The organism is Streptomyces dioscori (assembly GCF_003024195.1).
Classification (GTDB): Bacteria; Actinomycetota; Actinomycetes; order Streptomycetales; family Streptomycetaceae; genus Streptomyces; species Streptomyces dioscori.
In genome coordinates this window covers 687,240-786,441 of record NZ_KZ679039.1, presented here as the reverse complement: position 1 = coordinate 786,441, position 99,202 = coordinate 687,240, and the positions used below count along the sequence as shown (strand labels likewise).

At 71.7% G+C, this 99,202-nt stretch carries 87 protein-coding genes, 1 pseudogene and 1 riboswitch (1 of these 89 running past the window's edge); of the genes and pseudogenes, 33 read left to right on the top strand and 55 right to left on the bottom strand.

Features of this window, described 5'->3' with window-relative positions; translation table 11 throughout:
* Nucleotides 1–455 precede the first annotated feature (455 nt).
* The 6 genes from C6Y14_RS08080 to C6Y14_RS08055 all read right to left on the bottom strand — a co-directional run bounded on the left by C6Y14_RS08080 (nt 456) and on the right by C6Y14_RS08055 (nt 8,399).
* Nucleotides 456–1,535 carry a BMP family lipoprotein gene (locus C6Y14_RS08080; RefSeq protein ID WP_107015793.1) on the bottom strand — a complete coding sequence of 360 codons (1,080 nt, stop codon included), beginning with the start codon at nt 1,533–1,535 and terminating at the stop codon, nt 456–458.
* 234 nt (nt 1,536–1,769) lie between these two features.
* Nucleotides 1,770–3,020, bottom strand: a complete 1,251-nt coding sequence (locus C6Y14_RS08075; protein ID WP_107015792.1) for an amidohydrolase — start codon at nt 3,018–3,020, stop codon at nt 1,770–1,772.
* A gap of 346 nt (nt 3,021–3,366) precedes the next feature.
* Entirely contained in the window at nt 3,367–4,608 is a 1,242-nt protein-coding gene (locus C6Y14_RS08070; RefSeq protein WP_107015791.1) for a hypothetical protein, read from the bottom strand.
* Between the two features lie 86 nt (nt 4,609–4,694).
* Nucleotides 4,695–5,633 carry an N-acetylneuraminate synthase family protein gene (locus C6Y14_RS08065; RefSeq protein WP_107015790.1) on the bottom strand — a complete coding sequence of 313 codons (939 nt, stop codon included), beginning with the start codon at nt 5,631–5,633 and terminating at the stop codon, nt 4,695–4,697.
* 14 nt (nt 5,634–5,647) lie between these two features.
* On the bottom strand, nt 5,648–6,946 hold the full coding sequence (locus C6Y14_RS08060) for an N-acylneuraminate cytidylyltransferase (RefSeq protein ID WP_107015789.1): 1,299 nt from the start codon (nt 6,944–6,946) through the stop codon (nt 5,648–5,650).
* 118 nt (nt 6,947–7,064) lie between these two features.
* The gene (locus C6Y14_RS08055; protein WP_107015788.1) at nt 7,065–8,399 is read right to left on the bottom strand and encodes a DUF6716 putative glycosyltransferase; all 1,335 of its coding nucleotides are present in this window, start codon (nt 8,397–8,399) and stop codon (nt 7,065–7,067) included.
* 198 nt (nt 8,400–8,597) lie between these two features.
* Between C6Y14_RS08055 and C6Y14_RS08050 the strand changes: the two genes are divergently transcribed.
* The 3 genes from C6Y14_RS08050 to C6Y14_RS08040 are packed head-to-tail and all read left to right on the top strand — an operon-like array spanning nt 8,598 to nt 12,093.
* Entirely contained in the window at nt 8,598–9,575 is a 978-nt protein-coding gene (locus tag C6Y14_RS08050; RefSeq protein ID WP_107015787.1) for a glycosyltransferase family 2 protein, read from the top strand.
* Nucleotides 9,572–10,906 (top strand): alpha-2,8-polysialyltransferase family protein, encoded by a 1,335-nt coding sequence (locus tag C6Y14_RS08045; RefSeq protein ID WP_107015786.1) that lies wholly within the window; start codon nt 9,572–9,574, stop codon nt 10,904–10,906. Before C6Y14_RS08050 ends, C6Y14_RS08045 begins: the two co-directional genes overlap by 4 nt.
* Nucleotides 10,903–12,093, top strand: coding sequence for an acyltransferase family protein (locus C6Y14_RS08040; RefSeq protein WP_107015785.1), 1,191 nt, complete (start codon nt 10,903–10,905; stop codon nt 12,091–12,093). Before C6Y14_RS08045 ends, C6Y14_RS08040 begins: the two co-directional genes overlap by 4 nt.
* A gap of 56 nt (nt 12,094–12,149) precedes the next feature.
* On the opposite strand, the gene C6Y14_RS08035 is transcribed toward C6Y14_RS08040, so the two are convergent.
* Nucleotides 12,150–12,791: a TetR/AcrR family transcriptional regulator gene (locus C6Y14_RS08035; RefSeq protein ID WP_107015784.1), complete on the bottom strand. Its 642-nt coding sequence runs from the start codon at nt 12,789–12,791 to the stop codon at nt 12,150–12,152.
* 93 nt (nt 12,792–12,884) lie between these two features.
* Here C6Y14_RS08035 and C6Y14_RS08030 point away from each other — a divergent pair, with 93 nt between their 5' ends.
* Nucleotides 12,885–14,360, top strand: a complete 1,476-nt coding sequence (locus tag C6Y14_RS08030; RefSeq protein WP_107015783.1) for an FAD-dependent oxidoreductase — start codon at nt 12,885–12,887, stop codon at nt 14,358–14,360.
* 48 nt (nt 14,361–14,408) lie between these two features.
* Here C6Y14_RS08030 and leuE read toward each other — a convergent pair whose 3' ends face one another.
* Nucleotides 14,409–15,062, bottom strand: coding sequence for a leucine efflux protein LeuE (leuE, locus tag C6Y14_RS08025; RefSeq protein WP_107015782.1), 654 nt, complete (start codon nt 15,060–15,062; stop codon nt 14,409–14,411).
* A 119-nt stretch (nt 15,063–15,181) separates the two neighbouring features.
* Between leuE and C6Y14_RS08020 the strand changes: the two genes are divergently transcribed.
* Nucleotides 15,182–16,030: a L,D-transpeptidase family protein gene (locus tag C6Y14_RS08020; RefSeq protein ID WP_107015781.1), complete on the top strand. Its 849-nt coding sequence runs from the start codon at nt 15,182–15,184 to the stop codon at nt 16,028–16,030.
* Nucleotides 16,031–16,165: 135 nt separating this feature from the next.
* Here the strand turns inward: C6Y14_RS08020 and C6Y14_RS43985 are convergent, their stop codons facing one another.
* The 5 genes from C6Y14_RS43985 to C6Y14_RS07990 form a co-directional block, all read right to left on the bottom strand.
* Entirely contained in the window at nt 16,166–17,491 is a 1,326-nt protein-coding gene (locus tag C6Y14_RS43985) for a hypothetical protein (RefSeq protein ID WP_159074191.1), read from the bottom strand.
* A complete protein-coding gene (locus C6Y14_RS08005) occupies nt 17,491–18,180 on the bottom strand; it encodes an RNA polymerase sigma factor (protein WP_107015780.1) in 690 nt (229 codons plus the stop codon). The genes C6Y14_RS43985 and C6Y14_RS08005 overlap by 1 nt, the downstream gene beginning before the upstream one ends.
* Before the next feature lie 314 nt (nt 18,181–18,494).
* A complete protein-coding gene (locus tag C6Y14_RS08000) occupies nt 18,495–19,229 on the bottom strand; it encodes a hypothetical protein (protein WP_107015779.1) in 735 nt (244 codons plus the stop codon).
* A 39-nt stretch (nt 19,230–19,268) separates the two neighbouring features.
* A complete protein-coding gene (locus C6Y14_RS07995; RefSeq protein ID WP_404828728.1) occupies nt 19,269–19,859 on the bottom strand; it encodes an RNA polymerase sigma factor in 591 nt (196 codons plus the stop codon).
* Nucleotides 19,860–20,027: 168 nt separating this feature from the next.
* Nucleotides 20,028–20,480 carry a hypothetical protein gene (locus C6Y14_RS07990; RefSeq protein WP_107015863.1) on the bottom strand — a complete coding sequence of 151 codons (453 nt, stop codon included), beginning with the start codon at nt 20,478–20,480 and terminating at the stop codon, nt 20,028–20,030.
* 349 nt (nt 20,481–20,829) lie between these two features.
* On the opposite strand from C6Y14_RS07990, the gene C6Y14_RS07985 reads away from it, so the two are divergent.
* Entirely contained in the window at nt 20,830–23,610 is a 2,781-nt protein-coding gene (locus C6Y14_RS07985) for an FG-GAP-like repeat-containing protein (protein ID WP_199854663.1), read from the top strand.
* Nucleotides 23,611–23,720: 110 nt separating this feature from the next.
* Here the strand turns inward: C6Y14_RS07985 and C6Y14_RS07980 are convergent, their stop codons facing one another.
* The 4 genes from C6Y14_RS07980 to C6Y14_RS07965 all read right to left on the bottom strand — a co-directional run bounded on the left by C6Y14_RS07980 (nt 23,721) and on the right by C6Y14_RS07965 (nt 27,686).
* Nucleotides 23,721–24,311: a hypothetical protein gene (locus tag C6Y14_RS07980; protein WP_107015776.1), complete on the bottom strand. Its 591-nt coding sequence runs from the start codon at nt 24,309–24,311 to the stop codon at nt 23,721–23,723.
* Nucleotides 24,312–24,409: 98 nt separating this feature from the next.
* Nucleotides 24,410–24,925, bottom strand: coding sequence for a hypothetical protein (locus C6Y14_RS07975; RefSeq protein ID WP_107015775.1), 516 nt, complete (start codon nt 24,923–24,925; stop codon nt 24,410–24,412).
* An 89-nt stretch (nt 24,926–25,014) separates the two neighbouring features.
* Complete coding sequence (locus C6Y14_RS07970) at nt 25,015–25,854, bottom strand: DUF4328 domain-containing protein (RefSeq protein ID WP_107015774.1); 840 nt, start codon at nt 25,852–25,854, stop codon at nt 25,015–25,017.
* Nucleotides 25,855–26,054: 200 nt separating this feature from the next.
* Complete coding sequence (locus C6Y14_RS07965; RefSeq protein ID WP_225890954.1) at nt 26,055–27,686, bottom strand: beta-N-acetylhexosaminidase; 1,632 nt, start codon at nt 27,684–27,686, stop codon at nt 26,055–26,057.
* 253 nt (nt 27,687–27,939) lie between these two features.
* Here C6Y14_RS07965 and C6Y14_RS07960 point away from each other — a divergent pair, with 253 nt between their 5' ends.
* From C6Y14_RS07960 to C6Y14_RS07940, 5 genes are all read left to right on the top strand, one after another.
* The gene (locus tag C6Y14_RS07960; protein WP_107015862.1) at nt 27,940–28,512 is read left to right on the top strand and encodes a 2-oxo-4-hydroxy-4-carboxy-5-ureidoimidazoline decarboxylase; all 573 of its coding nucleotides are present in this window, start codon (nt 27,940–27,942) and stop codon (nt 28,510–28,512) included.
* 341 nt (nt 28,513–28,853) lie between these two features.
* Nucleotides 28,854–29,234, top strand: a complete 381-nt coding sequence (gene sdhC / locus C6Y14_RS07955) for a succinate dehydrogenase, cytochrome b556 subunit (RefSeq protein ID WP_107015772.1) — start codon at nt 28,854–28,856, stop codon at nt 29,232–29,234.
* A gap of 8 nt (nt 29,235–29,242) precedes the next feature.
* A complete protein-coding gene (locus C6Y14_RS07950) occupies nt 29,243–29,737 on the top strand; it encodes a succinate dehydrogenase hydrophobic membrane anchor subunit (protein WP_107015771.1) in 495 nt (164 codons plus the stop codon).
* Between the two features lie 19 nt (nt 29,738–29,756).
* The gene (gene sdhA, locus C6Y14_RS07945; RefSeq protein ID WP_107015770.1) at nt 29,757–31,511 is read left to right on the top strand and encodes a succinate dehydrogenase flavoprotein subunit; all 1,755 of its coding nucleotides are present in this window, start codon (nt 29,757–29,759) and stop codon (nt 31,509–31,511) included.
* Nucleotides 31,511–32,290, top strand: coding sequence for a succinate dehydrogenase iron-sulfur subunit (locus C6Y14_RS07940; protein ID WP_107015769.1), 780 nt, complete (start codon nt 31,511–31,513; stop codon nt 32,288–32,290). The genes sdhA and C6Y14_RS07940 overlap by 1 nt, the downstream gene beginning before the upstream one ends.
* Before the next feature lie 81 nt (nt 32,291–32,371).
* On the opposite strand, the gene C6Y14_RS07935 is transcribed toward C6Y14_RS07940, so the two are convergent.
* The 4 genes from C6Y14_RS07935 to C6Y14_RS07920 form a co-directional block, all read right to left on the bottom strand.
* Nucleotides 32,372–32,635 carry a TM2 domain-containing protein gene (locus C6Y14_RS07935; RefSeq protein WP_107015768.1) on the bottom strand — a complete coding sequence of 88 codons (264 nt, stop codon included), beginning with the start codon at nt 32,633–32,635 and terminating at the stop codon, nt 32,372–32,374.
* Between the two features lie 227 nt (nt 32,636–32,862).
* Complete coding sequence (locus C6Y14_RS07930) at nt 32,863–33,273, bottom strand: DUF2752 domain-containing protein (protein ID WP_225890953.1); 411 nt, start codon at nt 33,271–33,273, stop codon at nt 32,863–32,865.
* Nucleotides 33,266–33,820 carry a TM2 domain-containing protein gene (locus C6Y14_RS07925; protein WP_107015767.1) on the bottom strand — a complete coding sequence of 185 codons (555 nt, stop codon included), beginning with the start codon at nt 33,818–33,820 and terminating at the stop codon, nt 33,266–33,268. Before C6Y14_RS07925 ends, C6Y14_RS07930 begins: the two co-directional genes overlap by 8 nt.
* Before the next feature lie 146 nt (nt 33,821–33,966).
* Complete coding sequence (locus tag C6Y14_RS07920; protein WP_107015766.1) at nt 33,967–34,422, bottom strand: ATP-binding protein; 456 nt, start codon at nt 34,420–34,422, stop codon at nt 33,967–33,969.
* Nucleotides 34,423–34,612: 190 nt separating this feature from the next.
* Here C6Y14_RS07920 and C6Y14_RS07915 point away from each other — a divergent pair, with 190 nt between their 5' ends.
* From C6Y14_RS07915 to C6Y14_RS07880, 8 genes are all read left to right on the top strand, one after another.
* The gene (locus C6Y14_RS07915; RefSeq protein WP_107015765.1) at nt 34,613–35,479 is read left to right on the top strand and encodes a helix-turn-helix domain-containing protein; all 867 of its coding nucleotides are present in this window, start codon (nt 34,613–34,615) and stop codon (nt 35,477–35,479) included.
* The gene (locus C6Y14_RS07910) at nt 35,476–35,667 is read left to right on the top strand and encodes a DUF397 domain-containing protein (RefSeq protein WP_107015764.1); all 192 of its coding nucleotides are present in this window, start codon (nt 35,476–35,478) and stop codon (nt 35,665–35,667) included. The genes C6Y14_RS07915 and C6Y14_RS07910 overlap by 4 nt, the downstream gene beginning before the upstream one ends.
* A 101-nt stretch (nt 35,668–35,768) precedes the next feature.
* Complete coding sequence (locus C6Y14_RS07905) at nt 35,769–35,966, top strand: DUF397 domain-containing protein (RefSeq protein ID WP_107015763.1); 198 nt, start codon at nt 35,769–35,771, stop codon at nt 35,964–35,966.
* A 136-nt stretch (nt 35,967–36,102) separates the two neighbouring features.
* The gene (locus C6Y14_RS07900; protein ID WP_225890952.1) at nt 36,103–37,401 is read left to right on the top strand and encodes a M48 family metallopeptidase; all 1,299 of its coding nucleotides are present in this window, start codon (nt 36,103–36,105) and stop codon (nt 37,399–37,401) included.
* Nucleotides 37,402–37,502: 101 nt separating this feature from the next.
* Entirely contained in the window at nt 37,503–37,913 is a 411-nt protein-coding gene (locus C6Y14_RS07895) for a VOC family protein (RefSeq protein ID WP_107015762.1), read from the top strand.
* A gap of 144 nt (nt 37,914–38,057) precedes the next feature.
* Entirely contained in the window at nt 38,058–38,465 is a 408-nt protein-coding gene (locus C6Y14_RS07890; RefSeq protein WP_107015761.1) for a hypothetical protein, read from the top strand.
* Nucleotides 38,462–38,983 (top strand): thiol-disulfide oxidoreductase DCC family protein, encoded by a 522-nt coding sequence (locus C6Y14_RS07885; RefSeq protein WP_107015760.1) that lies wholly within the window; start codon nt 38,462–38,464, stop codon nt 38,981–38,983. Before C6Y14_RS07890 ends, C6Y14_RS07885 begins: the two co-directional genes overlap by 4 nt.
* Before the next feature lie 91 nt (nt 38,984–39,074).
* Nucleotides 39,075–39,848: a TetR/AcrR family transcriptional regulator gene (locus C6Y14_RS07880; protein WP_225890966.1), complete on the top strand. Its 774-nt coding sequence runs from the start codon at nt 39,075–39,077 to the stop codon at nt 39,846–39,848.
* Nucleotides 39,849–39,870: 22 nt separating this feature from the next.
* Here C6Y14_RS07880 and C6Y14_RS07875 read toward each other — a convergent pair whose 3' ends face one another.
* The gene (locus C6Y14_RS07875; protein WP_107015759.1) at nt 39,871–42,363 is read right to left on the bottom strand and encodes an MMPL family transporter; all 2,493 of its coding nucleotides are present in this window, start codon (nt 42,361–42,363) and stop codon (nt 39,871–39,873) included.
* A 175-nt stretch (nt 42,364–42,538) separates the two neighbouring features.
* Between C6Y14_RS07875 and C6Y14_RS07870 the strand changes: the two genes are divergently transcribed.
* Nucleotides 42,539–43,228, top strand: coding sequence for a response regulator transcription factor (locus C6Y14_RS07870; RefSeq protein ID WP_107015758.1), 690 nt, complete (start codon nt 42,539–42,541; stop codon nt 43,226–43,228).
* On the top strand, nt 43,228–44,670 hold the full coding sequence (locus C6Y14_RS07865; protein WP_225890965.1) for a sensor histidine kinase: 1,443 nt from the start codon (nt 43,228–43,230) through the stop codon (nt 44,668–44,670). The genes C6Y14_RS07870 and C6Y14_RS07865 overlap by 1 nt, the downstream gene beginning before the upstream one ends.
* A 374-nt stretch (nt 44,671–45,044) precedes the next feature.
* Here the strand turns inward: C6Y14_RS07865 and C6Y14_RS07860 are convergent, their stop codons facing one another.
* The 3 genes from C6Y14_RS07860 to C6Y14_RS44870 all read right to left on the bottom strand — a co-directional run bounded on the left by C6Y14_RS07860 (nt 45,045) and on the right by C6Y14_RS44870 (nt 47,528).
* A complete protein-coding gene (locus C6Y14_RS07860) occupies nt 45,045–45,485 on the bottom strand; it encodes an ATP-binding protein (RefSeq protein ID WP_107015757.1) in 441 nt (146 codons plus the stop codon).
* A gap of 374 nt (nt 45,486–45,859) precedes the next feature.
* On the bottom strand, nt 45,860–47,185 hold the full coding sequence (locus C6Y14_RS07855; RefSeq protein WP_107015756.1) for a metallophosphoesterase: 1,326 nt from the start codon (nt 47,183–47,185) through the stop codon (nt 45,860–45,862).
* 94 nt (nt 47,186–47,279) lie between these two features.
* The gene (locus tag C6Y14_RS44870) at nt 47,280–47,528 is read right to left on the bottom strand and encodes an SCO4848 family membrane protein (protein WP_225890951.1); all 249 of its coding nucleotides are present in this window, start codon (nt 47,526–47,528) and stop codon (nt 47,280–47,282) included.
* Between the two features lie 151 nt (nt 47,529–47,679).
* On the opposite strand from C6Y14_RS44870, the gene C6Y14_RS07850 reads away from it, so the two are divergent.
* Nucleotides 47,680–49,005 (top strand): D-alanyl-D-alanine carboxypeptidase family protein, encoded by a 1,326-nt coding sequence (locus C6Y14_RS07850; RefSeq protein WP_404828727.1) that lies wholly within the window; start codon nt 47,680–47,682, stop codon nt 49,003–49,005.
* Here the strand turns inward: C6Y14_RS07850 and C6Y14_RS07845 are convergent.
* The 4 genes from C6Y14_RS07845 to C6Y14_RS07830 are packed head-to-tail and all read right to left on the bottom strand — an operon-like array spanning nt 48,959 to nt 51,846.
* Nucleotides 48,959–49,891, bottom strand: a complete 933-nt coding sequence (locus C6Y14_RS07845) for a YihY/virulence factor BrkB family protein (protein WP_107015755.1) — start codon at nt 49,889–49,891, stop codon at nt 48,959–48,961. The two genes, C6Y14_RS07850 and C6Y14_RS07845, sit on opposite strands and share 47 nt — an antisense overlap.
* Complete coding sequence (locus tag C6Y14_RS07840; protein WP_107015754.1) at nt 49,879–50,328, bottom strand: GtrA family protein; 450 nt, start codon at nt 50,326–50,328, stop codon at nt 49,879–49,881. The genes C6Y14_RS07845 and C6Y14_RS07840 overlap by 13 nt, the downstream gene beginning before the upstream one ends.
* Nucleotides 50,329–50,357: 29 nt before the next feature.
* Complete coding sequence (locus C6Y14_RS07835; RefSeq protein ID WP_107015753.1) at nt 50,358–51,332, bottom strand: decaprenyl-phosphate phosphoribosyltransferase; 975 nt, start codon at nt 51,330–51,332, stop codon at nt 50,358–50,360.
* Nucleotides 51,325–51,846 carry a phosphatase PAP2 family protein gene (locus C6Y14_RS07830; protein WP_107015752.1) on the bottom strand — a complete coding sequence of 174 codons (522 nt, stop codon included), beginning with the start codon at nt 51,844–51,846 and terminating at the stop codon, nt 51,325–51,327. Before C6Y14_RS07830 ends, C6Y14_RS07835 begins: the two co-directional genes overlap by 8 nt.
* A 142-nt stretch (nt 51,847–51,988) precedes the next feature.
* On the opposite strand from C6Y14_RS07830, the gene C6Y14_RS07825 reads away from it, so the two are divergent.
* Both C6Y14_RS07825 and C6Y14_RS07820 read left to right on the top strand, forming a co-directional pair.
* On the top strand, nt 51,989–53,344 hold the full coding sequence (locus tag C6Y14_RS07825; RefSeq protein ID WP_107015751.1) for an FAD-binding oxidoreductase: 1,356 nt from the start codon (nt 51,989–51,991) through the stop codon (nt 53,342–53,344).
* Nucleotides 53,345–53,401: 57 nt separating this feature from the next.
* Nucleotides 53,402–54,157: a decaprenylphospho-beta-D-erythro-pentofuranosid-2-ulose 2-reductase gene (locus tag C6Y14_RS07820; protein WP_107015750.1), complete on the top strand. Its 756-nt coding sequence runs from the start codon at nt 53,402–53,404 to the stop codon at nt 54,155–54,157.
* A 186-nt stretch (nt 54,158–54,343) separates the two neighbouring features.
* Here the strand turns inward: C6Y14_RS07820 and C6Y14_RS07815 are convergent, their stop codons facing one another.
* The 5 genes from C6Y14_RS07815 to C6Y14_RS07795 form a co-directional block, all read right to left on the bottom strand.
* Nucleotides 54,344–54,922 carry a 2'-5' RNA ligase family protein gene (locus C6Y14_RS07815; RefSeq protein ID WP_107015749.1) on the bottom strand — a complete coding sequence of 193 codons (579 nt, stop codon included), beginning with the start codon at nt 54,920–54,922 and terminating at the stop codon, nt 54,344–54,346.
* 149 nt (nt 54,923–55,071) lie between these two features.
* Nucleotides 55,072–56,085 carry a tryptophan--tRNA ligase gene (gene trpS, locus C6Y14_RS07810; protein ID WP_107015856.1) on the bottom strand — a complete coding sequence of 338 codons (1,014 nt, stop codon included), beginning with the start codon at nt 56,083–56,085 and terminating at the stop codon, nt 55,072–55,074.
* 257 nt (nt 56,086–56,342) lie between these two features.
* A complete protein-coding gene (locus tag C6Y14_RS07805) occupies nt 56,343–57,800 on the bottom strand; it encodes a glycine hydroxymethyltransferase (RefSeq protein WP_107015748.1) in 1,458 nt (485 codons plus the stop codon).
* Nucleotides 57,801–57,831: 31 nt separating this feature from the next.
* Nucleotides 57,832–57,918, bottom strand: a riboswitch (ZMP/ZTP riboswitch).
* A gap of 90 nt (nt 57,919–58,008) precedes the next feature.
* Entirely contained in the window at nt 58,009–59,196 is a 1,188-nt protein-coding gene (locus tag C6Y14_RS07800; RefSeq protein ID WP_107015747.1) for a glutathionylspermidine synthase family protein, read from the bottom strand.
* Between the two features lie 64 nt (nt 59,197–59,260).
* Nucleotides 59,261–59,596 carry a hypothetical protein gene (locus tag C6Y14_RS07795; RefSeq protein ID WP_107015746.1) on the bottom strand — a complete coding sequence of 112 codons (336 nt, stop codon included), beginning with the start codon at nt 59,594–59,596 and terminating at the stop codon, nt 59,261–59,263.
* Nucleotides 59,597–59,720: 124 nt separating this feature from the next.
* Here C6Y14_RS07795 and C6Y14_RS07790 point away from each other — a divergent pair, with 124 nt between their 5' ends.
* Nucleotides 59,721–60,632 (top strand): DMT family protein, encoded by a 912-nt coding sequence (locus C6Y14_RS07790; RefSeq protein WP_107015745.1) that lies wholly within the window; start codon nt 59,721–59,723, stop codon nt 60,630–60,632.
* Nucleotides 60,633–60,775: 143 nt separating this feature from the next.
* Here C6Y14_RS07790 and pdxR read toward each other — a convergent pair whose 3' ends face one another.
* Complete coding sequence (gene pdxR / locus C6Y14_RS07785) at nt 60,776–62,185, bottom strand: MocR-like pyridoxine biosynthesis transcription factor PdxR (RefSeq protein WP_107015744.1); 1,410 nt, start codon at nt 62,183–62,185, stop codon at nt 60,776–60,778.
* 47 nt (nt 62,186–62,232) lie between these two features.
* Between pdxR and C6Y14_RS07780 the strand changes: the two genes are divergently transcribed.
* A complete protein-coding gene (locus C6Y14_RS07780) occupies nt 62,233–62,754 on the top strand; it encodes a carboxymuconolactone decarboxylase family protein (protein ID WP_107015743.1) in 522 nt (173 codons plus the stop codon).
* Nucleotides 62,755–63,033: 279 nt separating this feature from the next.
* Here the strand turns inward: C6Y14_RS07780 and C6Y14_RS07775 are convergent, their stop codons facing one another.
* The 5 genes from C6Y14_RS07775 to C6Y14_RS07755 all read right to left on the bottom strand — a co-directional run bounded on the left by C6Y14_RS07775 (nt 63,034) and on the right by C6Y14_RS07755 (nt 70,359).
* The gene (locus C6Y14_RS07775) at nt 63,034–64,008 is read right to left on the bottom strand and encodes an ABC transporter substrate-binding protein (protein WP_107015742.1); all 975 of its coding nucleotides are present in this window, start codon (nt 64,006–64,008) and stop codon (nt 63,034–63,036) included.
* A 1-nt stretch (nt 64,009) separates the two neighbouring features.
* Nucleotides 64,010–66,052: an ABC transporter permease gene (locus C6Y14_RS07770; protein WP_107015741.1), complete on the bottom strand. Its 2,043-nt coding sequence runs from the start codon at nt 66,050–66,052 to the stop codon at nt 64,010–64,012.
* Nucleotides 66,052–67,239, bottom strand: a complete 1,188-nt coding sequence (locus C6Y14_RS07765) for a quaternary amine ABC transporter ATP-binding protein (RefSeq protein ID WP_107015740.1) — start codon at nt 67,237–67,239, stop codon at nt 66,052–66,054. The genes C6Y14_RS07770 and C6Y14_RS07765 overlap by 1 nt, the downstream gene beginning before the upstream one ends.
* Complete coding sequence (locus C6Y14_RS07760) at nt 67,239–68,786, bottom strand: GMC family oxidoreductase (RefSeq protein WP_107015739.1); 1,548 nt, start codon at nt 68,784–68,786, stop codon at nt 67,239–67,241. The genes C6Y14_RS07765 and C6Y14_RS07760 overlap by 1 nt, the downstream gene beginning before the upstream one ends.
* A 61-nt stretch (nt 68,787–68,847) precedes the next feature.
* Nucleotides 68,848–70,359: an aldehyde dehydrogenase family protein gene (locus tag C6Y14_RS07755; RefSeq protein WP_107015738.1), complete on the bottom strand. Its 1,512-nt coding sequence runs from the start codon at nt 70,357–70,359 to the stop codon at nt 68,848–68,850.
* Between the two features lie 248 nt (nt 70,360–70,607).
* On the opposite strand from C6Y14_RS07755, the gene C6Y14_RS07750 reads away from it, so the two are divergent.
* Entirely contained in the window at nt 70,608–71,486 is an 879-nt protein-coding gene (locus C6Y14_RS07750; protein ID WP_225890949.1) for a GNAT family N-acetyltransferase, read from the top strand.
* Nucleotides 71,487–71,546: 60 nt separating this feature from the next.
* On the opposite strand, the gene C6Y14_RS07745 is transcribed toward C6Y14_RS07750, so the two are convergent.
* From C6Y14_RS07745 to C6Y14_RS07725, 4 genes are all read right to left on the bottom strand, one after another.
* Nucleotides 71,547–72,536 carry a malate dehydrogenase gene (locus C6Y14_RS07745; protein ID WP_107015736.1) on the bottom strand — a complete coding sequence of 330 codons (990 nt, stop codon included), beginning with the start codon at nt 72,534–72,536 and terminating at the stop codon, nt 71,547–71,549.
* 626 nt (nt 72,537–73,162) lie between these two features.
* Nucleotides 73,163–74,446, bottom strand: a complete 1,284-nt coding sequence (locus tag C6Y14_RS07740; RefSeq protein ID WP_107015735.1) for a helix-turn-helix domain-containing protein — start codon at nt 74,444–74,446, stop codon at nt 73,163–73,165.
* Between the two features lie 710 nt (nt 74,447–75,156).
* Nucleotides 75,157–75,648 carry a DUF3017 domain-containing protein gene (locus C6Y14_RS07735; protein WP_199854662.1) on the bottom strand — a complete coding sequence of 164 codons (492 nt, stop codon included), beginning with the start codon at nt 75,646–75,648 and terminating at the stop codon, nt 75,157–75,159.
* A 442-nt stretch (nt 75,649–76,090) separates the two neighbouring features.
* Complete coding sequence (locus C6Y14_RS07725; protein WP_107015734.1) at nt 76,091–76,945, bottom strand: bifunctional methylenetetrahydrofolate dehydrogenase/methenyltetrahydrofolate cyclohydrolase; 855 nt, start codon at nt 76,943–76,945, stop codon at nt 76,091–76,093.
* Nucleotides 76,946–77,242: 297 nt separating this feature from the next.
* Here C6Y14_RS07725 and C6Y14_RS07720 point away from each other — a divergent pair, with 297 nt between their 5' ends.
* Nucleotides 77,243–77,899 carry a hypothetical protein gene (locus C6Y14_RS07720; RefSeq protein ID WP_107015733.1) on the top strand — a complete coding sequence of 219 codons (657 nt, stop codon included), beginning with the start codon at nt 77,243–77,245 and terminating at the stop codon, nt 77,897–77,899.
* A gap of 156 nt (nt 77,900–78,055) precedes the next feature.
* On the opposite strand, the gene purH is transcribed toward C6Y14_RS07720, so the two are convergent.
* Nucleotides 78,056–79,663 carry a bifunctional phosphoribosylaminoimidazolecarboxamide formyltransferase/IMP cyclohydrolase gene (gene purH, locus C6Y14_RS07715; protein WP_107015732.1) on the bottom strand — a complete coding sequence of 536 codons (1,608 nt, stop codon included), beginning with the start codon at nt 79,661–79,663 and terminating at the stop codon, nt 78,056–78,058.
* Entirely contained in the window at nt 79,660–80,289 is a 630-nt protein-coding gene (purN, locus tag C6Y14_RS07710) for a phosphoribosylglycinamide formyltransferase (RefSeq protein WP_107015731.1), read from the bottom strand. Before purN ends, purH begins: the two co-directional genes overlap by 4 nt.
* Nucleotides 80,290–80,642: 353 nt before the next feature.
* On the opposite strand from purN, the gene C6Y14_RS07705 reads away from it, so the two are divergent.
* The gene (locus tag C6Y14_RS07705; RefSeq protein WP_107015730.1) at nt 80,643–81,437 is read left to right on the top strand and encodes a hypothetical protein; all 795 of its coding nucleotides are present in this window, start codon (nt 80,643–80,645) and stop codon (nt 81,435–81,437) included.
* 985 nt (nt 81,438–82,422) lie between these two features.
* Here C6Y14_RS07705 and C6Y14_RS46015 read toward each other — a convergent pair.
* Nucleotides 82,423–83,907 (bottom strand): annotated as a pseudogene (locus C6Y14_RS46015) (cell division protein PerM); the annotation flags it as partial.
* A gap of 97 nt (nt 83,908–84,004) precedes the next feature.
* On the opposite strand from C6Y14_RS46015, the gene C6Y14_RS07695 reads away from it, so the two are divergent.
* Entirely contained in the window at nt 84,005–84,889 is an 885-nt protein-coding gene (locus C6Y14_RS07695) for a SigE family RNA polymerase sigma factor (RefSeq protein WP_225890948.1), read from the top strand.
* 88 nt (nt 84,890–84,977) lie between these two features.
* Here the strand turns inward: C6Y14_RS07695 and sucD are convergent, their stop codons facing one another.
* The 7 genes from sucD to C6Y14_RS07655 form a co-directional block, all read right to left on the bottom strand.
* On the bottom strand, nt 84,978–85,862 hold the full coding sequence (gene sucD, locus C6Y14_RS07690; protein WP_107015729.1) for a succinate--CoA ligase subunit alpha: 885 nt from the start codon (nt 85,860–85,862) through the stop codon (nt 84,978–84,980).
* A 21-nt stretch (nt 85,863–85,883) separates the two neighbouring features.
* Nucleotides 85,884–87,062, bottom strand: a complete 1,179-nt coding sequence (gene sucC / locus C6Y14_RS07685) for an ADP-forming succinate--CoA ligase subunit beta (protein ID WP_107015728.1) — start codon at nt 87,060–87,062, stop codon at nt 85,884–85,886.
* Between the two features lie 291 nt (nt 87,063–87,353).
* A complete protein-coding gene (locus tag C6Y14_RS07680) occupies nt 87,354–87,884 on the bottom strand; it encodes a hypothetical protein (protein ID WP_107015727.1) in 531 nt (176 codons plus the stop codon).
* Between the two features lie 359 nt (nt 87,885–88,243).
* The gene (locus C6Y14_RS43980) at nt 88,244–89,161 is read right to left on the bottom strand and encodes a hypothetical protein (RefSeq protein WP_159074190.1); all 918 of its coding nucleotides are present in this window, start codon (nt 89,159–89,161) and stop codon (nt 88,244–88,246) included.
* Nucleotides 89,162–89,523: 362 nt separating this feature from the next.
* Nucleotides 89,524–90,837, bottom strand: coding sequence for a VWA domain-containing protein (locus tag C6Y14_RS07665; protein WP_225890947.1), 1,314 nt, complete (start codon nt 90,835–90,837; stop codon nt 89,524–89,526).
* A gap of 32 nt (nt 90,838–90,869) precedes the next feature.
* The gene (locus C6Y14_RS07660; protein ID WP_107015724.1) at nt 90,870–93,365 is read right to left on the bottom strand and encodes a DUF5682 family protein; all 2,496 of its coding nucleotides are present in this window, start codon (nt 93,363–93,365) and stop codon (nt 90,870–90,872) included.
* Complete coding sequence (locus tag C6Y14_RS07655) at nt 93,362–94,534, bottom strand: ATP-binding protein (protein ID WP_107015723.1); 1,173 nt, start codon at nt 94,532–94,534, stop codon at nt 93,362–93,364. The genes C6Y14_RS07660 and C6Y14_RS07655 overlap by 4 nt, the downstream gene beginning before the upstream one ends.
* 134 nt (nt 94,535–94,668) lie before the next feature.
* Between C6Y14_RS07655 and C6Y14_RS07650 the strand changes: the two genes are divergently transcribed.
* The gene (locus tag C6Y14_RS07650; RefSeq protein ID WP_107015722.1) at nt 94,669–96,021 is read left to right on the top strand and encodes an SWIM zinc finger family protein; all 1,353 of its coding nucleotides are present in this window, start codon (nt 94,669–94,671) and stop codon (nt 96,019–96,021) included.
* Nucleotides 96,022–96,149: 128 nt separating this feature from the next.
* Nucleotides 96,150–97,817, top strand: a complete 1,668-nt coding sequence (locus C6Y14_RS07645) for a DUF5691 domain-containing protein (RefSeq protein ID WP_199854660.1) — start codon at nt 96,150–96,152, stop codon at nt 97,815–97,817.
* A 260-nt stretch (nt 97,818–98,077) separates the two neighbouring features.
* Here C6Y14_RS07645 and C6Y14_RS07640 read toward each other — a convergent pair whose 3' ends face one another.
* Entirely contained in the window at nt 98,078–98,488 is a 411-nt protein-coding gene (locus C6Y14_RS07640; protein ID WP_107015720.1) for a cobalamin B12-binding domain-containing protein, read from the bottom strand.
* A 471-nt stretch (nt 98,489–98,959) separates the two neighbouring features.
* Between C6Y14_RS07640 and C6Y14_RS07635 the strand changes: the two genes are divergently transcribed.
* Nucleotides 98,960–99,202: the beginning of a lipase family alpha/beta hydrolase gene (locus C6Y14_RS07635; protein ID WP_107015719.1), read on the top strand. The gene runs 663 nt beyond the window's last position; only the first 243 of its 906 coding nucleotides appear in the window; its start codon is at nt 98,960–98,962; its stop codon lies off the right edge, out of view.

Below are 99,202 nucleotides of genomic sequence, written 5' to 3'. Positions count from 1 at the left end.
AGGACGACCGTTGACCGGCAGCAACGGCTCGATCCTCCGCCACTGCGCATCACTCAGTTCATGCCGCCGCACCATGCTCCGCACCTGCCCGGTCAGAAGCTTGGTCCACCCCACCCAACAAGAGCCATCAGAAACGACCTAGAGGTGGCGGGGTGGCTCGGGGACGTCGTTTTCCGCGCCTCCGCGCCCCGACGCCCCTGAAGGGGCACCGTGGCCAGGGCACGGGCAGGGGCGCAGCCCCGCCCCTCAGGGGCGCGGGGAACGGCGCGGGTCACCCCCACCGGCCGTCGGCCGACAGCACCACCGTCACCACACCAGGGGCGCGGGGAACGGCGCGGCCCGCCCCCACCGGCCGTCAGCCGACAGCACCACCGTCACCACACCAGGGGCGCGGGGAACTGCGCCGGTCACCCCCACCGGCCCGCAGCCGAGACCGCGCCCGCAAGCGAGCGCGGTCAGTCGGTCTTGACCGTCACCGTGCCGCTGACGATGTCCTCCTTCGCCTTGTTCACCGCCTCCACGACGTCCGTCATCTCCTTGTACTTCGGGTTGGAGTCGGCGAAGCCCACCCCGCCCGACTTCAGGTCACCCCGGTGCTCACCGGACAGCGGCTTGCCGTCCACGACGGACTTGGTGACCTCGTACACCGCGCCGCCCACATCCTTGAGCGCGGAGCCGAGGATCCAGTCCTTGGACGCGGCGAGCGCCTTCTGCTTGTACTGGTCCGAGTCCACCCCGATCGCCCAGACCTTCTGCGCGGCGGCTTCCTGGATGACGCCCTGGCCGGACAGTCCGGCCGCGTGGTAGATCACGTCGGCGCCGGCCTCGACCTGCCCGCTGGCGGCCTCCTTGCCCATGCTCGGGTTGGAGAACCCGCCGTCCTCGGGCTTCTCGGTGAGGTACCGGCTCTCGATCTCGATCTTCGGGTCGACCGACTTGACCCCCTGGACGAAGCCGTCCTCAAACTTGTGGATGAGCGGGATGTCCACCCCGCCGATGAAGCCCACGTGGTCCTTCTTCGTGGCCTTGGCGGCGGCGACACCGGCGAGGTAGGAGGCCTGCTCCTCGGCGAACACCATGTCGGCGACGTTCTTCGCCTGCACCTGGGCGTCGTCGATGACGGCGAAGGTGATCTTCGGGTACTTGGCGGCGACCTCCTTGACGGCCGGGGCGTAGATGTAGCCGACGCCGACGATGGGGTTGTAGCCGGCCTTGGCCATCTGGGTCAGCCGCTGCACCTTGTCGGCGTCGGACTCGCCGTCGCTCGGCTCGATGTCGTTGCCGCCGATCTTGAATTCCTTGCGGGCCTTCTCGAACCCGCTGTAGGCGGCGTCGTTGAAGGACTGGTCTCCGCGTCCGCCGATGTCGTAGGCGAGTCCGATGCCCTTGCCCTTGTAGCCGGAGCCTGAGCCGGACTCGGTGTCGCCGCCCGACGACTCGTTGCTGGTCTCGCCGCAGCCGGCGGCCGCGACGACGACGACCGCGACGGCGACAGCGGCTTGAGAAAGCCTGGTTCTCCGAGAAATCCGACGCATGAGAGAGCACCCCTTACATTCCCCAACGGCGCCGTTGCCGACGCTGACTGCGGCGCACAGTAACGCGCGTAGAAGGGGAGGGGAACGGGGTTCATCACTGCCGTTATCGATTCGTGCCGACGGCCGGTTACGAACGCCCGCCGCCGGTTACGTACGAGTGACACAAGGGGACGAAGGGGTGCCGAACGGGGCACCCCTTCGTCCGTGGATCACCGGCTGTTCGGCGCCGTCCCCTCAGCCGCGCGCCTGCAGCAGGGCGGCGGCGGTGAACAGTTCGACGCCCACCGTGATGGCCGACTCGTCGGCGTCGAAGTCCCCCTGGTGCAGGTCCCGTACGGTGCGCTCGCCCGGCGTACGCACCCCGAGCCGGGCCATGGCGCCGGGCACGTGCTCCAGGTACCAGGAGAAGTCCTCCCCGCCGAGGCTCTGTTCGGTGTCCTCCACGGCGTTCGCCCCGAGCCGGGCGGTCATCGCCGCGCGCAGCAGATCGGTGGCGCCCGGCTCGTTGACGACCGGCGGCACCCCGCGTACGTAACTGATCTCGGACTTGGCCCGGTGGAGCGTGGCGACCTCGTCGATCGCGGCGTGCACCAGATCGGGGGCGGCGTGCCAGGCGGCGAGGTCCAGGCACCGTACGGTCCCGGAGAGTTCGGCGTGCTGCGGGATGACGTTGCAGGCGTGCCCCGACTCGATGCGTCCCCAGGTCAGGGAGAGTCCGGAGCGGGCGTCGACCCGCCGGGCGACGACGGCCGGCACGTCGACGGCGACCCGGGCGGCGGCGGTGACGAGGTCGGTGGTGAGGTGCGGCCGGGCGGTGTGGCCGCCGGGTCCGTCCAGGGCGACCTCGACCCGGTCGCAGGCGGAGGTGATGGGCCCGTACCGCAGGCCGATGCGTCCGGCGTCGACGCGCGGGTCGCAGTGGACGGCGACGATGCGGCCGACGCCGTCGAGGCCGCCGTTCTTGATGACGTCGGGGGCGCCGCCGGGCAGGACTTCCTCGGCGGGCTGGAAGATCAGGCGTACGGCCCGGTCGAGCAGGCCCCGGTCGTGCAGGTCGGCGAGGACGAGCGCGGCGCCGAGTACGACGGTCGTGTGCACGTCGTGTCCGCAGGCGTGGGCGCGGTCGGGCACGGTCGAGCGGTAGGCGCAGCCGCTCTTCATGTCCGGGATGGGCAGGCCGTCGATGTCGGCGCGCAGGGCGAGCATCGGCAGCGCGGGATCCGGTACGCCGATGTCACAGATGAGCCCGGTTCCGGTGTTGAGCACGCGGGGCCGCAGACCGGCCCGTTCCAGCCGTTCCTTGATCGCGGCGGTGGTGCGGAACTCCTGGTTGCCCAGCTCGGGGTGCATGTGCAAGTCGCGTCGGAACGCGACGAGTTCGGCGCGCAGCGCCTGTGACAGCACGCCGGGAAGCGCTGCCCCTTCGGACAGCTCTTCCCCGATCGAAGCTTCCCCGGACGAATCGGCCTCGGACTCTTGCGACATCAGTTGGTTCACCCTCTGAAGGGTAGGGCGACGCGACGACCGACTGCCCTGCGATCAACAAAACTTCAACGCGTTCGGGACAGGAAATCTAGCCGCGCGGCGCATACAGATGGACCGGCTTGGGTACACTCGCCCGGCTTTTCGGACCAGCGGCTCCCACGCCTGCCCAGGCGGATACCGGATCCGGCCTTCCTTGTGGGAAAACCTCCGAGCGGCGACGCCCATTCCCGGGTCCCCGGAAACAGGCTCTCTACGCATACCACGCATACGGGCGCGTGATCGGTTCCGTTCAACTGCCGGACACCCCGCCGGACAGCGCCACGGCAGGGCCCGGCCGACCCTGCCCTCAGGTGGCCGTGATCGTCGACAGGCGGTGGGCGTCGCGGGCCGTGTCCGTGACGCCCGAGAGGAAGCCCTGGGCCCGGGGGGAGGCGTTCTCCGTGAGCCAGGCCGGGTCGATGTCGAAGACGGCGACCTTGACGTCCGTGCCTGCCAGCGCGAGCGGCAGGGTGTGGACCACGGTGGAGGGGAAGCTGAGGATCATGCGGCCGATGGGGCCCCGGCGGGCGATCAGTTCCAGCGGAAGGTCCGGGCGGACGATCTCCAGGCCCGTCTCGACGGCGAGGCGGTGAAGTTTCTCGGGGCTCTCCCTGCGGTGGGCGAAGTAGCGGGTGGCCCCGTAGGTGCCGGCCAGCCCCTTCACCGCTTCGACGTAGCGGTCGGGGTCGACGACCCCGGTCTCCACGAGGGACGTGCCGACCAGGTCGGCGCCCTTGGTGATGCGGGGCGGGCCGAAGCGGGCCCGGGTCCACGCGAAGTCGTTGGCCGAGACGTCGACGCCCTCGGGCGTCTCGTCGATCGGCATGGAGGAGAAGATCTCCACCCGGCGTCCGGCGCCGGGGGTGAGCCGGCGGCGGGCCCGGGCCGAGACCGGTGCGAAGACCAGGTCCCGGGCCCCGGGGCGCCCGCCGCGCCGGTGCCAGCGCACCAGCCGTTCACCGCGCGCCAGCTGGGAGACGAACTCCATGGTCGCGGTCCCGTCGTCCACGACGACGAGGTCGCGGGCACGGGTGATGGTCAGCAGCAGCTGCACGTACCGCGAGAAGGGGTCGCCCATCACGATGCGCCGTGCGCGCCGCAGCAGCGGCGCGAGTCCGCCGACCGTGTGGAAGGGCGCGGTCGTGCCGCCCCGCGCCTCCTCCCAGCGCACGTCGTACCCCTCGTCCCTGGCCAGCTCCGCCATCCGCCTGAGCTGCCCGCGGGTCATCGGGTCGGTGGGTGACAGGACGACGAGCGTGAGGCCGGTACCGGCCTCTCCCGGCCTGGCGTCCTCAGTCCTGCCGGGCCCGCCGGGCCTGCCCGAACCGCCGGGCCTGCCGGAGCGGCCGAACCTGCCGGTTCCGCCGGGCCGGCCGGCTCCCAGTTCCGGACCCGGGGGTCCGGAGGTCTCGCCGGTGCTCCTGAGGGCAGCCGCCTTCAGCGCGTGCGCGTGCGCCCACTCCAGGACGTTCAGGAGCTGCACCGGGCTTTCCACGAAAGCCAGCGTGGCGGGTGACTGGGGGCCGGTGGACCCGGCGCGGGGACTCATCGACGTACGACCGTCGCTTCCCTGGAATCGGAAGGGGTGGGAGTGACGAAGGGGCAGGGGTGGTGCCGGGGTGCGGGGTCGGTGGCTCAGACCGCGACCGGCTCGCCCGCCGCCGCGGCGATCTCCGCCTCGGCGACGACGCCCGAGACGCGGCGCAGCTTCTTCATCGGGCCCAGCTCGGACTCGTAGACCTTCTTGACGCCGTCACCGAGGGAGGCCTCGATGGTGCGGATGTCGCGCACCAGGCGGGTCAGGCCCTGCGGCTCGACGGAGGCGGCCTGGTCGGAGCCCCACATCGCGCGGTCGAGGGTGATGTGGCGCTCGACGAAGGTGGCGCCGAGGGCGACCGCGGCGAGGGTGGTCTGCAGGCCCGTCTCGTGACCGGAGTAGCCGATCGGGACGTTCGGGTACTCGGCCTGGAGGGTGTTGATGACGCGGAGGTTGAGCTCCTCGGCCTGCGCCGGGTAGGTCGACGTGGCGTGGCACATCAGGATGTTGTCGCTGCCGAGGACCTCGACCGCGTGGCGGATCTGCTTCGGCGTCGACATGCCGGTGGAGAGGATGACCGTGCGGCCGGTGGCGCGCAGCGAGCGCAGCAGCTCGTCGTCGGTCAGGGAGGCGGAGGCGACCTTGTGGGCCGGGACGTCGAACTTCTCCAGGAAGGCGACGGCCTCGGTGTCCCACGGGGAGGCGAACCAGGCGATGTTCTTCGACTTGGAGTACTCGTCGATCTGGCGGTACTCGTCCTCGCCGAACTCCACGCGGTGGCGGTAGTCGATGTAGGTCATCCGGCCCCAGGGGGTGTCGCGCTCGATGTCCCACTGGTCGCGCGGGGTGCAGATCTCCGGGGTGCGCTTCTGGAACTTCACGGCGTCGCAGCCGGCTTCGGCGGCGGCGTCGATCAGCTTGAACGCGTTCTCCAGGTCGCCGTTGTGGTTGATGCCGATCTCGCCGACGACGTAGACGGGGTGGCCGGGGCCCGCGGTCTTGGAACCGAAGGTGCGCAGACGGGAGTTGGAGCTCATGGTGGAGACGTTCCTTACTTGTCGAGGGAGTCGAGAGAGGGGCCGAGGATCCAGCTGGCGATCTCTCGGATCGCGCCGTCGCCACCGGGGACGGTGGTGACCGCGCGTGCGGCGCCGCGTACGACGTCGTGGGCGCTCGCGACCGCCACGGGCCAGCCGACGAGGGCGAAGCACGGGAGGTCGTTGACGTCGTTGCCGACGTAGAGCACGCGCTCGGGCGCGATGCCCTGTTCCTCGCACCACTGCTTCAGTGCGAGGTCTTTCCGGTCGATGCCGTGCAGCACGGGGATCTTGAGCTTCCGTGCGCGGGCGGCGACGACCGGGTTCTGTTCCGTGGAAAGGATCAGCATCGACAGGCCGCTCCTGCGGAGGGCCGCGATACCGAGTCCGTCGCCGCGGTGCACGGAGACGAACTCCTTTCCGTCGGAGTCGATCAGCACCCTGTCGTCGGTCTGGGTGCCGTCGAAGTCGAGGACGACCGCGTCGATGTCGGCGGCGGTCGGGAGCGTGCCGGGGCGGTTCGCGTCGAAGAGCGGCGCGAGGGCGCGGGCACGGGCGAGGTCGTGCGGGTCGTCGATCTCCAGGACCCGCGCGGGGTCGGTGCGCACGAGTTCGGTCCGCCCGAAGAAGCGGTGCTTGTGCTCGCGCAGACCGGCCGCGTTCATGCAGTACGCGGCGCCGGTCTCCAGGAGGTCCTGGGGCCGGTCCTGGCGGCGCGGCCGGAACGACTTGTCGTGGTTGACGCCGTAACCGCCGTCCGTGGCGGTGGTGTTGGCGACCGTGGTGCCGCCGCCGACGGACCGGGTCAGCTCGGTGTCGACCGCGGCCGGGTCGTCGTCGGCGTCCCGCCAGATGAACCCGTGGAAGGGCGCCACGGTCAGCGCGGTGTCCGCGCCGTTCTCCACGACCGCGCCGGCCACTCCGTCGATGTCCTCGCGGATGATGAAGGGGCTGGTGCACTGCACGAGGAGTACGGCGTCCACGGCGGAGCCGTGCAGGGCCTCGTGGGCGTCCATGGCGTGCAGGACGGCCGCCTCGGAGGTCGCGGTGTCACCGGCGATGGCGGCGGGACGCAGCACGACCTCGGCGCCCGCCTCACGGGCGGCGGAGGCGATCGCCTGGTCGTCGGTGGAGACGACGACGTCCGTCACCAGCCGGGCCGCACGGCACTCGCGCACCGCGCGGGCGACCAGCGGCACACCGCCGACGGGCAGCAGGTTCTTGGCGGGAACCCCCTTGGACCCGCCCCGGGCGGGAATCACCGCGAGCACACGGGGCACTGCCTTCAGCTGTCCCGCTTCCGACTTGGTCATGGGCTGTACTCCTTGTAGAGGGGCTGCCGTAGGGCGCCCCGAAAGGGGCGCGGGGAACTGCGCGACCAGCCACGACGAACCCGCAGGTTCAAAGCAGCCCCCGCCGCGGAGCGGACTGTCACAGCTCCCCCATCCGCCGGATGACGGGCGCAACCCGCTGCACCCCGTGCCGATACGCGCCGCGCGCCGCGCGCCGCACGATCTGCCGCACGGCCCCCGGCTCCCGCTCGGCGTCGGGCGCCCCGGGCAGCGGGCTGCCGTCCGGCGCGAGGTGGTGGCGGGCGAGGATGCCGGGCAGGTAGCCGGGCGCGGTGACGGGCGTGTAGTAGGGGGCGAGGTCGGGCAGCGTGCCCCCGGCGAGCAGCGCGGCGATCCGCTCGCGGGCCGCGTCGAAGGCCGTCTCGTACGAGCCGTCGGCGCCCACGCCCTGCCGGGCGACCCACCGTTCGTCGGGTGACGGGATGTGCCCGTCGTCCAGCTGGTCCCAGGAGGCGAGGCAGCCGGAGCCCACGAAGTGGTGGTTGCCGAGCGACTCGCGCACCCCGAGGTCGGTGAGGACCACGGTGGGGATCCGCCGGTGCAGCGATTCGAGGGCCGCCGTGGAACTGACGGTGACCAGCAGGTCCGTACGGTCGAGGACCTCGCCCATGTGCCCGTACACGAGGCGGAGGTTGGCGGGCGGGCCGCCGGGGATCCGCTCCGCGAGGCGCTGGTAGGGCTGCTCCTCGATGTGTGTGGTGTGCTCGCCCGGCTTGGAGCGCAGCTTCAGCAGGACCTCGCGGTCCGGGTGCAGCCTGGCGTGCTGGACGAGCCGGTTCAGCAGGTACGTACGGTCCTTGCGGCTCTCCGGGACGGAGGGCTGCGCGGCGAAGACGACCGTGTACGGGTCGTGCTTCTCGTACGGGTCGCCGCCGAGGAAGGGCAGGGCGACCTCGGTCACCGAGGAGGCGTCGGCGCCCACTCCCTCGTACACGGCGGTGAAACGGTCCGCGTCCTGGCGGGAGTTGGCGAGGACGAGGTCCGCGCCGTGCCGCAGGAGCAGTCCGTCGGCGAGCTTCTCGTAGACGACGCCGACATAGCCGGTGACGACCACGGGCCGCTTCGTACTGCCCGTCGCCGCGCGCTCCCGCCACTGGTGGGAGAGCCCGTGCAGCATCGCCTGGACGCCGCCCCCGACGAGGGACAGCACGAGGACGTCGTACGCGGCCTCCTCGCGGGCCATTTCCCGCAGGAACTCGACAGCGGTGACCTCCCGCAGGGAGTCGGCGCGCACGCCGACCTCTTCGAGTTGGCGGGCGGTGGGGGTGGCACGGCCCCTCAGGAGGTAGCCGTCGAGCCTGATGTCCGAATCGGCCGGTGCGATACGGTTCGCGGTGAGCGCGCCCCATTTCCACCGGGTGTCGGAATCGGCGAGGACGGCCACTCGCAGGGACTTCGTGGTACTTGCTGGCACACCGAAGACGCTAGGAAGCGATTCCGATCACCGGCCCAACCGGAATACAACAAAGGGTTAACAGCACACCGCCGAATGGCGACGCGGGCCCGGATCGGCACGTAATAAGTCCTGGTTCACCATTCCGCCACGTGTCGTTCACCTGACATCTCACCGGCGGTCAAGACGAATGCCGGGCCGCCGCCTAACGTCACGTGGGTGGTCAAGCTCTCCGTCATCGTGCCGTTCTACAACGTGCAGCAATATGCGCCCGACACCCTGAAGAGTCTGCGTGCGAACGCACGCGACGACTTCGAGTTCATTCTCGTCGACGACTGCTCCCGCGACGAGACGCCGGACATCCTCGCGCGCGCGGAGCGCGAGCTCCCGGGCGCGGTGCATGTCAGACACGAGCAGAACGGAGGACTGGCCACCGCGCGCAACACCGGCATCGACGCGGCGAGCGGCGAGTACCTCACGTTCCTCGACGGGGACGACTGGCTCGCCCCCGGCTATTACGAGCAACTGCTCGCCTCCATCGAGGGGTTGGGCTGCGACTTCGTGCGCACGGACCATGTCCAGTGCACCGCGCGGGCCCGCACCATCCACCGCGTGCCGTACGGCAGGCGCGGTGTCGTCCTCGATCCGCGCGAGGCGATCCTGCCCGCCGACCGCTCCACCTCCGTCGACTACGCGTACGCGTGGGCCGGCATCTACCACCGCAGACTGGCCGACCGGGGCCTGCTGCACTTCACTGACGGGCTGCGCACGGCCGAGGACCGGCCGTGGATCTGGAAGCTGCACCGGGAGGCGGAATCGTTCGCCACGGTGGGTCTGCTCGGGGTGTTCTACCGGCGCGGTGTCGCTTCCTCACTGACGCAGATCGGTGACGTACGGCAGCTGGATTTCATTCGCGCGTTCGACCAGGTGGTAAGCGAAACGGCACAGGACCGGGACGCGGATAAACTCCTGCCGAAGGCCGTGCGGACCTACTGTGCGATTATTTCCCATCACCTGGGATCCATCGAAAGGTTCGAGCCGCCCGTGGCACGAAAACTGAAGTCGATGAGTGCCGTCGCATTGCGGCGAATGCCGCAGGACGTCCTCGATGACGCCCTCGACTCCATGGACATACAGCGCGCGACGCGACTGCGTCGGCTGCGCCGGCGGCCGGCCGCCGCGGGGGTGTCCGCGTGAGGACCCAGATCTTCATGGCGTCGACGCTGTACGGCACGGCGACACTCGCCGCCGCCGTGGACGCCGGCTGCTTCCGCCCCGCGGACCGGCGTGTCCTGCTGGTCTCCAACAACGCGGCGACCCCCGAGACGACACCCGGCGTCGACGAGATGCCCGGCTTCACGCAGTTGCGCGGCCGGTTCGACGACGTGATCTCGTGGAACGAGACCATCTCCCCGTTCCACCCGGGCGGCTGGGCCCCGCGGCTCGACGACGTACCGCTGTGGGAGCGGCATCTGCGGCTCGCCTGGGGGCTCGGCGACGACGACGTCGAGCTGGTCGTCGAATCGATCCAGGTGAACCCGGCGCTCGGCCTCACCCAGATCTTCACGGGCGCCCCCGTCACCGTCTACGCCGACGGCCTGATGAGTTACGGCCCGACCCGCAACAAGATCGACCCGCTGGTCGGCACCCGGATCGACCGGCTCCTCCACCTCGACCTGGTGCCGGGCCTCACTCCGCTGCTGCTCACGGAGTTCGGTGTCGGACCGGAGATCGTGCCGACCGCGGTCTTCACCGACGTCCTGACCGAACTCGTCAAGACGGGCGACGAGTTGCCCGCCATCGACGAACCGGCCCTGCTGCTCGGCCAGTACCTCTCCGCGCTCGGCATCCTCACCGCCGAGGAGGAGGAGGACCTGCACGTACGCATGCTCAAGGGCGCCGTCGCACTCGGGCACGAGCGGATCGTGTTCAAGCCGCACCCCAGCGCGCCGGCCCGCTGGTCGCGCGCCCTGGAGAAGGAGGCGACGCGGATCGGCGCCGACCTCACCGTGCTCGACACCCCGGTCCTCGCCGAGGTGCTCTACCAGCGGATGCGCCCCGCGCTGGTCGTGGGCTGCTTCTCCACCGCACTGCTCACGGCCTCCGCGCTGTACGGCCTCCCGGTCGCCCGCATCGGCACCGAACCCCTCCTCGAACGCCTCACCCCGTACGAGAACAGCAACCGCGTCCCCGTCACGATCGTGGACGCCCTGCTCCCGGAACTGACGGACCGCACGGCGGTGACCGAACAGCGCCAGGGCATGACCGCCGCCGAACTGTCCGAGCTGGTACGGGCCGTGGGCTTCGCCATGCAGCCCAAGATCTACCCGGACACCCGGCCGGGCGCCGAGCAGTACCTGACCCGGCGTCTGAACGACCACACCTGGCGTTACTTCAAGCGGCGGCGCCTCACCTCGCTGGGCCTGCCCGGCGCGGTACCGGCGCAGCTCGCCTTCATCCCGCGCAACGCGACGGTCCGTCGTGTGGCCAAGCGCGCCCGATCCCTGAAGAGGGCCACTCTCGGATGAGCACCGTGGATTCGTCGCCCGCCCCGACGTCCTCTCCGGGGGCGGACTCCTCTCCCGGGACGGGTCCCACCACCGAGGCGGGTGACAGCGCTCCCGTCCCACCCCGGATAGTTCCCAGGAAGCACGTCCCGCGGCTGCGCGCGCTGGACGGGCTTCGGCTGATCGCCGCCCTGATGGTCGCCGCGTACCACTACGGCGGCCGGGACGGCGAGGTGAGCGGGGCCTGGGGGACCTCTCCGCAGCTCCAGTTCCCCACCCTGCACACCTGGTTCGCGTACGGCTGTCTCGGCGTGCAGATCTTCTTCGTGATCAGCGGCTTCGTGATCTGCATGAGCGGCTGGGGACGGAGCCTGCGCTCGTTCTTCGCCTCGCGGGTCTCCCGGCTGATGCCGGCGTACTGGGCGGCGATCGTCCTCGTCACGGCCGTCTTCGCGCTGCCGGTGGTCGCGTACCACGCCGTCTCGCCCAGTGACGCGCTGCTGAACCTGACGCTCATGCAGCAACCCCTGGGCGCCGACCGGGTGCTCGGCGTCTGCTGGACGCTCTGGGCCGAGGTCCGTTTCTACGCCCTGTTCGCGCTCTGCGTGGTCCTGCCCGGGGCGACCCGGCAGCGCGTGATCCTCTTCTGCGCGAGCTGGACCCTGGCCGCGGCGATCGCCCAGGCGGCGCACGAGCCGCTGCTCGACCTGATCCTGATGCCCGAGTACGCGCCGTTCTTCATCGGCGGCATCGGCCTCTACCTCGTGCACCGCGACCGGCGCGACGCGTACGCCTGGGGCATCGTGCTCGTCAGCTGGCTGATCGGCCAGCACTACGCGGTGGCGCGGCTGTGGCACGCGCCCGACCCGCGGTTCTTCTCCGACCGCAGCTCGACCGGGATCATCCTCGTCGTCACCCTGGGCTTCGTGGCGGTCGCCGCGGTCGCGCTGGGCTGGCTGAACCGGGCGAACTGGCCGTGGCTGACGGTGGCCGGGGCGCTGACGTACCCCTTCTACCTGGTCCACGAGCACCTGGGCTGGGTCGCCATCAAGGCCTACCACCAGAACCTGGGCCTTCCGTCGTACGCGACGGCACTGCTGACGGTCGCGACGATGCTGACCCTGGCCTGGCTGCTGAACCGGCTCGTCGAGGACCGGCTGACCCCGCGGCTGCGCTCGGCCCTGTCGAAGCCGCGCCGAACGGGCTGAACACGCTCAACGCGCCGCACGCGCCGTACGCTTCGGAGCCGGTCGAGCCAGGCGGTTCAGCCGGCTCCGAAGTGTGTCTCGATCCCGGCCAGCAGCAGCATGAGACCTTCCTCGAACCCCTCGTCGTACCCCTCGAAGATCACCGAGCCCGCTGCCGCCGTCAGGGGATGGTCGGCGAGCATCTCGGCGCGCGCGTCCACGTCGTAGCCCTCGCGGCGCTCCCCCGGCAGGGGATACACGCCCTGCTCCTCGGTGACGAAGCCCAGCGTGTAGAGATACGCGGTGGTGAAGGCGCGTACCCCCTGGTGGAGGGTGAACCCGGCGTCCACGAAGGCGCGCAGGTTCTCCTCCATCTGCGCGGCGTGCTCGGTGCCGGTGAAGCGTGAGCCGCTGAAGACCTTGGCCCCGTCGCGGTAGCTGAGCAGCGCGGTACGCAGACCGCGGTTGGCCACGAGAAGCCGCTCGCGCCAGTCCGTGCCCGGCGGGATCGAGGTACTGGCGATCATCCGCCGGTACATCTCCGTCGCCATCTCGTCCAGCAGGGCCTGCTTGTCCTTGAAGTGCCAGTAGAGGGCGGGCGCCTTGACGTCCAGCTCCTTGGCGATGACGCGGAGGCTGAGGCCGTTGAGGCCGACCTCGTTCAGCAGACGCAGGGCCGTGTCGGCCACCAGCGCTCGGTCGATCTTCCCTACAGCCACGCTCGCACCCTATCCGGAGGTCTCTCCTTGACAGCTTAACGTCGTTAAGTGCATCCTCGACGCAAGCAACTTAACGACGTTAAGGAGATCGCCGTGGATTCCGTCACGCAGGCCGCCGTGGACACCCCCGCCGTACCGGCCGAGACCGACGTCCTGATCGTGGGCGCCGGACCCACCGGACTCGCCCTCGCGCTCGACCTCGCCCGGCACGGCGTACGCGCCCTCGTCGTGGAGCGGTCCGCCGGCCTCTTCCCCGGCTCGCGGGGCAAGGGGATCCAGCCGCGCACCCAGGAGGTCTTCGACGACCTCGGCGTGCTGGACGCGCTCCGGGCGGGCGGCGGCACGTACCCCGTCGGGATGATCTGGAAGGACGGGCAGCGGCAGGGCGAGCACCGGATGTTCGACGAGGTGGAGGCGACGGAGGCCGACCCGTACGCGGGCTTCGCGCTGATGGTGCCGCAGTGGAGGACGCAGGAGATCCTGTACGCGCGCCTGACGGAACTGGGCGGCGGCGTCACCTTCGGCCGGGAGCTGGTGGGCCTCGACCAGGACGCCGACGGGGTGACGGCGAGCTTCGCCTCCGGAACCCCGGTGCGCGCCCGTTACGCCGTCGCCGCGGACGGCGGCCGGTCGGCCGTGCGGCGCGCGCTGGGCATCGGGATGACCGGCGAGACCGTGGACCCGGCTCCGGCGCTGGTCGCGGACATCCGCGTCACCGGGCTCGACCGCGACAACTGGCACTTCTTCCCGCCCACCGACGCCGGCCCCGGCCTCCAGGGCGGCTTCCTGGGGATCTGCCCCCTGCCCCACACCGAGGACTTCCAGCTGGCGGCCGGTTTCGCCGATCCGTCCGCCGAGCCCGACCTGTCCCTCGACGGCATCCGCAAGCTGGTCGCCACGCGCACGCATCTGTCCGCGGACGACGTGACCGAGGTCCGCTGGGCCTCCGAGTTCCGGCCGCGTGCCGCGATGGCGGACCGGTTCCGGGACCGGCGGGTCTTCCTGGCGGGCGACGCGGCCCACGTCCACTCGCCCGCGGGCGGCCAGGGCCTCAACACCAGCGTCCAGGACGCCTACAACCTGGCCTGGAAGCTCGCGGCCGTACTGCGGGGGTCCGCCCCGGCCGCCCTCCTCGACTCGTACGAGGAGGAGCGGATGCCCGTCGCCGCGCAGATGCTGGGCCTGTCCACGGGCGTCCACCGCGGCGAGGTCCGGCGCGGCGCGGCCACCCAGCAGCTCGGCCTCGGCTACCGCGGCTCGGCGCTGGCGGTGGAGACGCGTACGGACCTGCCCGAGGAGGCCCTGCGCGCGGGTGACCGCGCACCGGACGGCACCCGCGCCGGGATCCGCCTCTTCGACGCCTTCCGGGGCCCGCACTGGACACTGCTCACGGTCGGCAGCACGGACCCCGGGATGCCGGACCTCCCGGGCATCCCGACGGTCCGCTTCCCCGCGTACGAGGCGTACGGAACCGGGGTGTTCCTGGTCCGCCCCGACGGTTACGTGGGCTGGGCGGGCGGGTCGACGGGGAACTTGAAGGAGTACGCGGCGCGGGTCGGCGCCCTCTAGGACCGCTCAGGACCGCTTAGGGCTGCTCAGGACTGCTTCCCGGGACCCTCAGACGGAGCTGGCGAGCGACAGCTTCACGGCGAAGCCCAGGAAGAGGGCACCGGCGGCGGAGGTGGCCCCCGCGGAGAGCCGCCTGCGCCGCTTGAAGGCCGCCGCCAGCTTCGTCCCGCCGAATATCAGGGCGCTGAGGTAGAGGAAACTCGCGACCTGGGCGAAGACACCGAGCACGACGAAGGAGAGGGCGGGATACGCGTAGCCCGGATCCACGAACTGAACGAAGAACGCGACGAAGAACAAAATCGCCTTGGGGTTGAACAGGCTGATGACGAGCGCCCGCCGGAAGGGGCGCTCCTCGACGGCCGGCGGGGCGGTCTCCTCGGCCTCGCCCCGCTCCCGCCGGGTCCGCCACATCTGCCACGCGGCCCGCAGCATCCCGAACGCCAGCCAGGTGAGATACCCGGCGCCCGCGTACTTCACGATCCCGAACAGCAGGGTGTTGGCCTGCAGCAGGGACGCGACACCGGCCGCGGACAGCGTCATCAGCACGGCGTCACCGCACCAGACACCGGCGGAGGCCTGATAGCCGGTCCTGACACCCCGCCGCGCGGCGACGGACAGCACATAGAGCGAGTTCGGCCCCGGCAGCAGAACAATCAGCACGAGGCCCACGAGGTAGGTGGGGAGATCGGTTACGCCAAGCATGAGAGGCAGTGTCGCATCCGGGTATGACAGCGCAGGATGGAGTTCTGCGGGACGAGACGGCCGCTCGGATGTCACCACGGCACATCGATGACCGGATCGATGAGCGGCGGGGGGTTCAAATGCGTACAACAGGTGTGTGGAGATCAGGTGTGGCGGCGACGGCGCTGGCGGCGCTCACCGTGGTGAGCGGGTGCACGATCCAGCCGGCGGGCCCGCCGGGCACGTCACCGGACGGTTCGCCGTCCGTCGGAGGGTCGTCGTCCGCAGCCGCCCCGTCACCGGCCCGCCGCTCCCCCGGTGACGCCAAGCCGCCGAGTTCCGCCGGGCAGCCCGCGCCCAAGGTCCTGTGGTCACCGGGCGACCGGGGCATGGACGTACGGGAGTTGCAGGCCCGGCTGCGCCAGGTGCTGTGGCTCTACGAGGGGCCCACGGGCACGTACGACGCCTCGACGGTCTACGCGGTCAAGGGTTTCCAGGGCAAGCGCGGCCTGCCGAAGACCGGCACCACGGACTCGGCGACCTGGCAGCGGCTGCTGGGGATGACCCGCGAGCCGGGCAAGTGGGACCTGTACGCGTCGGGCGGCCAGCCGGCCGCGCAACCGGATCCGCGCTGTCTGACGGGCCGGGTGCTGTGCATCAGCAAGACCAGCCGCACCCTGCGCTGGATGATCGACGGCCGGACGGTCTCGACGATGGCGGTGCGCTTCGGCACGGAGTACACGCCCACCCGCGAAGGTGTCTTCGACGTCTACTTCAAGTCGCGCCACCATGTGTCGACGATCTACGACTCACCCATGCCGTACGCGATGTTCTTCAGCGGCGGCCAGGCGGTCCACTACTCCGCGGACTTCGCGGGGACGGGTTACTACGGCGGCTCGCACGGCTGCGTGAACGTACGGGACGAAGGAAAGATCGCCGCGCTGTTCGCGCAGGTGAGGGACGGCGACAAGGTCGTCGTCTACTGGTGAGCGCCGGGCGGCGGAGAAGGTGTGCGGGCGCGGGCGGGACCGGGGGAACGTGTCCCGCCCGCGCCTTGTGTGCACTGAGCCGTGAGTACGGGGGGAACCCCGGCTCGTGCGCCAGCCGATGACCAGTCGGCTCGCTTAGTACTGCGTCGGGGCGGCTGAAAACGTCACACCAGGACGCCACACGCGCGCGGACCGGGCCGGGGACGCCTTGCCCTCGTCACTGCGGAACGTGCTCGTGTTCGTGTTCGTGTTCGTGCTCGTGCTCGTGTTCATGTGGCCGCGGTCGTCACCGTCAGGGCCACCGCCGTCGCCCTTGCCGTCACCGTGGCCGCCGCCGAAGCCGTTGTCGTCGCCGCCGCGGTCGTCACCCTTGCCGCCGCCGAAGCCGTTGTCACCCTTGCCGTCGTCACCCTTGTCCGGATCGGAGTACCCGGAACCGGGGTCGTTCCAGTCGTCGTCGGAGTCGCGGTGGTTCCAGGTCCTCAGGACGCCCCTGCAGTACTTCTGCACCTGCTCGGCGCCCCGGGCCGCGTCCTCCAGGGTGCGTCTGCGCCCGGCGTCGAGGTCCTTGCCGTCGCGGATGTCACGGCAGGCCGAGGCGATCCTGGCCCACCGCTGACCCTGCCGGCTCTCGCGCCCGGTGTCGTCGGAGTCGGGCCGCGCGCCCGTACCCGTACCCCCGGGTGCCTCGCCGCTCGGGGCGGAGTCCCCGCCGGTCGGTGCGCCGGCGCTGCCCTCGGGCCGCGGGTCGTCGCCGCGCCGGGTCGCCTCGGGGGACGGTGTGCGCAGCGGGCGGTCCTGCGTGACGTCGGCCGTCGCGGAGGCGCCCGGTTCCGGTCCGCCCCCGCCGAAGGCCAGGACACCGGCGGTGGCGGCCACGGCGACCCCGCCGATCATCCCGGCGGCCAGCGCGGCGGCGAGGCCGTAGCGCACCGGGCGGCTCCACGGGGAGCGGGCGCGGTCGTCCGGGGTGAAACGGCCCAGCCGGACGAGGCCGGCGTCCAGGGAGGCCCCCAGGGACGAGGAAGGCGAGAAGGGTGAGGAGGAGGTGGCGGAGGTGGCGGAGGTGGCGGATGGCGTCGACGGGAAGGACGCCGGGGAACGCCTACGGGAGGGTCCGGCGAGGGCCGTCTCCGCGCTCCGGCCGGAGCGCGCCGAGCGGAAGGCGGCCAACGCGGCTTCCTCACCCGGGAGTTCGGCGCCACGTTCACCGGCGGCACCGGCGGCACTTGCAGCTCCGGCGGCTCCAGCAACTCCGGTGGCACCGGTCGGTGCGAACCCGGCGGCGGACGTGCGCAGTTCGTCGAGTGCCTCGGCGAGACGGTCGGCCTGGGCGCGGATGTCGGCGTCGACGGCTTCGAGCGGTTCTCCGCGCAGCAGCCGTTCCGCCGCGTCGCGGTCCAGCCACCGGCCGGGGGGCGTGGGATCGTCCCCCGGGAAGACAGAGCGCTCGTCGGCCATCACATGTCCTTCTGCGTACGCGAAGGCGTATGCGTCACACCGGCCGACGTGACCGCACGGGTACGCGGCTCCGTGTGCGGGGGTCTCTGCTGGGGTACCGAGGCCAGGGAGCCCACGGATTCCGGAGCAGCCGCCTCCGGGTCCGTGCCGAGCAGTTCCGCGAGGCGTTTGAGTCCGCGGTGCGCCGCCGTGCGGACGGCGCCGGGCCGTTTGCCCAGGGTGTCCGCGGCGGTCTTGGCGTCGAGGCCGACGACGACACGCAGTACGACGGCCTCCGCCTGGTCCTGCGGGAGCTGGGCGATGAGGGAGAGGGTGCGGCCCGTGGCGAGCGCTTCGATGGCCTCACCCGCGGTGTCGGACTCGGCCGCCCTGCCGGTCAGTTCGCTCTCGTCGCCGCCTATCGCGGGGCGCCGCCCGCGCATGCGTATGTGGTCGAGTGCGCGGTTGCGGGCTATCCGGGCGGCCCAGCCGCGGAACCGGTCGGCGTCGCCGCTGAACCGTTCGAGGTCGCGGGCGATCTGGAGCCAGGCCTCGGACGTCACGTCCTCGGCGTCCGGGTCGCCGACCAGCGTGCGCACGTACCCCAGGAGCCGTGGATGCACGGCTCGGTACACAGTACGGAACGCGGTCTCGTCCCCGTACTGTGCGGCAAGCACCGCGGCGGTCAGCTCCGCGTCGTCCCCCAGCACCGCGCCCCTTATTGCGCCCAGCCGACGCCGCTCCCGCGGGCCGGGTCATCTCCGTCGTGGTCTCTCGGTCGATGGTTGCGGTCCTGCCCCGCATCCGGCGCGAAATGCACGTTACGGCTTGAAACCGGGGCGCGTCCATGTCCGTACAACATGCAACCAACTCGTTGCGGCGTGGGGTGTGACACAAAACGCACCGGCGGCGCTGAGGAGAGTACGGGCCGCCGCGCGGCCCGTGCCGCGCGACGGCCGGGGCCTCTCCTGTGGGGGGTGGCGGCCCCGGCCGTTGCCATCGGCGGAGCCGGCGTCCCTCCCCGTCAACCGCTCCCGCCCTTCTTGTTCTTCTCACTCTTCGTGCTTTTCGCGCTCTTTGCGGCCTTCGGGCTTTTCGTGACACCGCTGCCCGACGCCTTCGACGATTTGGCTGATTCCTTCGCCTCGGCCTTCTCGGCCTTCTCTGTCGCCTTGGCGCTCTTGGCGTTCTTCTTTTTCTTCGCTTCGGCCGACCGCGCCGCGCAGTACGCGTCCACCTCGTCCTCGCCGCCCGCGGCCCGGACCAGCAGTTGCCAGGCGGTCGGGTCGAGGCCCTTGCCCCGCTTCTTGCCGGAGTCGTACGCGCGGCAGTGGGACTCGGTGTCCTGGGCGGTGGAAAGCCGGTCGAGCCCGGACGCGCCGGGCGTGCCGACACCGGCAGGGCCGCCGGGGTCGGCCGGTGAACTGCTCGACGGCCGCCGGGGCCTGTCCCGCTCGCCCCCGTCGTCCCGTCCGACCGCGCCCGAGCCGATGGCCGCGACGGCCACCCCGCCGAGCGTCACGCTCGCCGCCAGCGCGACCAGCGTCGCCCGCAGCGACCAGGCCCGCCGCTCGCCCGCGGGCCGCCAGTCGTCCCGCCGCCGGGTACGGGCCGCCGTGTGCGCCCCCTCGTCCCGGGCGTCCCGGAACGCGGCGAGGGCCCGCTTCCGCGCATCGGGGTCCGTTTCCCCGCCCCTTACGGCGGCGGCGAGCAGGGCACCGAGGTCCGGGCGGGTGCTGTCGCCCTCTCGTTCACCCATGTCCGCATCCACTTCCGCCGCCGGAGGGCTGTCTGCCGTTCATCCCGACTCCCCCAGCGTCCGGGGCCCGTCTTCCGTCACACCCTCGGCGTCGAGGCGGCGGGCCAGCCGCTTCAGACCCCGGTGCGCGGCGGTGCGTACCGCGCCGGGGCGTTTGCCGAGTACCCGCCCGGCCGCCGGACCGTCGAGCCCGACGACGACCCGCAGCAGCACGGCCTCGGCCTGGTCGCGCGGCAGGGTGGCGAGGAGTTCCAGGGCGTACTGCGTGCCGAGGGACTCCAGTGCCTGGTCGTCCGTGCTCCGGGCGGCGGGCAGGTCGAGCACGTCCTGTTCGAGTGCGGACGCCCGCGGCCGTACCTTCTGCCGGCGCAGGTGATCGAGCGCCCGGTGCCTCGCGATGGTCGCGGTCCAGCCGCGGAACCCCGCCCCGTCCCCGCGGAACCGCCCCAGATCACGGGCGATCTCCAGCCACGCGTCCGAGGCCACGTCCTCCGCCTCCGCGCCGACCAGGCCCCGCAGATACCCGAGCAGTCCGGGCTGCACGATCCGGTACGCGACCGCGAAGGCGTCCTCGTCCCCCTGCTGTGCCCGCGCGACGGCCAGGCCCAGCTCCCCGTCGGACGACCGCACGCGGCGGGACCCCCCTCCCTGGACCAACACTGCCTCGTTCACACCGGGTTCGGACCACCGTGACGGACCACCGTGACGGAGATCCGTGACGCGTCTCCGTGACGGACCACCGTGGCCGTATGCGGTCACACACCCTCAAGGTCATCTGCGTCTGGCGGCGCGGAAACGTCACAGCTCGTCGGTCGCGCCGCCCGCCTCCGCACACCCGGACCGCCGCGGCAGCCCCGGCGACCCGGGCGGCCCGGCCCGCTCCCGCCCGTGCAACTGCAGATAGAACGTGCGCAGGGACTCCCGTTCCCCCGCCTCGAACCGCTTCACGACCTTGCCCAGCGGATTCCACACGCGCCCGTCCGGCATCCGTACGCCCACCGGCTGGCCGAACAACTCCCGCTGCCCCTGGTCGAACTCGACCCACGCGGCACCGGCCCGCCGCACCAGCACCTCTCCCGCGTACACCCCGAGCCCGAACAGCACCCGGCCCACGGCCGCGTGGTCCCGGCCGCTCCTGCGCAGCCCGTCGACGATGAAGTCGACGACGCGCAGGCTCGCGACGGAGTAGTCCAGCGGCAGTCGGTTGCGGGCCGTGACGTCCCGTACGAACCGTGCCGCGTGCTGCCGCATCCGCAGGTCGGCCGAGAGCCTGCGGGTCACTCGCGAGGGCTCTCCCGACTCCGCGCTCGTCCCCATCACGCCTGCGCCCCCTCAGTCGGTCACGTCCGGGCCGCGCGAGCCACGGCCGGTCCGCACCATCAAGCGAGCCGGGCGCCCCGAACATCACACATCCCCATGGTGACAAAGGTCACGCGGCAATTCACCGGAATCGGCACAACCATCCACTCTCCCCAAGCGTCGAACCCGCTCCGGAGTGACGTACCGCACAGGCTTGTTGGGTGATGTTTGGTCCGAAGTTGGCGCTGAATTAAGGAGCCACCCTTGTGACGGGTGGGTTTTTTGTGCTGCTTTTCTAGGGGTGGGGTATTTGAGTCGCCGGACGACCCATGCGTACAAACCGCTGAGTCTGAAGCGGAGAGCGTGGCTGACGACGGGGGCCGTCGTACTGGCCGGGGCGGGCGCCGTGACGTACGCGGTCGCGAACCCGGGTGACGACCCGTCGGCCGACGCCGCGCGCAGCAAGCGGCCCGTGAAGGTCCACGAGCTCGCGATGAGCAGTGACGGCACGGACCGCCGCGAGGTGGAGCGGACGGGCACCGCCCAGTTCTCGCTGCTCGGCATCTCCTGGGCCGGCGCGAAGGCCGAACTCGACGGCACCGCCCAGGTACGGACGCGCGCGCTCGGCTCGGGCGAGTGGACCGGCTGGCAGAACCTGGACCTGGAATTCCACCCCGTCGACAAGGCGGAACCGGGCGCCAAGGAGGCGCGCGGCGCGTCCGATCCGCTGTGGGTCGGCCCGAGCGACGGCGTCGAGGCGCGGGTGGTCGCGGCTGGGGGGTCGGCGAGTTCCGGGCTGCCCAAGGGACTTGAGCTGAGTCTCGTGGACCCTGGGGTGACCTCGGCCGAGGCGAAGAACGAGGCTCTGAGCACAGCCACCGGTCTCTCGTTGGACAGCGCCGCCTTCGTCGCCGAGGATCCGACCGGCTCCCCGTCCGACGCCGCCTCGGCGTCCGTGTCCCCGGCGGATTCGGCGGGCGCGGAGCCCACGGGTGCGGCCGACACGGCCGGCGCTCCCGCGTCACCTGCCGAAAGCACGTCCGAAAGCGCCTCCGGGAGTGCGTCGGAGAGCGCGTCGGCCTCCCCGACGCCCGACCCGGTCCCGTCCCCGCCGCCGTCCACCGTGACGCAGCCGCCGATCGTCTCCCGCGCCCAGTGGGGTGCCGCCGAGTCGACGGTCAAGGACCCGCCGGAGTACATCGACAAGGTCAGCGCGGTCTTCGTCCACCACACGGTCGGTACGAACGACTACAGCTGCGCCGAGTCCCCCGCGCTGGTGCGCGGCATCATGGCGTACCACGTGCAGACCGAGCTGTGGAACGACATCGGCTACAACTTCCTGGTCGACAAGTGCGGCCGGATCTTCGAGGGCCGCGCGGGCGGCGTCGACCTGCCGGTGCGCGGCGCGCACACCTACGGCTTCAACGGCGACTCGGCGGGCATCGCGGTCCTCGGTGACTTCGAGGGTGCCGCGGCCACCTCCACCACCGCGGCGAAGGCCGCGGGCAAGCCGACGCGGGCCGCCCTGGAGTCCGTGGCGCGCGTCGCCGCGTGGAAGCTCGGCCAGTACGACGGCAACCCGAGCGGCCAGGTCACCCTGACCGCCGCCGACGACACGGGTGTGTGGAAGGCGGGCCAGCAGGCCACGCTGAACACGATCTCCGGTCACCGCGACGGCTTCGCCACCGAGTGCCCCGGCAAAAACCTTTACTCGAAGCTGAGCGAGATCCGCCGGTACGCATCGAGCCCCGGTAGGAACTCCGCGGTCCCGACCGCCGACTTCAACGGTGACGGCATCAGCGACCTCGTCGCCGCCACGCCCAAGCAGGGCAGCGGCTGGCTCACCCTGGTGCCCGGCGGTCTGAACGGCCCCGTCTCCGCCTCGAAGGTGAAGCTCAACCAGGGCACCGCCAACGTGCCGGGCGCCGCCGAGTCGGGCGACCAGTGGGGCGCGGCCACGGCCCTCGGCGACATCAACGGCGACGGGTACGCGGACATCGCGATCGGCGCCCCCGGCGAGGACGACACGACCGGCCACGCGGACCGCGGCGCGGTGACGATCCTGTACGGCCCGAAGTTCGACCTCGGCGCGGACACCATGGCGCTGGGCGACGACTACGAGCCGGCCGGGGCGCGGTTCGGCGCGACGGTCGCGGTCGGCGACTTCAACGCCGACGGCCGGGCCGACGTCTTCACGGCGGCCACCGGCACGGGCGGCAACTGGGCGGCCCGCTTCGACGACGGCCACGAGGTCGCCGGCGATCTCACCACCGCCTCCGGCGCCCTCGCGTACGCGGACGCCACGACCGGTGACTTCAACCGGGACGGCTACGCGGACGTGGCGCTCAACTACCGCGACGCGTCCGGCGCCGGCAAGGTCACCTGGTTCAAGGGGTCCAAGTCGCTGGGCCTGTCGAAGGTGTCCACGCTCTCCGTCAAGGGCGGCCGCTCGATCGCCGCGGGCGACGTGAACGGCAACGGCTACGACGACATCGTCATCGGCCAGCCGTACGCCTCCGAGTCCGGCGCGATCTCCGGCGGCCAGGTCACGATGGTCCCGGGCACGACGACCGGTTTCACCACCACCGGGCTGACGAAGATCACGCAGAGCACGGCGGGCGTCGAGGGCGCCAACGAGTCCGGTGACGCGATGGGCACCTCGGTCTCCGTGGGCGACTTCAACGCCGACGGTTTCGCGGACGTCCTGACCGGCGCCCCGAACGAGGACATCACCCGCAGCGGAGCCAACAAGGCGAACGCGGGCGCGGTCTGGCTCTTCAAGGGCGCCTCGGCCGGCCTCACCGGCACCGGGTCGCTCTCCTTCTCGCAGGACACCACGGGTGTCCCCGGGTCCACGGAGAAGGACGACAAGCTGGGTTCGGCCGTCTCGCTGACGGACTTCTCCGGCCACGGCCGCGCGCACCTGCTGATCGGCGCGGAGGGCGAGGACGCGTACAACGGCACGCTGTTGTACCTCCCGAGCACGGCGTCGGGCGTCTCCGTCGCCAAGTCGGCGTACTACGGCGTCACCCAGCTGGGCACGGCGACGGCCACGCGACTGGGCCAGGTCCTGACCCCGTAGACAGCACGCGGTATGCGCACGAGGCCGGGACCCTGTACGGAACAGGGTCCCGGCCTCATGTGTACGGGGGCGTGTACGGGGGGCGTGTGCGGGTTCGGGCCCGCGGGTGCTCAGGCGCGTCCGCGGGCCCGTCGGGAGACCACCGCGCGCAGGACGCGGCGGCCCTCGGTGGTGAGTTCGCGCGCCTGCCGCAGACCCCCTGGGCCGTGCGCCGACACCAGTTCCAGCACGCTGATCTGGCGGCGCAGTTCGGCGGCGACGAGCGGCGACATGTCCTGCGTACGGCCCTCGCGGCGGTCGCGCGCCGAGGCCGCGCCGTCGGACTCGGCACGGGCCGTGGCGTCGAGGAGGCCGTGGATCCGGAGCGCGGCGACCGAGCAGGCGTCGGCCCACTCCCGCAGGTTCGCGGCGGTCCGCTCCGCCGGGGCCTCACCGAGCATGCGGTGCGCCAGCGCGACGGCCTCGCCCTCGGCCGACGCGGGGCTCTCCGGGCCGTCCGCCACATAGAGCTTGGCGCGCACCTGCTCGACGCACTCGCCCCAGTCCCGGAACCCCTCCTCGGACTCCGCGAGACTCGCCCACAGGGGGCGCAGGATCTCGTCGTCGCCGCCCAACAGGGGCACGCACCTGTCCAGGCACGCCAGACCGCCGGCCGCGAGACCCAGCTCGTCGGCCCGAGCGGTCAGTTCCACCAGGCTCATCACGCCTCCCTCGGTGGGCCGCCGCTGGTCGCGGAGCCCGCACTTCCCCTTACTGCGTGCACGGTGGCCGGAACGTCACAGTGCGAAGTGGCCGAAATCTACATGGGGATGACGCCCAGTCGGTCCAGTAACCGGAAGAACAGCATCTCGGCCGAGGGGTTCGCGTCGGAACTGAGCACGTCGAGGAGTCGGTCCTCCGACGCGTCGCGGCCCGATTCGGCGGCCCAGGCGAGGGCCCGCACGACGGCGTCGCGCGGTTCCAGGAAGAAGTCGTCGACGGCCAGTCCGTCCTCGTTGCCGCCCAGATAGCCGGCCATCGCGTCCCTGGCCAGACAGGTCGTCCAGGCCCCGCTGTCGGGCGCGGCCGCCTCGACGACCACGCAGTCGCTGTCCATGACGTATCCGAAGAGCGCGGGCGCGCCCGTCTCCTGGGCGAGGTCGTTCATGTTCCCCACGTCCGAGGCGCCCCCGTCGGGAGCGTTCGGGTACTCCCAGACCTGCCAGCCGCCGTCCGCCGTCTCGTGCAGCGTCATGCCCGCCGCGCCGGACAACGCGCGTAGCTCGGCGAGCGGCTGCTCGCTTCTGCCCACGACGAAATACCCCCAGTAGCCCATGCCGCTCCCCCCGGTGTGTCGGTCGGCCAGCGCCGAATACACCACACGGGCACAGTAGTTCGCCACCGGAACACGCAAGCCGCCAGAAACTACACAGCCACGGCCAGGGCGCCGCCACGGGCCTTCTCGTCCTGCATCCGCGTGAGGCGCAGGATCACGAGGACGGCGAGGACACCGGCGCCCAGATGGGCCGCGTCCGCGAACATCGCCTGCCCGACGGCGTCCCGGATCTCCTCGGGTGTCTCGGCCCTGCGGTACGTGGTGGACCCGACCCGGTCGGCGATCAACGCGAGGATCCAGCAGGTCCACCAGCCGTTGACCAGAGCGTGGGACGCCCGTCCCACAGGGGCGCTCGCTTCCCAGACGTCCGCCATGATCCGGCGCGGGAACCACAGGTTGACGACGGGCACGAACCAGCTCCAGCAGGTCCAGGCACGCTTCATCCGGTGCCCGAACGGGTCGAACACCTCGGCGTTGACGCGCGCCCGCTGGAACCAGGCCAGGAACAAGGCGATGGCCACGACGAACGCGGCCGTCTGCACGACCCCGGCGACGGTCAGGATCATGTCCGCACGGTCGATCTCCGTCATGGGAACCGCGCCGATCCCGTCACCCGCCAGCCGGTCCGCGATGTCGTACGTCAGCCAAGCGGACCAGATCCCGAGGAGGTCCGTGGCCGAGGCCACCGCGACCGCCACGGCGGCGGCCTTCCCGAGCCCGACGGGCGAACGCAGCCAGGCGGGGCCGTGCGGCGCGTCCAGGGGCGTTCCGCCGTACGCACCCGGCTGAACGAACTGGACGGGCTGAACGGGCTGAACGGGCTGAACGGGCTGAGAGGACTGAACGGGCTGGGCCCGGGCGCCGGCGCAGTTCTGGCAGAGGGTGCCGCCCGGTGTCACGGCGGACTGACGGCATTGGGCACAGAGCATGGGTGAGCGGTCCCCCGAGGATGCGTGAACAGGGCGCGCCGAACAGCGCGCGAAGAGGCCGGGCGCGCCCTCTCCCCAGAGGCCTCGCGCGGCCTGGGGAACATACGTTTCGCGCGCCCCGCCCGTCCACTCGGATTCGCCGGGGACATGCCCCCGACCGGCTGGGGCACGAACCGGCCGGGGCATGGCACACGCGGCCCTCAGTCCAGCTTCCCCGCCAGCGCCTTGAAGTCGGCCCACGACGACTCGGGCCTGCGTGGATCCCACAGCTTCTGCGTCAGCGCCCGCAGCGGCATCCGGATCCCCGCCGCCACCTGGGCCTGGGTCTGGGAGCCGGAGAGGTCGCACCAGACGGCGAAGGACGCGCCGAGGATCTGGTCGTCGTACTCCTTGGGCACCGGGGTCGTGCCGCGCACCACGAGGGGCGTCCACTGCTCGTAGATGCGCTGCCCGGTCGGGTAGACGAAGGTGTTGGGCTGCCCGAGGACGTAGTACAGGTACTCGTCGTTGTAGTTGAGCAGCTCGCGTCCGGACCGCAGGTACTCCGTCGGCTGCCGCGCGCCGATCTCCTTGCCGGTCCAGTACGCGACCTTCAGGTCCTTGTCGGCCTGGACGGTGCCCCCGGCGAAGATCCCGTCGTTCCAGGCGCGCATCGTCCGGTCGTGGCCGCGCATGGTGTCGGCCCGGTCGTTGAGCCACCCGGTCGCCAGGTCGGCGATCCCGGCGCCGGATCCGTACGCCTTCGTCGCGGCGGTGGCCAGCTGCGGGTACGAGGCCGCCGGGTTCGCCACCGTCAGCGCCTGGTACTCGTCGGCGCCGAGGTGCCAGTACGGCCCGGGGAACAGGTCGGCGTACTCGTTCAGCAGCTCGTCGACGATCTTCGCGGCGGCGGGCTTCGAGATGTCGAGCGCGCCCTTGGAGGCGACCCCCGCGGTGTTGCGGAGCTGGAGGTCCGGATGGGCGGCGATCACCGCGCCGAGGTGTCCGGGCGAATCGATCTCGGGCACGACGGCTATGTGCCGGCTCTTCGCGAGGGCGAGGATCCGCCGCACCTCGGCCTTGGTCAGATGTTCCTTCGAGACGACCTCGGGATGCGAGTCGGAGGCTATCCGGAAGCCCTGGTCGTCGGAGAAGTGCAGTCCGAGCTGGTTGTACTTCAGATCGCCCAGCTCACGGATCCTGTCCTCGATCCAGGCGGCGGTGAAATGCTTGCGCGCGATGTCCAGCATGAACCCGCGCTGCGGCTTGGCCGGCGAGTCGCGTACGACCCCCTCGGGCGCCGTGGCGTTCCCGTGGACCTCCTGCTTGAGCGTGCGGGTGCCGTAGAAGACGCCCGCCTCCTCCGTACCGCTGATCCGCACCCGCCCGTCGGCCACCCGCAGCGTGTACGACTCGGCGTTCGCGTCCTCGTCCGTGAGGTTCAGCCCGACGTCCCCGGCGCGCGCCTCGCCCTGCCCCGCGTACGTCAGCCCCAGCTCCTTGGCGAGCAGCCGTCCCTCGTCGGCGAGCGCGTCGGCGCCCACGACCACCCGGCCGCCCTTCGCGGGCCGCCAGCCGGGCCCGCGGGCGGCGGTGTGCTCGCGGACGGCCGGAATCGTCCGGGGTGCCCGTGACATCGGATACGTCCGATCGGGTGACGGGGTCGGGGAGGCCGCCGGTGCCTGGGCGCTCCTCTCGCCGGAGGGCCGCCCGGTCGAGGGCGCGCCCGAGTCGCCGCTCGGCCAGAGCCCCACGGTCAGCGCCGCGCCCGCCACGACCGCCACGACGCCCGCGCCGACCAGCAGGGGCTTCCTGTGGACCGATGCCGACTCCTTGCGCCTACGCCCGTTCACCACAGCCCGCTCACTCTCCCGATCCCTGGCCCGATCACCCGCCCGGACCCGTCCCCGTACGCTGTACCTCCGCTGTGAACCTAAGCCCCGTCTCCCGGTGCCGCTGTCCACCATCTGTCCTGAAACTCTCCCTTACGGGTGAAGTCCGGGCATCTCTCGGACAGCTACCGCCAAGCCTCGATAGCGTGAGAGCACACCTCTCACTTCATCCCCTTGCCCCTCTTGCTCCTCCTGATGACCCGAGGAACCCACGCTGCCCGCGCACCGTCCTTCCCGTCTCCCCGGCCAGGCCGTCGCCACACCGGAGCCGCCCGGGCACCGCCCCACCGGCCTGGCCCGTTTCAACGCCCTGCCCGCGGACGAGGCCGAGCGCACGCTCCTGGCCTGCTGCGGCAGCTCCCACTGGGCCCGCCGGGTCGCCGCGCACCGCCCCTATCCCGACCTGGACGCCCTGCTGGCCGCGTCCGACGAGGCGGCGTACGACCTGACGCCGGCCGACGTCACCGAGGCCCTGGCCTGCGAATCACTCACGCTCCTGCCGGACGGCGCGTACTCCGCCGCGCACACGGCCCTGAGCGCCGCCCACGCCGCGTACGAGAGCCGTTTCGGCCATGTCTTCGTCATCTGCCTGGACGACACGCCCCCGGAGGAGTCCCCCGACCTGGTCCTGACCGAAATCAGCTCCCGCCTCACCAACGACCCGGACAAGGAACTCACGCTCACAGCAGAAGAACTACGCCGCCTGACCAGGGGCCGCCTGACGAGATCCGTCGGGGACACGGACATCTTCAGGGGCGCGGGGAACGGCGCAATCTTTCGTCCCTGAGGCGCACGGGCAACGGCGCGGTCCTCCGACCTCCAGGGGCGCGGGGAACGGCGCAGTCTTTTGGCTTTTCAGGGGCGCGGGGAACGGCGCAATCGTTTGCCTTCAGGGGCGCGGGGAACTGCGCAATCCCTGAGGCGGGCCACGACACACCCGCACCCACCCCCACCCGCAATAGCCCATACGTACCCCTTTGCCTGCCAGTTCGATCACATCGGTAGGCCCGCCGTAAACGTTCCGACAACACGTCGCTACGATGGCCAGGGCCGGTGGACCGTACCCGGCCGGGCCAGGTCGACATCGAAGCCGGCAGGCCCCAATCCCCGCTCCCGGAGGGTTCTTCCGTGCCGGCTGGAACGCTGTACCGCGGCCGGGAAGGAATGTGGTCCTGGGTGGCTCATCGAGTCACCGGCGTCCTCATCTTCTTCTTCCTGTTCGTACACGTGCTGGACACCGCTCTTGTCCGTGTCTCTCCCCAGGACTACGACAAGGTCGTAGCCACCTACAAGACGCCGGTCGTCGCGCTGCTGGAGTACGGCCTCGTCGCCGCCATCCTCTTCCACGCGCTCAACGGCCTGCGGGTGATCGCCGTCGACTTCTGGTCGAAGGGCCCGCGCTACCAGAAGCAGATGCTCTGGACCGTTGTCGGCATCTGGGTCGTGCTGATGATCGGGGCCCTGTACCCCGTCCTCGGCCACGCCGCTCGTGAAGTCTTCGGGAGCTGACGCGCAAGATGTCGAACAACACAGGCACCACCGAGAAGACCGCGCCCGGTATCGGCCCCGTCGAGGGCGCGTCCCTCTACGACGTCGACAACCCGGCGCCCCTCATCGAAGCCCCGCGCAAGCGGACCCGTAAGACCCCGAAGTCCACCCGCGGCAACTTCGAGATGTACGGCTGGCTGTTCATGCGGCTGTCCGGCGTCGTCCTGGTCGTCCTGGTCCTGGGTCACCTGCTCATCCAGCTGGTCCTCGACGGCGGCGTCTCCAAGATCGGTTTCGCCTTCGTGGCGGGCCGCTGGGCCTCCCCGTTCTGGCAGGTCTGGGATCTGTTGATGCTGTGGCTGGCGATGCTGCACGGCGCCAACGGCCTGCGTACGGTCATCAACGACTACGCGGAGCGCGCGGACACCCGGCTGTGGCTCAAGGGCCTGCTCTACACCGCCACGGTGTTCACCATCCTGCTGGGCACGCTGGTGATCTTCACCTTCGACCCGAACATCCGCTAGGCACGGGGCTGCGAGAATCATGAAGATCCACAAGTACGACACCGTCATCGTCGGCGCCGGCGGCGCCGGAATGCGCGCGGCCATCGAGTCGACGAAGCGCAGCCGGACCGCCGTGCTGACGAAGCTCTACCCCACCCGCTCCCACACGGGCGCCGCGCAGGGCGGTATGGCCGCCGCGCTGGCGAACGTGGAGGAGGACAACTGGGAGTGGCACACCTTCGACACGATCAAGGGCGGCGACTACCTGGTCGACCAGGACGCCGCCGAGATCCTCGCGAAGGAGGCCATCGACGCGGTCCTCGACCTGGAGAAGATGGGCCTGCCGTTCAACCGGACCCCGGACGGCACCATCGACCAGCGCCGCTTCGGCGGGCACTCCCGCAACCACGGCGAGGCCCCGGTCCGCCGGTCCTGCTACGCGGCGGACCGCACCGGCCACATGATCCTCCAGACGCTCTACCAGAACTGCGTCAAGGAGGGTGTGGAGTTCTTCAACGAGTTCTACGTCCTCGACCAGCTGCTCGTGGAGGTCGACGGCGTCAAGAAGTCGGCCGGCGTCGTCGCCTACGAACTGGCGACCGGTGAGATCCACGTCTTCCAGGCGAAGGCCGTGATCTACGCGTCCGGCGGCACCGGCAAGTTCTTCAAGGTGACGTCGAACGCGCACACGCTGACCGGTGACGGCCAGGCCGCGGTCTACCGGCGCGGGCTGCCGCTGGAGGACATGGAGTTCTTCCAGTTCCACCCGACCGGCATCTGGCGCATGGGCATCCTGCTGACGGAGGGCGCCCGCGGTGAGGGCGGCATCCTCCGCAACAAGGACGGCGAGCGCTTCATGGAGAAGTACGCGCCGGTCATGAAGGACCTCGCGTCCCGTGACGTCGTGTCCCGCTCCATCTACACGGAGATCCGTGAGGGCCGCGGCTGCGGTCCCGAGGGCGACCACGTCTACCTCGACCTCACGCACCTCCCGCCGGAGCAGCTGGACGCCAAGCTCCCGGACATCACGGAGTTCGCCCGTACGTACCTCGGCATCGAGCCGTACACGGACCCGATCCCGATCCAGCCCACCGCGCACTACGCCATGGGCGGCATCCCGACCAACGTCGAGGGTGAGGTCCTGGCGGACAACACCACCGTCGTCCCGGGCCTGTACGCGGCCGGTGAGGTCGCGTGCGTCTCCGTGCACGGCGCCAACCGCCTCGGCACGAACTCGCTGCTCGACATCAACGTGTTCGGCAAGCGCGCGGGCATCGCGGCGGCGGAGTACTCGGCCACGGTCGGGCACGTCGAGCTGCCCGAGGACCCGGCCTCGCTGGTCGTCGGCCAGATCGAGCGGCTGCGGGCGGCCACGGGCAACGAGCGCGTGGCGGACATCCGCCGCGAGCTGCAGGAGTGCATGGACGCCAACGTCATGGTGTTCCGCACCGAGCAGACGATCAAGACGGCCGTCGAGAAGATCGCCGAGCTGCGCGAGCGCTACCTGAACGTGTCCGTCCAGGACAAGGGCAAGCGGTTCAACACCGACCTCCTCGAAGCCGTCGAGCTGGGCAACCTGCTCGACCTCGCCGAGGTCATGGCCGTGTCCGCGCTCGCCCGCAAGGAGTCCCGCGGCGGTCACTACCGCGAGGACTACCCCAACCGCGACGACGTCAACTTCATGCGCCACACCATGGCGTACCGCGAGGTCGGCGACGACGGCACCGAGTCGATCCGTCTCGACTACAAGCCGGTCGTGCAGACCCGCTACCAGCCGATGGAGCGTAAGTACTGATGGCAACCCCTACCTTGGACAAGGCCGACGCGGCCGGCACGGCCGAGCCCGGCTTCGCCGACTCCCCGTACATCACGGCCACGTTCCGCATCCGCCGCTTCAACCCCGAGAACTCGGCGGAAGCGGTCTGGGAAGACTTCCAGCTGGAGATCGACCCCAAGGAGCGTGTCCTCGACGCGCTGCACAAGATCAAGTGGGATCTGGACGGCACCCTGACGTTCCGCCGGTCCTGCGCGCACGGCATCTGCGGCTCGGACGCCATGCGGATCAACGGCAAGAACCGTCTCGCCTGCAAGACCCTGATCAAGGACATCAACCCGGCCAAGCCCATCACGGTCGAGCCCATCAAGGGCCTCACCGTGCTGAAGGACCTGGTCGTGGACATGGAGCCCTTCTTCCAGGCGTACCGCGACGTGATGCCGTTCCTGGTCACGAAGGAGACGAACGAGCCGACGCGCGAGCGTCTGCAGTCGGCCGAGGACCGGGAGCGCTTCGACGACACGACGAAGTGCATCCTCTGCGCCGCGTGCACGTCCTCGTGCCCGGTGTTCTGGAACGACGGCCAGTACTTCGGCCCGGCCGCCATCGTGAACGCCCACCGCTTCATCTTCGACTCGCGTGACGACGCCGGAGAGCAGCGCCTGGAGATCCTCAACGACAAGGACGGCGTGTGGCGTTGCCGCACGACGTTCAACTGCACGGACGCCTGCCCGCGCGGTATCGAGGTCACGAAGGCGATCCAGGAAGTGAAGCGGGCACTGATCACACGCCGCTTCTGATCTTGTTGTACCTCGGTACGTATGCAAGAGGGGCCCCACTCCCGCCGGAGTGGGGCCCCTCTTGCACTGCTCTCACCGATGTCAGCCGCGCAGGACGCGACCCTGCTTGTCGGTGCGGTCGTTGCTGGTGAGGAACAGGATGCCGTCGATCAGCGCCCAGAAGCCCAGGCCACCGCAGGTGAGGAGCTGGGCGACACCCACGCCGACGGAGCCGACGTAGAAGCGGCCGATGCCGAGCGTGCCCAGGAAGATCTGCAGGATGCCCGCGACGATCTTCGACTTGTCCGAGTAGGGACGGCCCTGCGGGTCGACGCCGTACGGGGTGGCGGGGGTGGGGACGGTCATGAGACGTGCTCCTGGATGACTGAATGAAACCGGAGCAGGCCCGCCCCGGGGAACTCCAGGAGGGACCCGTGGCAGATACCTGCCAAAGGTCGCATCAGCGTCACCGCGCCCACGTGACCGTGCGCACGTCGTCCCCCCTGTGACGTGTGAGCGTACGGAGGGCCATGGGGCCAGCGGGAGAGCGAACGGCCTATTGTTCCCATCCCGTGATCAAGTCATGCCAAAATTTAGCCACGAATATTGCGGACAACGGTCCAGGTGACTGCTATAGCGAGCACCAACACCTGTACGCGCGGGCTGAGTTCGGGCCGCCAGCGCCGCCCGCGCAGCCCTTCCACGATCCAGCGCGCCAACAACGCGAGGGCGAACGGCGAGGCGAGCAGCAGCGCCCTGTTGTCGAGCCAGGCCGCGCCGAACTGACCGTGCATCAGGTCGTACGTCATCCGCGTGCCGCCGCAGGCCGGGCAGAGCAGCCCGGTGACGAACCGGAACGGGCAGGCGGGCAGGGCGTGGCCGGCCTCGTGCGGATCGGTGCCGTACAGATAGCCGGCGCCGAGGACCCCGGCGACGAGCACCGCGAGGGGTGCGGTCGCCGGGCGCCGCAGCAGTTCCGCGCGCACGGAGCCGGTCTCAGCCACGCAGGGGGCGGCCCTGCGCGTCCGTGGCGTTGTGCCCGGTCAGCAGCATGATCCCGTCGATGAGGGCCCAGATCCCGAGCCCGCCACAGGTGAAGAGCTGAGCGAGCCCGATGCCGACGCTGCCGATGTAGAACCGCCCGACACCGAGGCTCCCCAGGCAGAGCTGCAGAACACCCGCAATGATCTTCGACTTGTCGGAGTACGGGCGCCCGTAGGGGTCGTAGCCGTACGGGGCGTTGGGGTCACCGGTGAACGTACCGGGAGGGTAGGCGCCGGCCGGGGCGTAGCCGCCGGGGGGCGGGTATCCGGGCCCCTGCTGGTACCCGGACTGCGGAGGCCCGTACGGCTGCCCGGGCTGACCGGGCTGCCCCGGCTGCTGATACTGCCCGGAACCCGGCTGCCCGGCCGCGTACGGGTTGGCGTCGCTCGGCGGGACGGCACCCGGGTTCGGATAGCCGTAACCGGGAGGCGTCTCCCCGGAGTTCGGATAGCCGTAGCCGGGCGGCTGGTTCGGTGGCTGCTGCGGCTGAGACGGCTGCTCGCTCACGGTGACTGCTCCTGGGGACGGTGACGACGTATGAAAAGAATCAGGTCAGGACATCTTGCCGGAGAGGACGGCGGATAGAGAAGCCGGTTCGGCCGTGGTGTTGTGCACGGATGCGGCAAGTGTCACGAAGCGGGCCCCGGCCGAGCCTACGCACCGGGGGCGCGCCACTCGGCCCAGACCTCCTTGCCGCCGCCGTTGCGCCGCCCGTTGATCACGAGGTAGTGGCCCCAGTCGTCGGCGCACGCCCGGGTGAGCCAGAGCCCGCGCCCGCTCTCGTCCTCGGGCCCCGCGACGGCCCCCGGCGGTCGCGGTGGAGGATACGGGCTGCTGTCCCACACGCTGAGCCGCAACCGGCCGTCGGTGCGCATGAGCCGCACGGCGACGGAGTCCCGCGTACAGGACAGGGAGTTGGTGACCAGCTCCGACGCGACGAGTTGGGCGTTGTCGAGGACGCCGGACTCCACCTGGTAGCGGGTGAGCACGGCCCGCACGTGGGCGCGGACGATGCCCGGCCCCAGGGGCGAGTGGGGGATGCGGAGCGCGTACTCCCAGTCGCCGTCGAGCGGCGAGTGGGCAGGGTGGTGCAGGGCGAGTTCGGTCATGGCCGTAACTCCTCTGTGCGATTCAGGGGTTGATGGATGCAGTCAGATGACGCGGGCGGTGGCTCTGTCGCTGTCGCGGTGCGCTTCCGATACTCCTGCGCCACTTTGAGTGACTGACCGCACACTGAAAGTAGAGCACTCGACTGCAATACTGCTACCGAACACGGCAACTTATTGGAGTGAATCCGCAATGCCACCAAGGCCTACGGCCACCGCCAGGCAACAGCGCCTAGGCGCTGAACTGCGCAAACTCCGTGAGCGCGCGGGCCTCAACTCCCGCGAGGCGGGGCAGAAACTGGGTATCGATCCGGCTCGAATCAGCAACATCGAGTCCGGACGGTTCGGCGTCAGCGCGGATCGCGTTCGAGCATTCGCCCACGGGTACGAATGCTGCGATGAGCCCTACATCGACGCGCTCGCGGCCATGACGGCTGGACGCTCCCGCAACTGGTGGGACGACTACCGGGATCTCCTCCCGCCGGTCCTGCTGGACCTGTCGGAAATGGAGGAGCACGCGAAGGCGCTGCGTACGGTTCAGTTCACGCATCTGCCCGGGCTTCTCCAGACCGCGGACTACGCCCGCCTGGTCTTCCAGCAGAATGTGCCCAGCCTGCCGCCCCCGAAGATCGAGCACCGTCTGTCCCACCGCATCAAGCGCCAGGGAATTCTCTACAGCGACACCCCGACGCAGTACGCCGGGATCATCCACGAGGCGGCTCTGCGGATGCAGTTCGGGGGCCCCGGCATCATGCGCGACCAGTTGGCGCACATTGCGCAGATGAGCGAACGCGAGAACGTGACAGTCCTCGTGCTCCCTTTCTCGGCCGGCATCTTCCCCGGCGCAGGCCAGACCGTGGTCATCGCCGACGGTCCGCACCCACAACTGGACACCGTGCAGTTGGACACGGAACACGGCTCCGAATTCCTGCACGCAGAAGCCCAGCTGGAGAAGTACCGAACAATCATGGGCCGCATGGAGCAGCTCTCACTCACCGCCGCAGAATCGCGCGACTTCATCCACGGACTGATCGCAGACCTACGAAAGGACCCATCATGACCGAACTCTGCTGGCAGAAGTCCTCATTCAGCAGCGAGGCCAGCAACTGCCTGGAACTCGCCTCCACCCCCGATGGCAAACTCCGCCTCCGCGAATCCGACGACCCGACCACCACACTCGCCGTCCACCCCTCAGGTCTTCGCTTCTTGCTGGTTGCAACCCGCCCCGAGATAGCCACGAGCACTTGAAAGCAACTGCGCGGTGATTTCACCGGTATGGCGACTAGCGCAGCAGCGTCGCCCAAGTAGGCCGCCAGGTGGCCACAACCGATTCCTGTGAAAGGCCTCCGATGCCCACCCTCCACTGGCAGAAGTCCTCCTACAGCAGCGAGGGGAACAACTGCCTGGAACTCGCCACCACCCCCGCCGGCGAACTCCACCTCCGCGAATCCGACGACCCGACCACCACGCTCACTGTCCCCCCGGCAGGCCTCCGCTCACTGCTGGCTGCCGTTCGCCAGGAGATATCCGGCCACCCCTGCCGGTGAAGCCGTTCGCGTGTTCGCCGCGGTATCCGCACGTCACGGGCCCTAAAAAGCTTTACGTGGCGTCCGCGGAGTGATCAGCTGTGGCGTCACGAGCGGAGCGGCCTCTGGGGAGGGGTCGGGGAGTGGGAGGCGTCGCGTGAGTACCAGCGTCGGGATCAGCGGGCAGGCCGGAGAGACAACGCAGCCGTGTCCGCAGTGCGGGGCCGAGATCCGGGTGGACGGGCGGTTCACCACCTGGTGTGCCGGGTGCGACTGGAACGTGGATCCGGAGCGGCCCGGCGAGGAGCCGGGGCGGCTGGAGAGACGGCGGCGAAGACTCGCCCGCCGTTACGGCGAGCGCCTGGCCACCGAAGTGGCCGCCGGAGAGACGCTGCGCCCGCGCCGCGACGCCGCGGGCCTCGCGGCCTACGCGATCGCGCTCGCGGTGCACGGCGTCACCGTGGCCCTGGCCGTCGGCGCGGTGTGGTTCCTCGTCACCGGGTGGGGCGGTGCCGGGACGGTCCTCGGCCTGGTCCTCGCGGTGCTCACCTGGACGTTGCGGCCGCGCTTCTCCGAACTGCCCGACGACCAGCCCCTGCTGACCCGCGCCGACGCGCCCGCGCTCTTCGCGTTGATCGACGAGGTCGCCGTCGTCGCGGACACCCGTGGAGTGGACACGCTCGCCGTCAGCACGGAGCTGAACGCGAGCGTGACGACGTACGGGATACGCGGTCGCCGGCTGCTGACCATCGGCGTGCCGCTCTGGGAGATCCTCACCCCGCAGGAGCGGATCGCCCTGCTCGGCCATGAACTCGGCCACTACAGCAACGGGGACACCCGGCACGGCCTGATCATCGGCAACGCGCTCCGCTCGCTCAGCACCTGGCGCTACTACGTCGACCCGACGCCGAACCCCACCCTCGTGGAGGCCTTCGTCAACCTGGTCTTCATCCTGCCCCGCGCCCTGCTCCAGGGGCTGTTGATACTGCTGGACCGGCTGACCCTGCGGGCGACACAGCGCGCCGAGTACCTCGCCGACTCGATGGCCGCGCGGGCCGGATCCACCGACGCGGCCGCGTCGATCATGAACCGTTTCCTCGTGCTCGACTCGGCCGAGACCATGCTGCGGCGCGAGACCAACGCCCAGCAGGTCAGCCGGCGCGGCACGGCGGACCGGCAACCCTGGCAGGGCCTGTGGGAGCGTCTGCGCGCGCACATGGACTCCGTCCCGCAGAGCGAGTACGAACGCCAGCGCCGCGCGGCGACCCTGCGAGGTCAGAGCGTCGACGCGACCCATCCCCCGACCCACCTGCGCCACCAGTGCCTCCTCGCCGTCCCGCCCCTCCCGGCGACCGTGACGACGGACGCCGGCACGGAGTCCCGCATCGCGGCCGAACTGGCCGCCCCGGCCACAACGGCGGCCCAGCGCATCGTCAAGCACGGGCTCGGTCACTAGAGCTGTCCCGGACAACCGCCCTCGGCGCCACACGGGTGACTCCCCCAGCACCTCCCCCTCGCCTCCCCCCTCACCCCCACCCCGCCACCTAATCTGACGACATGTCAGACGAAGAGTCGTACGACCTGCTCGGATTCGACAATGTTCTTCTTCCCGTCGGGAACCTCGACGAGGCCGTGGACTTCTACCGGCGGGCCGGGTTCACGGTCGGGTTCCGGCTCGACGAGGCCGGGATCGCCGTGCTGAAGGTCGGCAAGGAGACGCCCGGCGTGCTACTGCGGCTGGAGAGCGAGCTGGGGCACCGGCCGCCCGCCTGGGCCTGCCCCCGGGTGTGGCTGGAGGTGCGGGACGCCCGAGGCATGGCCGACACCCTCGCCGCCGCCGGCGTCCAGCCCCTCGACGCGCCCCTCTCCGTCGCCACCGGCTGGACCGTCGAGGTCGCCGACCCCTGGGGCAACGTCATCGGGTTCACGGACTACACCAAGCGGCCCGAGCTGGCCCGCACCGGCTGACACCCGCCCCCCCAGCGCACCTGGGCCGCGCCCCTGAGCCGCACGTCACACCCGTACCGCCGAAGCTCTACTTGAACGTGTTCAAAAACAGGTCTACATTTTCTCTCGACGGAGTTTTGAACACGTTCAAGTAGGAGCGGGGACATGGATCTCACGGTCGTTGCGTATGTCATATATCTGCTGATCAGCGTCGCGCTGACGGTCTGGGTGGCACGGACCCTCAGCCACAACGGGCGGATCTTCCTGGCCGATGTGCTGCAGGGGAACGAGAAACTCGCGGACGCCGTCAACCACCTCCTGGTGGTCGGCTTCTACCTGGTGAACCTCGGCTTCGTGGCTCTCTATCTGAACCAGGACGACGAGATCGCCGACGCCCGCGGGGTCTTCGAGGCCCTGTCGACGAAGCTCGGCGTGGTGCTCCTGGTGCTCGGCGCCATGCACCTGGGGAACGTCTACGTGCTCAACAAGATCCGCCGCCGGGGCGTCATGGAGCGCGAGCAGCAGCCGCCCGTGCCGCCGCAGGGCTGGGTCGCGCCGGCGGGCAGGGCGTGACCCCGGTGGCGACCGCCGCAGGCCCGGACCGGGACGCCGTACGCGTCCCGGTCCGCGGGCTCACCGTCCTGTACGACGCCCAGTGCTCGCTCTGCACCTTCCTGCGCGACTGGCTCGTGTGGCAGCAGCAGTTGGTGCCCCTGGAACTGGTGGCCGCCGGATCGGCGGAGGCCAGGCGCCGCTACCCGGGACTCGACCACGCCGCGACGCTCGACGAGATCACCGTGATCGGGGACGCGGGCCAGGTCTACCGGGGTACCGCCGCCTGGGTCGTCACCCTGTGGGCGCTCGCCGACCACCGCCCGATGGCCCACCGGCTCAGCACCCCGGCCGGGGCCCGGCTGGCCCGGGGCGCGGTGCTCGCCGCGGCCAAGTGGCGCGAGGGACAGCGGGCCCGCCGGGAGGGGTACTGGGGCGGGGGCGCGTACACCGCGGCCGACGGATGGTCGTACGACCCGGTCGTGGGCTGGACCTGGAACCCGCCCGCCTGCGACAGCGGCACCTGTCCGCCTCGTTAGGCTCTGTCCCGTGCCAGCAGCGAACGACAGTGCCCCCAGCCCGGACGGCCCCGCGGTGCCCGAGAGCCGGACCGTGCCCGAAGGCCACGCCGTGCCCGAGGGCGCCGCGGTACCCGAAGGCCCCGGCGCCCCGCGCACGCCCGCCAAGAGCGAGCAGACCCGGGCCCTGATCCTGGAGACGGCCATGCGCCTGTTCCAGGAACGGGGTTACGAGAAGACGACGATGCGGGCCATCGCCAAGGAGGCCGGGGTCTCCGTAGGCAACGCGTACTACTACTTCGCGGGCAAGGAGCACCTGATCCAGGGCTTCTACGACCGCATGGCCGTGGAGCACCGCGCGGCGGTCCGCGAGGTCCTGGACCACGAGCGGGACCTGGAGAAGCGGATCGCCGGGGTCCTGACGGCGTGGCTGGACGTGGCGACGCCGTACCACGAGTTCGCGGTGCAGTTCTTCAAGAACGCCGCCGATCCGGACAGCCCGCTCAGCCCGTTCTCGCCCGAGTCGGAGCACGCGCGCGTGGAGGCCATCGGCGTCTGCAGCGAGGTACTGAGCGGTTCGAAGGCGAAGATCCCCGAAGAGCTGCGGGAGGTGCTTCCCGAACTGCTGTGGCTCTCCCAGATGGGTCTGGTCCTGTACTGGATCTTCGACCGTACGGAGGGGCGCGAGCGCAGCTACCGGCTCGCCGAACGAGGCGCCCGCCTCACCTCGCTCGGCGTCTCGCTGGCCCGCTTCCGCGTGCTGCGGCCCCTGGTCCGCGAGGTGCACGAACTGTTCACGGACTTCCTGCCGGGGATGACGAACGCGCTGCCCGATCCCGCCAAGAGCACCAAGACCGCCAAACCCGCCAGGAAGTCCGCCACATAGCGCCTCGCGGCGCCCCACGCGGTCAGTTCACCGCGTCCACCTCGTCCTCCGCCAGCTCCACGTCGTACACCAGCGGTTCCGCGCCGACCATCACATGGCGGGCCCGGGAGGGGTGCTCCTGGGCCGTCACGGCCAGCAGGTACGAGCCCGCCGCCGGGACCGAGACGATGTACGAGCCGTCGGCCAGCGAGGTCACCCGGTCGAGCTGACGGCCGCCCTTGGAGAGCAGGGTCAGCGCGGCGCCCTCCACAGGTGCGCCGTCCGGGGTGCGGACGAAGCCGTGGATCACGGTGGAACCGCCGCCGGTTCCGGAGCCGGTTCCAGTTCCGGTGCCGGTGCCGGTGCCGGTCTCGGCGTCGGGCACGCGCGCGTGGGGCGCGTCGGCCGTCTCCTCGCGGGGCTCCACCGCCAGGTGCGGCAGCCGCTTCTCCAGGCCCGCGGGCAGCCACCAGTTGGAGTTGCCCAGGAGGTGCATCGCGGCCGGCACCAGGGCCGTACGCAGGATGAACGCGTCGAGGGCGACCGCCGCCGCGAGCCCGATGCCCGCCATCGCGCCCTCCATGTCACCGCTGAGCACGAACGCGGAGAACACGCAGATCATGATCAGGGCCGCGCAGTTGATGACCCGGCTGGTCTCGGCGAGGCCGACCCGGACCGCGCGCGCGTTGTCCTTGGTGTGCACCCACTCCTCGTGCATACGGCTCACCAGGAACACCTGGTAGTCCATCGAGAGCCCGAAGAGCAGCGACAGCATGATGACCGGCAGGAAGGCGGTGATCGGCCCCTCCTTGCCGATGCCGAGGAGTTCCGTGCCCCAGCCCCACTGGAAGATCGCGACGAGCACTCCGAAGGAGGCGGCTGCCGCGATGAGGTTCATCAGGGCCGCCGTCAGCGGCACCACCAGGGAGCGGAAGGCCACCATCAGCAGCAGGAAGCCGAGCGAGATGATCGCCGCGACGAAGTAGGGCAGCCGCTCCCCCGTGACGGCCGCGAAGTCCTTGAAGACGGCGGTCACGCCGCCCACATGGGCCTTCGCCCCGGACTCCGGGATCACGTCGTCGCGCAGCCGGTCGATCAGCTGGTCCGTCTTCTCGGACTGCGGTGACGTGGTGGGTACCACCTGGATGACCGTGATACCCCGCGCGGGCGGCGCGGCGGCGACCTGGGCGACCCCGTCGGTCGAGCGGATGGTGGAGACGAGCGCGTCCACGTCACCGGCCGCCGCACCACCGGTGGCTCCCCCGCCGTCCACGACCACCTGGAGCGGGCCGTTGAAGCCGGGTCCGAAGCCCTCGGCGAGCAGGTCGTACGCCTGCCGGGTGGTCGTGGAGTCCTGGTGGTTGCCCTGGTCGGTGGCGCCGAGCCGGATCGACAGGACGGGCAGCGCCAGGATCATCATGACGACCAGAGCCCCGGCGGCGATCGTCCGCGGCCGCTTCTGCACGTACGCGGACCAGCGGGCGGCGAGTCCGCTCGCCTCCTCCGACTCCGGTCCCTCGGCGGCGAGCCGTCGGCGCTGCTTGCGGCTGAGCACCCGCATGCCGAGCAGTCCGAGGAGCGCGGGCAGCAGGGTGACCGCGGCGAGCACGCTCAGCACGACCGTCAGCGAGGTGGCGACGACGACACCGTCCAGGAAGCGCATGTTCATCACCAGCATCCCGGCGAGCGCGATGCACACCGTGCCGCCGGCGAACAGGACGGCGCGGCCCGAGGTGTTGAGGGCCGTGACGGCGGACTCCTCGGGCTTCATACCGCGCAGGATGCCCCTGCGGTGCCGCGTCACGATGAACAGGGCGTAGTCGATGCCGACGCCCAGGCCGATCAGCGAGCCGAGCAGTGGCGCCACTTCGGGCACGTCGGTGACATGGCTGAGCAACGAGGTCGCCATCAGTCCGGTACCGAGGGCGGCGATCGCGACGACGAGCGGCAGCAGCATCGCGAAGAGCGAGCCGAAGGCGAGGAAGAGGACGACCGCCGCGGCCAGGATGCCGACCATCTCGGCGATGCCGGTGGGCGGTTCCTGGGTGCGGGTGATCGCCTGGCCGCCCAGCTCCACCTGGAGTCCGGCGCGTTCGGCGCCCTGCGCGGTGTCGACGACGTCCTCCACGAGCGCCTTCGGCACACCGTTGGCCTGCTCGGTGAAGGTGATCTGGGCGTACGCGATCCGCCCGTCCTCGCTGAACTGCGAGGCCCCCTGAGCGGCGTACGGGCTGCTGACCTCGCCGACGCCCTTCATGCGCCCGATCTCTTCGAGGGCGGGCTCGATCCGGGAGCGTACGGACGCGTCCCGGGCCGTCCCCTCGTCGACCTTCCACACCACCGTGTCGGTGTCGCCGGACCGCTCCGGGAATGCCTTCTCCATCAGGTCGTACGCGCGCGTGGAGTCCGTGTTCGGAAGGGTGAAGGTGTCCGCGTAGTTCGTGCCCGCGGCGGAACCCGCGAAGCCCAGCCCCAGCACCGTCCCCACCCACAGAATCAGGACCACCAGCCGGTGCCGATAGCACCACCGTGCCAATGTCGTCACGCCTCAACGCCCCTTATTCGTCCGTCGGTTGTCGGTTGGTCCCCCAGGTCCTGCGGCACAGCATCGGGCGCGGCGCGGGCCGCGGGACATGACCTGGCCATGACTCACAAGGAACTCCAAAGGGCGAGCCGGCCCCGTTGTCGGTGGCCGCGCCGATACTGGGGGCATGACCGCTCACGAGGGGGCGACCGTGCTGGTCGTCGAGGACGAGCCGAGCATCGCGGACGTGCTGACCATCGCCCTGCGCTACCACCGCTTCGAGGTGATGACCGCCGGGACCGTCCGCCAGGCGCTGACGATGGCCGAGCGCACCCGCCCGGACGCGGCGCTCCTCGACGTGATGCTCCCGGACGGCGACGGCCGGGCGCTCGGCCGCGAACTGCGCGTGAAGCAGCCCGATCTCGCGCTGGTGTTCCTCACCGCGCGGGACGCGCCCACGGAGATCGTCGGCGCGCTCTCCTTCGGCGACGACTACATCACCAAGCCGTTCAACATCGACGAGGTGATCGCCCGCATCACCGCCGTGCTGCGCCGCACCCGCCCCGCCGACGTCCTGCCCGAGCGCCCTCCGCTGCGCTACGGCGACCTGGAGCTGGACGAGACGACGTACTCGGTGCACCGCGCGGGCCGCACGGTCGAACTGACCCCGACCGAGTACGCGCTGCTGCGTTTCCTCGTGCGCAACGGCGGCCGGATCGTGCCCAAGGAGCAGCTGCTGCGGCACGTCTGGCAGTACGAGCACCCGGCGGAGTCGACCGTCGTAGAGACGTACATCAGCTATCTGCGGCGCAAGCTCGACGCGCTCGGCGCCCCGGTGATCACGACCCGGCGCGGCGTCGGATACGGGCTCGCGTGATCCGCCGGCGCTGCCGCGGGCACGGCGTCCACTCCCTGCGCGGCAAGCTGACGGTGGCCAATGTGGGGCTGCTGGCGCTCGGCATCGTCGTGGCGACGGCGGTGAGCCTGATGGGCATGCGGTACTACCTGCTGGACCAGGTCGACTCGGAGCTGCTCAGGATGCGGGACTCCCTGGAGAGTACGCAGCTGACCGCGCGGCAGATCGACTCGCTGAGCGCGCTGGCCTTCGTCCGGGAGGGGCGGGCTCCGGAGTCGCAGGGTCCGCCGGACGCCGACTCGCTGTTCGCGGTGGTCGACCGCGAGGGCCGGGCTCTCACGCTCGGCACGTTCGAACCGACCGCGAACCAGCGTGCGCTCGCCTCGGCGGTGGGCGATCCCCGTGCGCTCACCGGTGACGCGGACCCGCGCGATGTGACCGTGGACGGTTCGCCGTTCCGGGTGATCGGCGCGTCCCTGCCCGACGGGTCCGTGATCCTCGTCGCCGGGTCGACCGACGCGCTGCACAAGGGCATGGCCAAGGCGCTCAAACTCGACCTGTTCTTCGGGGTGCTGCTGCTGGCGCTGCTCGCCGTACTGACGATGCTGAGCGTGAGCCGGCGGCTGCGGCCCCTAGAGGACATGGTGGAGACGTCGTCGGCGATCGCCGAGGGGGATCTGGCCCGCCGGGTGCCGTCCAGCCACCATCCGACCCAGGAGGTCGAGCAGTTGCGGCTCGCCCTCAACTCGATGCTCCAGCAGGTCGAGGTGGCGTACCGGACGCGGGAGCGCAGCGCCGCCCAGCTGCGGCGGTTCGTCGCGGACGCCTCGCACGAGCTGCGTACGCCGCTGTCCGCGATACGCGGCTACCTCCAGCTGTACGACAAGGGCATGCTGCGGGAGCCGGCCGAGCGCAAGCGGGCGTGGGACCGGATGACCGGGGAGGCCGACCGGATGGGGCGCCTCGTCGACGAGCTGCTCACCCTGGCGCGCCTCGACCAGCAGCCCGAACTGCGGTTCCGGAACGTCGACCTGAGCCGTCTGGTGCGGGACGCGGCGGAGGATCTGCGGGCGCAGCAGCCGGGGCGCCCGGTGTCGGTGCGCGCCGAGGGCGCCCTCCTCGTACGGGCGGACGAGTCGGGCCTGCGGCAGGTGCTCGGCAACCTCGTGGCGAACGTACGCACGCACACGCCCGCGGATGTCGCGGTCGCGCTCGATCTGGAGCGGGTCGACGGGGTGGTGCGGGTACGGGTCGCCGACGAGGGGCCGGGGCTGGCGGAGGAGGACGCCGCGCGCATCTTCGACCGGTTCTTCCGGGCGGGTGGGGGTGCGGGCAGTGGCCTGGGCATGGCCATCGTGCAGGGGGTTGCGGCGGCGCACGGGGGTGACGTGACGGTGCGCACGTCACCGGGGGCGGGCCTGACGGTGACGGTCACACTGCCCGCCGGGCTGTGCGCGGGGTAAGGCTGCTCCGACCGTTGTCCCCTGCGGGCCGGTGGGGGCTGATCGCGCAGTTCCCCGCGCCCCTTACGGGGCCTGGGCCCCGCCCTTATCCGACCTGCGGGCCGGTGGGGGTGAGCCGCGCCGTTCCCCGCGCCCCTCAAAAGCGGGGCTGCGCCCCAGCTTTTCCCCCGGGAGGGGCGCCCCGTAAGGGGCGCGGGGAACTGCGCGCTCAGCCCCCACCGGCCCGCAGATCGCGTAACAGCGGGGCCGACCCGTCCGTCAGGGGCGCGGGGAACTGCGCGGCCAACCCCCACCGGGCGCAAGTCAAAGCACGACGGGACCACCCCCGTCAGGGGCGCGGGGAACTGCGCGGCCAGCCCCCACCGGCCCGCAGGTCACCCCGCCAGCCCCCGCCCGGAGGGCTCCGGCTTCGGGTCCGGGGCCGGGATCAGTGCCCACACCGTCTTGCCGTGGCGGCCCCGGCTCCAGACCCCCCACGCCGTGGTGAGGCTCTCCACCAGCCGTAACCCCCGCCCCGACTCCCCCTCGTCCTCCCGGACCGACCGCAACCGCGGCTGCGCAGCGCTCTCGTCGGAGACTTCTATGAGACACGACCCGTCCGCGAGCGTGGTCACCGCGACCTCGAACTCCCGTTCAAGCAACGGCGCATGCCGCACCGCGTTGGTCGCCAGTTCGGACACGAGCAGCACCACGTCCTCGAACGCCTGCTCCCCCGCGCTGTGCCCCCAGTTCGACAGATGGTCCCGCACCCGGCGCCGCGCGAGCCCCACGGAAGCCGGGTGCCTGGGCAGCCGGAAGGAGTTGCGTCTCAACACGTTTGCTCCTCACCCCGCGCACGCCTCCGTCACATCATGCTGCGTGACGCGCGCCCGATGCGTCACTCGCGCAATTGCAACCCTGCATGAACGCGACAGGCGCTCGACGGGCCGATCCCGTGGGGGCTCCACAACCGGAGGGCCGTCTGCCGCCCGACGGGTACCCGGCCCCCTCACGTCCGCACTGCTCAGCCAGCGAGTCGTACCCTGCCGCGGCACACCGGCCGGGACCCGCACGCGACGGTTCACCGGATCATGTGAAGGTTCCAGGCCGTACCGGCACCGGCCGACACCCCGCCGACTGGCCAAAAATCAGCTGGTCGGCGCCGCACGTCGGAGCCCCGCGCCAGGCGACCCACGTCCGGCGACCCGCGTCAGGCCTGCCTGGAGGCCAGCTCCACGACCGTGATGTCCGACGGCGCCCCCACCCGCGTGGGCGGCCCCCACGCGCCGGCGCCCCGCGACACGTACAACTGTGTGTCCCCGTAGCGCTCCAGACCGGCGAGTGTCGGATTGGCGAGGTCCGCGACGAGGTTGCCGGGCCACAGCTGCCCGCCGTGGGTGTGCCCGGAGAGCTGGAGGTCCACCCCGTGCTCCACGGCGTCATGGATCTGTACGGGCTGGTGCGCGAGCAGGACAGACGCCCGGCCGCGGTCCCGGTCGCCGAGGGCCTTCGCGAAGTCGGGCCCCTGGCCCTCGTCCTCCCCGGCTATGTCGTTGACACCGGCGAGGTCGAAGTGCGCCAGCTCGGTGCGGGCGTTCTCCAGCGGGTTCAGCCCCAGTTCACGTACGCGCGCGACCCACTCCTCGGCCCCGGAGAAGTACTCGTGGTTGCCGGTGACGAAGAACGAGCCGTGCCGTGCCCGCAGTTGGGCGAGCGGCGCGGCGGCGGGCCCGAGGTCCTTCACGCTGCCGTCGACGAGGTCGCCCACGACCGCGATCAGGTCGGGCTGCGTCGAGTTGATCGTGTCGACGACCTTCTGGGCGAAGCCGCGCCCGAGCACGGGCCCGAGGTGGATGTCGCTGACGACGGCGATCCGGTATCCGTGGGCGGCCCTCGGGAGCTTGGCCAGCGGCACGGTGACCCGCTTGACCTTGGGCCCGCTCAGGACGCCGTACGTCCCGTACCCCACGGTGCCGACGGCGGCGGCCGCGGCGGCCCCGCCCACGACCCGCGAGATGAGGAGCCGCCGCGAGGGTCCGACGGACACGGGCGCGGACGCGGGGGCAGACGCAGACGCCGGTGCCTCCGCGGGCCGCTCGGCGTCCCGGGCCGCCGTTTCCCCGGCCGCCGACGCCCCCGACGGTACGTGCGCGGCCTCGCGCACCTCCGCCGGTTCGACGACCGGCTCGGCCACCGGCTCGGCCGCGGGCGCCGTACGCCGGTCCAGGAACCTCCGCAGCAGCGGCCGTACGGCCTCGCCGACCAGCAGCGCCAGCAGGAGGTACATCGACAGCACCATCCACAGGAAGCCGGGCCAGGCCAGCACCTGCTGCAGCCAGAACGGCGCGCCCGTCCGCTCGGACGTGATCGCCGCGAACATCAGCACCGGCCCGCCGACGATCACGGCCGTGCCCACGCGCCGGGACACCCCGGGCCGCGCTGTCGTGTCGCGCACCAGCCGGCGCCACAGGTACCAGTGCAGCCCCCCGAACACGGCGAGGACCAGAACCACCACCACGACGAACACGATGACCACGCGAGGACTCTCCCGTTATGACGTTATGACGTTATGACGTTGTGCGATACGGCGATACGGCGATACGGCGATACCGCGTTGTGCCGGTACGGCGTTACGACGACGGTGTCCGGCGCAAGGCCCGGACCCCGCGCAACCCGATGCCCCCGACAACCGTCCCCAAGACAAAGGAGACAACGGCGAGCGTCAGGTGCACCCAGAAGTACCCGGTCGGATCGCCCGCGTCGTCGAAGGCGAGCCCGCTGCCGTCCTTCCAGAGATTTTTGATGAAAGTGACCCAAATGACCCAGCTCCACACTCCGAAGGCGAGCAGGAACCAGGAGAGGGGACGGCTGAGCTTCATGGGTTCAGTATCGCCGCCCTCGAACGGAAGCGGCGCCCGGGGTGGGTCCGGCCACGGCGCACGGCACGGTGGCGCAAAAGCCCCTGCCGGAAAGGGCCCCGGCGAGGAGGCCCCTGCGACTTCCCTCCCCGCGCCCTGTACGTTCTCGACCGTGCCCGCCATGAAAAAGACCGCCAAGTCCTCCTTGCTGGTCACTTCCGCCACCCTGTTGTCGTTCTCGCTCGCGCTCACGGCGACCGCCACCGCGCCCGCCGCCGCAGCCGCGGCCGCCTTCGCGGCGGACAAGCCGAAGCCGAGCCCGTCGGCCAGCCCGTCGGCCACCCCACCGGCGGACATGTCGTCGGTGGGCGGCGCCCTGCTCGCGCAGCCCGGGACGCAGGCGAACCTCGGCACCGGTGCGCCGGTCCTCCCGAAGGATCTGAGCGCCCGCTCCTGGATCGTCGCGGACGCCGAGTCCGGCGATGTCCTGGCCTCGCACAACGCGCACTGGCGGCTGCCTCCGGCGAGCACCCTGAAGATGCTGTTCGCCGACACCCTGCTGCCCAAGTTCCCGAAGAAGCAGAAGCACAAGGTCGTCCCGTCCGACCTGGCGGGCATCGGCTCGGGCTCCAGCATGGTGGGCGTCAAGGAGGACGAGACGTACACGGTCCACGATCTGTGGCTCGGTGTCTTCCTTCGCTCCGGCAACGACGCCGTACACGTCCTGTCGGCGATGAACGGGGGCGTGGACCGGACCGTCGCGGACATGAACGCGCGCGCCGAGGAGCTCCAGGCGCTCGACACGAACGTGGTCAGCCCGGACGGCTACGACGAGAAGCGCCAGGTGTCGTCGGCGTACGACCTGACCCTGTTCGCCCGCTCCGGCCTGCAGAACGCGGACTTCCGGGAGTACTGCTCGACGGTCCGTGCGAAGTTCCCCGGCGAGACCAAGAAGAACAAGAAGGGCAGGACCACCCGCGGGTCCTTCGAGATCCAGAACACCAACCGGCTGCTCACCGGCGACTACGGCCTCGACGCCTACCAGGGCATCGCGGGTGTGAAGAACGGCAACACCACCAACGCGGGCGCGACCTTCACCGGCGTCGCCGAGCGCGACGGCCGGGTGCTGCTCGTCACGGTCATGAACCCGGAGAAGCAGGAGCACGACGAGGTCTACAAGGAGACCGCCAAGCTCCTCGACTGGGGTTTCAAGGCCTCGGGCAAGGTCTCGCCGGTGGGCGAGCTGGTGCCGCCGAAGAGCGCGGACACGGGTGCGCAGCCGGGCGCGAACGCCTCCGGCGAGGCGGGCGGTTCGGGTGACGGCGCGGGCAAGTCGAAGACGGTGGCCGCCTCGTCGAAGGCGGACGGTACGGACGGTTCGGGCGGTGTCGGCATCGCCCTGGCGATCACCGGCGGCGTCCTCGCCCTGCTCGCCGCCGGTGTCTTCCTGATCAACCGCCGCTGGCCGCTGCCGGAGCTGATGCGTCGCCGCCGCTGAGGTCCGCGGAGTCGTCCGTGCCGGCCGGCTCCGCCGCCTCCTTGTGTTCCGTCGCCGTCCAGGACGCGCAGAACAGCAGCAGCTTGGACGTGAAGTTGATCCACAGCAGCAGCGCGACGGGCACCCCGAACGCCCCGTACATGCTCTTCGCCGCGACTCCCTGGATATAGCCGCTGAGCAGCAGTTTCAGCAGTTCGAACCCGGCGGCGCCGATCAGCGCGGCGACGACGAGGCGGCGTCGCTCGGGCTGGACGCCGGGGAGCAGCGTCAGCAGGTACAGGAGCAGCAGGAAGGCGGCGAGGACGGCCACGGCGAACGCGGCCACCCGCAGCAGCACGCCGCCCCAGCCGCCCTCCTCGATGCCGAGCTGCCGGGTGGTCCAGCCCACGGCGGTCGACGCGAGGGTGGACGCGGCGATCGTGACGAGCGCGGCGCCGCCGAGGCCGACGAGTACGCCGCCGTCCACGAGCTTGCGCAGGATCGGGTTCTCCTCCTCGTCGGGGAGCTCCCAGACCGCGCGCAGGCACTCACGCATCGAGCCGACCCAGCCGATGCCGGTGAACAGCAGCAGGGCGCCCGCGATGAGGCCGACGGTGCCGGCGTTGTCGACGAGAGCGCCGATGTCGAGCTGTTCGGCGATGCCGGGGATCTGCTCGGCGATCTTGTCCTCAAGCGTCTGCACCCCCTTCTCGTCGAGGGCCGCGGCGGCGATCGCGGCGGCCACGGTGATCAGCGGGAAGAGCGCGAGGAAGCTGATGAAGGTCATCGCGGCGGCGAGCCGCGTCCACTTCACCCGGTCCAGCCGTTCGTACGAACGCCAGGCGTGCGTGAGCATCAGCCGTGCGACCCACGGGCCCACGACGGGGAGCTTTTTCAGCCAGTCCATGATCCGACTCTGCCCTCGCCTCGGAAAACCAATGTCCTCGTACCCCAAAAGCGCAGGACCGTAGCGAGCACCATGCCGATTCCGGCGCCCGACACGATGTCCGCGCGCGGGGAGGTGAGCCCGAGGCCGTAGTGGCTGACGAGGATGCACAGCAGCTGCACCAGGGCTCCCGCGATGTTCACCCCGAAGAAGATCGCGTACTGGAGGAGGCCCGGGGTCGTGTGCCGGTACGTGCCCAGCGCGTTGCCCGCGTACGCGACCGAGCAGCCCGCCACGAACGACAGGGCCTTGGCGGTCAGCGGGTCGAGCCCGGCCGGGCCGCGCAGCCACAGGAAGAGGGCGAGGTCGGCGGCGTACGCGAGGAGGCCCGCGGCGGCGAAGCCGAGCAGTTCCCGGCGGTGCGGCCGGCCCGCGTGCGGCGGGGGCGCCCGGCGCACGCCTCCTGTCTCCGCACTCCGCGCCCCGCTCACCAGTTGGCCACCGCCAGGCCGTACATGGCGAGCCAGGCCACGCCGATCAGGGCGAGCGCGCGGTCGCGCAGGACCACGTCCTCCGGTTCGCCCGCGGTGCCCCGGTCGGCGAAGACCGCGTACCGCAGGACGGCGAGGATGAAGGCGACCATCGACAGCTGCCGCCAGGGCAGCACGCTGGTGTGCGGCAGGCCGCCCTCCTCCAGGGCCCACAGGCAGTAGCCGAGGACGGCGACGGAGGCGGCCAACTGCCAGACGAAGCGCAGGTAGCCGACGGTGTACTCGGTGAGCAGCGCGCGCGTGGCGCCCGCTTTCCCGGCCATCTGGACGGCTTCGGAGTAGCGCTTGGCGGACACCATGAACAGCGCGCCGAAGCCGGTCGTGATCAGGAACCAGCGCGACAGCGGGATGCCCAGCGCGAGTCCGCCGATCATGGCCCGCATCAGGAACCCGGTGGTCACGACGGCGAGGTCGACGACCAGGACGTGCTTGAGGCTGATGCAGTACGCGAACTGCATCCCCAGGTAGGCGGTGAGCAGTGCCGAGGTGAGCGGCGAGCACACGAACGCGGCCACGGTGGGGGCGACGACGGCGAGAACGATGCCTACGGAGTAGGCGACCGGGACGGGCACCACGCCGGCGGCGACCGGCCGGTGACGCTTGACCGGGTGGGCGCGGTCGGCGTCGGCGTCGCGGGCGTCGTTGACGAGGTAGACGCTCGCCGCGCAGGCCGTGAACAGCACGAAGACCAGGGCGACCTGGACGAGCGCGTGGCGTGAGAAGAGTTCGCCGGCGGCGGCCGGGGCGGCGACCACGAGGACGTTCTTGACCCACTGTTTCGGACGGGCGGTCCTGACGATGCCCTTCAGGAGGCCACTTTTCGGCGGGGCGGACCGCTTCCCCCGTGTCTCCTCCGCTCTCCCCGCGCTTCCCGGACTCTTCGCGCTCCCCAGAAGGGCCGTCTCAGCCATGGTCACGGCCTCCTGTCATCCAGCGGGCGCCCAGCCGGGCGGTGACCGCGCCGAGGGCGGCGCCCGCGGCGACGTCCGAGGGGTAGTGGACGCCGACGACCACCCGCGACACGCACATCGCGGCGGCCAGCGCGGGCACCACCCGTGCGCCGAGCGCGCCGAAGGCCACGGCGGCGGCCACCGCGGACGTGGCGTGCGAGCTGGGGAAGGAGTGCCGGCCCGCGGTGCGGACCAGCGGCTCGACATGGCCGGGACGCGGACGGCGTACGAGCCGTTTCACGCCCATGCTGGCGAGGTGCGCGCCCGCGGTCAGGGCCGTGCCGCGCAGCCAGGCGCCGCGCCGCTCCCGGTCGGCGGCGGCTCCCGCGAGGCCCGCCGCGAGCCACAGCGCGCCGTGCTCTCCCGCCAGGGACAGGGTCCGCGCGGCGGCGGCGACTGCGGGGCCCGTGCCGCGTGCGTGGAGGGCCGTGAGGATCCGGTGGTCCAGGTCAGGGCGCTCGTCGTGGTGGTCCATGGGGACTCACTGTTCACGTCAACAGGGCTACAGCTCCGGCAATATTGAGCGACATCCCATTAATCACCCATTTCGGGGAGGAAAGGGATGTAGAGGGATGTTAGGTAACTAAAGGCAACTTCGGCTCGATACGGTCACTGGCATGCCTACCGACACGGTTTCCGTCACGGGGTGGGGCCGCACCGCTCCCACCGCAGCCCGCCTGGTGCGCCCCCGTTCGTACGAGGAGGCCGTGGCGGCCGTCCGGGAGTGCGGGGCCCGCGGAGGCATCGCGCGGGGCCTCGGACGGGCGTACGGGGACGCGGCGCAGAACGCGGGCGGGGCCGTGTTCGACATGACGGGGCTCGACAGCGTCCACGCGGTCGACGTGGACGGCGGGACCGTGCTGTGCGGCGCCGGTGTCTCCCTGCACCGCCTCATGGAAGTACTGCTGCCGCTGGGCTGGTTCGTGCCGGTGACTCCCGGAACCCGCTATGTGACGGTCGGCGGGGCGATCGGCGCGGACATCCACGGAAAGAACCACCATGTGTCCGGCTCGTTCGCCCGCCACGTCCTGTCCTTCGAACTGCTGACCGCCGACGGGCAGATCCGCATGGTGGACCGGGGAACGCCCCTGTTCGACGCCACGGCGGGCGGCATGGGCCTGACCGGCGTCATCCTGACGGCCACCGTCCGGCTGCAGCCCGTGGCGACGTCGCTGATGTCCGTCGACACGGAACGCGCCACGGACCTGGACGACTTGATGGCCCGCCTCACGGCGACCGATCACCGCTACCGCTACTCGGTCGCCTGGATCGACCTGCTGGCCCGCGGCGCGTCCATGGGCCGCTCGGTGCTGACCCGGGGCGATCACGCCCCCCTGGAGGCGCTGGACGGCCGCACGCGCGCGCGTAGAGCCCCGCTGGAGTTCCGTCCGGGGCGTCTTCCCGCGGCGCCCTCCTTCGTCCCCGAGGGCCTGCTGGGCCGTACGACGGTGGGTCTCTTCAACGAGCTGTGGTACCGCAAGGCGCCCCGCGCGCGGGTGGGCGAACTCCAGCGGATGTCCACGTTCTTCCACCCGCTCGACGGCGTGCCGCACTGGAACCGCGTCTACGGGCGCGGCGGTTTCGTGCAGTACCAGTTCGCCGTCGGCTACGGGCAGGAGGAGACCCTGCGCCGGATCGTGCGGCGCATCTCGCAGCGCCGCTGCCCGTCCTTCCTCGCCGTCCTGAAGCGCTTCGGCGAGGGCGACCCGGGCTGGCTGTCCTTCCCGATGCCCGGCTGGACCCTCGCCCTCGACATCCCCGCGAACCTGCCGGGGCTCGGCGGCTTCCTCGACGAGCTGGACGAGGAGGTCGCCGCGGCCGACGGGCGCGTCTACCTCGCCAAGGACTCCCGGCTGCGGCCCGAGCTGCTCACGGCGATGTATCCGCGGCTCGGCGAGTTCCGGGCGCTGCGCGCGGAGCTGGACCCGCGGTCCGTCTTCACCTCCGACCTGTCCCGGCGCCTCGGGCTCTGACGCCGGCTGCCACCCGCCACTGCCCTGTCGGCCCTCCCCCCATAGGAGTTCGGTTCCATGAAGGACGCCTTCGGCATCCCCCAGTCCCTGCTCGTCCTCGGCGGCACCTCCGAGATCGGGCTCGCCACCGCACGGCGGCTGATCGCCCGCCGCACCCGCACGGTGTGGCTCGCGGGCCGCCCCTCACCCGGCCTGGAGTCGGCCGCCGCCGGACTGCGCGAACTCGGCGCGGACGTCCGTACCGTCGACTTCGACGCGCTCGACCCCGACGCCCACGAGGCGGCACTCGGCAAGGTCTTCGCCGAGGGCGACATCGACATGGTCCTGCTCGCGTTCGGCGTGCTCGGCGACCAGTCGCACGACGAGAACGAGCCCGGCGCCGCGGTACGGGTCGCGCAGACCAACTACACGGGCGCCGTGTCGTCGGGGCTGGTGTGCGCGCAAGCGCTCCAGACGCAGGGCCACGGTTCCCTGGTGGTGCTCTCCTCGGTGGCGGGCGAGCGGGCCCGCCGCGCCAACTTCATCTACGGCTCCAGCAAGGCGGGCCTCGACGCGTTCGCCCAGGGTCTGGGCGACGCGCTGCACGGCACGGGCGTCCACGTGATGGTCGTACGCCCCGGCTTCGTCCGCTCCAGGATGACGGAGGGCCTGGAGGAGGCCCCCCTCGCGACGACCCCCGAGGCGGTCGCCACAGCCATCGAGACGGGCCTGCGCCGCCGCTCCGAAACGGTATGGGTACCGGGAGCGCTGCGGGTGGTCATGTCGGCGCTACGGCACGTCCCACGGGGCCTGTTCCGCCGCCTGCCCCTGTAGGGGGCGGGCCCCTTCGAGGGGGCTGCGCCCCTCCAGGGGCGCGGGGAACTGCGCGGCCAACCACGACGGACCCGCAGACAAGAACCCGGCCGAAGCCCCCACTCACCCCAGGGGCGCGGGGAACTGCGCGACAAGCCCCCACCGGCCCGCAGCCACGCGCCGGACCTCAGGCCCTCGGGCGCCCCGTCAGCACGCCGGAAGCGGACCTCGTTCCACATGGCTCGCCTGCGGCGGCACAACGGCACCCCCGAAGACGTAGTCGCGCAGCCTGCGCCACACCCCGTCGGCCCCCTGCTCGTAGAGCGCGAAACCCGTGCACGGCCACTGCGCCTCGTACTCCGCCAGTTCCTCGAAGGCCCGGTCCATCGCCTCGTCGTCGATGCCGTGCGCCACCGTCACATGCGGGTGGTACGGGAACTGCAGCTCGCGCGCCACGGGCCCGGAGGCGTCCCTGACCTGCTTCTGCAGCCAGGTGCAGGCCTCGGCGCCCTCGACCACCTGCACGAACACGACCGGGGACAGCGGACGGAACGTTCCCGTGCCGTTCAGCCGCATCGAGAAGGGGCGGCCGGCCGCCGCGACCTCCACGAGATGCGTCTCGATCGCGGGCAGCGCCGACTGTTCGACCTCGGTCGGCGGCAGCAGGGTGACGTGGGTGGGAATGCCGGAAGCCGCGGGGTCACCGAAGCCCGCGCGCCGCTCCTGGAGCAGGCTGCCGTGTGGCTCCGGGACCGCGATCGACACACCGATCGTTACGGTCCCCACGTCGTCTCCTGTCGTTGTGCCGGTGTTCTGTTCCACCGTGTCGGCGTTCCGGTCGGGCGAGGGCCGCCGCCGGTTCGGCTATCGACTGTACGGCGGGGCGGGCCCGTTCCGGATGTCGTGCCGGTGTTGTCCTGGTCTCGTCCCGGCGATCAGTGCTTGGCGGGCAGGAAACCCACCCTGTCGTACGCCTGGGCGAGCGTCTCCGCCGCGACCGCGCGAGCCTTCTCCGCTCCCTTGGCCAGGATCGAGTCGAGCGTTTCCGGGTCGTCCAGATACTGCTGGGTGCGCTCCCGGAAGGGCGTCACGAAGTCGACCATGACCTCCGCCAGGTCCGTCTTCAGCGCACCGTAGCCCTTGCCGACGTACTTCTGCTCCAGTTCCGCGATACCGGTGCCGGTGAGGGTGGAGTAGATGCTCAGCAGATTGCTGACGCCCGGCTTCTGGGCGGGGTCGAACCTGATCACGGTGTCCGTGTCCGTGACCGCGCTCCTGACCTTCTTCGCGGTGGCCTTCGGCTCGTCGAGGAGGTTGATGAGGCCCTTCGGCGTCGACGCCGACTTGCTCATCTTGATCGCCGGGTCCTGAAGATCGAAGATCTTCGCCGTCTCCTTGAGGATGTACGGCTTCGGAACCGTGAACGTCTGCCCCAGGCGGCTGTTGAAACGCTCGGCGAGGTCACGCGTCAGCTCGATGTGCTGACGCTGGTCCTCGCCCACGGGGACCTCGTTGGCCTGGTACAGCAGGATGTCCGCGACCTGCAGGATCGGGTACGTGAAGAGGCCGACGGAGGCGCGGTCGGCACCCTGCCTGGCGGACTTGTCCTTGAACTGGGTCATGCGGGACGCCTCGCCGAAGCCGGTGAGGCAGTTCATGATCCACGCGAGCTGGGCGTGCTCGGGGACATGGCTCTGGACGAAGAGTGTGCAGCGCTCGGGGTCGAGCCCGGCGGCCAGCAGCTGGGCGGCGGCGAGCCGGGTGTTCGCGCGCAGGTCCGCGGGGTCCTGCGGAAGGGTGATCGCATGCAGGTCCACGACCATGTAGAAGGCGTCGTGGGACTCCTGCAGGGCCACCCACTGGCGGACGGCGCCGAGGTAGTTGCCGAGGTGGAACGAGCCTGCGGTGGGCTGGATTCCGGAGAGCACACGGGGACGGTCGAGAGCCATGCTCACCATTCTCTCAGGTGTCGGGGCCCACTCCGGAACTGGTCGGAAACAGGTGCGGCCCGATCTCTCCCCGGCCGTGTAACAAGGGAGTGGGAACGGGGTACGGGCGCGGTCGCCGATGAGACGAGGAACACAGTGCGGACGGCCGTACGGCTCCGGCGGCACGGTGCTGATACGCCACGCGGCGGCCGGGTGCGCGCCGGGGCCGGGGTGGCCGGGGCCCGGGCCCGGGTTGTCGGGCCCCGGTGTCCGGGCACTCAGCCGAGGTCGATCTCCGGGTACAGCGGGAAGCCGGTGAGGAGGTCGGTCGCGCGGTGGGAGATCTCGTCCGCGATCTTCGGGTCGAGGATGTGCTGGGCCTTGGAGGGGGCGCCCTTCTTGGTGGTGCCCGGTTCCGTGGTGGTGAGGACGCGGTCGATGAGGCCCGCGATCTCGTCCATCTCGGTGGCCCCGAGGCCTCGCGTGGTCAGCGCGGGTGTGCCGATCCGGATGCCCGAGGTGTACCAGGCGCCGTTCGGGTCGGCGGGGATCGCGTTGCGGTTGGTGACGATGCCCGAGTCGAGCAGGGCGGACTCGGCCTGGCGGCCGGTGAGGCCGTACGAGGAGGCGACGTCGATGAGGTTGAGGTGGTTGTCCGTGCCGCCGGTGACCAGCGTGGCACCGCGCCGCATCAGGCCCTCGGCGAGGGAGCGCGCGTTGTCGACGACGGCCCGGGCGTAGTCGCGGAACTCGGGGCGGCGCGCCTCGGCGAGGGCGACCGCCTTGGCGGCCATGACGTGCGGAAGGGGGCCGCCGAGGACCATCGGGCAGCCGCGGTCGACCTGGTCGGCCAGCGACTCGTCGCACAGGACCATGCCGCCGCGCGGGCCGCGCAGCGACTTGTGGGTGGTCGTGGTGACGATCTGGGCGTGCGGGACCGGGTCGAAGTCCCCGGTGAGGACCTTGCCGGCGACGAGGCCCGCGAAGTGCGCCATGTCCACCATGAGCGTGGCACCGACCTCGTCGGCGATCTCCCGCATGAACCGGAAGTTCACCAGACGGGGGTAGGCGGAGTAACCGGCGACGATGATCATCGGCTTGAACTCGCGGGCGGTGACGCGCAGGGCCTCGTAGTCGATGAGACCGGTGACGGGGTCGGTGCCGTAGGAGCGCTGGTCGAACATCTTGCCGGAGATGTTCGGGCGGAAGCCGTGGGTGAGATGGCCGCCGGCGTCCAGGGACATGCCGAGCATGCGCTGGTTGCCGAAGGCCTGGCGCAGCTCGGCCCAGTCGGCCTCGGAGAGGTCGTTGACGTTGCGGACGCCGGCCCTCTCCAGGGCGGGGGCCTCGACGCGCTGGGCGAGGACGGCCCAGAAGGCGACGAGGTTGGCGTCGATGCCGGAGTGCGGCTGGGCGTAGGCGTGCTCGGCGCCGAAGAGCTCGCGGGCGTGTTCGGCGGCGAGGGCCTCGACGGTGTCCACGTTGCGGCAGCCGGCGTAGAAGCGGCGGCCGACGGTGCCTTCCGCGTACTTGTCGCTGAACCAGTTGCCCATCGCGAGGAGCGTGGCCGGGGAGGCGTAGTTCTCGGAGGCGATCAGCTTGAGCATCTCGCGCTGGTCGGCGACCTCCTGCCCGATGGCGTCGGCGATCCGGGGTTCGACGGCACGGATCACTTCGAGGGCACTGCGGAAGGCGGTGGACTCGGTGGAGAGAGGGGTGGAAAGGGGCTCAGACATGACGGCCTCCGGACGTGGCGTACGGCGTTCACGGTTCGGCCCAGGCGCACGGCACACACTTCCCGGGCCGCTCCCCGATGGTCGATCCCATCCCAGCGCGCCAGTCACGGCCCGTGGATCAGCGTACCGGGAGGGCCCGCGGGAGAGGCCGCGCCGTCCACCATGCGAGCGACGGCAGGGTCCGGCCGGGACCGGCCCCTGCCGTGGGTCACAGGATCACGTGCGGCAGGAAGCGCGCGTACTCGTCCGTCACCGGGCCGGACGATTCGCGGATGCCGAGGCCGGCCGACTCGTCGCCGACGACCCAGGCGCCGAGGACGACCCGGTTGCCGTCGAAGGACGGCAGGGGTGCCAGTTCCTGGTAGCAGCAGGCCTCGTCGCGGACGGCGACGGGCCCCGAGCCCGGTTCGTGGAGGGTGACGCCGGCGCCCTCGCGGCCGAGGAGGGGCTTGGCCACGTAGCCGCTGGTGGTGGCCAGTTCGCGGGGGCCGTCGAGGTAGGCGGGCAGGAGGTTCGGGTGGCCGGGGTAGAGCTCCCAGAGGATCGCGAGGAGTGCTTTGTTGCTGAGCAGCATCTTCCAGGCGGGTTCGATCCACATCGTCGTGCCGGTGCCGCCGCCGTTGTCGAGGGTGGCGAGGACGTGCGGGGCGAAGCGGTCGGTGGTGAGCCATTCCCAGGGGTAGAGCTTGAAACAGCTGCGGATGAAACGGAGCTGCTTGTCGACGAAGCGTCCGGAGAGACGGTCCCAGCCGATCTCCTCCATCGCTATCCAGGCGGTGTCGAGGCCGGCCTGTTCCGCGGTCTCCTTCAGATAGCCGACCGTCATGAGGTCCTCGCCGAGTTCGTCGGCGGCGGAGTGCGCGAAGTAGAGAGGGCTGCCGGGCGGGAGGAGGGAGGCCTGCTTCCGCCAGGCCTCGACCAGCCGTTCGTGGAGGGAGTTCCACTGGTCGGCGCCGGGGAATCGTTCCTCCATCCAGAACCACTGGGGGCTCGCGGCCTCGACGAGCGAGGTCGGGGTGTCGGCGTTGTACTCCAGCAGCTTCGCCGGGCCCGTGCCGTCGTAACGGAGGTCGAAGCGCCCGTACAGGGACGGGAGTTCGGCGCGGCGGCGCCAGGCCTCGGCGACCGGCTCCGCCACCCGCGGGTCGGTGATGCCGAGGTCGGCGAGGCGGTTCTCCGCGACCATGTGCTCGGCCGCGGCCAGACACATGCTGTGGAGTTCCTCGACGACCTCCTCCAGGGCCTCGACCTCGGGCAGGGAAAAGACGTAGTGGGCGGACTCGTCCCAGTAAGGGCGCAGGGAGTCGTCCGGGTAGCGGGTGAGGGGATAGATGAGGCCCTGGTCCTCGACCGTTCGCTGCCAGCCGGGGCGGGGTTCGATGGTTCGGCGTTCCACAGTCGTGTGTCCGTAGTCCGTCAGTACGTGGGTCCGTGGTCCGTCAGTACGTTCCGTGCCACGGTCAGCCGCCGCCGCTGCCCGAGTCCGAGCAGCCGAAGCCGTCCCGGTCGACGGCCTCGCTGCGGCTGAAGGTGCCGTCCTCGGCGCGGCCTCCGGAGACGTCGGCGTCGTAGTACCAGGCGGCGTCGACGGTGGTGCGCTTACTGGTCCCGCGCTTCTTGCCCGACGCGCAGTTCTGGTCGGCGACGACCGCGTAGCTGCCCGTGAAGTCGTAGCTGTCGCGGTCCACACAACGGCGGTCGGGATCCGACCCGCACGAGGTGAGGGCTGTCGCGAGGACGCCCATGCCACCGAGTACGACCGTGCTGGACCGAAGTCTTCTGCGCTGCTCCGCCATGTCTCTCCCCCGTCCGGCCCGTCTTCCGGGCCCGTCAGTCCGACAGCGTAAAGATCACGCGCCCCGGTTGTACACGCGGCTACCCCAACTTCCCTTCCTCTAAAGTCACTTTGTGCTCTTTGGAATGCTGTGTGCCCTTGGTGCGTCGATGTGCTTCGGGACGGCGACGGTGTTGCAGGCGATCGCCACGCGGGCCGCCGGGCCGGGCACGGAGCCCTCTGGCGCGACTTCCGGTGACGCGGCTTCCGGTGACGCGGCTTCCGGTGACGCGGCTTCCGGGGTGGACGCCGCCCTGTTCCTGCGGGCCGTGCGCGAGTGGCGGTATCTCGCCGGGCTCGCGCTCGACGGGGTCGGGTTCCTGCTGCAGATCGCGGCCCTGCGCTCACTGCCGATCTACGCGGTGGGGGCGGCGCTCGCCGCGAGCCTCGCGGTGACGGCGGTGGTGGCGGCCTGGCTCCTGGGGGTGCGGCTGAGCGGGATCGAGTGGGGCGCGGTCGCGGTGGTGTGCGCGGGGCTCGCGATGCTCGGTCTGGCGTCCGGCGAGGAGGGGGACAGGGCCGGTTCGACGGCACTCAAGTACGCGATGGCGGCCACCGCCTTCGCCGTCCTGCTCATCGGGGCGCTCGCCGGGCGGCTGCCCGGACGGGCGCGGGCGCTCGCGCTCGGCCTGGGCGCCGGGTTCGGGTTCGGGGTCGTCGAGGTGTCGGTCCGGCTCATCGACAGCCTCGCCCTCTCGGCGCTCGTCACCGATCCGGCGACGTACGCGCTGCTGCTGGGCGGAGGCGCGGCGTTCCTCCTGCTCACCTCGGCGCTCCAGCGCGGCTCGGTGACGACGGCCACGGCGGGGATGGTCGTCGGCGAGACCATCGGCCCGGCCGTGGTGGGCGTGGTCTGGCTGGGCGACCGCACCCGCGAGGGTTTGGAGTGGCTGGCCGTCCTCGGTTTCGCGGTGGCGGTGGCGGGCGCGCTGGCGCTGGCCCGCTTCGGGGAGGCGCCGGCGGACGACGGGGCGAAGGCGGGACGGGGCACGGCCTAGAGGCCGGGCCTGGACCTGGACCTGGACCTGGACCTGGGCCTGGGCCTGGGCCTGGGCCTGGGCCTGGCCGCCTGGGCCGGAGCCGGTACCCGGCATCCGGCATCCGGGCGAGGTCGGGTCAGCGTCGCCGCCCGGCGGTGGGGTCAGGTCAGCGCCCCGCACAGGGTTTCCAGTGCTCCCGGCCAGCCGCTGTCCGACGGGGTTCCGTAGCCGACGACCAGGGCGTCCGCCGGTGGAGGCGTGGCGGCCGGGTGGCGGTAGGTGGTCAGGCCGTGCAGGGCCAGGCCGTGCCAGGCCGCCGCGCGGACCACCGACTGCTCGGTGCCGGGCGGAAGCCGCAGCACGGCGTGGAATCCGGCCGCGATACCGGTGGCGGTGACCGACGGGGCGCGGGCCGCCAGGGCCGCGACGAGCTGGTCGCGGCGGCGCCGGTAACGGAGCCGGGAGGCGCGTACATGACGGTCGTACGCGCCCGAGGTGATGAACTCCGCCAGTGTCAGCTGGTCCAGGACCCCGCACGACCAGTCCGCGCCGCCCTTCGCCGCCATGACCTCGGGCGCCACGTCCGGCGGCAGGACCAGCCAGCCGAGACGCAGACCGGGCGCGAGCGCCTTGCTGGCGGTGCCGAAGTACACCACGCGGTCCGGGTCGAGGCCCTGGAGCGCGCCCACGGGCTGGCGGTCGTAGCGGAACTCGCCGTCGTAGTCGTCCTCCAGGATCAGCCCGCCCGTGCGCCGCGCCCAGTCGACGACGGCGGCACGGCGGTCGGGGCGCAGCGGCACCCCCATGGGGAACTGGTGGGCGGGTGTGAGCAGCACCCCGCCCAGCGCACCGTCATCGGCCTCCCCCAGGTCGTCCGTCCGCGTGCCCAGCTCGTCGAACGGCAGCGGCACCGACTCCAGGCCCGCCCGTTCGATCAGCTCCCAGTGCACATCGAGGCCGTACGACTCCACGGCGAGCGTCCGTGCGCCCCGGCGCCGCAGCACCTCCCCGAGCAGCATCAGCCCGTGGACGAACCCCGAGCAGACAAGGATGTGGTCGGGGTCCGCGCGGACGCCCCGGGCGCGGGCGAGGTAACCGGCGAGGGCGGTGCGCAGTTCGACACGGCCGCGCGGATCCCCGTAACCGAGGGCGTCGTTCGGTGCCGCCGTGAGGGCCCGGCGGTAGGCCTTGAGCCACTCGGCGCGCGGGAAGGACGCGAGGTCGGGGGTGCCGGGGACGAGGTCGTACGCGGGTCCCTGACGTGACCGGGGTCTGCGCGCGGGTGAGGCCGGAACCGGCACGTCCCGCTGCGCCACCCGCGTGCCCGAGCCCTGGCGTGCGGTGAGCCAGCCCTCGGCGACGAGGTCGGCGTACGCGTCGGCGACCGTGTTGCGGGCGATGCCGAGGTCGGCGGCGAGGGAACGTGAGGACGGCAGCCGGATGCCCGGGGCGAGCCGTCCGCCCCGCACGGCCTCCCGCAGTGCGTCCGTGAGGCCTCTGCGCAGGCCGGAGCCGGTACGCGCCACGTCGACATGCAGATCCACTCCGAAAGTGGCCCAAGATCCAGCCATGGAAATGGACCATACTCCTGGGCTGGTTTGCTCCTAGGGTCGACAGCATGACGACAACGACGACCACAACGACTACGCCGACCGCACAGAGCACCACCGCCCCCGAGGAGAGCCCCCGGCTCCAGTGGGCCAAGTTCGCCCCCGAGGTCTACAAGGCCATGGTCAAACTGGACGCGGCGGCCAGGCGGGGCGTCGACCCCGTGCTGCTGGAGCTGGTGAAGATCCGCACCTCGCAGCTCAACCACTGCGCGTTCTGCCTCGACATGCACACGAAGGACGCGTTCGCGGCGGGCGAGAGCGTGGAGCGGATCGTGCAGCTCAGCGCCTGGGAGGAGTCCCGGCACTTCTACACGGAGAAGGAACTGGCGGCGCTCGCGCTGACCGAGGCCGTGACGGTCCTGACGGACGGGTTCGTCCCGGACGAGGTGTTCGAGACGGCCGCGCGGCACTTCGACGAGACGGAGCTGTCCCAGTTGCTCGCGTCGATCACGGTGATCAACGCGTGGAACCGGTTCGGCGTGACGTGCCGTCTGGTGCCGGGGCACTACACGGCCGGTCAGCACGGGTGACTTCTCGGACCCGTCTTCCGGACGGGTCCATGTGTGTACGTCGGCTGCGGGCCGGTGGGGGTTGCCCGCGCAGTTCCTCGCGCCCCTAAAAGATTGCGCAGTTCCCCGCGCCCCTGGAAGACCGGGCCGGCCGCCGCTGCCCCGTGCCGCTCAAAGCGAAAAGATTGCGCAGTTCCCCGCGCCCCTGATGGGGGCGCGGGGAACTGCGCGGCGCGCCCCCACCGGCCCGCGGCCGGCGGGCAACGTCAGCCGCCCCGCCCTGCCCGCCTCCCCCGTCGGCTACTTCGTCAGCCAAGTCCTCCACGTGCGCTCATGGCCGCGTACCCACTTCTTCGCCGCCTCCTCCGGAGACAGTTTCTGGTCCGCGATCAGGAGGGACACCTCGTTCTGGTCCTCGGTCGTCCACCTGAACTTCTTCAGGAACGCGGCGGCCCCGCCGCCCGACTCCGCGAAGTCCGCGTTGAGGTACTTGCGGAGCGGCGTGTGCGGATACGCGCAGGCGACCGCCTCCGGCTTCGCGTCGCAGCCCTCCTTGTACGCGGGCAGCTTCACCTCCGTCATGGGCACCTTCTCGAAGAGCCACTGCGGTGAGTACCAGTACGTGAGAAACGGCTTCTTCTCCTTGGCGAACTGCCGCATCTGCGTGATCTGTGCCGCCTCCGAACCGGCGAACACCACCTGGAAGTCGAGGTCCAGGTTCTTCACCAGCGCCTTGTCGTTCGTGACGTAGGAGGGTGAGCCGTCGAGCAACTGCCCTTTGCCACCGCTCTCGGCGGTCCGCAACCGGTCCGCGTACTTGTTCAGGTTCTTCCAGTTCGTCACGTCGGGGTGCTGCTTCGCGAAGTACGTCGGTACGAACCAGCCGATGTGCCCGGTGACGCCGAGGCCGCCACCGTCGACGATCGTCTTCTTGTCCTCGACGTACCGCTGTTCCTGCTCGGGGTGGCCCCAGTCCTCCAGGATCGCGTCGACGCGGCCCTGGCTGAGCGCGTCCCACGCGGGCACCTCGTCGACCTGGACGGTGTCGACGCGATAGCCCAGTTCGTGCTCCAGCAGGTACTGCGCGACGGCCACGTTGGCCTGCGCGCCGACCCAGGACTGGGTGGAGAGGGTCACGGTCTTCGCGCCCTGCGCGTTGGCGAAGGGCGAGGCCTGCTCGGTCATGTCGGCGGCTCCGCAGCCGGCCGTCAGCACCAGCAGGGAGCAGCCGGCCGCGAGCGCGCCTGACCTCCTGCGTGTCGTACGTGTACGCATCTCAGGCTCCCTTCCTCGTACGGCCCCGCGTCGGTTGGGTGACCCGGTCGAGCATGAGGCCGAGGCAGACGATCGCCGCGCCGGCCACCAGACCTGTGGCGAGGTCCCCCTGGGCGAGCCCGAACACGACGTCGTAACCGAGCGCGCCACCGCCTACCAGGCCGCCGATGATGACGACGGCGAGGACGAGGACGACGCCCTGGTTCACGGCGAGCAGCAGGGCGGGGCGGGCCAGTGGCAGCTGCACCTGGCGCAGTTGCTGCCAGCCGGTCGCGCCCATGGAGCGTGCGGACTCCATGGCCGCCGGGTCCACGTTGCGCAGGCCCTGCGTGGTGATGCGGACGACGGCGGGCAGCGCGTAGACGACCGCGGCGGCGACCGCGGGGGCCCGGCCGACGCCGAAGAGCGCCACGACGGGTATGAGGTAGACGAACTGCGGCATCGTCTGGAAGACGTCCAGGACGGGCCGCAGGAGGCGTTCGCAGCGCTCGCTCCGGGCCGCCGCGACAGCGGTGCCGAAGCCGAGGACCAGTGTGACCGCGACCGCGGCGAGGACCTGCGAGAGCGTGTCGAGGGACGGCTGCCACACGCCGAGCACCCCGATCGCGGCCATCGCGAGGACGGCGGTCAGGGCGGTGCGCCAGGTGCCGATCGGCCAGGCGAGCGCGGCGACGGTCAGCAGGACCGCCCACCAGGGCAGCCACTGCAGTCCGTCGCGCACCGGGTTCAGGACGCCGGTGGTGAAGTGGGCCGCCCAGTCGGCGGTGCCGCCCACGTAGGGGACACCGGAGTAGAGGTGGTCGGTCATCCAGTCGACGGCGCGGTTCACCGGCTCGGCGATGGTCACGATCCAGGTCTCGGGCCAGTCGAGCCGGCCGGCCAGGCGCCCGGCGACCGCGACGGCCAGAGCGGCGACGGCGGCCAGGACCCAGCCGGGCCGACCGGCCCAGCTGTGCCAACCGGCCCGGTCGGCCCGACCGGCCCAGCCTGTCCGGCGGGAGCCCGCCCCTTCCGGCTTCTCCCCTGCCGGAGCCGCCGATCCCGCTGATCCCGCCGCCCCCGTCACCCGGTCCAGGACGACCGCGAGCAGGACGATCGGGATGCCCGCGGCGAGTGCGGCGCCCACGTCGACCGAGGCCAGCGCCTGGTAGACGCGGTCGCCGAGGCCGCCCGCGCCGATGACGGACGCGATGACGGCCATCGACAGGGCCATCATGATGGTCTGGTTGAGGCCGAGCAGGAGTTCCTTGCGGGCGAGCGGCAGCCGGGCCGTGAACAGCCGCTGCCGTGCGGTGGTGCCCAGGGACTCGACGGCCTCCATCACCCCGGCGTCCGCGCCGCGCAGCCCGAGCGCGGTGAGGCGGGCCATGGGCGGGGCCGCGTACACGACGGTGGCGAGGACCGCGGCCGGGACGCCGATGCCGAAGACGAGCACGACCGGCAGGAGGTACGCGAAGGCCGGGAGCACCTGCATGGTGTCGAGGACGGGCCGCAGTGCGCGGTACGTACGGTCGGAGAGTCCGGCGGCGAGGCCCAGCAGCGCACCCAGGGCGACGGACGCGAGGACCGCGACCACCATGAGCGCGAGGGTCTGCATGGTGGGCACCCACATACCGAGCAGCCCGCAGGTGAGAACCGCCGCTGCCGTGCCGAGCGCGAGCCGCACCCCGGCGACCCGCCAGGCGACCAGTGCCGCCGCGGCCGTGACGCCCGCCCAGCCCGCGGCGAGCAGGACGAGGTAGACGGCGCGCACGGCGAGGACGACCGCGTTCGAGACGTGCCCGAAGAAGTAGAGGAACAGCGGGTGGCTGTCGCGGTTGTCGATGATCCAGGTGCTGGCGCTGCCGAGGGGCTCGGTGAGGTCGACGGTCAGGGCGCCCGGCCAACTTCCGCTCGCCCAGCGGGAGTCGGCCAGCGGAACGAGGACGGCCGCGGCTACGGCGAGCAGGACTAGCTTGCCGACGGCCGGGCGCCGGAGAAAGCCGAGGAAGCCGGGCAAGCCCGGCAGGGCCGTACGGGGAGCGGACGCGGTGCCAGTGGCCATCAGGCCACCCCTTCGCGAGCCGACCCGACCGGGCCCGTTGCCCCGGCGGACCCGGCTGACCCGGCGGACCGGGTGGACCGGGTGGCCGTACCCGCCGTACCCGCCGTTCCCGCCGTTCCCGCCACCACCTCCAGCAGCGCGTCCGAGTCCACGACTCCGAGGCAGCGTCCCTGGTCCACCACGCGGGCGGTCTGCCCCGAGCGGGCGACCGCCTCGATGGCCTGCGAGATTGTGGCCTCCGGCGACAGCGCCGGACCCTCGCCCGCCTCCTCCGCCGACGCGGCCCGCATCGCTCCGCGGACCGTCATGACCTGCTCGCGCGGCACGTCCCGGACGAACTCCCGTACATAGTCGTCGGCCGGTGAGCCCACGATCTCCTCGGGCGTGCCCAGCTGGACGATGCGTCCGTCGCGCATGAGGGCGATCCGGTCGCCCAGGCGCAGCGCCTCGTTCAGGTCGTGCGTGATGAACACCATCGTGCGGCCCTCCTCCCCGTGCAACCGGATCACCTCCTCCTGCATGTCTCGTCGAATCATCGGATCGAGAGCACTGAACGGTTCATCGAAGAGCAGAACTTCTGGATCGACCGCCAGCGCCCGCGCGAGTCCCACGCGCTGCTGCTGGCCGCCGGAGAGCTGACCGGGCCGGCGCTGCTCCATGCCTTCGAGGCCGACCTTCGCGACGACCTCCTGCGCCTTCGCCCGCCGCTCGCGCTTCGGCACGCCCTGCACCTCAAGCCCGTACGCCACGTTGTCGAGCACGGAACGGTGCGGGAGCAGGCCGAAGTGCTGGAAGACCATCGCGGCCCGGTGGCGGCGCAGTTCGCGCAGCCGCGCCCTGTCCATCGCGCGCACGTCCTCGCCGTCGATGGCGATCGTGCCGGCGGTCGGCTCGATGAGCCGGGTCAGACAGCGCACGAGGGTGGACTTGCCCGAGCCGGACAGGCCCATGACGACGAAGACCTCGCCCTTGCGCACGTCGAAGCTCACGTCCCGGACGGCGGCCGTACAGCCGGTACGGGACCGGAGTTCGGCGGCGGAGAGGGCGGCGAGTTCGGGGTCGGCGGGGACCCGGTCGGCCTTGGGGCCGAAGACCTTCCACAGGCCGTCGACGGAGAAGACGGGTTCGGTGTTCTCCGCGCCCGTGCTCTCGGCGGCGGCCTCCTGAACGGAGATCGTCGTACTCATCACGCACCGCCTCCCAGCAGGTCCACGCACTTCTCGCCGACCATGAGGACCCCGATCATCGGGTTCACGGCGGGCATGGTCGGAAAGACGGACGCGTCGGCGATCCTGATGCCGTCGAGGCCGCGGATCCGCAACTCGGGGTCCACGACGGCGAGCCGGTCGTCGACCGCGCCCATCCGGCAGGTGCCCGCCGGGTGGTACACGGTGTGGGCGACCTTGCGCGCGTACTCGCCCAGTTCCTCGTCGCCGGTGACGTCGGGCCCGGGGCACACCTCGCGCGTGAGCCAGTGCGCGAGCGGCTCGGTCTTCGCGATCTCGCGGGCGATCCGGATGCCGTCGACGAGGGTGCGGCCGTCGTAGTCGTCCTCGTCCGTGAAATAGCGGAAGTCGAGGGCGGGCTTCTCGGCCGGATCGGCGCTGGTCAGATAGAGCCGGCCGCGGCTGCGCGGCTTGGGGATGTTCGGGGTCATCGAGACGCCGTGCTCGGGGCGTTCGTAGCCGAGGCGCTCCGGATTGTCCGTGAACGGGATCTGGTAGAAGTGGAACATCAGGTCGGGGCCCGCCCGTTCGGGGTCCCGCCGTACGAACAGACCCGCGTCGGAGTCCATCGCGGAGTTCTCGGGGATCGGCCCGTCCGTCTCCCAGACGATGACCGACTCGGGGTGGTCGAGCAGGTTCTCGCCGACCCCTGGCAGGTCGTGGGCGACGGGTATGCCGAGCCGCTCCAGGTCCTCGCGCGGTCCGACACCGGAGTGCAGCAGCAGCCGGGGCGAGTCGACGGCGCCGGCGCACAGCAGGACCTCGCGGCGGGCCCGTACGAGGAGTTCACCGCCGTCCTTCGTCGTCACATGGACCCCGCGGGCCCGGGTGCCGTCCAGCTCCAGTTTGTTCGCCCAGGTCTCCAGGTACAGGTGGAGGTTGGGCCGCTCGTCCATGACGGGGTGCAGATAGGCGACGGACGCGCTGGAGCGCTTGTTGGTCTCCGGGTGGTACGCCAGGTCGAAGAAGCCGACGCCGTCCGTGAACGGCTTCTTGTTGAAGCCCTCCACGCGCGGCACGCCGAGCGTCGACTGCGCCGCGTCCACGAAGTCGCGGGCGATGGCGTTCCGGTCCTTCTCGTCGACCGGGACGATGTTGTTGCGCAGGCGCGGGAAGTACGCCTCCATGGGGACCGAACCCCAGCCCTCGGCGCCCGCCGCCTCCCACTCGTCCCAGTCGGACGGCAGCGGCTTGAACGCGATGAGGGTGTTGTGCGAGGAGCAGCCGCCGAGGACCCGGGCGCGGCTGTGCCGGATGTGCGAGTTGCCGCGCGGCTGCTCGGTCGTCGGGTAGTCGTAGTCCAGCTCCCCGCCCAGCAGGCCCATCCAGCGGCGCAGGGTCAGGACGTCGTCCCGGTCCACGTCACTGGGGCCGCCCTCGATGACGGCGACGGTGACCTCGGGGTTCTCGGTGAGCCGGGAGGCGATGACGGACCCCGCGGTGCCGCCGCCGATGACGACGTAGTCGTACGTGTGGTCGTACGTGTGCTCGTGCTTGTTTTCGGGCATGGCGATGCGCTCCAACGTGCCTTGTGCGGTGTGGGAGTTGACGGTGACGGGGTGCCGGGCGTCAGCCCGCGAACCAGCGGACCGGCTTCGGCGCGAGGTTCTGGTAGACGTGCTTCGTCTCGCGGTACTCGGCGAGACCCGCCGGGCCCAGCTCGCGGCCGACGCCGCTCTTGCCGAAGCCGCCCCACTCCGCCTGCGGAAGGTAGGGGTGGAAGTCGTTGATCCAGACGGTGCCGTGCCGCAGCCGTCCCGCCACGCGCCGGGCGCGCCCCGCGTCGGCGGTCCAGACGCCTCCCGCGAGTCCGTACTCCGTGTCGTTGGCGAGCGCCACGGCCTCGTCCTCCGTACGGAAGGTCTCGACCGTCAGGACGGGCCCGAAGACCTCTTCCCGTACGACGCGCATCTCGCGGTGGCACTGGTCGAGGACGGTCGGCTCGTAGAAGTAGCCGGTCGCGGGGAGCCGGTCGGACGGGTCGGGGCGGGCGCCGCCGGTCCGCAGCACCGCGCCCTCCGCCAGGGCGGCGGCCACGTACCCCTCGGTCTTCTCGCGCTGTTCGGCGGAGACCAGCGGGCCGCACTCGACGCCCTCCTCGGTGCCGCGGCCGAGCCGGATGAGTTCGGCGCGCCGGACCAGTTCGGCGACGAAGCGGTCGCGGACCGACTCCTCGATGATCAGCCGGGAGCCCGCCGAGCAGACCTGGCCGCTGTGGATGAACGCGGCGTTCAGGGCCTGGTCGACGGCGGTGTCGAAGCCCTCCTCGGTGGCGCAGGAGTCGGCGAAGACGACGTTGGGGTTCTTGCCGCCCAGTTCGAGGGCGACCTTCTTCACCGTGAGGGCGGCGGCCTGCGCGACCTTCGTACCGCTGGCGAGCCCGCCGGTGAAGGAGACGAGGTCGACGCCGGGGTGCTCGGCGAGGCGGGCGCCGACGCTGTGCCCGGGGCCGGTGACGAGGTTGGCCACTCCGGCGGGGAGCCCGGCCTCGACCAGCAGCTCGATCAGGGCGACGGTGGTCAGCGGGGTGATCTCGCTGGGCTTGAGGACGAAGGTGTTCCCCGCGGCGAGGGCGGGAGCCACCTTCCAGCTGGCCTGCAGCAGCGGGTAGTTCCAGGGCGTGATCATCGCGCAGACGCCGACGGGCTCGTGCACGACGACGCTGTGGATGTCGTCCGAGCCGGCGTCGACGACCCGGCCGCCGCCCTCGCCGACGACGAGATCGGCGAAGTACCGGAAGGCGTCGGCGACGCAGTCGATGTCGACCCGCCCCTCCTCCAGGGTCTTGCCCGCGTCCCGGCTCTCCAGGAGCCCGAGCGTCTCGCGGTCGCGGACCAGGAGATCGGCGACGCGGCGCAGGAGGGCGGCCCGCTCGGTGACGGGTGTGCGGGGCCACTCCCCGTGGTCGAAGGCGCGCCGGGCGGCCTCGACGGCGGCGTCCGTGTCGGACACCCCGCCCTCGGCAACCTGGGCGAACGGCTTCGCGTCCGCCGGGTCGAGGATGTCCCGTACGGCTCCCGAGGCGGCGGCACGCCACTCGCCGTCCACATGAATCGTCTGCTGCGCCTGGTGTCCCGACATGATCCGGTGCTGCCTTCCGTTCCTGTTCCGTGCCCGTCACTCTCGGGGCCGGGAGCACCTGCCCCTCGGCCCGGATGTCATGCACACCCCGCCGCCGAAGTGCGCGGCGTCACTGACAAGCCGCCCGAAACATGGACACCCCGGCGAATCCTTGACTAAAGTCAAAGATTATGGAGCCGGTATCAGCGCCAGTCCCAGAGCCAGGGGTGTCAGGGGCGTCTGGGGTCTCGGGTGTCTCTGGGGTGCACGTGACGACCCTGCGTAGGTTCAACCGCTACTTCACGCGCCGGATCGGTGTGCTCGACGACCACTACCTCGGGCAGGACCGGCCCCTCGGCGAGGCCCGGCTGCTGTACGAGATCGGAACCGGCGCGTCCCTGCGAGAGCTGCGGACCCGGCTCGGTCTCGACGCCGGATACCTGAGCCGGATGGTGCGCGCGCTAGAGAAACAGGGGCTCGTACGGGTCACCGTGCACCCCGCGGACAGCAGACTGCGCCTCGCCGAACCGACCCCGGCCGGGCGGGCCGAACTGGCGGAACAGAACCGCCGCGCCGACGACCTCGCCGAGGGACTGCTGCGCGGACTGACCGAGACCCAGCGGGGGCAGCTGACCGAGGCGGTCGCGGTCACCGAGCGGCTGCTGCGACTGGCCGCGATCACGGTACGGCCCGTCGGAGCGGCCTCGCCCGACGCACGCGCCTGCCTCGCCGGTTACGCCGCCGAACTCGACGAACGCTTCCCCGAGGGGTACGCCGCCACCGACCTCGTACCCCCTGAGCGGATCGCCGCGCTCCTCGTCGCGTACGAGGAGGAGCGTGCCGTCGGCTGCGGGGCGCTGTGCGCGCCCGACGCGGAGACGGCCGAGATCCGGCATCTGTGGGTGCACCGGGACGCGCGCGGGCTGGGCCTGGGACGGCGGCTGCTGACCGGGCTGGAGCGGGTGGCGGCCGAGCGCGGCCATCGCGTCGTACGCCTGGACACGCACAAGGTCCTCAAGGAGGCGGCGGCGATGTACCGGAGCGGCGGGTACACCGAGATCCCGGCGTACGACGACAATCCGCACGCCGGGTACTGGTTCGAGAAGCCGCTCACGCCCGCGGGGACGGGGCCGCCCGGAACGCACTGATCCCCGGGCGGGCACCCGGGGATCAGTGACAGGACAAGCAGTGCTTGGAAGAGCCAGTGCCTAGATGAGGCCGAGGGCGCGGACCGCCTCGCGCTCCTCCGCGAGCTCCTGCACCGACGCGTCGATGCGGGCGCGGGAGAACTCGTTGATGTCGAGGCCCTGGACGATCTCGTACGAGCCGTCCTTCGTGGTGACGGGGAAGGAGGAGATGAGGCCCTCCGCGACACCGTACGAACCGTCGGACGGGATGCCCATCGAGGTCCAGTCGCCGTCCGCCGTGCCGTTGACCCAGGTGTACACGTGGTCGATGGCGGCGTTCGCGGCCGAGGCGGCGGAGGAGGCGCCACGGGCCTCGATGATGGCCGCGCCACGCTTGGCGACGGTCGGGATGAACTCGTCGGCCAGCCACTTCTCGTCGTTCACGGTCTCGGCGGCGTTCTTGCCGGCGATCGTGGCGTGGAAGATGTCGGGGTACTGGGTGGCGGAGTGGTTGCCCCAGATGGTCAGGCGCTGGATGTCCGCGACCGTGGAGCCGGTCTTCTTCGCGAGCTGCGTGAGCGCGCGGTTGTGGTCCAGGCGGGTCATCGCGGTGAAGCGCTCCGCCGGTACGTCCGGGGCGGCGGCCTGGGCGATGAGGGCGTTGGTGTTGGCCGGGTTGCCGACGACGAGGATCTTGACGTCGTCCGCGGCGTTGTCGTTGATGGCCTTGCCCTGGGGCTTGAAGATGCCGCCGTTGGCCTCCAGGAGGTCACCGCGCTCCATGCCCTTGGTGCGGGGGCGGGCGCCGACGAGCAGACCGACGTTCGTGCCGTCGAAGGCGACGTTCGGGTCGTCGGTGATGTCGATGCCCTGAAGGAGCGGGAAGGCGCAGTCGTCGAGCTCCATGGCGGTGCCCTCGGCGGCCTTCAGCGCCGGCGTGATCTCCAGCAGACGCAGCTTGACCGGCACGTCCGCGCCGAGCAGCTGGCCGGAGGCGATGCGGAAGAGCAGGGCGTAACCGATCTGGCCGGCCGCGCCGGTGACGGTGACGTTCACGGGAGTGCGGGTCATGGCGTTCTCCGTATGGCAGCTGACGGTGGGGCGTCCCTGCCCCGGGGTGCGGGATCCCGGCCCTGGCGGCGCGATGATCGATCACCGGTGCCGATGATCGATCTCTCGGCGTCAAGAGAGATCCAGCGGTCAGGCTATCGCGCATCCGGGATCCCGGACGGCCGGGGCCCTGTGGGGCGCCCCACAGGGCCGTGCCCGGCGGTTGGCTTGGCCGTTCGGGGTGCGTTGTGGGATGGGTGCGTTTTCGGGTGCGGGGCGGTGGGGGCTGGTCGCGCAGTTCCCCGCGCCCCTGAGGGGCGAAAAGATTGCGCCGTTCCCCGCGCCCCTGAAAAGCGGCAAGACTGCGCCGTTCCCCGCGCCCCCAAGAGTTGAAAGACCGCGCCGTTCCCCGTGCCCCTGACCGGTGGGGGTGGCGGCCGTTGAGCCGGGAGAGTGGGTCAACGGCCGCCAGGTGGGGGTGCCGGTTCGCAGCGCTGGGCTGCCATCCTGCCGAAAGAGCGCCGGACTCCCGTGGGGGTACCGTCCGCCTTCCCCGAAGGGCGTCGGCCATTCCTCCCCCACGGCAACGGGCGCCCGGCTCAAGGGAGTCGGGCGCCCGTCGGGGTCGCAGGCGGTGACGCGAGCGCCTACTTCGTGCAGCCCTCCACGCCCGACGCGAGCGTCGCGCAGGCCTTCGCCCCGGTGGCGCTCTTCACCGCGACCATCGGGGTGTACGCGTCGGTGTCCGTCTCGACCTCGGCGGTCTGCGCGGCAGCCGAACCGGCCGATATCCGGACCGTGTCCCCCGCTCCGGCCGCGGTGATACGGGCCCACGCGGCGCCGCACGTCTCGCTGTACCGGACCTCGACCTGGGCGGTGCCGACAACGGCCTTCTCCACGGTCTGCGCCAGCGTCCCGCCGCAGCCCATGTTCTCCGGGTCCTTGCCCGCGCAGTCCGTGCCGCTGCACTCGACACCGGCCGGCAGTTCCTTGCTCACCGTCGGACTCGGGCTCGGCTTGGCCTCGTTCTTGTCCCCGTCACCGCCGGAGCTCGTGACGTACACGGCCGCGGCCACCAGCACGAGCGCGCCCGCGACTCCGGCGAGGAACATGGTGAGCCGCCGCTTGCGCCGCTGCCCGTCGGGCGAACCCCCGGTTCTCGGCCGCGCGTCCTGCGGCGTACCCCCGCCCGGACCGCCGGGTCCAGCGGGACCGGCCGAACCGGACGGCCCGTACGCTCCCAGCGGACCGAAGCCGGAGGCACCGGACGCGCCGATACCACCGGGCCCACCGGCACCCCTCGGTCCGGAGACTCCGGACGATCCCGGGGGCGAGGCGACGACTCCCCAACCGCCACCTCGCGCCTCCGCACCGGTCCTCGCGCCGGCACCCTCGCCGCCGCTGCCGGCACCTGCGCCGGCCCCGTACGCAGGCCTGCGCTCGTCCCCCTGCGACGGGTTCTGCGCAGGGCTCTGCGGGGGCACGGTGGGTGACACCCCGGCCGGGCCCGCGATACCCGGCTTGGGCGCGGTCGCGCTTCCCCCCGCGCGCGCCTGCTTCCCGCTCTTTCCCCCCTTGGCCGGAGTCGGCCCGAACTCCCCCAGCGCGGCGCGCGCCTGGGAGATCCGGATCGCCTCCATCGTCATGTCGTGGCGCATCTCCGAACGGCTCCAGGCACGCTCGGCGAGCTCCCACATCGTCGTCAGGTGGACGGGATTGGTCCCGGTCACCTCGGCCAACGCCACGATCGCGCCCTTGGGCGCGAGCAGGCGGCCGTTCAGATACCGCTCCCAGGACGTCTTGCTGTATCCCGTGCGGTCGGCCACGGCGGCGATACTCAGCCCACCGCGGTCGACCAGTCGGCGCAACTGGCTGGCGAACTCCCTTACCTGCGGATCGAGTTCATCCGGCAAGGGCCTCCAACGAGGCATTGGTACCCCCCTCTTCCCCCCGTACGTGCTGGTCTTTTCCCGCATGTGAAGCCCTTGCCGAGTCCCCGTTCCGGCTACTCACAGGGATGCGTTCGGTCAGGATCTCAGTTCCCGGGATGGGGGCGCACGGGAGCATTCGGGCCTGTGGGCATGCACCGTCGCATGCCCCCTGGTCTGCGGTCCAGTGTCCCACCGACTTGCCCCCCGGCCGACGAGTCGGCCGGGCCGACGGGGCCCATCCCCGAACTTGTCAACATATCGACATGCAGGGAACACATGCACGACCTCGTGCGTCACTCGCGGCTTCAGGGGGATCACACGCACACCAGGGGCAGATCGGATCGTCGACCGCTCGCCGCCGTCACGATGAGGCGACGGCCGCGGTCGGTCCGCCAGGCTATCGACGGAAGCGGTGGCGCGTACGGCGTCCGGGGCGACCGGTACCGGCGGGGACACGTTTTGCGCGCCCCGCGCGCGGGAGGTGCCGGAACCGTCACCGCCCTGCCACAGGCGACTGACAGCTATTGAACGGCCATTGGCACGTCCATGACCCTTGTTCCAGGCGGCGCCCCTCCGCGCTTCGGGGGAGCGGACGGGCGCCGCCGCTTCAAACGCCCCGAAGGGGCGCGGGGAACTGCGCGGCCAGCCACGACGGACCGACAGATCCCCACGACGCTCAACCCCGACGGCACCAGGCGGAGCGCACCCGATTACGTCCTGATCGTGAAGTGCAACGTATCGTCCAGGAACGGAAGCTCCAGCCAGGGATTCGGCTGCGCCATCATCGCGAGCAGGGCGATGGTCGCCCCCAGGACGCCGTACGTGACGAGGTCCGTGAACCGGGAGCGGACGGCGAGCATGCCCACGTCGGGCAGCACCCAGCGCATGGCGGCGCCCGCGAGCAGCGCGATGCCGATCAGCAGGGTTCCCGCCTTGAACGCGTCGAGCGCGGTGAGCAGGAGTCCGAGTCCGACCAGGCCGGTGACCGCGAGGATCGGCCACTGCCGTGCGGGCGCGGGTGCGTCGCGGGGGGCCGCCCTGCCGCCGCCCTCGGGCCGCGCGGTGTCCCGGGTGAACAACGGGAACCGCCGCGTGACACGCCGGGGCTCGCCGTCGGGTCCGGGCGCGCTGACGGCATCACGAACGGTCAGCTCGTCGTCGTGATCGGCAACTGCCCCCACGTCCGATACGGGTTCCGACACCGCAGTCGCCCCCGAGACCGATCCCGCAGCCGTGACCGATCCCGCAGCCGTGACTGAGTCCGCATCCGGACCGGCGGCCGGGACGGTGACTGAGCCCGGGTCCGGATCCGAATCCGGGCCGGACGCCGGCCCCGGGGCCGGACCGGAGGCCGTCTGAACGGCACCCTGCCGAGCCGGACCTCCGTCCTCGGCCGGACCCGGGGCCGCGGCCGAAGCCGGACCGGCACCCGAAGCCGACTTCTCGGCCGGGGCCGCGGTCGACGTCTCGGCCGAATCCGCAGCCGGGGCCGGCGTCTCGGCCGAATCCGGGGCCCCAGCCGGAGCCGGGGCCGGGGCCGAATCCGGGGCCGGCGTGGTCGCCGAGGCCGGGGCGTCGCCCGTCCGCCGCGCCCCGTCGTGCGTCGAGGTCACCGCGTCCTCCGTCGGGATCGCCCGCTCGCGGTCAGCCGGCACTGCGTTCCGCCGCCTCGACCACGTTGACGAGGAGCTGGGCGCGGGTCATCGGGCCCACGCCGCCCGGGTTCGGCGAGATCCACGCGGCGACCTCGGCCACCCCGGGGTGCACGTCGCCGACGATCTTGCCCTCGGCGTTGCGGGAGACGCCGACGTCGAGGACGGCCGCCCCCGGCTTCACGTCCTCGGGGCGGATCAGGTGCGCGGACCCCGCCGCGGCCACGATGATGTCGGCCTGGCGCAGATGCGCGGCCAGATCACGCGTACCGGTGTGGCACTGCGTGACCGTCGCGTTCTCCGAGCGCCGCGTGAGCAGCAGCGGCATCGACCGGCCGATGGTCACACCGCGGCCGACGACCACGACCTCGGCGCCCTTGATCTCCACTCCGTACTGCCGGAGCAGGGTCAGGACGCCGTTCGGGGTGCAGGGCAGTGGGGCCGGCTCGTTCAGGACGAGGCGGCCGAGGTTCATCGGATGGAGCCCGTCCGCGTCCTTGTCCGGGTCCATCAGTTCGAGGATGCGGTTCTCGTCGATGCCCTTGGGAAGCGGCAGCTGGACGATGTACCCGGTGCAGGCCGGGTCCTCGTTGAGCTCGCGGACGACCGCCTCGATCTCCTCCTGCGTGGCGGTCGCGGGCAGTTCACGCTGGATGGAGGCAATACCGACCTGCGCGCAGTCGCGGTGCTTGCCCGCGACGTACTTCTGGCTGCCGGGGTCCTCACCGACCAGGACGGTCCCGAGTCCGGGCGTGATGCCCCTCTCCTTCAGGGCCGCCACGCGGACGGTCAGATCGGACTTGATCGCGGCTGCGGTGGCCTTGCCATCGAGAATCTGGGCGGTCATGTGCCCATCCTCGCGGATGACCGGGCCCCGGTTCCAATCCGGCCCCCCGCCCACGGCCCCCGGCCTCCTCCGAAGCCCCGCCCCACCCCTCACCTGTCCCGCTTCGCCCCATGATCGACGAGGTTGCACTTGCACAACGCAGCCGGTATCCGGCTGGACAAATAAGTGACGCGTTAAGGACGATGAACGACACAGTGCCGCGGACAGTACCGGGGGGACGAACCGCATCTGTAGAACTTTCCTCCGAAATGTGCCGCGTCGTCCCCGCACTTGACGCAACGACGGAGGAAAGACGCCATGAGTTTCGGCGATCCGAACAACCCCTACGGCCCGCCTCCCCAGGGCCAGCAGCCCGGATATCCGCCGCAGCAGCCGCAGGGCCAGCCCGGTTATCCGCCCCAGCCTCCCCAGGGCCAGCCCGGTTACGGCTACCCGCAGGGCGCCCCGCCCCAGCAGCCCGGTTACGGCTACGGCTACCCGCAGCAGCCGGCGTATCCCGGTTACCCGGGCGGGAACCACATACCGATGGAGATGCCGGGTCTGATGAAGACCGCGCGCGTCCTGCTGTTCATCCTGGCGGGCCTGCAGATCCTGTTCGGGATCATCGCCGGCATAGCCGTCGGCGCCGCGCAGGACGCGTCGAACGGCTTCGGCAGCGGTGACGACACCGACACCCTCGCGGGCCTCGGTTTCGTGTTCGCGGCGCTCCTGGTCGGCGTCGGCGCCCTGTCGATCTTCCTGGGAGTGAAGTTCAAGAACGGCGGCACGGGCATCCGCGTCACGACGATCGTGTACGCGTCGCTGATGATCCTCGGCGGTCTCAGCAACACCGTGCAGGGCGGCGGCGGTTCCGTCACCTTCGGCGGGATCATCTCCCTCGCCATCGCCGGCATCATCCTCGCCTCGATGGTGAACGGCGCCGCCTCCGCCTGGTTCAAGCGCCCGCGCTACTGACCTGGAGAAACGGTTCATCCGCGCCGTACACGCGCCGTTCACACGCCAAGGGCCGTGCTCCGCCTCACGAGGAGGGGAGCACGGCCCTGGCGCGTACCGGGCGATCACCGAGCGGAGCACCGACGACCGCCGGACAGGCCCTGATGCCCTGATGCCCTAGTGGAAGAAGTGGCGCGTCCCCGTGAAGTACATGGTGACGCCGGCCTTCTTGGCCGCCTCGACGACCAGTTCGTCACGGACCGAACCGCCGGGCTGGACCACTGCCTTGACGCCGGCCGCGGTCAGGATCTCCAGGCCGTCGGGGAACGGGAAGAAGGCGTCCGAGGCCGCGAAGGAGCCACGGGCCCGCTCGGCGCCCGCACGCTCGACCGCGAGCTTCGCGGAGTCGACACGGTTGACCTGGCCCATGCCGACGCCGACGGAGGCGCCGTCCTTGGCGAGCAGGATCGCGTTGGACTTCACGGCCCGGCAGGCGCGCCAGGCGAAGGCCAGCTCGTCCAGCTCACCCTGGGAGAGGGCGTCGCCGGTCGCCAGGGTCCAGGAGGACGGGTCGTCGCCGTCGGCCTGGAGGCGGTCGGTGACCTGCAGGAGCCGGCCGCCGTCGATCTGCTTGACCTCGACCTGCGCGGACGGACCCTGGTGGGCGCGCAGTACGCGGATGTTCTTCTTCTTGGCGAGGGCCTCCAGCGCGCCGTCCTCGTACTCGGGCGCGACGATGACCTCGGTGAAGATCTCCGCGACCTGCTCCGCCATCTCCTTGGAGACCGGGCGGTTGACGGCGATGACGCCACCGAACGCGGAGAGCGGGTCGCAGGCGTGCGCCTTGCGGTGCGCCTCGGCGACGTTCGCGCCGATCGCGATGCCGCACGGGTTGGCGTGCTTGATGATCGCGACGCACGGGTCGTCGTGGTCGTACGCGGCACGGCGCGCGGCGTCCGTGTCCGTGTAGTTGTTGAAGGACATCTCCTTGCCGTGCAGCTGCTCGGCGTCGGCCAGACCGCCCGTCCCGTCGACGTACAGCGCGGCGCCCTGGTGCGGGTTCTCCCCGTAGCGCAGGGTGTTGCGCTTCTCGAAGGTCGAGCCGACGAACTCGGGGAAGCCCGAGTCGTCGGCCGGCGCGTACTCGCTCGCGAACCAGGAGGCGACGGTGACGTCGTACGCGGCGGTGTGCTGGAAGGCCTCGGCGGCGAGCCGCTTGCGGGCGTGCAGGTCGAAGCCGCCGTCGCGGACCGCGGCCAGCACGTCGGCGTACCGCTCGGGGCTGGTGACCACGGAGACGGACGGGTGGTTCTTGGCGGCGGCGCGGACCATCGAGGGGCCGCCGATGTCGATCTGCTCGACGCACTCGTCGGGGGTGGCGCCCGAGGCGACGGTCTCCCGGAACGGGTAGAGGTTCACGACGACCAGCTGGAACGGCTCGACGCCCAGTTCGCCGAGCTGCTCCCGGTGGGACTCAAGGCGCAGGTCGGCGAGGATGCCCGCGTGCACGCGCGGGTGCAGCGTCTTGACCCGGCCGTCCAGACACTCGGGGAAGCCCGTGAGCTCCTCGACCTTGGTGACGGGCACCCCGGCGGCGGCGATCCTCGCGGCGGTGGAGCCGGTCGAGACCAGCTCCACGCCTGCCGCGTGCAGGCCGCGGGCGAGCTCTTCGAGTCCGGTCTTGTCGTAGACGCTGACGAGCGCGCGCCGGATGACCCGCTTGCTGCTCTCGGCCGTGTCTGTGCTGCCGGCGCTGCCTGCGCTGCCTGTGCTCTCGGCGGTCACTGGATAACTACCTTTCGTCCCTCGATGCGATAGCCGTTGCGGGCGAGCCGCCCCACGACATCGACGAGCAGCCTTCGCTCGACTTCCTTGATGCGCTCATGGAGAGCGGATCCGTCGTCCTCGTAGTCCTCGTTCCGGACCTCGACCACGCCCTGGGCGATGATCGGGCCGGTGTCGACGCCGTCGTCGACGAAGTGGACGGTGCACCCGGTGACCTTCGCGCCGTAGGCGAGCGCGTCACGGACGCCGTGCGCCCCCGGGAAGCTGGGCAGCAGGGCGGGGTGGGTGTTCACGCACCGGCCGCCGAAGCGGGCCAGGAACTCCTTGCCCACGATCTTCATGAACCCGGCCGAGACGACGAGATCCGGCGCGTACGCGGCGGTGGCCCCGGCCAGTGCCGCGTCCCACTCCTCACGGGTCCCGTAGTCCTTCACCCGGTGGACGAAGGTCGGCAGCCCGGCACGCTCGGCGCGGTCGAGCCCCGCGATGTTCTCGCGGTCCGCGCCGACCGCGACGATCTCGGCTCCGTAGCCGGCCGCTCCCTGTGCCGCGATCGCGTCGAGGAGGGCCTGCAGATTCGTACCTGATCCGGAGACCAGCACGACGAGGCGCTTGGCCTTGGCCACGGCGGGGCCCTTTCTCGGGGAGTGCCTTTGTATGGTCGTACGAATGCTTCGCGCCCCCGGATACGGGGAAGCCTACGAAGCGGCCGACCGGCAGCAACGATACCGGCACACCGGGCGGCCCCCACGGGACGGGGGCGTGGCCGGAAGGTAGCGTCTGGGGAGGAACCACCCCGGGAAGACGGTCCGCGCAGGGGAACGCCTTGTGCGCACGGGACGTTGACCGGGGACAGGTACAGGCACGAATGTCCGGGAAGTGAGCCCCGGAGGCGTGGCCGGCCCTGTGGACAGCTGCCCGCCGGTCACCGGCGCCGATCACCACCGCCCGACACCACCAAGGGGAAGACGCACACCTGATGCCGGACCGAAGTCTCCGACGCCCTCCGCTCCTGCTGCGCGAGCGGCACTCCTCTCCCACTCCGCCGCGGGAGAGCGACGACGTGCCCGAGAGCGGGCAGGGCTCCGGCGCGCCGGGGAACCCCTCGGACGACAACCCCTTCGCCCCGCCGCCGGAGGGCACCCCCGACCGGCCGTGGCAGCCGCGGCGGCCCGTGGGCGGCCAGGGTCAGGACGGCAGGGGCGGCCAGGACGACGGCAGCTCCCCTTGGGGCAGCCAGTGGAGCGACCGGCAGCCGGGGCGCGCGCAGGGCGGCCGGTTCGGTGACAGGCCGGGCTCCGGCAACTCGGGCGGCCCCGGCGGCGGCCAGGGCGGTCCGGAGGGCTCCGGCGGGCCGGGCGCGGGGATGCGCTGGGACCCGACCGACCCCGCGCAGCGGCGTGCGCGGTACGCGCTGCTGTCGGGCATGTGGGCGTTCTTCTTCGCCCTTTTCAGCTGGCCTTACGTGGCGTTGCTGCTCGGCGCGCTGGCCCTCTACTGGTCGATCAGCGCCCTGCGCGCCAAGCCGCGCCCGGCGGACCCGGACACCCCGGCGCCGTCCGGCCGGGACTCGAAGCCGCAGAAAACCGCGGCGATCAGCGGTCTCGTCACGGCGTCCCTGGCGCTCGCCATGGTCGCGGCGACGTTCACGGCCCAGCTCGTGTACCGCGACTACTACACGTGTGTGAACGACTCCCTCACCAACACGGCGAAGAAGTCCTGCGACACGCTGCTGCCGGACGAGCTGCAGAGGTTCCTGGGCGCCCGCGACTGACCCGGGACCGGGGTCAGCCGGCCGCCGGCCGGGCGCCGGTCGGGCGTCAGTCCGGGGGGTCGACCCGGTCGACGGGGGTGGACGCCTGCTTCAGCGCCGCCCAGCGGGCCTCGCGCGAGACGTCGTCGTGCCAGTCGTCGTGCCAGAGGGAACCGTAGGAGTCGGAGGCCGGCAGGAAGTCGTACGGCTCGAAGTCGGGATCGGGGACCGCACGGCTGCCGGTGGCTGTACGGGGGTCCTTCTCCGCCCGCCCCCCGGGCCGGCGGAACCGCGAGAACCAACGGCTCCGCGAGGGCGGCTCCGCTTCGGCGGAACGCGAAGCTCCGGGCTGCGCCCCGCTCACCGGAGCAACCGCCCCGGGAGGCACGCCCAGCGGCGACGCCAGGCCGGAAGACCCGTTCCCCGGAACCGGCGTGCTGGGAAACTCGCTCACCGGAGCTGTCGGACCGGGAGAAGCCTTGGCCGGGGACACCGGGCTCGACGCCCCCTTCACCCGATCCGCGGGGCTCGAAGCACCGTTCACCGGAGCAACCCGGCCCGAAGACGCGTCCAGCGGCGACGCCGGGCCGGAAGACCCGCTCACCGGAACCGGCGTGCCGGGAAACTCGCTCACCGGAACCGGCGTGCCGGGAAACTCGCTCACCGGAGTCGGCGGGCCGGGAGGCCCCTCGACCGGAGACGCCTGACTCCGAGCGCCCTCCACCCGAGCCGCCGGGCTCGAAGCCCCGCTCACCGGAGTCGCCGGGCTCGGAGACCCGCCCATCTGAGGTGTCGGAGGTGTCGGAGCTGTCGGGGGTGTCGGAGCTGTCGGAGGCTCGTGGACCAGGAACTCGTAGATCGAGTGCTCCCCGGTCGCCCGCTCCGCGGTGGGCTGTCCCTGGGGCGCCTGTCCGGCGGCGGACGGTTCGGGGTCCCGTGTGCGCCGAGCCCACAGGCCCCGTACACCGGAGCCCCGTACCCCCCAGCCACGTAGCCGGAAAGCCCCTGCTCGGCGCGGCCGGGACCGGAGGCCGTCCGAGTCCGTGGCGCGGGCCCGAGGGGGCCGGGGTGCGCGCAGGCGCCAGAGGCGCAGGGTCAGGCCCGTCGGCAGGCCCACCGTCGCGATCCAGAGCGCGGCGGCCGGACCCGTCTGCCACCAGACGGGGCCGAAGTCGGCGAGCGCGGCCACCCCGAGGGGCCCGCCCGCCAGGGCCGCGAGGACCGCGAGCGCCAGGCCGCACAGGGCCGCCGCGAGCGCCAGGGCCCCGGCGGTACGTCCGGCCGACCACGCCGCCGCGCGCCGGGCGGCCACCGAGGCCGCGTCCTCTCCCCCGCCCGTACGGGTGCGCCCCGGCACCCCCGCCCGCACCGTGAACCACGCCACCACCGCACCGGCCACCAGGGGCACGGCCGCCGCGGCCCAGTTCGGCGCCGTTCCCGGACCGGCGTCCGGAAGGGCCGCCAGCAGGGGGAAGGGGGGCAGCCGCGAGCCGGGGTCCGACAACAACGGCCCCGCCGTATGCCCGGCCCCGAGCGCGAAACCGGGACCGAGCGCGTACGCGGCCCCCCACACCGCCGCGTTCGGGATGAGTGCGAGCGCCAGCAGCAGCACCGCGAACCGGCCCGACCAGCTGTCCGTGAGCTGCAGGAACGACAGCCGCGCCGGGCCTCCGTGCCACACGAGCGAGACCCCGACCAGGACGGCCCCGCCGCCCACGAGCGCCGCGGCCCCGGCGGCGGCGGCGCGAGCGGCGGCCAGGAGCCGCGCCCGGGCGTCCGAGGACATGACGGATCCGAGTTGAAGGGTGTCGAGAGCCTGGCGCAGCGCCCGTGGCAGCGGCCCGGGCAGCCGCCCGTACGCCGTCCGGACGCCGGCTCCCGCCGCCGTCGCCACGAGCAGCGGCGGCACCACGACGACGGACGCCCACGACGGGCTCGGTTCACCGCCCGAGGCGTACACCGCGGCGGCGGCGCCGACCGTCAGGTAGCCCAAGACGGTTCCGGCCCACGCCGTGCGAACGGCGGGCGACCGCGCCCCGGACCCGTCGCCGTCACTGTCGCCGTCGCCGTCGGCCGGTTTGCCGTCCGCCGCGTCGCGCGCCGCGCGGTGCAGCAGCCACACCGGCAGGGCGACGAGGAGCAACGGCGTCACACCAATGGGCGCGGGTACGCCGGACAACGTGTCCGTGCGGACGAGTTCGGCGCCGTGCGCCAGCAGCCACAGCGCGGCGGCGACATGCAGGGCCCCGTCGGGACCGCTGTCCGGGTAGGGCGAACTGATCCACAGGACCGTCACGAGGACGGCGAGCGCCGCCAGCCCGAGGCCCGCCGCGAGCGCGCCGCCGGCCAGGCCCGCGGCCAGTCCGGGCGACCGTTCCCGCAGCCGGGCGAGCGGCGGCGGCAACGACGGGCTGCGGTCCGGGTTGCGGTCCGAGTTGCGATCAGGGCTTCGATCGGAACTGCGATCGGTCATCTGGGTCACACCCGCCATGCTCCCAACGACACGCGCTTTCCCGTCGTAACAGGCGAACCTCGGATGTGTCGCTCAATATACGTTTTATGTACTTTTACGTACGAAAGGGTGCCCGGTGACGCGGACCGCTGCCCCTGCCGACGCCAACGCCGGTGCCGAGGCCGAGGCGGCGGCCGATACCGAAGCCGGTACCGACGACGCCCTGACGCCCGCTCAGGCCTTCGACGCCCTCTACGCGTACGCCGCCCCGGCCCTCGTACGGCAGGCGTATCTGCTCACCGGGCGGCGGGAGCTGGCGCGGGAGTCCGTGGAGCGGGCCTTCCAGCTGGCGTGGCAGCGCTGGCCCGAGGTGGCCGTCGACCGGGATCCGGCGGGCTGGGTGCGGGCGGCGGCGTACGAGTACGCGATGTCCCCCTGGCATCGGCTGCGGCTGCGCCACCGGGCCCCGGAGCCGCCGCCGGCCGCCCTGGACGACCGCCGGCTGTTGTCGACGCTGCTGAACCTGCCGCCCGTGTACCGGCGGACCCTGCTCCTCCACGACGGTGTCGGGATCGGGCTGGCGGAGACCGCGGCCGAGACGGAGGCGAGCACTCCGGCGGCGGCGAACCGGCTGATGTACGCGCGCGCGGCCGTCGCCCGGCGCCTGCCCGACCTGGCGGAGAAGGAGGAGCTGCGGCGGCGGCTCACGGAGCTGGGCGGCACGGAACGGCTGCGGACCGCCCCGAAACCCGTCGTCGTGCGCTCGGGCAGCGAGCGCCGGGCCCGCCGCTGGACCCGCGCGGCCATCGCCTTCACGGTCCTGATCATCGGCTCCACCGCGTTCACGCTGCACACGGCTCCCGATCATTACGAGGCTCCGCAGGCCCCGGCCACGAAGGTGCCCGGAGTTCCGCCGCGTTCCGGCCCCGCCCCGCTGACGGTCCAGGACCTGGAGCTGCGCGCCAAACTGCGCGGCATGTTCGGTGAGGGCCCGGAGAGGCTGCTGCCGCAGCTCCGCTGAGCGCCGGGCCCCGGCGACGCGGACGGGCCCGCACCCCCTGCTGAGGGTGCGGGCCCGTCGGCGTACCGGAAAACGGTGAACCGGCTGGTCAGCCGGCGAGGATGGCGCGGGCCAGCTTCGCCGTCTCGGTCGGCGTCTTGCCGACCTTGACGCCGGCGGCCTCAAGGGCCTCCTTCTTGGCGGCGGCCGTACCGGAGGAGCCGGAGACGATGGCGCCGGCGTGGCCCATGGTCTTGCCCTCGGGCGCGGTGAAGCCCGCGACGTAGCCGACGACCGGCTTCGTCACGTTCTTCGCGATGTAGTCCGCCGCACGCTCCTCGGCGTCGCCGCCGATCTCACCGATCATGACGATCAGGTCGGTGTCGGGGTCGGCCTCGAACGCGGCGAGCGCGTCGATGTGCGTCGTACCGATGACCGGGTCGCCACCGATGCCGACGGCCGACGAGAAGCCGATGTCGCGCAGCTCGTACATCATCTGGTACGTCAGCGTGCCGGACTTCGAGACCAGGCCGATACGGCCCGGCTTCGTGATGTCGCCCGGGATGATGCCGGCGTTGGACTGGCCCGGGGTGATGAGACCGGGGCAGTTCGGGCCGATGATGCGGGTCTTGTTGCCCTTCGACTTCGCGTACGCCCAGAAGGCGGCGGAGTCGTGGACGGCGATGCCCTCGGTGATGACGACCGCGAGGGGGATCTCGGCGTCGATGGCCTCGACGACGGCTGCCTTGGAGAAGGCCGGCGGCACGAAGAGGACGGACACGTTGGCGCCCGTCTTCTCGATGGCCTCGGCGACCGTGCCGAAGACGGGGATGTCGGTGCCGTCGAAGTCGACCGACGTGCCGGCCTTGCGCGGGTTCACGCCGCCGACGATGTTCGTGCCGTCAGCGAGCATGAGCTTGGTGTGCTTCATGCCCGTGGCGCCGGTCATGCCCTGGACGATGACCTTGCTGTCCTTGTTGAGGAAGATAGCCATGGCTGTTCTGTCCCTCGTCCCTTACTTCGCGGCCGCGAGCTCGGCGGCCTTGTCGGCCGCGCCGTCCATGGTGTCCACGCGCTGCACCAGCGGGTGGTTGGCGTCGGAGAGGATCTTGCGACCCAGCTCGGCGTTGTTGCCGTCGAGACGCACGACCAGCGGCTTGCTGACCTCTTCGCCCTTGTCGGCGAGCAGCTGCAGCGCCTGGACGATGCCGTTGGCGACCTCGTCACAGGCGGTGATGCCACCGAAGACGTTGACGAACACGGACTTGACGTCCGGGTCGCCGAGGATGATCTCCAGGCCGTTCGCCATGACCGCGGCGGAGGCGCCACCGCCGATGTCGAGGAAGTTGGCCGGCTTCACGCCGCCGTGGTTCTCACCGGCGTACGCGACGACGTCGAGGGTGCTCATGACGAGACCCGCGCCGTTGCCGATGATGCCGACCTCGCCGTCGAGCTTGACGTAGTTGAGGTTCTTCGCCTTGGCGGCGGCCTCCAGCGGGTTGGCCGACTCCTTGTCCTCAAGAGCGGCGTGGTCCGCCTGGCGGAACTCGGCGTTCTCGTCCAGGGAGACCTTCCCGTCCAGCGCCAGCACGGCGCCGGAGGCGACCTTGGCGAGGGGGTTGACCTCCAGGAGGAGCGCGTCCTCCTTGACGAAGGTCTCCCACAGGGTCACGAGGATCTCGGCGACCTGCTCGGCCACCTCGGCCGGGAACTTCGCCAGGGCCACGATCTCGCGGGCCTTCTCGATCGAAACGCCCTCGACGGCGTCGACCGGGACCTTCGCGAGGGCCTCGGGGGTCTTCTCCGCGACCTCCTCGATGTCCATGCCGCCCTGTACGGACGCCATGGCGAGGAAGGTGCGGTTCGTGCGGTCGAGGAGGTACGAGACGTAGTACTCCTCAAGAATTTCCGGGGCCGTCTCGGCGATCATCACCTTGTGGACCGTGTGGCCCTTGATGTCCATGCCGAGAATGTCCGTCGCGCGAGCGACGGCCTCGTCCGGGGTGGCGGCCAGCTTCACGCCGCCGGCCTTGCCGCGGCCACCGACCTTGACCTGCGCCTTGACGACGGACTTGCCGCCAAGTCGCTCGGTCGCCGCGCGCGCCCCTTCAGGCGTGTCGATGACTTCACCGGCCAGCACCGGTACACCGTGCTTGGCGAAGAGGTCCCTCGCCTGGTACTCGAACAGGTCCACGCGCGTCCGTCCCTATCAGGTAATTCGCGGTTCGTTGTCTGCGTGGGCGTGCCGCGAGGGCAACGTGACTGCGCGGTCACAAGGAGGGCGTGAGCACGGTGGCCGGCACGCGGCATGTCCGCCTCGCAGGTTATCCCCGCCGGTGGTGGGGTCGTAAATCGCAGATCACACCTGGGCGGTGATTACGGTCACAGATTGCCAGAGTGAAGGGCCTCACCAGGCTGGGGTTTACCTGGTGAGGCCCCGTGAACAGCCCCTGATTGTGGCTTCAGGGGCGTGGGCCGGCGGTCCTCACCCCAATGAGGACCGCCGGCCCGGACCGCGGGGTCGTGCCCGGCCGGACCGAACGGATTTCGGCCGTACGGGCCTGCGCCCCGCGGAGTCGGAGGTGGTTCCGGGTTCTTCCGGAGGGGTGCCGTACGGCCGGCCGCCGGGCTCGGCCGTACGACGGGGGTGGTCAGACGCCGTACGCGGAACCGCGCCGCGCACGGGCGGCAGGTAGCTCGGCGTGACGGACTCGGCCATGCCCTGGACGCCGCCGGCCGCGTTCGCGGCCAGGGGGACGGCGGCGGATCCGACGGTTCCGGCCAGGTCGCCCACGAGGGGAGCGGCCTGTCCGGCCGTCCCGGTCCCCACCGGGGCCACCTCACCGGCCACGCCGTACGCGAACGGCCGAATGTCGCCCGTCACGCCGTAGGCGAGTGTCGTGGCGCTGTCGCCGACACCGTCCACGACCGGCTGGACGTACCGGACGACCGAGTCCGGCACCGGGCGCACCGCGCCGCCGACGCGGCCGACACCGCCGGCGAACGGGGGTCGCACCTGACCCGCCACACGCCGGAGACGTCGGCGGCTACGACGCGGGAACGGCGGATGTTCTTGTGCATGCGTACGTCAGATCCTTCTCATACTCATACCGAGGGTTGGTTCGGGGTGACTGCGGGACGTCAGCGCGAGGTCTGCGTGGGGTGTGCGCGAGGTCCGTGTGAGGTCCGCGTCGTCCGCGTCACGTTCCGGGGGGGGGAGGAGGGGCCGGATCCCGGAAGGGTCGCCGCCGCGCCGGTGGGGGAGAGTCGGTGAGGGGGAGTCGGTGGAGGGGTCGAGCACCGACATCCACGCCCGGGACGGGCGCGCTCTCCGGGCAGGCGGACAGACCTGTTCGGCGGAGGGAGGGTCCGGCTCTAGCCGGGGAACGCCGGAGTGTCCCGGTGCCGGTCCCGGGGCCCGGCCGCGGTGACGTCCGCGGCGGCGCCGGGCACCAGCGTCAAGCGGGCCCTCTCGTTGAACGTGACGGCCTGCGCGTCACCGTGCCGCGGCGACCCGTTGTCGACCGCGGAATGACGCGCCAACGCACCCGCGGGGTCACCGTCGGGTATCCGGTGCACGGGCGCCTGCACGACACCCGTCACCGGGGTGTACCGGGCGCCGTCGGCATGCCCCTGATGCCGCAGGTCTTCATCGGCCGCCGCGAGGCCACCGGCGAACCGCGGTCCGTACACCGCCGTGCCGCTCTCGTCACCCTCGTCGCTCGGCTGCTTCCCTGCTGGCTGCTGCTGGTCCGAAACCGCCCCGGCGGGCTGCTGCGGCTCCGCCGCCGAACCGGCCGGGAGGGTCTGGCCGGGAAGCGCAGGCAAAGGCAACGGCAACGGCAGCACCGGCGACTCCGGCAGCTCCGGCAGCTCCGGCAGCTCCGGCAGCTCCGGCAGCTCGTGAACACCGGGCAGCGTGGGGAGTTGCGGCACCGGCGGCCACCACTGCGATGGATCCGGCTGCTCGACGACTCCCTCGCCCAGCCCGTCGGTTATCCCGCCGACCATTCCGTCGGCGATCTGATCCACCAGATCACCGACGGGCCGTACGACACCGTGGACTTCGTCGGTCACGGACCGTGAGTGCGATTGCGCGTGCGAGTCCGGCGACTGCTTGCCGGGCCGCTCAAGAGGCGCACCCGCCGTCAAACGCTCGGCGGGAACCGTCACCGAACGGACCAGCCCCGCAGGCTCCTTGGCCGGCACGACACCGTCCGCCGCGTAGGCCCGCTCCCCGCAGAGGAAACCCAGCGCGAACAACCCGCCCACCAACAGGACCACTTGCAGCACACGCCGCCCCACCGCTCCGCGCGTCACACGCAGAGCGGTACCGGGCAGTACGGCTGACAGGACCAAGGCGGGCACAGCCTCCCGTGCGGAGGTACAGGACGGAGCGGGGGTACGGGGCGGAGCGGGGGGTACGGGGCGGTGCGGGGGCGCAGGGTGCGCCGGCGTCATGAAGTGCGGCGGGGCGGGGCGCGGCCGCGAGGCTGCACGCCCCCGAAGCCCGCCGATCCTCGCACGGGACTCCCGAGGTAGCGCAAGCCCCCTGTTACCGATGGATACTCATGTCCGTTTTTTCCCTCGTTCCCCTCCCCCGCCCGCTCTTCCGTCCTTGCTTCTGCCTGCCGCTCCTGTCGTCCCTGCCGCTCCTACCGCGCCGGACTGTCGGTGTCCGGTATCGGCAGCGGGCGCTTCTCGATCGCCGCCGCCATCACTTCCGGAAAGAGGTCGGGCGTACAGGCGAACGCCGGTGCGCCCAGCCCCGCCAACGCCGCCGCGTGTTCACGGTCGTACGCCGGGGCCCCCTCGTCGGACAGCGCCAGCAACGTCACGAACTGCACCCCGGACGCCTTCATCGCGGCGACCCGCTTCAGCATCTCGTTCCGGATGCCGCCTTCGTAGAGGTCACTGATGAGCACGACCACGGTCTCGGCGGGACGCGTGATCTGCGACTGGCAGTACGCGAGGGCCCTGTTGATGTCCGTGCCGCCGCCGAGCTGCGTGCCGAAGAGGACGTCGACCGGGTCGTCGAGCTGGTCGGTGAGGTCGACGACCGCCGTGTCGAAGACGACGAGCCGGGTGTCGATGGACCGCATCGAGGCGAGGACCGCGCCGAACACCGACGCGTACACGACCGACGCCGCCATCGAGCCCGACTGGTCGATGCAGAGGACGACCTCCTTCTTCACCGACTGCGAGGCACGTCCGTAGCCGATGAGCCGCTCGGGCACGATCGTGCGGTACTCGGGCAGATAGTGCTTGAGGTTGGCCGCGATGGTGCGGTTCCAGTCGATGTCCTGATGGCGCGGCCTGCTGATCCGCGCACTGCGGTCGAGGGCCCCCGTGAGCGTCGCCCGGGTGCGGGTCGCAAGCCGCTTCTCCAGGTCCTCGACCACCTTGCGCACGACCGCCCGTGCCGTTTCCTTGGTCGTCTCGGGCATCGCCTTGTTCAGCGACAGCAGGGTGCCGACCAGGTGGACGTCGGCTTCCACGGCCTCCAGCATCTCCGGCTCCAGGAGCAGGGTCGACAGACCGAGGCGGTCGATGGCGTCCCGCTGCATGACCTGGACGACGGAGGACGGGAAGTACGTCCGGATGTCGCCCAGCCACCGGGCGACGGCCGGCGCGGACGCCCCGAGCCCCGCCGAACGCTCCTGCCCCGCCCGCGCCCTGCCGCCCTTCCCGTTCCCGTACAGCGCGCCGAGTGCCCCGTCCATCGCGGCGTCCTGCCCGGTGAGCGCGCAGCCCGTACCGTCCGCGTCGTCCCCGCCCAGCACGAGCCGCCAGCGCCGGAGCCGCTCGTCGGCGGCGCCCGCCTGATCGCTCGCCCCGGCGCGGTCGGTCGATCCGGTCCGGCCGGTCACCCCGGTCCGGCTGGTCACCCCGGTCCGGTCGGTCACCCCGGTCCGGTCAGCCTGGTCTGCCGTTCCCGCGTTCACCGTTCCCGCGTTCACTGCTCCCATGCTCACTGCTCCCGTGCTCACCGCTCCCGTACTCATCGGCCCGCCCCCACAAGGTCGTTGTCGCCTGGACCACCGCGATCACGGCGATCTCCGACATCGCCGCCGGCCTCGTCCAGCCCCAGCAGCAGGCGCAGCACCGGCAGTACGGCGCCGGCCCGGTCCTCGTCCAGGCCGGGTCCGAAGCCGGGTGTCCCGGAGACGGTGTCCGCGACGCTCCCGCGCGGCGCCGGCCCCCGCCGGACCAGTTCGCCGAGGGTGCGGCGCACCCCGGGCTCGTACTCCGAGAAGGTGCGCCGCAGCAGCGGGAGTACGTCGGTGAACGCGTCCCCCGGCACCCCGGTCAGCCAGGAGTCGACCAGGCCGAGCAGCCGTTCGTCGTGCACGAGCAGCATGCCGCCCCCCGATCCCCCGCCGACGAACCCCTCGATCCACGCCGCCGCGTCGCCCGGTGCGGTTCCCGGTGACAGGACCAGCCCCATGAGCCGGGCCGTCTCCTCCTGCTCCAGCTCCCCGTCGTCCAGCAGCAACCGGACGGCCCGCCCCCGCACGACGCCCGGAACGGTGTCCCGCGCGGACAGCGTGCCCAGCACGGAGTGCCACCGGCCGCGGATGCCGGTCCGGGAGTCGTCCGCGCCTCCCCCGGCCTCCTCGCCTCCCTCGGCGAGCAGGCCCACCGCGCCGTGCACCGCGTCGACGTGGCCGCGCATCTCCTCGGCCGCCTCCGCGTCGAGGGCGGCGCAGGCCGGGGGCAGCCCGACGAAGACCCGCTCCGCGAGCCCGGCGGCGACCTCGGCCAGGGCCTGGGTGCCCGTGCCCCGTACGTCGCCGTAGCGCAGGGAGCGGACGAGGGCGGGCAACGCCTGGGCGAGATGGCCGACGTCGGCGTCCAGGGCGGCCCGGTCGGCGAGGATCCGCATGACCACGGGGAGGGCGTCCGGGAGTTCTGCGAGGAGGCAGCGCTCGGCGAGGCCCGTGACGTCGGCCAGGGACCGGGCGCCGACCGCGTCCGTCTCGGCCTTGGCGGTCGCGGCGGCGATGACCGTCGTTCCCCACACCCCCGCCTCTGCGACGCGCACCGCGAGCTCCGGCTCCCAGTGCAGCCGCCAGGTCTCCCGGAACGTGCCCGTGCTGCCGCGTGACGCGACCGGCTCTCCCCACCCGATGCCGAGGAGGCGCAGCCGGTGCAGCAACCTGCTGCGTCCGCCGTCGGTCTCCTTGCGCAGGTCGAGCTCCAGCTCCCTGTCCTGTGCCTCCGGCTTGAGCCGCAGCCGTCGCTGGAGCCGGGCGAGGTCGCGCTGCAGCGGGACGGCGGGCGCCGCCGCGGGCACCTCGCCCAGCGCGTCGCCGACGACGAGCCGGTCGTGCACAAGGGCGAGCGGGACGTCCGAGCCCTCGCACATCACGGCCCGTACGGCGTCGGTGGTCTCGGTGAGGCCCGGCAGAGGGCGGCCCCGCATCGCCGCGAGCGTGTCGGCGAGCCGCACCGCCTCGATGACGTGGGCGGAGGACACGGGCCGGTCCTCGTCCCGCAGCAGCCGGGCCACCTTCGTCATCCAGCGCTCGATGGGCCGGTCGGCGGCGGCGAACAGATGCCCGTACCAGCCGGGCGAGTCAATGCCCGCTCCGTACCCACTCGTGCGGGAGAGCCGTCGGTGGGTCCAGGGCACCCAGGTCATGTCGGCCTTCACCTTGGGCAGTCCCTTGAGCAGCGCCCGGTCGGCGGCGACGGTGGTCCGCTGCCGCAGCGCGGGCACGTGCCAGGCGCCGCACACCACGGCAACGTCGTCCCCGAACTCCCGCTGGGCCGCCCGGACCTGGAGCCGCATGTACGCCTCGCGGACGAGATCCCGGTCGTGTCCCCCCGCCCCGTAGACCTCCCGCAGCGCCTCCATGGCCTCGCCGAGCACTTCGAACGGTGCGAACGCGTCCTCTCCGCGCGCGCCCCGGTGCTCGATTCCCCGTGTCCCCCGGTGCTCGATTCCCGGTGTCCCCCGGTGCTCGATCACGTCCTCCCACCAGCGCTCGGGGTCGTCGTATCCGGCGGTCTCGGCGAGCACGGCGAGCGGGTCGATCCGCACGGCCCGGGCGGGTTCGGAAAGCGCCCCGTCCGGCTCCCCCTCGCCCTCCCCCACCTCTTCCTTCTCCTCCTCTTCTTCCTTCTCCTCCCGGGCGAGCGTGTGGGTGGCCGGGAGGTCGATGAAGCGGGCCGGTACCTCGTGCTCCAGGGCCCAGCGGATGGCCACCCACTCCGGTGAGAACTCGGCGAGCGGCCAGAACGCCGACCGCCCCGGCTCGTCCACCACATGCGCGAGGAGCGCGACGGGCGGCCGCATGTCCTCCTCGGCGGCGAGCGCGATCAACGCGTCCGCCTCCGGCGGCCCTTCGAGGAGCACCACGCGCGGGTTCGCCGCGTCGAGTGCCGCCCGTACGGCCCGCGCCGAGCCGGGCCCATGGTGGCGCACCCCGAGCAGCAGAGGTCCGGGCGGCCGGCGGACCCCGGCCTCGCTCCTCTCGGCGTGCTCGCTCACGCGCTCACCTCCCGGCACGCCCGGTAGAAGTCCTTCCAGCCGTCGCGCTCACGGACGACCGCCTCCAGGTACTCCTGCCAGATGACACGGTCGGCCGCCGGGTCGCGGACAACGGCGCCGAGGATGCCCGCGGCCACGTCCGGGGCGCGCAGGACGCCGTCCCCGAAGTGGGCGGCCAGAGCGAGGCCGCTGGTGACGACGGAGATCGCCTCGGCGGTGGACAGCGTGCCGCTGGGCGACTTGAGCTTCGTACGCCCGTCGGCCGTGATGCCGTCGCGCAGTTCGCGGAAGACGGTGACGACGCGGCGGATCTCGTCGATGCCGTCGGGCACCGCGGGCAGGTCCAGGGAGCGGCCGATCTGGTCGACCCGGCGCGAGACGATGTCGACCTCGGCGTCGGCGCTCTCCGGCAGGGGCAGGACCACCGTGTTGAAACGGCGGCGCAGGGCGCTCGACAGGTCGTTCACCCCGCGGTCGCGGTCGTTGGCCGTCGCGATGAGGTTGAAGCCCCGGACGGCCTGCACCTCCGAGCCCAGCTCCGGGATGGGCAGGTTCTTCTCCGACAGGATCGTGATGAGCGTGTCCTGTACGTCGGCGGGGATACGGGTCAGCTCCTCGACCCGGGCCGTCATCCCCTCGGCCATGGCCCGCATGACCGGGCTGGGCACCAGCGCGTCCCGGCTGGGTCCGTGCGCGAGCAGCTGCGCGTAGTTCCAGCCGTACCGGATGGCCTCCTCCGGTGTGCCGGCCGTGCCCTGCACGAGAAGGGTCGAGTCGCCGCTGACCGCCGCGGCCAGATGCTCGGACACCCAGGTCTTCGCCGTGCCGGGCACGCCGAGCAGGAGCAGCGCCCGGTCGGTGGCGAGCGTGGTCACGGCCACTTCGACGATACGGCGCGGTCCCACGTACTTCGGCGTGATCACCGTGCCGTCCGGCAGCGTGCCGCCCAGCAGGTAGGTCGCGACGGCCCACGGTGACATCCGCCAGCGGGCGGGCCGCGGACGGTCGTCCTGCGCGGCCAGCGCGGCGAGTTCGGAGGCGAACGCGTCCTCGGCGTGCGGCCGCAGCTCCTCGCCCTTGTCCGGCGCGGAGACGGCCGCGGGCGCGGGCACGCCTTCGGACTGGTGGTGGTTCGGGTCGACGGACGTCGGGTCGACGGACACGGACATGGAGCGGTCCCCCTTGCGGCTCGGCCGGTTCGGATCTGGTACCACCGTGCACCACGCCACTGACAATCGGCCCTGACCTGCGCAAACGTCTCCGTCACAGGCGATTGTCAGTGGTGGGATCTACCTTCGGACTCATGACTCAGCAGGGGGTGCGCTGGACTGCGGATCAGGTGCTGGCACTGGCGCCTGACACCGCGTCACGCAAGGCGGGCAGCAAGCTCGGCGCGGCCGGGCCGTGGTCGGAGGCGGGCAGTTCCGAGGAGGGGACGGTATGGGGTCTGTGCAAGGGAAGCGGCAGCAAGCCGTACCGGACGGTGATCGACATCGCGGACTCCACCGGGCCCGCGTACAAGTGCAGTTGCCCGAGCCGCAAGTTCCCGTGCAAGCACGCGCTGGGGCTGCTGCTGCTCTGGGCCGGCGAGGACGGCGCGGTGCCGCGGGGGCAGGCGCCGGACTGGGCGGACGAGTGGATCGAGGGCAGGAGGAAGCGCGCGGACGACAAGCGGGCGGAGGACGCGGCCGGTTCGGCGTCCGCGGGTGATCCGGAGGCGGCGCGGCGCAGGGCGGAGCGGCGGGCCGAGGCGATCACCGCGGGGGCGTCGGAGCTGGAGCAGCGGCTGACCGATCTGCTGCGGGGCGGCCTGGCCTCGGCGGAACAGCGGGGGTACGGGCTGTGGGAGGAGACGGCGGCCCGCATGGTCGACGCGCAGGCACCGGGACTCGCCGCGCGGGTGCGGGAGTTGGGGGCCATACCGTCGTCGGGGCCCGGCTGGCCCGTGCGGCTGCTGGAGGAGTGCGCGCTGCTCCACCTCCTCGACCAGGGGTGGCTGCGCCGTGCCGCGCTGCCCGACGCGCTGGCCGCGACGGTCCGTTACCGGATCGGACTGCCCGGCTCGGCGGACGGTCCGCCGGTGCGCGACCGATGGCTGGTCCTGGCCCAGTACGACACCGCGGACAGCCGCCTCACCACCCGTCGCATCTGGCTGTACGGGACCGAGTCGGGGCGCACCGCACTGCTCCTTTCCTACGGGGCCGCCGGGCGCGCACCGGAGCTGACCTTGCCCGTCGGGCTCTCGCTGGAGGCGGAGCTGTCCGCGTATCCGGGTGCGGGGCAGTTGCGGGCGGCACTGGGCGAGCGGTTCGCCGCTCCGGCGCCCACGGAGTTCCGGCCGCCCGGGGTGGATGTGGCGCGGGCCGTCGCCCGGTACGGCGAGGCGCTCCGGGACGACCCGTGGCTCTCATCGCGGCCCGTGACACTGGCCCGCGTCATACCGACTCCGGACGGCGACGACTGGCAGCTGGCGGACGCCGACGGGGAGTTCGCCCTGCCGCTCACTCCCGCCGCCCGGTCCCGCTCCGGTCTGTGGCGTCTGGTCGCCCTCTCCGGCGGCGCTCCGGTGACGGTCTTCGGAGAGTGCGGGCACCGGGGCTTCTCCCCCCTCACGGCCTGGCCGGAGGGTCCGGGCGAGGCGGTGACCCTGTGCTGACGGCGCCACGCTCCGGCCTCCACGCCTCCCGTACGACGCGACTCCGTACGGCGCCACTCCCGCACGACGCGCCTGCCGCAACGCCTCCTACGACGCCGACTACGACGCCTCATAAGAGAGGAACGCCCATGACCGGCACCCCTGCCCCCACTCCCGGTAGCACTTCCGCTCCCGGTACCACTTCCGCGGAGGCGTCCGCCGGGAGTCACTGGGAGGAGCTCGTGACCGTGGCGCTGCTGGGGACCACGCGGCGTGCGCCGTCGGGGGTCACGTCCCGGGGCGACGCACCGGCGGCGTTGCTGGACGCGGCGGCCGTGGAGACCGTACGGAGACGGGCCGGGATGCGGCCGGGCCGGGCGGCGGCCCGGATCGAGCCCGCCGCGGAGGACGCCCGTCCCGCGCTGCCGCCGGCGGCGGCACGCCGGCTGACGATGCTGCTCGCCGACCGGCCGGGGGCGGGAAGCGGTGGCCGCCGGGGGACGGCCCCCGACCTCATGGAGCTGCTTCCTCAGTGGCTCGCCACGGCGAACCGGCAGGGTTTCGCGGCCCCGCCCCAGGCGCTGCCCGCTCTGCTGGACGCGGCCCGGGGGCGTACGGACATCCGGCCGGCGGTGCTGGCGTTCGCGGGGCCGCGCGCTCTGTGGCTGGCCCGGCTGAACGCGGACTGGCGGTTCGCGCTGCGGGCGGCCCCGGGCGGCGGCGCCGTGCTGCCAGGGCCCGAGGAGCCGGAGCGGATGCGCGCGTTGTGGGAGGAGGGGCTGTTCGCCGAGCGGGTCGCGCTCCTGGCGGCGGTCCGGGCGCGGGACGCGGGGGCCGCGCGGGATCTGCTCTCCGGGACGTGGGCGTCGGAACGGGCCGAGGACCGGTTGATGTTCCTCGACTCGTTGCGCACGGGGCTGGGCGCGGCGGACGAGCCCTTCCTGGAGCGGGCGTTGGCCGACCGGAGCCGCAATGTGCGGGCCACGGCGGCGGAGCTGCTGTCCGCGCTGCCCGGCTCGGCGCTCGCCGGGCGGATGGCGGAGCGGGCGGAGTCCTGCGTCGCGATCGACCACACGCACGGCACGCACACGACTCCGACGATCGCGGTGGAGGCACCGCACGAGTGCGATTCCGGCATGGAGCGCGACGGCGTGGTGGTCAAGGCTCCGGCCGGCCGGGGTGAACGGTCCTGGTGGTTCGGTCAGTTGGTGGAGGCCGCCCCGCTCGGCACCTGGTCGCGGCGGCTCGGGGGACGCACGCCGGAGGAGATCGTGGCGCTGCCCGTGGCCGACGACTGGCAGGACGAGCTGCATGCCGCGTGGTGCCGGGCGGCGGTGCGGCAGCGGGACCCCTCCTGGTCCAGAGCGCTGCTGGGGACATCGGCGGCGCCGGAGGCGGGCGGGCCGGGAGCGGTTTCCCTGGCCGAGCGGGCGAAGCTGCTCGGCACGCTGAGCGCCGAGGAGCGGGCCGGGTGGGTGGCGGGCTTCATAGCCGTGCACGGACTGTCGGAGGCGTTTCAGCTGCTCGGGGTGTGCGCGGTGCCCTGGACCGGCCCGTTGGGGCGGGCAGTGGTGGACGCGCTCAACATCGCGCGCGACGCGGGGAGTTATCCATGGAGTTTCAGCGGGGTCATGGGACTGGCGGAGCGTTGTCTGGATCCGGCGGAGGCCGTCCGCCTCGAAGGGCTCACGGCCGTCCCCGACGAATCGGAGAACGCGGCGCCGGGCGCGGGAGGCTACTGGGCGGAATCCTTCCAACGCCTGGTCACGACACTCCGCCTGAGAGCAGCAATCCAGACGGAACTCACACAACGTTAGCCCCGCCCCTCAGGGGCGCGAGGAACAGCGCAACCAGCCACAACCGACCCGCACCAAACCCCCCACCGTCACCCCATCCCCCTCAGGGGCGCGGGGAACGGCGCGACCAGCCACGACGAACCCGCGCAAAACCCCCGACCGTCACCCCCACCCCCCAGGGGCGCGGGGAACGGCGCGGCCAGCCACAACGGACCCCCACGCACCCACGCCACACCAGGCCCCCGGGCCCGGCCGCCGCGGCCGACCCGACGGGCGCAGAACTACGCAGGCTGGCGCACGTTCGCCCGAACCCAGTCCACGATGGCCGTGGTCGTGGCCCCGGGCGTGAAGATCTCCGCGACACCCTTCTCCTTGAGCGGCGCGATGTCCGCCTCAGGGATGATCCCGCCGCCGAACACCTTGATGTCCGCGGCGTCGCGCTCCTTCAGGAGCTCGATGACCGCGGCGAACAGCGTGTTGTGCGCGCCGGACAGGATGGACAGCCCGATCGCGTCGGCGTCCTCCTGGATGGCCGTGCCCACGATTTGCTCGGGCGTCTGGTGGAGGCCGGTGTAGATGACCTCCATTCCCGCGTCCCGCAGCGCCCGCGCGATCACCTTCGCCCCACGATCGTGTCCGTCGAGCCCCGGTTTGGCCACCACCACGCGGATCGGACCGGTTGCCACACCCATCACTGCCTCCATGAACCGACTACACCGATCTGCGGGGATCTGTTCGCCACCCCGCCCATCCCAAGCATGCATCTCGGACATGCCCGGCACAGCCGCCCCGCACCGCACGGTCCGGGGAAGTGAACGAACGTTATCTCCAACATCCCGCAACCGGCAGTTTCGCGGTGGAGACCGAGGGGGAAATCACACGGTGGGACAAGTTCGCAGCGCATCGATCCCGCACACCGCGACACACGGTTCGCACCCGGGACGGGCGCAAGGGAAGCCGCTACGAGGTCTCCGCACCTCCGCGCCGTCAGCCGCGCGACGGGGTGGTGCGGTGCACCGGCGATCGCACGACGACGGACAGCCCGTCGCTCCACCGGCGTCACCCACGCCGCACGTGCACCGTCGCCGTCCTCACCCATCGGCTTCCCACGAGGGCACACGGGGGACAGAGGGTTCCTGCCGTGCGCCGACGGGAGGTCGGCCATGAAGGTCACCAGGGCACTGCTGCCCCTTCTTCCACTCTGCCAGCGCCTGCTGCCCATCAGACTGGCCGGGCTCTCACTGACCTTGCTGAAGGCGACGGCCCTGGAGATCGCGATCCTTGCCGGCCATCTCGTCCTCTACCCCTCCGGCATCGCCTCGGAGCGCCGCCGGCCCCCGGTCCCGGCCCAGTCCCTGGCCGACCTGCCCGACCCGGACCTCGACGCGGGCGGTACCGCCGACGCC

Excerpts from the sequence above, each read along its gene's own strand:
- pdxR (WP_107015744.1), bottom strand. The coding sequence starts at position 62,185 with ATGGCTGGATCTTGGGCCACTTTCGGAGTGGATCTGCATGTCGACGTG.
- C6Y14_RS08000 (WP_107015779.1), bottom strand. The coding sequence starts at position 19,229 with ATGGGTGAACGAGAGGGCGACAGCACCCGCCCGGACCTCGGTGCCCTG.
- C6Y14_RS44870 (WP_225890951.1), bottom strand. The coding sequence starts at position 47,528 with ATGAAGCTCAGCCGTCCCCTCTCCTGGTTCCTGCTCGCCTTCGGAGTG.
- C6Y14_RS07820 (WP_107015750.1), top strand. The coding sequence starts at position 53,402 with ATGAAGGACGCCTTCGGCATCCCCCAGTCCCTGCTCGTCCTCGGCGGC.
- C6Y14_RS08080 (WP_107015793.1), bottom strand. The coding sequence starts at position 1,535 with ATGCGTCGGATTTCTCGGAGAACCAGGCTTTCTCAAGCCGCTGTCGCC.
- C6Y14_RS07760 (WP_107015739.1), bottom strand. The coding sequence starts at position 68,786 with ATGCCCGAAAACAAGCACGAGCACACGTACGACCACACGTACGACTAC.
- C6Y14_RS07915 (WP_107015765.1), top strand. The coding sequence starts at position 34,613 with ATGCCACCAAGGCCTACGGCCACCGCCAGGCAACAGCGCCTAGGCGCT.
- C6Y14_RS08040 (WP_107015785.1), top strand. The coding sequence starts at position 10,903 with ATGAGCACCGTGGATTCGTCGCCCGCCCCGACGTCCTCTCCGGGGGCG.
- C6Y14_RS07835 (WP_107015753.1), bottom strand. The coding sequence starts at position 51,332 with ATGGCTGAGACGGCCCTTCTGGGGAGCGCGAAGAGTCCGGGAAGCGCG.
- C6Y14_RS08065 (WP_107015790.1), bottom strand. The coding sequence starts at position 5,633 with ATGAGCTCCAACTCCCGTCTGCGCACCTTCGGTTCCAAGACCGCGGGC.
- C6Y14_RS07645 (WP_199854660.1), top strand. The coding sequence starts at position 96,150 with ATGACCGGCACCCCTGCCCCCACTCCCGGTAGCACTTCCGCTCCCGGT.
- C6Y14_RS07650 (WP_107015722.1), top strand. The coding sequence starts at position 94,669 with ATGACTCAGCAGGGGGTGCGCTGGACTGCGGATCAGGTGCTGGCACTG.
- C6Y14_RS07825 (WP_107015751.1), top strand. The coding sequence starts at position 51,989 with ATGCCTACCGACACGGTTTCCGTCACGGGGTGGGGCCGCACCGCTCCC.
- C6Y14_RS07910 (WP_107015764.1), top strand. The coding sequence starts at position 35,476 with ATGACCGAACTCTGCTGGCAGAAGTCCTCATTCAGCAGCGAGGCCAGC.
- C6Y14_RS07905 (WP_107015763.1), top strand. The coding sequence starts at position 35,769 with ATGCCCACCCTCCACTGGCAGAAGTCCTCCTACAGCAGCGAGGGGAAC.
- C6Y14_RS43985 (WP_159074191.1), bottom strand. The coding sequence starts at position 17,491 with ATGGCCGACGAGCGCTCTGTCTTCCCGGGGGACGATCCCACGCCCCCC.
- C6Y14_RS07790 (WP_107015745.1), top strand. The coding sequence starts at position 59,721 with ATGCTGTGTGCCCTTGGTGCGTCGATGTGCTTCGGGACGGCGACGGTG.
- C6Y14_RS07720 (WP_107015733.1), top strand. The coding sequence starts at position 77,243 with ATGAGTTTCGGCGATCCGAACAACCCCTACGGCCCGCCTCCCCAGGGC.
- C6Y14_RS07780 (WP_107015743.1), top strand. The coding sequence starts at position 62,233 with ATGACGACAACGACGACCACAACGACTACGCCGACCGCACAGAGCACC.
- C6Y14_RS07640 (WP_107015720.1), bottom strand. The coding sequence starts at position 98,488 with ATGGGTGTGGCAACCGGTCCGATCCGCGTGGTGGTGGCCAAACCGGGG.
- C6Y14_RS07980 (WP_107015776.1), bottom strand. The coding sequence starts at position 24,311 with ATGAGCCTGGTGGAACTGACCGCTCGGGCCGACGAGCTGGGTCTCGCG.
- C6Y14_RS07870 (WP_107015758.1), top strand. The coding sequence starts at position 42,539 with ATGACCGCTCACGAGGGGGCGACCGTGCTGGTCGTCGAGGACGAGCCG.
- C6Y14_RS08020 (WP_107015781.1), top strand. The coding sequence starts at position 15,182 with ATGCGTACAACAGGTGTGTGGAGATCAGGTGTGGCGGCGACGGCGCTG.
- C6Y14_RS07845 (WP_107015755.1), bottom strand. The coding sequence starts at position 49,891 with ATGGACTGGCTGAAAAAGCTCCCCGTCGTGGGCCCGTGGGTCGCACGG.
- C6Y14_RS07830 (WP_107015752.1), bottom strand. The coding sequence starts at position 51,846 with ATGGACCACCACGACGAGCGCCCTGACCTGGACCACCGGATCCTCACG.
- trpS (WP_107015856.1), bottom strand. The coding sequence starts at position 56,085 with ATGGCTCTCGACCGTCCCCGTGTGCTCTCCGGAATCCAGCCCACCGCA.
- C6Y14_RS07990 (WP_107015863.1), bottom strand. The coding sequence starts at position 20,480 with ATGCGGCAGCACGCGGCACGGTTCGTACGGGACGTCACGGCCCGCAAC.
- C6Y14_RS07770 (WP_107015741.1), bottom strand. The coding sequence starts at position 66,052 with ATGGCCACTGGCACCGCGTCCGCTCCCCGTACGGCCCTGCCGGGCTTG.
- C6Y14_RS07775 (WP_107015742.1), bottom strand. The coding sequence starts at position 64,008 with ATGCGTACACGTACGACACGCAGGAGGTCAGGCGCGCTCGCGGCCGGC.
- C6Y14_RS07805 (WP_107015748.1), bottom strand. The coding sequence starts at position 57,800 with ATGTCTGAGCCCCTTTCCACCCCTCTCTCCACCGAGTCCACCGCCTTC.
- sdhA (WP_107015770.1), top strand. The coding sequence starts at position 29,757 with ATGAAGATCCACAAGTACGACACCGTCATCGTCGGCGCCGGCGGCGCC.
- C6Y14_RS07665 (WP_225890947.1), bottom strand. The coding sequence starts at position 90,837 with ATGGGAGCAGTGAACGCGGGAACGGTGAACGCGGGAACGGCAGACCAG.
- C6Y14_RS08075 (WP_107015792.1), bottom strand. The coding sequence starts at position 3,020 with ATGTCGCAAGAGTCCGAGGCCGATTCGTCCGGGGAAGCTTCGATCGGG.
- C6Y14_RS07755 (WP_107015738.1), bottom strand. The coding sequence starts at position 70,359 with ATGTCGGGACACCAGGCGCAGCAGACGATTCATGTGGACGGCGAGTGG.
- C6Y14_RS07935 (WP_107015768.1), bottom strand. The coding sequence starts at position 32,635 with ATGACCGTCCCCACCCCCGCCACCCCGTACGGCGTCGACCCGCAGGGC.
- C6Y14_RS07655 (WP_107015723.1), bottom strand. The coding sequence starts at position 94,534 with ATGTCCGTGTCCGTCGACCCGACGTCCGTCGACCCGAACCACCACCAG.
- C6Y14_RS08060 (WP_107015789.1), bottom strand. The coding sequence starts at position 6,946 with ATGACCAAGTCGGAAGCGGGACAGCTGAAGGCAGTGCCCCGTGTGCTC.
- sucD (WP_107015729.1), bottom strand. The coding sequence starts at position 85,862 with ATGGCTATCTTCCTCAACAAGGACAGCAAGGTCATCGTCCAGGGCATG.
- C6Y14_RS07895 (WP_107015762.1), top strand. The coding sequence starts at position 37,503 with ATGTCAGACGAAGAGTCGTACGACCTGCTCGGATTCGACAATGTTCTT.
- C6Y14_RS07725 (WP_107015734.1), bottom strand. The coding sequence starts at position 76,945 with ATGACCGCCCAGATTCTCGATGGCAAGGCCACCGCAGCCGCGATCAAG.
- C6Y14_RS07795 (WP_107015746.1), bottom strand. The coding sequence starts at position 59,596 with ATGGCGGAGCAGCGCAGAAGACTTCGGTCCAGCACGGTCGTACTCGGT.
- C6Y14_RS08070 (WP_107015791.1), bottom strand. The coding sequence starts at position 4,608 with ATGAGTCCCCGCGCCGGGTCCACCGGCCCCCAGTCACCCGCCACGCTG.
- C6Y14_RS07890 (WP_107015761.1), top strand. The coding sequence starts at position 38,058 with ATGGATCTCACGGTCGTTGCGTATGTCATATATCTGCTGATCAGCGTC.
- leuE (WP_107015782.1), bottom strand. The coding sequence starts at position 15,062 with ATGCTTGGCGTAACCGATCTCCCCACCTACCTCGTGGGCCTCGTGCTG.
- C6Y14_RS07920 (WP_107015766.1), bottom strand. The coding sequence starts at position 34,422 with ATGACCGAACTCGCCCTGCACCACCCTGCCCACTCGCCGCTCGACGGC.
- C6Y14_RS07950 (WP_107015771.1), top strand. The coding sequence starts at position 29,243 with ATGTCGAACAACACAGGCACCACCGAGAAGACCGCGCCCGGTATCGGC.
- C6Y14_RS07705 (WP_107015730.1), top strand. The coding sequence starts at position 80,643 with ATGCCGGACCGAAGTCTCCGACGCCCTCCGCTCCTGCTGCGCGAGCGG.
- C6Y14_RS07975 (WP_107015775.1), bottom strand. The coding sequence starts at position 24,925 with ATGGGCTACTGGGGGTATTTCGTCGTGGGCAGAAGCGAGCAGCCGCTC.
- C6Y14_RS07940 (WP_107015769.1), top strand. The coding sequence starts at position 31,511 with ATGGCAACCCCTACCTTGGACAAGGCCGACGCGGCCGGCACGGCCGAG.
- C6Y14_RS07740 (WP_107015735.1), bottom strand. The coding sequence starts at position 74,446 with ATGCCTCGTTGGAGGCCCTTGCCGGATGAACTCGATCCGCAGGTAAGG.
- C6Y14_RS07765 (WP_107015740.1), bottom strand. The coding sequence starts at position 67,239 with ATGAGTACGACGATCTCCGTTCAGGAGGCCGCCGCCGAGAGCACGGGC.
- C6Y14_RS07745 (WP_107015736.1), bottom strand. The coding sequence starts at position 72,536 with ATGACCCGCACTCCCGTGAACGTCACCGTCACCGGCGCGGCCGGCCAG.
- C6Y14_RS07970 (WP_107015774.1), bottom strand. The coding sequence starts at position 25,854 with ATGCTCTGTGCCCAATGCCGTCAGTCCGCCGTGACACCGGGCGGCACC.